General features: G+C 46.3%; 102 protein-coding genes, 1 pseudogene, 2 riboswitches and 3 other annotated features (1 of these 108 cut by a window edge). Of the genes and pseudogenes, 60 read left to right on the forward strand and 43 right to left on the reverse strand.

Going from position 1 to position 94,945, the window contains the following annotated elements:
* The 3 genes from ACFYU8_RS21520 to ACFYU8_RS21530 all read left to right on the forward strand — a co-directional run.
* A protein-coding gene (locus ACFYU8_RS21520) for an ABC transporter permease (protein WP_390303438.1) crosses the window boundary here: on the forward strand, positions 1–913 show its 3' portion. 743 nt of this gene lie to the left of the window's left edge; 913 of the gene's 1,656 nt are visible here — the last part of the coding sequence; its start codon lies off the left edge, out of view; the stop codon is at positions 911–913.
* Positions 910–1,551 carry an ABC transporter ATP-binding protein gene (locus tag ACFYU8_RS21525; RefSeq protein ID WP_390303435.1) on the forward strand — a complete coding sequence of 214 codons (642 nt, stop codon included), beginning with the start codon at positions 910–912 and terminating at the stop codon, positions 1,549–1,551. Before ACFYU8_RS21520 ends, ACFYU8_RS21525 begins: the two co-directional genes overlap by 4 nt.
* A gap of 134 nt (positions 1,552–1,685) precedes the next feature.
* Positions 1,686–2,411 (forward strand): DsbA family oxidoreductase, encoded by a 726-nt coding sequence (locus ACFYU8_RS21530; RefSeq protein WP_390303432.1) that lies wholly within the window; start codon positions 1,686–1,688, stop codon positions 2,409–2,411.
* 129 nt (positions 2,412–2,540) lie between these two features.
* Here ACFYU8_RS21530 and ACFYU8_RS21535 read toward each other — a convergent pair whose 3' ends face one another.
* The gene (locus ACFYU8_RS21535; protein WP_390303429.1) at positions 2,541–2,873 is read right to left on the reverse strand and encodes a hypothetical protein; all 333 of its coding nucleotides are present in this window, start codon (positions 2,871–2,873) and stop codon (positions 2,541–2,543) included.
* A 413-nt stretch (positions 2,874–3,286) separates the two neighbouring features.
* Here ACFYU8_RS21535 and ACFYU8_RS21540 point away from each other — a divergent pair, with 413 nt between their 5' ends.
* Positions 3,287–3,433 carry a hypothetical protein gene (locus tag ACFYU8_RS21540; RefSeq protein ID WP_390303426.1) on the forward strand — a complete coding sequence of 49 codons (147 nt, stop codon included), beginning with the start codon at positions 3,287–3,289 and terminating at the stop codon, positions 3,431–3,433.
* Positions 3,434–3,485: 52 nt separating this feature from the next.
* On the opposite strand, the gene ACFYU8_RS21545 is transcribed toward ACFYU8_RS21540, so the two are convergent.
* Complete coding sequence (locus ACFYU8_RS21545) at positions 3,486–4,424, reverse strand: Gfo/Idh/MocA family protein (RefSeq protein WP_390303423.1); 939 nt, start codon at positions 4,422–4,424, stop codon at positions 3,486–3,488.
* Positions 4,425–4,538: 114 nt separating this feature from the next.
* Here ACFYU8_RS21545 and ACFYU8_RS21550 point away from each other — a divergent pair, with 114 nt between their 5' ends.
* Positions 4,539–5,495, forward strand: a complete 957-nt coding sequence (locus ACFYU8_RS21550) for a helix-turn-helix transcriptional regulator (RefSeq protein WP_390303420.1) — start codon at positions 4,539–4,541, stop codon at positions 5,493–5,495.
* 39 nt (positions 5,496–5,534) lie between these two features.
* On the opposite strand, the gene ACFYU8_RS21555 is transcribed toward ACFYU8_RS21550, so the two are convergent.
* The 3 genes from ACFYU8_RS21555 to ACFYU8_RS21565 form a co-directional block, all read right to left on the reverse strand.
* Complete coding sequence (locus ACFYU8_RS21555) at positions 5,535–6,107, reverse strand: hypothetical protein (RefSeq protein ID WP_390303417.1); 573 nt, start codon at positions 6,105–6,107, stop codon at positions 5,535–5,537.
* A 69-nt stretch (positions 6,108–6,176) separates the two neighbouring features.
* Positions 6,177–7,145, reverse strand: coding sequence for a phosphotransferase family protein (locus ACFYU8_RS21560; RefSeq protein ID WP_390303414.1), 969 nt, complete (start codon positions 7,143–7,145; stop codon positions 6,177–6,179).
* A gap of 30 nt (positions 7,146–7,175) precedes the next feature.
* Positions 7,176–7,967, reverse strand: coding sequence for an aminoglycoside adenylyltransferase domain-containing protein (locus ACFYU8_RS21565; RefSeq protein ID WP_390303411.1), 792 nt, complete (start codon positions 7,965–7,967; stop codon positions 7,176–7,178).
* A 233-nt stretch (positions 7,968–8,200) separates the two neighbouring features.
* On the opposite strand from ACFYU8_RS21565, the gene ACFYU8_RS21570 reads away from it, so the two are divergent.
* The 3 genes and pseudogenes from ACFYU8_RS21570 to ACFYU8_RS21580 all read left to right on the forward strand — a co-directional run bounded on the left by ACFYU8_RS21570 (position 8,201) and on the right by ACFYU8_RS21580 (position 9,703).
* Positions 8,201–8,437, forward strand: coding sequence for an oxidoreductase (locus tag ACFYU8_RS21570; RefSeq protein ID WP_390303408.1), 237 nt, complete (start codon positions 8,201–8,203; stop codon positions 8,435–8,437).
* Positions 8,438–8,607: 170 nt separating this feature from the next.
* Positions 8,608–9,351 carry a suppressor of fused domain protein gene (locus ACFYU8_RS21575; RefSeq protein ID WP_390303405.1) on the forward strand — a complete coding sequence of 248 codons (744 nt, stop codon included), beginning with the start codon at positions 8,608–8,610 and terminating at the stop codon, positions 9,349–9,351.
* 90 nt (positions 9,352–9,441) lie between these two features.
* Positions 9,442–9,703 (forward strand): annotated as a pseudogene (locus tag ACFYU8_RS21580) (GNAT family N-acetyltransferase).
* 84 nt (positions 9,704–9,787) lie between these two features.
* Here the strand turns inward: ACFYU8_RS21580 and ACFYU8_RS21585 are convergent.
* From ACFYU8_RS21585 to ACFYU8_RS21630, 10 genes are all read right to left on the reverse strand, one after another.
* Positions 9,788–10,906, reverse strand: a complete 1,119-nt coding sequence (locus ACFYU8_RS21585; RefSeq protein ID WP_390303402.1) for a hypothetical protein — start codon at positions 10,904–10,906, stop codon at positions 9,788–9,790.
* Positions 10,893–11,423: an RNA polymerase sigma factor gene (locus ACFYU8_RS21590; protein ID WP_390303399.1), complete on the reverse strand. Its 531-nt coding sequence runs from the start codon at positions 11,421–11,423 to the stop codon at positions 10,893–10,895. Before ACFYU8_RS21590 ends, ACFYU8_RS21585 begins: the two co-directional genes overlap by 14 nt.
* Before the next feature lie 120 nt (positions 11,424–11,543).
* Entirely contained in the window at positions 11,544–12,941 is a 1,398-nt protein-coding gene (locus ACFYU8_RS21595; RefSeq protein WP_390303396.1) for a sensor histidine kinase, read from the reverse strand.
* A 94-nt stretch (positions 12,942–13,035) separates the two neighbouring features.
* Positions 13,036–13,821, reverse strand: coding sequence for a hypothetical protein (locus ACFYU8_RS21600; RefSeq protein ID WP_390303393.1), 786 nt, complete (start codon positions 13,819–13,821; stop codon positions 13,036–13,038).
* A 109-nt stretch (positions 13,822–13,930) separates the two neighbouring features.
* Positions 13,931–14,578, reverse strand: coding sequence for a response regulator transcription factor (locus ACFYU8_RS21605; protein ID WP_390303390.1), 648 nt, complete (start codon positions 14,576–14,578; stop codon positions 13,931–13,933).
* 197 nt (positions 14,579–14,775) lie between these two features.
* Positions 14,776–15,576 (reverse strand): TatD family hydrolase, encoded by an 801-nt coding sequence (locus ACFYU8_RS21610; RefSeq protein ID WP_390303387.1) that lies wholly within the window; start codon positions 15,574–15,576, stop codon positions 14,776–14,778.
* Positions 15,577–15,726: 150 nt separating this feature from the next.
* Complete coding sequence (locus tag ACFYU8_RS21615; RefSeq protein WP_390303383.1) at positions 15,727–16,119, reverse strand: DUF1259 domain-containing protein; 393 nt, start codon at positions 16,117–16,119, stop codon at positions 15,727–15,729.
* A 102-nt stretch (positions 16,120–16,221) separates the two neighbouring features.
* Positions 16,222–18,546, reverse strand: a complete 2,325-nt coding sequence (locus ACFYU8_RS21620) for an ABC transporter permease (protein WP_390303768.1) — start codon at positions 18,544–18,546, stop codon at positions 16,222–16,224.
* Positions 18,547–18,548: 2 nt separating this feature from the next.
* Entirely contained in the window at positions 18,549–19,253 is a 705-nt protein-coding gene (locus tag ACFYU8_RS21625) for an ABC transporter ATP-binding protein (protein WP_390303380.1), read from the reverse strand.
* Positions 19,254–19,604: 351 nt separating this feature from the next.
* On the reverse strand, positions 19,605–20,312 hold the full coding sequence (locus ACFYU8_RS21630; RefSeq protein ID WP_390303377.1) for a DNA alkylation repair protein: 708 nt from the start codon (positions 20,310–20,312) through the stop codon (positions 19,605–19,607).
* A gap of 279 nt (positions 20,313–20,591) precedes the next feature.
* On the opposite strand from ACFYU8_RS21630, the gene ACFYU8_RS21635 reads away from it, so the two are divergent.
* Both ACFYU8_RS21635 and ACFYU8_RS21640 read left to right on the forward strand, forming a co-directional pair.
* Complete coding sequence (locus tag ACFYU8_RS21635; RefSeq protein ID WP_390303374.1) at positions 20,592–20,834, forward strand: hypothetical protein; 243 nt, start codon at positions 20,592–20,594, stop codon at positions 20,832–20,834.
* A gap of 49 nt (positions 20,835–20,883) precedes the next feature.
* Positions 20,884–21,465, forward strand: a complete 582-nt coding sequence (locus tag ACFYU8_RS21640) for a type 1 glutamine amidotransferase family protein (protein ID WP_390303371.1) — start codon at positions 20,884–20,886, stop codon at positions 21,463–21,465.
* A 228-nt stretch (positions 21,466–21,693) separates the two neighbouring features.
* On the opposite strand, the gene ACFYU8_RS21645 is transcribed toward ACFYU8_RS21640, so the two are convergent.
* The 4 genes from ACFYU8_RS21645 to rlmD all read right to left on the reverse strand — a co-directional run bounded on the left by ACFYU8_RS21645 (position 21,694) and on the right by rlmD (position 25,841).
* Positions 21,694–22,263, reverse strand: a complete 570-nt coding sequence (locus tag ACFYU8_RS21645) for an SF0329 family protein (protein ID WP_390303368.1) — start codon at positions 22,261–22,263, stop codon at positions 21,694–21,696.
* A 127-nt stretch (positions 22,264–22,390) separates the two neighbouring features.
* Complete coding sequence (locus ACFYU8_RS21650) at positions 22,391–23,035, reverse strand: hypothetical protein (protein ID WP_390303365.1); 645 nt, start codon at positions 23,033–23,035, stop codon at positions 22,391–22,393.
* Between the two features lie 460 nt (positions 23,036–23,495).
* Positions 23,496–24,200 carry an alpha/beta hydrolase gene (locus tag ACFYU8_RS21655; RefSeq protein ID WP_390303362.1) on the reverse strand — a complete coding sequence of 235 codons (705 nt, stop codon included), beginning with the start codon at positions 24,198–24,200 and terminating at the stop codon, positions 23,496–23,498.
* A gap of 255 nt (positions 24,201–24,455) precedes the next feature.
* A complete protein-coding gene (rlmD, locus tag ACFYU8_RS21660) occupies positions 24,456–25,841 on the reverse strand; it encodes a 23S rRNA (uracil(1939)-C(5))-methyltransferase RlmD (RefSeq protein WP_390303359.1) in 1,386 nt (461 codons plus the stop codon).
* 180 nt (positions 25,842–26,021) lie between these two features.
* Here rlmD and ACFYU8_RS21665 point away from each other — a divergent pair, with 180 nt between their 5' ends.
* The 7 genes from ACFYU8_RS21665 (at position 26,022) to ACFYU8_RS21695 (ending at position 32,612) form a co-directional block, all read left to right on the forward strand.
* A complete protein-coding gene (locus ACFYU8_RS21665) occupies positions 26,022–26,363 on the forward strand; it encodes a hypothetical protein (protein WP_390303356.1) in 342 nt (113 codons plus the stop codon).
* A gap of 151 nt (positions 26,364–26,514) precedes the next feature.
* Positions 26,515–26,774 (forward strand) — a binding site (T-box leader).
* A 95-nt stretch (positions 26,775–26,869) separates the two neighbouring features.
* Positions 26,870–28,117 carry a threonine ammonia-lyase IlvA gene (gene ilvA, locus ACFYU8_RS21670; protein ID WP_390303353.1) on the forward strand — a complete coding sequence of 416 codons (1,248 nt, stop codon included), beginning with the start codon at positions 26,870–26,872 and terminating at the stop codon, positions 28,115–28,117.
* Between the two features lie 181 nt (positions 28,118–28,298).
* Positions 28,299–28,460, forward strand: a complete 162-nt coding sequence (yhfH, locus tag ACFYU8_RS21675) for a protein YhfH (RefSeq protein WP_390303350.1) — start codon at positions 28,299–28,301, stop codon at positions 28,458–28,460.
* 254 nt (positions 28,461–28,714) lie between these two features.
* Positions 28,715–29,194: a DUF6530 family protein gene (locus ACFYU8_RS21680; protein ID WP_390303347.1), complete on the forward strand. Its 480-nt coding sequence runs from the start codon at positions 28,715–28,717 to the stop codon at positions 29,192–29,194.
* A 1-nt stretch (position 29,195) separates the two neighbouring features.
* The gene (locus ACFYU8_RS21685) at positions 29,196–30,407 is read left to right on the forward strand and encodes an MFS transporter (protein WP_390303344.1); all 1,212 of its coding nucleotides are present in this window, start codon (positions 29,196–29,198) and stop codon (positions 30,405–30,407) included.
* A complete protein-coding gene (locus tag ACFYU8_RS21690; protein ID WP_390303341.1) occupies positions 30,400–31,518 on the forward strand; it encodes an AAA family ATPase in 1,119 nt (372 codons plus the stop codon). The genes ACFYU8_RS21685 and ACFYU8_RS21690 overlap by 8 nt, the downstream gene beginning before the upstream one ends.
* A 74-nt stretch (positions 31,519–31,592) precedes the next feature.
* A complete protein-coding gene (locus tag ACFYU8_RS21695) occupies positions 31,593–32,612 on the forward strand; it encodes a vWA domain-containing protein (protein WP_390303338.1) in 1,020 nt (339 codons plus the stop codon).
* Between the two features lie 68 nt (positions 32,613–32,680).
* On the opposite strand, the gene ACFYU8_RS21700 is transcribed toward ACFYU8_RS21695, so the two are convergent.
* A complete protein-coding gene (locus ACFYU8_RS21700) occupies positions 32,681–33,046 on the reverse strand; it encodes a hypothetical protein (RefSeq protein WP_390303335.1) in 366 nt (121 codons plus the stop codon).
* Between the two features lie 96 nt (positions 33,047–33,142).
* Here ACFYU8_RS21700 and ACFYU8_RS21705 point away from each other — a divergent pair, with 96 nt between their 5' ends.
* The 3 genes from ACFYU8_RS21705 (at position 33,143) to ACFYU8_RS21715 (ending at position 35,824) form a co-directional block, all read left to right on the forward strand.
* Positions 33,143–33,715 (forward strand): hypothetical protein, encoded by a 573-nt coding sequence (locus tag ACFYU8_RS21705; RefSeq protein WP_390303332.1) that lies wholly within the window; start codon positions 33,143–33,145, stop codon positions 33,713–33,715.
* A gap of 94 nt (positions 33,716–33,809) precedes the next feature.
* Positions 33,810–34,373 (forward strand): biotin transporter BioY, encoded by a 564-nt coding sequence (locus tag ACFYU8_RS21710; protein ID WP_390303329.1) that lies wholly within the window; start codon positions 33,810–33,812, stop codon positions 34,371–34,373.
* 110 nt (positions 34,374–34,483) lie between these two features.
* On the forward strand, positions 34,484–35,824 hold the full coding sequence (locus ACFYU8_RS21715; RefSeq protein WP_390303327.1) for a cytochrome P450: 1,341 nt from the start codon (positions 34,484–34,486) through the stop codon (positions 35,822–35,824).
* 189 nt (positions 35,825–36,013) lie between these two features.
* Here the strand turns inward: ACFYU8_RS21715 and ACFYU8_RS21720 are convergent, their stop codons facing one another.
* From ACFYU8_RS21720 to ACFYU8_RS21730, 3 genes are all read right to left on the reverse strand, one after another.
* Positions 36,014–37,402, reverse strand: a complete 1,389-nt coding sequence (locus tag ACFYU8_RS21720; RefSeq protein WP_390303325.1) for a sensor histidine kinase — start codon at positions 37,400–37,402, stop codon at positions 36,014–36,016.
* Positions 37,403–38,122, reverse strand: coding sequence for a response regulator transcription factor (locus ACFYU8_RS21725; protein ID WP_007721564.1), 720 nt, complete (start codon positions 38,120–38,122; stop codon positions 37,403–37,405).
* Between the two features lie 214 nt (positions 38,123–38,336).
* On the reverse strand, positions 38,337–38,858 hold the full coding sequence (locus ACFYU8_RS21730; RefSeq protein WP_390303322.1) for a C40 family peptidase: 522 nt from the start codon (positions 38,856–38,858) through the stop codon (positions 38,337–38,339).
* A gap of 4 nt (positions 38,859–38,862) precedes the next feature.
* Positions 38,863–39,002: riboswitch (cyclic di-AMP (ydaO/yuaA leader) on the reverse strand.
* Between the two features lie 319 nt (positions 39,003–39,321).
* Between ACFYU8_RS21730 and ACFYU8_RS21735 the strand changes: the two genes are divergently transcribed.
* The 7 genes from ACFYU8_RS21735 to prpE all read left to right on the forward strand — a co-directional run bounded on the left by ACFYU8_RS21735 (position 39,322) and on the right by prpE (position 44,879).
* Positions 39,322–39,726 carry a LiaF transmembrane domain-containing protein gene (locus ACFYU8_RS21735; protein ID WP_144617545.1) on the forward strand — a complete coding sequence of 135 codons (405 nt, stop codon included), beginning with the start codon at positions 39,322–39,324 and terminating at the stop codon, positions 39,724–39,726.
* A 64-nt stretch (positions 39,727–39,790) separates the two neighbouring features.
* Positions 39,791–40,486 (forward strand): PspA/IM30 family protein, encoded by a 696-nt coding sequence (locus ACFYU8_RS21740; protein ID WP_390303319.1) that lies wholly within the window; start codon positions 39,791–39,793, stop codon positions 40,484–40,486.
* Between the two features lie 94 nt (positions 40,487–40,580).
* A complete protein-coding gene (locus tag ACFYU8_RS21745; protein WP_390303316.1) occupies positions 40,581–41,159 on the forward strand; it encodes a class I SAM-dependent methyltransferase in 579 nt (192 codons plus the stop codon).
* Between the two features lie 14 nt (positions 41,160–41,173).
* Positions 41,174–42,064, forward strand: a complete 891-nt coding sequence (liaF, locus tag ACFYU8_RS21750; RefSeq protein ID WP_390303313.1) for a cell wall-active antibiotics response protein LiaF — start codon at positions 41,174–41,176, stop codon at positions 42,062–42,064.
* A 13-nt stretch (positions 42,065–42,077) separates the two neighbouring features.
* Complete coding sequence (locus ACFYU8_RS21755; RefSeq protein WP_390303310.1) at positions 42,078–43,226, forward strand: HAMP domain-containing sensor histidine kinase; 1,149 nt, start codon at positions 42,078–42,080, stop codon at positions 43,224–43,226.
* A gap of 6 nt (positions 43,227–43,232) precedes the next feature.
* On the forward strand, positions 43,233–43,862 hold the full coding sequence (locus tag ACFYU8_RS21760) for a response regulator (RefSeq protein WP_137030613.1): 630 nt from the start codon (positions 43,233–43,235) through the stop codon (positions 43,860–43,862).
* A gap of 192 nt (positions 43,863–44,054) precedes the next feature.
* Positions 44,055–44,879: a bis(5'-nucleosyl)-tetraphosphatase PrpE gene (gene prpE, locus ACFYU8_RS21765; RefSeq protein ID WP_390303305.1), complete on the forward strand. Its 825-nt coding sequence runs from the start codon at positions 44,055–44,057 to the stop codon at positions 44,877–44,879.
* A 9-nt stretch (positions 44,880–44,888) separates the two neighbouring features.
* Here the strand turns inward: prpE and ACFYU8_RS21770 are convergent, their stop codons facing one another.
* Entirely contained in the window at positions 44,889–45,677 is a 789-nt protein-coding gene (locus ACFYU8_RS21770; RefSeq protein ID WP_390303301.1) for an N-acetylmuramoyl-L-alanine amidase family protein, read from the reverse strand.
* A gap of 161 nt (positions 45,678–45,838) precedes the next feature.
* On the opposite strand from ACFYU8_RS21770, the gene ACFYU8_RS21775 reads away from it, so the two are divergent.
* Both ACFYU8_RS21775 and ACFYU8_RS21780 read left to right on the forward strand, forming a co-directional pair.
* Positions 45,839–46,069 (forward strand): YneF family protein, encoded by a 231-nt coding sequence (locus ACFYU8_RS21775; protein ID WP_390303298.1) that lies wholly within the window; start codon positions 45,839–45,841, stop codon positions 46,067–46,069.
* A gap of 21 nt (positions 46,070–46,090) precedes the next feature.
* On the forward strand, positions 46,091–46,270 hold the full coding sequence (locus ACFYU8_RS21780) for a hypothetical protein (protein WP_106838356.1): 180 nt from the start codon (positions 46,091–46,093) through the stop codon (positions 46,268–46,270).
* A gap of 53 nt (positions 46,271–46,323) precedes the next feature.
* Here ACFYU8_RS21780 and ACFYU8_RS21785 read toward each other — a convergent pair whose 3' ends face one another.
* Entirely contained in the window at positions 46,324–47,202 is an 879-nt protein-coding gene (locus tag ACFYU8_RS21785; RefSeq protein ID WP_390303295.1) for a LysR family transcriptional regulator, read from the reverse strand.
* A 148-nt stretch (positions 47,203–47,350) separates the two neighbouring features.
* On the opposite strand from ACFYU8_RS21785, the gene ACFYU8_RS21790 reads away from it, so the two are divergent.
* From ACFYU8_RS21790 to ACFYU8_RS21800, 3 genes are all read left to right on the forward strand, one after another.
* On the forward strand, positions 47,351–48,718 hold the full coding sequence (locus ACFYU8_RS21790) for an MFS transporter (RefSeq protein WP_390303292.1): 1,368 nt from the start codon (positions 47,351–47,353) through the stop codon (positions 48,716–48,718).
* 81 nt (positions 48,719–48,799) lie between these two features.
* Positions 48,800–49,068, forward strand: a binding site (T-box leader).
* A 43-nt stretch (positions 49,069–49,111) separates the two neighbouring features.
* Positions 49,112–49,348 (forward strand) — a binding site (T-box leader).
* A gap of 61 nt (positions 49,349–49,409) precedes the next feature.
* Entirely contained in the window at positions 49,410–50,954 is a 1,545-nt protein-coding gene (locus ACFYU8_RS21795; RefSeq protein WP_390303289.1) for a 2-isopropylmalate synthase, read from the forward strand.
* A 1,203-nt stretch (positions 50,955–52,157) separates the two neighbouring features.
* Entirely contained in the window at positions 52,158–53,378 is a 1,221-nt protein-coding gene (locus ACFYU8_RS21800; protein WP_106838360.1) for an RICIN domain-containing protein, read from the forward strand.
* Between the two features lie 628 nt (positions 53,379–54,006).
* Here the strand turns inward: ACFYU8_RS21800 and ACFYU8_RS21805 are convergent.
* A complete protein-coding gene (locus tag ACFYU8_RS21805) occupies positions 54,007–54,777 on the reverse strand; it encodes a TSUP family transporter (protein WP_390303285.1) in 771 nt (256 codons plus the stop codon).
* A 191-nt stretch (positions 54,778–54,968) separates the two neighbouring features.
* Here ACFYU8_RS21805 and ACFYU8_RS21810 point away from each other — a divergent pair, with 191 nt between their 5' ends.
* The 4 genes from ACFYU8_RS21810 (at position 54,969) to ACFYU8_RS21825 (ending at position 57,955) form a co-directional block, all read left to right on the forward strand.
* The gene (locus ACFYU8_RS21810) at positions 54,969–55,577 is read left to right on the forward strand and encodes a superoxide dismutase (protein ID WP_390303282.1); all 609 of its coding nucleotides are present in this window, start codon (positions 54,969–54,971) and stop codon (positions 55,575–55,577) included.
* Positions 55,578–55,751: 174 nt separating this feature from the next.
* The gene (locus tag ACFYU8_RS21815) at positions 55,752–56,546 is read left to right on the forward strand and encodes a dioxygenase family protein (RefSeq protein ID WP_390303279.1); all 795 of its coding nucleotides are present in this window, start codon (positions 55,752–55,754) and stop codon (positions 56,544–56,546) included.
* The gene (locus ACFYU8_RS21820; RefSeq protein ID WP_390303276.1) at positions 56,546–57,427 is read left to right on the forward strand and encodes an RNA polymerase sigma-70 factor; all 882 of its coding nucleotides are present in this window, start codon (positions 56,546–56,548) and stop codon (positions 57,425–57,427) included. Before ACFYU8_RS21815 ends, ACFYU8_RS21820 begins: the two co-directional genes overlap by 1 nt.
* A gap of 81 nt (positions 57,428–57,508) precedes the next feature.
* On the forward strand, positions 57,509–57,955 hold the full coding sequence (locus tag ACFYU8_RS21825) for a carboxymuconolactone decarboxylase family protein (protein WP_390303273.1): 447 nt from the start codon (positions 57,509–57,511) through the stop codon (positions 57,953–57,955).
* A 58-nt stretch (positions 57,956–58,013) separates the two neighbouring features.
* Here the strand turns inward: ACFYU8_RS21825 and ACFYU8_RS21830 are convergent, their stop codons facing one another.
* Together ACFYU8_RS21830 and ACFYU8_RS21835 are read right to left on the reverse strand one after the other, a co-directional pair.
* Positions 58,014–58,559, reverse strand: a complete 546-nt coding sequence (locus ACFYU8_RS21830; protein WP_390303270.1) for a pyridoxamine 5'-phosphate oxidase family protein — start codon at positions 58,557–58,559, stop codon at positions 58,014–58,016.
* Between the two features lie 140 nt (positions 58,560–58,699).
* The gene (locus tag ACFYU8_RS21835) at positions 58,700–59,689 is read right to left on the reverse strand and encodes a metal-dependent hydrolase (protein ID WP_390303267.1); all 990 of its coding nucleotides are present in this window, start codon (positions 59,687–59,689) and stop codon (positions 58,700–58,702) included.
* Positions 59,690–59,848: 159 nt separating this feature from the next.
* Between ACFYU8_RS21835 and ACFYU8_RS21840 the strand changes: the two genes are divergently transcribed.
* Together ACFYU8_RS21840 and mutY are read left to right on the forward strand one after the other, a co-directional pair.
* Positions 59,849–60,139 carry a hypothetical protein gene (locus ACFYU8_RS21840; protein ID WP_390303264.1) on the forward strand — a complete coding sequence of 97 codons (291 nt, stop codon included), beginning with the start codon at positions 59,849–59,851 and terminating at the stop codon, positions 60,137–60,139.
* Positions 60,140–60,160: 21 nt separating this feature from the next.
* Positions 60,161–61,267, forward strand: a complete 1,107-nt coding sequence (gene mutY / locus ACFYU8_RS21845) for an A/G-specific adenine glycosylase (protein ID WP_390303261.1) — start codon at positions 60,161–60,163, stop codon at positions 61,265–61,267.
* Between the two features lie 40 nt (positions 61,268–61,307).
* On the opposite strand, the gene ACFYU8_RS21850 is transcribed toward mutY, so the two are convergent.
* The 3 genes from ACFYU8_RS21850 to ACFYU8_RS21860 form a co-directional block, all read right to left on the reverse strand.
* Positions 61,308–62,084 (reverse strand): Cof-type HAD-IIB family hydrolase, encoded by a 777-nt coding sequence (locus ACFYU8_RS21850; protein ID WP_390303258.1) that lies wholly within the window; start codon positions 62,082–62,084, stop codon positions 61,308–61,310.
* Between the two features lie 119 nt (positions 62,085–62,203).
* Positions 62,204–62,362: a YrzI family protein gene (locus tag ACFYU8_RS21855; RefSeq protein WP_390303255.1), complete on the reverse strand. Its 159-nt coding sequence runs from the start codon at positions 62,360–62,362 to the stop codon at positions 62,204–62,206.
* A gap of 142 nt (positions 62,363–62,504) precedes the next feature.
* Complete coding sequence (locus ACFYU8_RS21860; protein WP_390303252.1) at positions 62,505–62,657, reverse strand: hypothetical protein; 153 nt, start codon at positions 62,655–62,657, stop codon at positions 62,505–62,507.
* Positions 62,658–63,186: 529 nt separating this feature from the next.
* On the opposite strand from ACFYU8_RS21860, the gene ACFYU8_RS21865 reads away from it, so the two are divergent.
* On the forward strand, positions 63,187–65,154 hold the full coding sequence (locus ACFYU8_RS21865; RefSeq protein ID WP_390303249.1) for a methyl-accepting chemotaxis protein: 1,968 nt from the start codon (positions 63,187–63,189) through the stop codon (positions 65,152–65,154).
* Between the two features lie 49 nt (positions 65,155–65,203).
* Here ACFYU8_RS21865 and ACFYU8_RS21870 read toward each other — a convergent pair whose 3' ends face one another.
* Positions 65,204–65,428, reverse strand: a complete 225-nt coding sequence (locus tag ACFYU8_RS21870) for a hypothetical protein (protein ID WP_007729801.1) — start codon at positions 65,426–65,428, stop codon at positions 65,204–65,206.
* 196 nt (positions 65,429–65,624) lie between these two features.
* Between ACFYU8_RS21870 and fabL the strand changes: the two genes are divergently transcribed.
* From fabL to ACFYU8_RS21905, 7 genes are all read left to right on the forward strand, one after another.
* Entirely contained in the window at positions 65,625–66,383 is a 759-nt protein-coding gene (gene fabL, locus ACFYU8_RS21875) for an enoyl-[acyl-carrier-protein] reductase FabL (protein WP_390303246.1), read from the forward strand.
* Positions 66,384–66,501: 118 nt separating this feature from the next.
* Positions 66,502–66,915 carry a GNAT family N-acetyltransferase gene (locus tag ACFYU8_RS21880; RefSeq protein WP_390303243.1) on the forward strand — a complete coding sequence of 138 codons (414 nt, stop codon included), beginning with the start codon at positions 66,502–66,504 and terminating at the stop codon, positions 66,913–66,915.
* A gap of 48 nt (positions 66,916–66,963) precedes the next feature.
* A complete protein-coding gene (locus ACFYU8_RS21885) occupies positions 66,964–67,500 on the forward strand; it encodes a DUF402 domain-containing protein (protein WP_106838375.1) in 537 nt (178 codons plus the stop codon).
* A gap of 57 nt (positions 67,501–67,557) precedes the next feature.
* Positions 67,558–69,339, forward strand: a complete 1,782-nt coding sequence (locus ACFYU8_RS21890; RefSeq protein ID WP_390303240.1) for an ABC transporter ATP-binding protein — start codon at positions 67,558–67,560, stop codon at positions 69,337–69,339.
* 24 nt (positions 69,340–69,363) lie between these two features.
* Positions 69,364–70,584, forward strand: coding sequence for an MFS transporter (locus ACFYU8_RS21895; RefSeq protein WP_390303237.1), 1,221 nt, complete (start codon positions 69,364–69,366; stop codon positions 70,582–70,584).
* Positions 70,585–70,700: 116 nt separating this feature from the next.
* Positions 70,701–71,930, forward strand: coding sequence for an MFS transporter (locus tag ACFYU8_RS21900; protein ID WP_390303234.1), 1,230 nt, complete (start codon positions 70,701–70,703; stop codon positions 71,928–71,930).
* 232 nt (positions 71,931–72,162) lie between these two features.
* A complete protein-coding gene (locus ACFYU8_RS21905) occupies positions 72,163–72,705 on the forward strand; it encodes a flavodoxin family protein (protein WP_390303231.1) in 543 nt (180 codons plus the stop codon).
* 64 nt (positions 72,706–72,769) lie between these two features.
* Here ACFYU8_RS21905 and ACFYU8_RS21910 read toward each other — a convergent pair whose 3' ends face one another.
* The 6 genes from ACFYU8_RS21910 to ACFYU8_RS21935 all read right to left on the reverse strand — a co-directional run bounded on the left by ACFYU8_RS21910 (position 72,770) and on the right by ACFYU8_RS21935 (position 77,576).
* Positions 72,770–73,192 carry a MoaF-related domain-containing protein gene (locus tag ACFYU8_RS21910; RefSeq protein ID WP_390303228.1) on the reverse strand — a complete coding sequence of 141 codons (423 nt, stop codon included), beginning with the start codon at positions 73,190–73,192 and terminating at the stop codon, positions 72,770–72,772.
* A 180-nt stretch (positions 73,193–73,372) separates the two neighbouring features.
* A complete protein-coding gene (locus ACFYU8_RS21915) occupies positions 73,373–74,224 on the reverse strand; it encodes an NAD(P)-dependent oxidoreductase (RefSeq protein WP_390303225.1) in 852 nt (283 codons plus the stop codon).
* Positions 74,225–74,247: 23 nt separating this feature from the next.
* Positions 74,248–75,063 carry a pyrroline-5-carboxylate reductase family protein gene (locus ACFYU8_RS21920; RefSeq protein ID WP_390303222.1) on the reverse strand — a complete coding sequence of 272 codons (816 nt, stop codon included), beginning with the start codon at positions 75,061–75,063 and terminating at the stop codon, positions 74,248–74,250.
* A 96-nt stretch (positions 75,064–75,159) separates the two neighbouring features.
* The gene (locus ACFYU8_RS21925; RefSeq protein ID WP_390303219.1) at positions 75,160–75,840 is read right to left on the reverse strand and encodes a zinc metallopeptidase; all 681 of its coding nucleotides are present in this window, start codon (positions 75,838–75,840) and stop codon (positions 75,160–75,162) included.
* Positions 75,841–76,069: 229 nt separating this feature from the next.
* The gene (locus ACFYU8_RS21930) at positions 76,070–76,210 is read right to left on the reverse strand and encodes a hypothetical protein (RefSeq protein ID WP_390303216.1); all 141 of its coding nucleotides are present in this window, start codon (positions 76,208–76,210) and stop codon (positions 76,070–76,072) included.
* Between the two features lie 79 nt (positions 76,211–76,289).
* Positions 76,290–77,576 (reverse strand): glutamate-1-semialdehyde 2,1-aminomutase, encoded by a 1,287-nt coding sequence (locus tag ACFYU8_RS21935; RefSeq protein ID WP_390303213.1) that lies wholly within the window; start codon positions 77,574–77,576, stop codon positions 76,290–76,292.
* A gap of 265 nt (positions 77,577–77,841) precedes the next feature.
* Here ACFYU8_RS21935 and ACFYU8_RS21940 point away from each other — a divergent pair, with 265 nt between their 5' ends.
* The 4 genes from ACFYU8_RS21940 to ACFYU8_RS21955 all read left to right on the forward strand — a co-directional run bounded on the left by ACFYU8_RS21940 (position 77,842) and on the right by ACFYU8_RS21955 (position 81,372).
* A complete protein-coding gene (locus ACFYU8_RS21940) occupies positions 77,842–78,684 on the forward strand; it encodes a protein phosphatase 2C domain-containing protein (protein ID WP_390303210.1) in 843 nt (280 codons plus the stop codon).
* An 89-nt stretch (positions 78,685–78,773) separates the two neighbouring features.
* Positions 78,774–79,784, forward strand: a complete 1,011-nt coding sequence (locus ACFYU8_RS21945; RefSeq protein ID WP_390303207.1) for an ABC transporter ATP-binding protein — start codon at positions 78,774–78,776, stop codon at positions 79,782–79,784.
* Positions 79,777–80,571: an ABC transporter permease gene (locus ACFYU8_RS21950; RefSeq protein WP_390303204.1), complete on the forward strand. Its 795-nt coding sequence runs from the start codon at positions 79,777–79,779 to the stop codon at positions 80,569–80,571. The genes ACFYU8_RS21945 and ACFYU8_RS21950 overlap by 8 nt, the downstream gene beginning before the upstream one ends.
* Before the next feature lie 3 nt (positions 80,572–80,574).
* Entirely contained in the window at positions 80,575–81,372 is a 798-nt protein-coding gene (locus tag ACFYU8_RS21955) for an ABC transporter permease (RefSeq protein WP_390303201.1), read from the forward strand.
* A 179-nt stretch (positions 81,373–81,551) separates the two neighbouring features.
* Here the strand turns inward: ACFYU8_RS21955 and ACFYU8_RS21960 are convergent, their stop codons facing one another.
* A complete protein-coding gene (locus ACFYU8_RS21960; RefSeq protein ID WP_012684786.1) occupies positions 81,552–81,647 on the reverse strand; it encodes a putative holin-like toxin in 96 nt (31 codons plus the stop codon).
* 225 nt (positions 81,648–81,872) lie between these two features.
* Positions 81,873–82,026: riboswitch (FMN riboswitch) on the forward strand.
* Positions 82,027–82,256: 230 nt separating this feature from the next.
* On the opposite strand from ACFYU8_RS21960, the gene ACFYU8_RS21965 reads away from it, so the two are divergent.
* Both ACFYU8_RS21965 and proS read left to right on the forward strand, forming a co-directional pair.
* A complete protein-coding gene (locus ACFYU8_RS21965) occupies positions 82,257–82,868 on the forward strand; it encodes an ECF transporter S component (protein ID WP_390303198.1) in 612 nt (203 codons plus the stop codon).
* A 312-nt stretch (positions 82,869–83,180) separates the two neighbouring features.
* Positions 83,181–84,647: a proline--tRNA ligase gene (proS, locus tag ACFYU8_RS21970; protein ID WP_390303195.1), complete on the forward strand. Its 1,467-nt coding sequence runs from the start codon at positions 83,181–83,183 to the stop codon at positions 84,645–84,647.
* A gap of 52 nt (positions 84,648–84,699) precedes the next feature.
* On the opposite strand, the gene ACFYU8_RS21975 is transcribed toward proS, so the two are convergent.
* Both ACFYU8_RS21975 and ACFYU8_RS21980 read right to left on the reverse strand, forming a co-directional pair.
* Positions 84,700–85,155: an HAD family hydrolase gene (locus ACFYU8_RS21975; protein WP_390303192.1), complete on the reverse strand. Its 456-nt coding sequence runs from the start codon at positions 85,153–85,155 to the stop codon at positions 84,700–84,702.
* A 63-nt stretch (positions 85,156–85,218) separates the two neighbouring features.
* Positions 85,219–85,836 carry a helix-turn-helix domain-containing protein gene (locus tag ACFYU8_RS21980; RefSeq protein WP_390303189.1) on the reverse strand — a complete coding sequence of 206 codons (618 nt, stop codon included), beginning with the start codon at positions 85,834–85,836 and terminating at the stop codon, positions 85,219–85,221.
* A 156-nt stretch (positions 85,837–85,992) separates the two neighbouring features.
* Between ACFYU8_RS21980 and bcp the strand changes: the two genes are divergently transcribed.
* From bcp to ACFYU8_RS22000, 4 genes are read left to right on the forward strand one after another with little or no spacing between them, the layout of a single operon-like run.
* The gene (gene bcp / locus ACFYU8_RS21985; RefSeq protein ID WP_390303186.1) at positions 85,993–86,463 is read left to right on the forward strand and encodes a thioredoxin-dependent thiol peroxidase; all 471 of its coding nucleotides are present in this window, start codon (positions 85,993–85,995) and stop codon (positions 86,461–86,463) included.
* 37 nt (positions 86,464–86,500) lie between these two features.
* Entirely contained in the window at positions 86,501–87,553 is a 1,053-nt protein-coding gene (locus tag ACFYU8_RS21990) for a M42 family metallopeptidase (protein WP_390303183.1), read from the forward strand.
* A gap of 9 nt (positions 87,554–87,562) precedes the next feature.
* Entirely contained in the window at positions 87,563–88,324 is a 762-nt protein-coding gene (locus ACFYU8_RS21995; protein ID WP_106838393.1) for a class I SAM-dependent methyltransferase, read from the forward strand.
* A gap of 25 nt (positions 88,325–88,349) precedes the next feature.
* Positions 88,350–88,898 (forward strand): cob(I)yrinic acid a,c-diamide adenosyltransferase, encoded by a 549-nt coding sequence (locus tag ACFYU8_RS22000; protein ID WP_390303180.1) that lies wholly within the window; start codon positions 88,350–88,352, stop codon positions 88,896–88,898.
* A gap of 39 nt (positions 88,899–88,937) precedes the next feature.
* Here the strand turns inward: ACFYU8_RS22000 and ACFYU8_RS22005 are convergent, their stop codons facing one another.
* Positions 88,938–89,849 (reverse strand): SDR family oxidoreductase, encoded by a 912-nt coding sequence (locus ACFYU8_RS22005; protein ID WP_390303177.1) that lies wholly within the window; start codon positions 89,847–89,849, stop codon positions 88,938–88,940.
* A 118-nt stretch (positions 89,850–89,967) separates the two neighbouring features.
* Here ACFYU8_RS22005 and nth point away from each other — a divergent pair, with 118 nt between their 5' ends.
* The 3 genes from nth to ACFYU8_RS22020 all read left to right on the forward strand — a co-directional run bounded on the left by nth (position 89,968) and on the right by ACFYU8_RS22020 (position 93,246).
* Positions 89,968–90,651, forward strand: a complete 684-nt coding sequence (gene nth / locus ACFYU8_RS22010) for an endonuclease III (protein ID WP_390303174.1) — start codon at positions 89,968–89,970, stop codon at positions 90,649–90,651.
* A gap of 154 nt (positions 90,652–90,805) precedes the next feature.
* On the forward strand, positions 90,806–91,240 hold the full coding sequence (gene perR, locus ACFYU8_RS22015) for a peroxide-responsive transcriptional repressor PerR (RefSeq protein WP_017250178.1): 435 nt from the start codon (positions 90,806–90,808) through the stop codon (positions 91,238–91,240).
* 272 nt (positions 91,241–91,512) lie between these two features.
* Complete coding sequence (locus ACFYU8_RS22020; RefSeq protein ID WP_390303170.1) at positions 91,513–93,246, forward strand: glycosyl hydrolase family 18 protein; 1,734 nt, start codon at positions 91,513–91,515, stop codon at positions 93,244–93,246.
* A gap of 85 nt (positions 93,247–93,331) precedes the next feature.
* Here ACFYU8_RS22020 and ACFYU8_RS22025 read toward each other — a convergent pair whose 3' ends face one another.
* A complete protein-coding gene (locus tag ACFYU8_RS22025; protein WP_047073749.1) occupies positions 93,332–93,706 on the reverse strand; it encodes a YgzB family protein in 375 nt (124 codons plus the stop codon).
* A 117-nt stretch (positions 93,707–93,823) separates the two neighbouring features.
* Between ACFYU8_RS22025 and ACFYU8_RS22030 the strand changes: the two genes are divergently transcribed.
* Positions 93,824–94,684 carry a hypothetical protein gene (locus tag ACFYU8_RS22030; RefSeq protein ID WP_390303165.1) on the forward strand — a complete coding sequence of 287 codons (861 nt, stop codon included), beginning with the start codon at positions 93,824–93,826 and terminating at the stop codon, positions 94,682–94,684.
* Positions 94,685–94,945: the final 261 nt, after the last annotated feature.

Consider the following 94,945-nt stretch of genomic DNA (forward strand, 5'->3'; position numbering starts at 1 on the left):
TTTGTCGGCATGGCTCATGACGTTGATTATCGGGATATTTATCGTCGAACGACTCGTGCGTAAGCGAAAAAAATACAGCTCGCCTACGAACAGGAGCACTCCGCTCACACGTAGAAAATTGCGTGGAATCCCGATGTACGCTGCCGTAATCTTCGGATTGGTGATTGTTTCCTTTTCGTTTGTGATCCCTGTTATGCAGTTGATTGTCTGGGCGACCTGGACGTATGGGGATGTGTTGAACGAGACCTTCTGGAAGCTCTTGAGCAATACGCTGTTCATCTCCTGTATTTCCATTACCATCTTGATGCTACTCGCCGTAACGGTAGCAAATGTCATCCGATTCTCCCGAGGCTCGATATTCGCTGTGGCACTAACGCGTTTGATTTCCATGGGCTATTCCATTCCGGGTGCAGTCTTGTCCATCGGTGTGATGGCGGTGGTGGTGTCCGTAGATAAAGAACTGGGTTCCTTCTATAGCTGGCTGGGCTTGGGCGCAAACAAGCTGGTACTCAGCATGTCCTTGTTCATGCTGACATTTGCCTACATCATCCGCTTTCTTGCAGTCGGATTCAATGCAGTCGAAGCGGGGTTTGAGAAGATGGGAAACCGCTATTCAGAAGCGGCTCGTATGCTCGGAATGAGCATGACACGAACCTTTTTTAAAGTGGATCTGCCATTAATCAAGGGGGCTGTGCTCACTGGTTTTATCTTGGTGTTCATGGAAATCGTGAAGGAATTGCCGCTTACTTTGCTCCTTCGTCCCTATAACTTCGAGACGCTGGCAACAAAGGCGTATCAATACGCAAGCGATGAACAAATTCATCAGGCCGCGATTCCTTCGCTCTGTATCATTGCAGTAGGGATCGTCTCCGTTATTTTCTATCACTGGTTAGGAGAGAGACAGGCAAAATGACTTTTTTTGAAGTGAAAAACCTGACGTTTGGTTATGCAAGCGGGAACGGCAGCGTCATCCGGGATTTTTCCTTGCATATGGAGCAGGGGGAAGTTGTCGGGCTGCTCGGGAATAGCGGTTGCGGAAAAAGTACATTGCTTCGATTGATAGCCGGACTGGAGTCCCCCAAGAGCGGACGCATTCAGATCGATGGGAAAGTGTTGGTTGATCAGGGGCAGTTTGTGGAGCCAGAGCAACGCGGGATCGGCATGATTTTTCAGGATTATGCGCTGTTTCCGCATTTGACTGTCGAGCAAAACATCTTGTTCGGCCTGCATCGCTTGTCCAAAGAGGATCGTCTGGTTCGTTTGAAAGAGATGTTGGCACTCGTACAGCTCGAGGGCTATGGCAAGCGATATCCGCATGAGCTGAGTGGTGGGCAGCAGCAGCGTGTCGCATTTGCGCGTGCACTGGCACCTAGACCGGCTATCTTGTTGATGGATGAGCCGTTCAGTAATCTGGATGCCGAGCTGAAAACGAAAATACGCGATGACTTGAAGCGAATGCTCCGAGCTGCCAAGATGACTTCGATCCTGGTCACGCATGACAAAGCAGATGCGGAAACAATATGTGATCGCATCATTCGCATGTCTCGCTAAGGCAAATTGTAGCTTTCAGCCTCCAAAGTGCATAGTCGTACCGTACGTTGTTGTATAATGTGCATACGACGAATTTTGCAGTGTGCGGTATGCTGTCTTTCGGTCAGCACCGTTCAAATAGAGGAGGATGGAATATGAAAATTGAAATCTGGTCTGATTTTGCCTGCCCGTTTTGCTATATCGGAAAGCGCCGTCTGGAAGGAGCGCTGTCTCAATTTCCGCATAAGGATCAAGTAGAGGTCGTATATCGCAGCTTCCAGCTCGACCCGCAGATGGAACGCGATACTGATATGGACATGCATGAAGTACTGGCAGCCAAGTATAGCATTCCGCTCGCACAGGCCAAGGGGATGAATGACCAAGTAACCCAAATGGCAAAAGGCGTCGGTCTCGACTATCATTTTAACACGATGATTCCGACCAATACATTCGATGCGCATCGCTTGACGCACTTTGCTCATGCCCATGGAAAAATGAAGGAAATGAAGGAGCGAATGCTGAAGGCGTACTTTACAGAATCGCTCCATCTCGGTGACCACGAGGTGCTGGCACAGCTTGCTTCTGAGGTAGGCTTGGACAAGGAAGCAACGCTCGCCATGTTGGCAGGAGATGAATACAGAGAGCAAGTACAAGAGGACAAACAAAGAGGCAACGATGTGGGTGTCACGGGTGTACCGTTCTTTGTCATTAACAACAAATATGCAGTCTCTGGCGCGCAGCCAGGAGAAGTCTTTTTAGGCGCATTGAACCAGGTATGGGAAGAAGAAAGCGCCGCTCCTGCTCTGAAATTCGTGCAGAACGACGAGAAAAAAGACGAGCAATCGGATGACAATTGCGCAGACGGCTCCTGCAAAATATAAGCGACACGAAAACCAAAGGGAAGTAAAATCTCAAAAGCCGATCCTCCTGAAATGAAGGGGAATCGGCTTTTCTCATGAAAGGTTGCTTTGAGAAGTAATGGAAGTTATTGAGTTTTCGATCGCCTGAAATCACTGAATAACGAGATTAGTTCCTAATACTGTGAACTGTTTACCAATAGAAGAAGCAAATCGGGATGAAGCAGCGCTAACGCTTCCAATTTGCTTGCCAGAGCTGAAGTCATGACTTCCTTGGAGAGTAATATTCTCGAGATCATAAAAGAAAAGTGTCAATGTGAGCATTGCCGTATTCTGCGCTTCAGTTCCCTGATGCACGCTGCGCTTCGTACTCGCGTAATTGGCTACATGGTTATTTCCCTCAAATACTTTACCACCTTCATATTGCCACACACCAGCAGAGTCATCCACATTCGTCAAACTGAGTCGATTTAATGTCAGGTTCATATTAGTTACCTCCCGTAGTAGCCTTGTGCCTTGTTTCTACTGGTCATCATATGCCCTGGCTGCCCAAAGTTGTCGGTATAACACGCCTATTTCCATGTGGTTCATGATATGGTATTATATGGATCGAAATGATGCCTCTTTCAGGCCTCACCATCGGCTCCGTTTCTTTGGTGGGCCCTAACAACTGAGCAATAGCCTGATTGGGGGCCGATGGCAGATTACTCCTAATTAGCAGGCATTCTTTACAGGCTTCATACAGCCGATTCCTTTTAGGGGAGTCGTTTTTTTATGGGAAAATTTTCTTCCCCCCTGAAACAAAAAGGGGCTTGTTACCGAGCTTACGGGCAACTTTTCGGATTTATCATGGATACAGACTGATCAGACAGCAAAAACGCTCTCCAAGGAAGAGGCACTTGATCAATTTTGTGCAGCATGCTCCACTGGAACTCGTGTACTTGCCAGCGGAAAAAGGGGCGGAGCTAGTACTTGCCTTTCAAATTCGCCGGGATTCAGAACAGCCATGGGCAATAGTAGCCACGACAGGCAAGGTCATCAACTAAAAAGCCCGCAACGATCCTCCATGAAAAGACGCTTCATGGAGGTTTTGTTTCTTTACTGGCGCGCAAGCTGTTTCTGCAAAGCAAGCGCAAGCTCCAAAGACTCAACTGCATGATCAACATCAATGATCGATTGTGTATGGCCCGTATAGCATTGAATGGCATGACGCAAGCTCTCTTCATACGGATTGACAGGTTCGAGAACGAGCGCTTTCTTACCTGAGGACGTGTATTCCCATAAGAAAGATTCCGTTTGACCATGGATGTCCGCTTCCTGAAAGACGAGCTTTGCCTTCTCAAAGTACGCCTCGTAACCGACGGTGAATGGGTACGAGGTCGGCATCTGCGAGGAGCAGACTATTTCAGCATGCGCATCAGGGTAATGAAAGTGCGAGTGGACGATGGACTGTTTTTTATCCGATGATTCTGTCCCCCATGTACTCATACTGGCATTGCGACCGAACAGCCATGTTACGAAGTCCAGCTCGTGGATCATCAGATTGGTTGTAATGGAAGACAAGCCTAGATCCCCCCATAAAGGAGCTGTTTCTCTTTTGAGCGAGAGTGAGAGGAGCTGTCCGTACTTGTTTTCTGTCTGAGCGCTGCGAAGGTAGGCGTATGCCGGGTCAAATTTGATAAACTGATTCACCAACAGCTTTTTCCCCGAACGGTCCCTTGCGTGCTTCATGGCTTGAGCATCGTCTAGCGTATAGCAAACCGGTGTTTCGCAGAATACATGCTTTCCGTTTTCGAGAGCTTCTACTGCGAATTGCCGATGCAGCTGCGAAGGCAAGCAAATATCCACGACATCGATAGTAGGATCGCGCATGATCTCGTCCATATGCTTCGTAATCTCCACATGCAGCTCTTCCTGTAGCTTTTGCAGCTTCGATTCATTTCGACCGAATACTACCAATCTATCTACACCATCCATTTTTTTCAGCAGATGCGCATGGTACGCACCAAATCCGGTTCCTAATACTGCGATATTCATCTTGCATCCCTCCCATAACGATAGCTCTATGATATCTTTATATTGTTGACAGCATCTTGTCATCAATTTGACCACGTGAAAAATAGAGTGGTCGTTTTGTCGTGGAGGCTGAGGATGAGACTGCATCGGTTGATTGCGATATTGCTGCTGATCGAATCAAGGGGAAAAATGAAAGCAAAAGAACTCGCTAAAGCACTGGAGACGTCTGTTCGCTCGATATATCGGGATATTGACGCGCTGTCCCAGGCAGGGATTCCGATCGCGGCAACTTCGGGGCCTAGCGGTGGAATTTATTTGATGGAAGGATATACGGTCAATCTAAAAAAGCTGTACGTCGATGATGTCGTGCACTTGTATTTGACCGGGATGGGGATTCATTTAGGGCAGGATACCGAGACTGGACACAGATTAACGTCTGCCTTGCTCAAATTAGAAAAGACGTTGCCGCAGACTTATCGGCCAGATATCGAGAAAGCGAAGCAGCGTTTCTATTTCGATGAGACGCCGTGGTGGGAAGAGAGAATGGTCATACCGAGTCTGGAAGTTTTGCGGGCAGCGGTTTGGCGATCAAGCAAAGTCGTCATTGCCTACCGCAAAATGGATGGGAGCTGCTCGTCACGTACGGTATGTCCCTACGGTCTCGTCGTGAAAAAAACGGAGTGGTATCTCGTTGCTTACTGCGAAAACGCGCAGGAAGTTCGAACATTCAAATGCGAGCGGATTCCTTCTGTTCACGTACTGGAGGAGGCATTCGAGATTCTGGAGAGCTTTTCGTTGGCAGATTATTGGACGAATCAGAAGGCGGCGTTCAAGCAGGCTTGTCGTGAAGTCGAATATTTTCCCGTCGTGATCAGGTTGCATGCTGAAAAGCTGGCCGTGCGAGAGAGGCTGGAGGTGATTTCCGCTGTGCAGCAGGGAGAGTACGAGCAATTGATGGTTAATTTGTACAGTTATGAAAGAGCATGTCGCGATATTTTGGATGTGATCGGACATGTGGAGGTAGTGGAGCCAGCCGAATTAAGAGCTTTTGCAAAAGAGAGACTGCGAGAAATGATGGCACTGTATACGTAGCTACGCCAAAAGGCTTCGCACCAAGTAGGTGCGAAGCCTTTAGCAGGAAAGCATGGGATAACTCGCGTGCACATGTTGTTTGAAGCTCTCATAGTCCGATGCATGTATATGAGAGTCGTGGTCGCTAATACATACATGCTTCATGCCAAGACGCTGAGCGAACCGATTGCCTGCTTCTGTGATATTATCCATGATGATCGATTGGATGCGGTAACCACTCTGTTCGACACGATCCAGTACATCGAGATAATGATGCAGCATCATGCGCAGGGCAGGACTTTTCTGATGCGATGGACCAACAACGACACAGGACAGAAAATAATAGACTCGCTCGGGTGAGGTAGTTAAATCTTCGATATCCGCAGTCGTCATCAGGCTGTCCTTAAACGTCCCTTGTGCAATTTGCAGGTAGATAGGCGGCTTGACGGGAAGCAGGTTCATAAAAGCGATAATGCGCCCATTCTCTTCGATCGCAACGACCGAATCGGGACGAAACAAATACCAATTGTAGCTCTCTTGGTACGGTGTAATAAATTCAGCATCGTAGTATTGAAGCTCGAGCTGTTCCATCTGTCTAAAATGGTCAAGGTGCAAGTGCTCCATGATCTTCATAAACAAATCTCCTTCCTTACGCAAAGCGGCTTTTCTGTAGATCTTCGGCTCGCTGTATGCTTTCTTTGGTTAAATAGCAAATAGCTCGTTTGCGAGTTCCTCGAGCGTGCGGATATCTTGCAGAGGCAAACGATCAGGAAGCATGTAGAAAACGTCCATGGCATAGTGCTGCGTAAGCCCGTGTGCCTGACGGTAGAGGGCTTGCGCCATTGCTTTGTGGGCAAAATCGGTAGTCATCGGCCAATTGCTTGCCTCGAGAAATGCTTTCAGCAAGGTCTTGTCACAATCGAACAAATCCAGGTGCAGCTTGGCGAACTCATAGTGCCGATCTGTCACCATCATATCGCCCCAATCGATAATCCCGCTAAGACGGCCATTCTCCACGAAAACATGACGGAACATCAAGTCACCGTGGACGACGACAGGATCAAGCGGCCCGAGGCTGGCAAGATAGTCGTCGATTTGGGAGACCAAATGCAGCGGCAGTGAGCTCTTTTTTGCAGCAGTCACCACATCCATGTCCGACCAGTCTGCGTGCGTAGCGATGTCGGTTGGAGTGAGTGCATGGACTTTCGCCATTTGTTTACCCAAGTCCGCAGCAACAGAGAGCTGTTGTTCGCAAGTTAACTGGGCATTTTGCCAGGAGACGCCAGACATGCGTGTGGTAATCAAGTATGGCCATGGGTGGTTGGCGTCATCGGACAGGTTTCCTTCAGCCAGCAATCTGGGTGCGGCAATTTCCGGGGCGTTGGCGAGCAAGGTCTGTGCAGCACGTTCAACAGAGTGGCTCTTATGCCATGGTTTCAAGTGTCCGAACAGTTTGACTACGACATCGCCGTAAAGAAACGATGGATACGTCCCGCCGATCCCAGCTACCAGCTCTTGATTTGCTTCGAGCAGATCATGACGTTTCAGGATGTCAGTAATGTAGGGCATCCAGAAGCTGGTGTCGTTATTGTGCAAAATGAATTCTTGTAGAGATGGAAAAGTGGGAGGATGAACAGGGTTGTTCCTTGCTGCAAATGTTGAATCATCCATCAACATACCTCCTCGCATAGACTTTTGTTGTTATTCCGTCTTACTAGGTGACAGTTTGCATATATAGCGTATAAATCTCTGGGTTTCTTTTGCCCGCTTGATTCTGGATGGAAACAAGGATGGTTCATTTGAGTGGTAGCGAATTCGCAATGATTCCCTCAGTAAAAGATGCCACTCACTTGGAAGTTCTTGCAAAGCTTGTTCTACGGCATTTCTCTTCGGAATAATGTCCTCATGGAAGAGCGCGTAATAGATTCGGCATAAGGTGAGAACGGCGAATTCTACCCACCCATCGAGCCAGAATTTTAGCAAGCTGTTTCCTTTCGGCGCCCAATACTCATGTACATTGTATTTCATCGTTTCCCCGACATCAAACCACTGAGTAGGGATATGCAATTCTTCAACGCTTTTCCCCATAACGGTAATGCCCTGTTGCTTGAGGACCCACCACGTCACATGATTGACATCATAGTGGCCGGATGGTTTGAATGCTCCACTGTCACAGTAAGGATAAGGCTCCAAGGATGGATTGGTTTTTCCGATGTCATCCAGTCTTATATACATGCCATCCATTCTTTTGGCTAGTGGGTTGGCGTTAAGGAGAGCATGATGAATGTTCTCGAGAGTTTCTATTTCTGCATTCGTTACCCCTCTATGCAAGAGTGTTACAAAATCAATATCACTGTTCTCTTCCTCGAAGCCTGACAGTGCAATAGAACCATACAAATACACACCGTAGATGAGATCAGGCAGTTCTGCCTTGAGCCGTTGTGTATAGTCGCGTAATAAAGGTCTAACACTTTCCGGAATTCTCGCGTCCATTAGGAAACTCCTTTTTGGTGATCAACATGAGCTTGATGTTCATCCTGAACCATGCACATCGGCTCCCCGACTTTTTCGAAGTCACCTGTGAAATTATGCTGTAAGTGGAGGATTTTGTTTGAAAGGTAACTTCCATAATTTTCTTACCCCGGTAAATGAGGTAAAGTTTACTTGGTTTTTGATTTTCTCGCAAGCTGAATTCTTATCTGATGGGAAAATGATCGCGAAGCGTCATGATTGCAGAAGGCAAAACACTGCATGAGCTCGTCCGCGAATACTGGGATGGCAGCATCATAGGCGTGGGCAATTTAACTCCTGATCGCGCCGAGCAGGCTGTACAGGATGGAATTATGGATGTGGCGGCATTCGGACGTCCATTCCTTGCTAATCCTGACTTGGTCAGTCGCGTTACTCAGGGAGAAGACTTAGTCGCTTCTAATGGACGGGAGCATTTGCAAGTGTTGGTGTAATAGGAGTTATCAAGAGGGGGCTAATACCCCCCCTCTTTTTTCTGCAAGTTTAAGTTAATTCGGATTTCTCTTGTAAGAAATAAAAAGATGAGGTAAAACTTGGATGTATCTCATGCCGATATAAATAGAGAGGACCAAGCGTCTGAATGATAAGAAGGTGAGGATCAGCGATGAATTTTTTCAAAAAGCTATTCGGCGGCACGAACAACGGAGAAAAGGCAAAGGACGGCACTGCGATTTACACATATGACCAGCAGGCAACTTATGAACCCCCAGCGCCCATGGAATATGTGGAAAAAATTGGGAACCATTTTGAAACGGTATTTGCGGGAAGAGAGAGCAATGTTTTTCACGAAATTATTTCCGATACGATCCATATTGATGTGAATGTAATGAGTCCTACAGAAGAAGAACCATTTTGGGTTCTGTATACGAATGGGATGAGTGATTTACCGATGACGATCCCGGATGAAATACAGGAGCAGATGGAAGAGAGTATCGATCGAGCAGAACTGATGATATTTTTGCCGGCTTCATGGGAGCTGACACAAGAGTCGCTACAGGATGAAAATAATTACTGGCCAATCAGACTGATGAAGCAGCTGGCACGGTTTCCTCATCAGTACAATACATGGTTGGGATATGGACATACGATACCGAATTATCAGGAATATGAACCATATGCGGATGGCACGGGTTTAAATGGAGTCGTTCTGTTTCAGCTATCGGAAGAGATCAGTGTCATTCCTACCAAGGATGGGAACAAGATTCATACCTATTTCTTGATTCCTTTGTATAAAGAAGAGATGGAATATAAATTGGAGCATGGTTTGGATGCGCTGTTGGATAAATTGTTTGAGCTGGACGATGATGCGCTGATTTTGAATCCGAATAGAAGAAACACCTGCAAGTAAAAATAGATGAATTCCCCACCCCTTTTAGCTAAAGGGGTTTTCTTGTGAAATATCCGAATAATCAAACAAAAAGACAATCGGAGGCAAACGATGATTCATTTTCGAGTCGCAACAGCAAAAGACCTGAATAGAATTGTTCAGATGCTTGCGGATGATGAATTAGGTAAGACGAGAGAGAGAGCGTTACGAAACCCCGCTACCAGAATGGGCAATTGAACGGGCGAAAGAGCGAGGTTGCCATCTGTTTCAACTAACGACAGATAAACAACGCGAAGATGCGTTGCGCTTTTATGAACGCTTAGGTTTTAAAGTGACTCATGAGGGGCTGAAAATGAAGCTGTCTATCGACTAACAAAAGTACGATGGAGAAAGAAAACGGGTTCCATATACGTTATATAGAACCCGATGCTCCTCGGCTATGACTGAGCCAAGTCAGTCACTTGCTATTTTCTAATTCGATTTCGATTCGATAAATACTACCCATATCCACATCTGCAACATCTGCAAGCTGTATGAAGAAACTTGGTTTCCCCGGACTTCTCAAAACGTAGCCGCTCCAGTCCCGGCCGCCGTAAGCCGTATACCCAGAGATGTCTATGCCAAAAATGTCTTGAATAAGCTGCTTGGTTACAGGAATGACTTCATTCAGTGCTTTGATGTTATAGTCATCTGTTACATGGTTCACAAGATACACTTGACCTGTTTTTGCTCCGATAATTACCTCATATTTCTTTTGTTCATTACTGAGAAACCATTTCTCTTCACTTTCGTATGAACGATCGTATGAACGTTTTCGTTTTTGGGCTTGGGTAAAGGAAAGATTTTTTTCATTGGATAAACGCATCAAGGCTGTTTGCGCGATGGAGATGATCTTTTGATCGACGTCTTCTAGGTTGTAATATAATGTGTAATCAGACACTTTATTTGTTGGGAGATCGACTTGGACGTACTGTGGGTATTCTGTCCCAAAGGAAAAATATGCTTTCTTCTCATTTTTGAAAAAACGGGTACTTTGGAAGGTAACCTGTTGTTTGGTATCCTTAAATGCTTCTCGTGCAGTCTCTACATATTTATGATAGGGCTCCGGTAATTCGTTGATCAAAAAACTCGCAGAGACGTAAAGAACCTCTGTGGTACCAGGCTTAAAAGATACGATGGCTTCTCTGGTTTCTTGATCGTTTGTCCGTACATAATAGGCGTCTTCGGATTTCTCGATCTCCGCAAATGGGAAGGTCTTCTGAATGCCACTCGCATCTTGTACAGCTTTTTGAGCAGCCGCAAAATACGTTTGCTCCTCAGGAGTCAAGGCTGCACTGCTCGTTGATTCTGCCGGTGTAGAAAATGGTTTCATCCAGAAAAAACCGAGCAGCAAGCCGCAGGTGATCAGTCCTTTTGCCATCCATCCATAGTACATTCTTCGTTTGTTCACTTTTTGAAGTCTACCTCCTTTTTCTCGCACACCCTCTAATATTGCTTGGCTACGTTCTCGGGAAAGGATTTGCTCTGGGAATTGATTCAATTCTTCCAGAATGATCTGCTCATCACGTGATGGCATCGTTCATCACCTCCGCAATCGAAACATGCATTTTGTTTTGAATCGCCTTCATCGCTCTATGCATCGTGAGGTTGACCTTGGCTTCGGTCCAGCCCAAAACCTCCGCCGTCTCCTTGCCCGATAATCCCTTGATCCCTCTGAGTATCAACACGTCCCGATAAGAACGCTTTAACTGATTGATCATTTCATAGAGCAGACGTTTGTTTTCACTCAACTCCAGTGACTCTTCCGGTGTTTTGTCGTGTGAAACGAGATGCTGCAAGAAGATATCAGGCAACCAGCTAATCAGTTTTGTCTTGCGCCTTTCATCGATGGCTACGTTTCGTGCTATGGCAAACAGCCACGTTTTGGGATTCTCAACTTCTGTGTCGTGTATGGCTTTCAGGGCACGAATAAAGGTCTCTTGAACAAGATCGTCGATATCGGTTCGTCCCGTGTAATAGACGAGAAATCGATATACATCCTGGCTGTATGAGTGAAACCATTGCTCGATTCGTGCGCCAGTATGATCATCCACTGGTGTTACACCTCCTTGTCACTGTATAGACGGAAAAGCTGCTGACAATCTTTCACTTTCATGAAAAAAAATGAGACACCCCGGATGATCGGTCAGGTGTCTTTGTTCTCTCGTATAGATCTAGTAGGCGGGGAAGATCAGTTTGGCTATTGTCCCTTTACCCGGTTCAGAGGAAAAGCTCAGTTCTGCCCCATGGCAATCAGCAATCTGTTTGCAAAGCGTCAAGCCTAATCCCGCCCCGCCGCCATTTCGAGTGCGGGAGGGATCTACGCGATAGAATGCCTCTGTTATGTGGAGGAGATGTTCTGCTGACATTCCTTTTCCATTATCTTCGACCATTATTCCTTTTTGTCCATGATCCAGAAAAGCAGCCATCTTGATTTGTCCACCAGTACCACAAGCCTTCAACGCGTTATCTACGAAATTGACGAGCAATATATGCATGAAATCAGGATCACACTCCAACGAATCAAAGTGACATTCCGAAGTAATCCGAACGTTTTGTTCCGTTGCCATAAGAGACAGAGCTTGCTCGACGCCAAGAAACAGCTGCTTTATTTGTACAGTTGTTCGCTCGATCTTGTTTTCACGAAGGGTTGCTAATTCAAGCAAACGATACGCAATCTGTTGAAGTCTGCGGCTCTCCGACATGATATAGGTTGTGGCAAACAGCTTGTCGTCTTCTGTGCGAGCCACCTTTTGTATGTATTCTGCATAGCCGTAAATAGTCGTGAGCGGTGTGCGAAGCTCATGTGCAAAGTTGTCGATAAACTGCTGCTTCTGCTGAGCAGCTGTCGCTAACTGCTGGATTTGACTCTGAATTTCCTTTGCCATGTGATTAAAGCTTTGCGCCATTTCGGTCAGCTCGTCTTGTCCAGACACGGGAAGACGGGTATCATACGCACCAGCCGCGATTTGACGGGATGTTTGTGAAATTTGCGAGAGTGGTCTAAATAGTTTAGACAGCAACATATGAAGACCAAAAGCAAATAAAGCAGAGATCACCAGGCCCGCGAAAAACAGCATGTCTTTCATTTGCCGCCAGGCAGCAATTCCATCTGTTGTGTCGTATAGGTACACCATTGTATATAAATCATAGGGAGCAGGGAGCTTTCCTGAAACGAGGACCGAGGTGCGGTCACCTGATTCTTGCATGGAAACGAGTCTGCTGCCGTTTCCCGGTAGCTCAGGAAACCCGTTTGGTACTGATAAGACAGACGAATTTGAATAGACGAGTTCCTTGTCTTTAAAAAGTCCCAATGTCACGTTTTGATCCCCGGCAAGATAGCTGTATGGCTGGAGCAAAGACGGTATGGAGCTGTCGAGATCCGTTCCGCGCCCTTCTACTGCATGAAAATCTTGGAGGAGTGCAGATGTGATGAAATAATGCTCGTTCAAACTTCTTTCTTGTGCACGATGGATTGTGTCTTTGAAGGTCGTGATCGAAATAATGACGATCCCTAGGTTGAATGAAAATAAAAAAAGGGCAAGGGTTGTTAAAAAGGTCCGGTTTTTCATAGAGTTGTTTTCATTTCACCTCTGATTTCATAAAAGAACGCGCAACTCATTGGGAAAAAGCCGCCAGCACAGTGTGGCGGCTGAAAAGGCTCCCTTATTTTTTTGGCTCGGCGATCTCAGGATAAAATACTTTTTGGTTGGGGTGGTTCTTGTACTTTTCTTTAGCATGATAGGTGGCGCCGATGAACTCTTTATCATTGCGGGCTATATACACAGTGGCGATTTCACCGTTCTCGCCTGTGATCTCCACCGATATGATGGGGTCATTGTTCTCGACCATGCTTTGGATTTCGTATACAGCGGACTTGACTGGACCGTTGACAATATTGAACCTTTCTGCTGCCTTTTTGGCTAGGTCCACATACTCCTGCGGATGTTTCGCAAGCTCCTCATCGTAGGTATCTTTTTCTAGGAACGTTCTCTCACGGAACATGCTGAAATATTCTCCGGTAACAGCGTCGATCATGAAGTAATAATTGAGCTTGTCATTGATTATTACTTCACCGTACCACTGTGCGCGAGGAAGGTCTTCACGTGGGTTTTGGTATCTCATTTCTACCACCTTCCCTTCCAGACTCTGGGCATACATCCCCCAAATGGCTTTCGCTCCGATTTCCGCCGCCGCTTCTTTTGTAATGTCTTTACTCGTTGGCATTTGGTTGCTCATGGCTTTTACGGTATAATTCGCTTTTTTGTATCCGAGCGGCAAACTGTTTTGTGGCGTTTGGGAGGAAGTAACTGCATAATTCGCATAGCTGGTAGGGATCGTATTCGTTTTGTTGAAATCGGAAGCCGTTACGACCTGTACGAATCCTTGAAACAGCAATGTGCTGGTGCCAATAATTGCGGTGGCTGCCAAAATGGTTTGTTTGACTTTCATATGAACCTCTCCTTCATTATTTGGTTGTGATCACAATTTGAAGTATAAGAGGGAGGAATTATCGAATCGTCATGGAGTTGTTAGGGAGTTGTAATAGTTTTTCGCGAATCTAGACCTCAAGACGATACCCCATTTTATAGACTGTCTTAATTCGGGATTCCATGTCCAGCTTCTTTCGCAGCTTTTGAATATGAACGTCAACTGTTCTTGTATCCCCCACATAGTCATAGCCCCACGCGAGCTCCAGCAGCTTTTCACGGGAAAGGGCAATATTCCGATTGTTCACCAGCACTTCCAGCAAATCGAATTCCTTGGGAGTGAAATCTATCGGATGATCATGGAGAAATAGTTGTCTGCTCTCAAATTCGATTCGGACCCCATCGAGTTCAAACGTCTTGCTCGTTTTCTTCGTTCGTCGCAACACCGCATCTACGCGGGCCAGCAGCTCCAGCATCTCAAAAGGCTTCACCAAGTAGTCATCTGCGCCGAGAGTCAGTCCCTTCACCTTGTCCGACAGGCTGCTTTTCGCTGTCAAAAAAATAGTGGGGGTCCCACGAATTTGGCGGAAAACCTCATATCCATCAATCTCCGGCAGCATAATGTCCAGCACAACGAGATCCACCGCGTGCTTGTCCAGCTCCTCCAGTGCCGCTTTTCCGTCCATCACCGAAATACATCTATGTCCCACTGCTTGCAGGTTTCTTTTGATAAGCTCATTGATTGGAATCTCATCCTCGACAATTAGGATGGTTGCCACTTTGGATCACCTCTCGTAAAGCATAGCATGGGGATGTAATCGAGTTGTAAAAAAATAGATGGGCAAAAAACAGCCGCAATGAAAAAACGGGACGCAGAATAGACGCGTCCCACTCTAGTAGCGGTCTCTAGCCCATAAAAGTGATTTAAATATATTTTTGACAATCGTAAAGCGACAGTCCCTCTTGAGAAAACTACCTATACGTTAAAAAATTCTTTCGCAGTCTTGGTAGTAGCGCTGGCCACTTCCTCAGGGCTCAACCCCATACATTGTGCGACCGCGTGCAATATATGTCTCAAATACATTGGCTCATTCCGACCATCCACAGGCTTTTCTTTCAAATCACGAGGGGTTAAAAATGGCGCGTCTGTTTCAATCATCAAACGATTCAAGGGAATCTTTTTGACAAGCTCCCGAAGATGTTTCCCACGCCGTTCATCACAAATCCATCCTGTAATTCCGATATGGAAGTCCATTTCTAAATAAGTTTCCAATTCCTTGGAGGTTCCAGTAAAACAGTGTACAACCGCACGATTGATTTTGGGGCGATGTTCTTTGAGAATCGAGACAAAATCAAGATGAGCATCGCGTTCATGCAAAAACAAGGGCAGTTGAAGTTCTGTAGCTAGGGAGATTTGTTCAATAAACCACTTTCTTTGGATATCACGAGGGGAGAAGTCACGGTTGTAATCCAGCCCACATTCTCCAATCGCTACCACATGCGGAAGAGATGCCAGTTCTCTTAATTTTTTGATAGTGGATTCATCACAGCTTTTTGCATCATGGGGATGAATACCTGCCGTAGTGTACAGCCTTCCTTTGGAGCGACTCGCATAGCGTGAGGCATCCATACTGTTTTTCAAGCTTGTCCCTGTCAAAATTAATGGGTAAATTCCTTGTTTTTCTGCTCTGGCAACGACCTCGTCGCGATCTTGCTGAAAGGAGCGGTGCATCAGGTTAACGCCTATATCAATGATCTGTGTATCCAAGAGAATCAATCCTTCCTAATAAAGAGGTATGAGTACGTACTGATTTTTCACTAAAATTCCTGTTTTTGGTTGTTTTTCATTATAGCTGATCAGACTGCTATGTTCTATACACGAAAAATCCTCCCTGCGGTGACAGAGAGGACTCGTCTCTTTCTATTTTCATGAATGAATGGCATCTAATGCCCGCCTTATTTTTCTTGCGAAAGCAAGAGGTCTATCAACTGATTCCACATTTATATAGATCAAGCGGGGACGGTCGAATAACCATTCATTATGGACAGACGAGACTTTTATGCCTTGATTTCGAATGGCTGTAATGAAAGGATTGACTTCTTTCTGCAAGAACGCAGCTCTCCCTAAACAGAGCGCTTTGCCCGTTTTTTGATTGAAGGATTCGAACGAAAAAGAAGACGTCACGCGAAATCTTTTCCCCAAAACGGTCGCTTTTATTTGATTTCGATTGATGGTCGAGACGCATTTTCCGCCAGCAAAGCCGGATTGCCCCCTGATAATTCTGGAGAACTGCTCACATAGCGAGGCTTTTTTGGGCATTCCTCGTTTCCTCCCTGTTTTTATTTATCGTATGAAGACAGGTACAGGATGGAAACGGATGATGGCCTATTCTACTGGGGGATGGGGACGAAACAGCTCAGCTCATTCTACACTTTTTAAAGACTCAATCATATTGATGTTGGTTACTTTTCGCCGAAGTAGCAAGTTAGAGAGAAACGTAAGGAAGTAGGCAAGAATAACAGATACCAACATGATCGAAATATTTAATTGATCCGGGATCTGTTGATGGGTACTAGACAGTGCCTTGACAATCATGGAATAAACATAGCCACTTATCGGTAAAGCGACAATGACTGCGAATGTGGTTAGTATCATGTTTTCAAAAAAGATGAGTCTGTTTATTTTATGTTTTTGATAGCCTAATACTTTAAGCGTTGCAAGCTCGCGATTCCTTTCATAAATGTTAATGGAAGAGAGCGTATAGATGGCGCCAAAGGAGAGGATGACGGCGCACACGATAAACATGATAAATACAAAATTGTTTTGTTTCAAAATATACTCAGCGGTTTTCTTTAGATCATCTCTATCTGCAATGGTTTCTACATGAGGATCTTGTTCAAAGAAGTTACGAATGCTTGTAAGATCTACAGAGCTATTTGCTTCAACTAAAAGTGAGGTTGGACTGTAGTCTATGCCAAAGCTCTTTAAATAGTCTGGTGTGATATAAAAAGAAGGATTCGAATACTGAGTAGATATATGTAAAACCTTCATATCTACAGTTTTATTTTTAAACTCGGGTGCTTTGAAAGTTGTATGGATGATATCTCCTGCTGAAAGATGATATTTGTCGGCGTAGGATTTGGGTACCAGTACACCGTTATTTTCTAAAGAAACCCGATTGTCATTTTCACCAAAGAAATGAATGAGATTGTTTTCTTTTTCCGTAACAACGAGAGTGGCATTCTCTTTTTCATCACCTTTTATGAATTCAACAGGAAAGGTGGATAAAAAATAACGATTTTTCATACCGGAGGGTAGTTTTACCGTATCCATAGATGTTCCCAGCGTATAATCTACTCGTAAATCATACGTATAAACATTTTCAATTTGGCTAGCGACTTTTTTCAAGGCAGATTGAGTACCAAAAGCAGTTATCAATAAGACAGTGCTTACAACAACACCAATTGAGCTCGCTAAAGCTTTTTGTTTGTTTAAGAAAATATTTCTCAAAATGAGTTTGTAGCTATAGGAAATACGGCCCCAAATACCCGGAAATCTTTCTATGAATAACGGTCTCATCTTCTTTGGCGGTTTCGGACGCATAGCCTGAACCGCACGTTCTTTTAATATGACTCTACCACTTAAGTAACACGCTAGGATTCCAAAAGCACTGGAGAAAACAATGGGAGGAATGAAAGAATAAAAAGAAAGGGAGTATGTAATGCCAGGTAGAGAGTAGGCCCTTGCACTCGATGCAGTTACGAATGGAACAAATACAACAGCGGCAATAACACAACCGATGATTGAGCCAATGATACCTGCCAACACAGGGTATCCCATGTAATGAAGCATGATGTTTCTGTTTTTGACACCTAAAGCTTTCATAATACCTATTTGGTTTCTTTGAGAATCAATCATTCTCGACATGGTAAGAAACAGAATAATAGCTACAATCAAAAAGAGAACGAAAGGGATAACCATGCTCATCAATTTATTATTATGGATCGTTTCATTTATTTTTGAATAGCTGAAAGTCCGTTCTTTCCTTATTTGGTTTACATAAGGAAGGTTTTTGGATTGTACTTCAATGGATGTACCTAATTTGTCAATATCGTAACCTTCTGTAGCATCAATCATGATTTCATTATAGGAGAGGCCACCTAAGATTTCAGAGATTGTCTCTTCGGCGATATAAGCGACTCCATAGGCTTTATGGTCTTGTATTTCGTTCTTTTTTGCATGTTCAACATTCTCACCCAGGCCGCTAATAGTAAATGTAAAATTTCTTTCATTCGCACTAATACTGATTTCATCACCGACTTGCAAAAGATGTTCTTGCGCATAACGGGAATCTAATAAAATCTCATTCTTTATTGACGGAATTTTGCCCTTCATCATAGCAATCGTGTTTATTTCGTTTTTGACAGGGATGGAATGAATTTTCAAAGAAGCTTTATCCTTTTCAAAGGATTGCGTGGCATCAAAGGTATAACGTCCTTCCATTTTTTTAATGCCTTCTATTTCACTTAAAACGGCGACATCATTTTTGGAAATTTGATCGTAATAGACATATAAGTCGCTTAAATTATGTTCTTTAAAGTACCCCTCTGTATAAGCACTTAGATTATTGCTATAAGTGACTAGCCCCCCATAGAAAAAAGCTCCCACAGCGATCACCAAAACAAAAGCTATAAATTGCCCGAGCGACTGTTTCATATCCCTTATTAATTTAAAAAACAATTTCATAATCACCACTCAATCCCTTCAACACTTTGTTTTTCGCGATTAATGGTAACGCTTTCAATCGTTCCGCTTTTCACCTTAATAATTTTGTCAGCCATAGGAGCAATGGCAGAATTATGTGTGACCAAAACGACGCACTTTTTCGTTTCTTTGTTCAAATCTTGAAGAAGCTTTAAGACGGACTTACCTGTCACATAATCCAAAGCTCCGGTTGGTTCATCACAAAGTAAAAGCAGAGGATTTTTGGCAACAGCTCTCGCGATCGCAACTCGTTGTTGTTCTCCTCCAGAGAGCTGAGAAGGGAAGTTTTTCATACGATTTTGTAATCCAACTTTATGTAAAATTTCTTTCGCATCCAGATGGTTTGTACATACTTCTGTGGCAAACTCGACATTTTCTAGAGCGTTTAAATTCGGAATTAAGTTATAGAATTGAAAGACAAAGCCAACTTTTTCACCGCGGTATTGCGTTAGTTTTTTCTCGTTGAATCTGGTTATTTCTTGATGGCCAACAAATACTTGGCCGGAGGAGGCCGTATCCATCCCGCCAAGCAAATTCAAAATCGTACTTTTACCAGCACCACTTGCGCCCAAAATTACGACGAATTCTCCCTCTGCTATGGAAAAATCAACACCATTCAGTGCCTTGATTGGTACTTCTCCGATTTTGTATTCTTTCGTTACTTGTTTGAATTCGATTAACGTCTTCACTAATTACATCTCCTCGTATCTTATTTAGATACCATAATATACCAACCGAGAGTAGTTACATCCCGCAGCCGATGTATTTTGATCTCGGTCTCCAGAAGGAGTTTGATCTCGCATGTTAGAAAAAAACCTCTACACGATCAGTATCGCCTTTAAATTCGCCTACTATTACAAATAGCAGGGCGAAGCCGAATCTTACACCTTCAGCGATTGGCGTCGCCCGGTTGCGATTTGTTCATTCGACTTGCTCACGAAAAAACGGAGCAACCTCTAAAGGGCTACTCCGTTTGAATCATTACCGATTTACGTAAACATGACGGGTCCATGCTATTTCCGCACGAGAAACCAACCGGATTAACACCTTACATGTTTCCGTTTGAAGCCAAGCTGGCCTTTACTTACTGCCTTTTGAATATTATCGAAAGCGTTAAGGAACTTGCTTTTTGCCTTGTCTTTCTGGACTTCTACCGGACCTACTGCCTTTGCGATCTCGACCGCCTTATCGTGGAGGGGCGAATAGGAAGTCCCTACGGTGTATATAAAATTATTCATCGCGTATTTTGTTCGTTCGGGAGAATCGTGAATCGTATTTTTCACAGTTTCAAGCATACTGGCAATTTTGCTTTCGGAAAATTCACGATCCGGGCGATTACCCAAAAGCCAGCAGTAACAACTCCAGCCCGCTGACATTCTGAGCTCTTCGCCGCTCGTGATCCATTGATCGGCAACTTCTTGTGCAATATCTGCTTCTGCTAAAGTTACTGCAACCACATAATCGGACAGCATATAAAAATAAGCCGTATCCATCCACCGATCAAAATCCGCCTTGGTCATTGCTTTTGGGTCAGCAATCACACCGGCAAAGTACATGGCGTCGTAGTTCCCGGTGGCGTAAAGCTGCTCAGCCAAGGGTTGATTTATCTTGATTTTTCTCTTGATTGGCTTCATATCGCCTGTAGCCACGCCAAAAAGTGGTTCGTGAGCGCCATTGGATAGATAAATTTTCTTGGTTCGTTCCTTGCCGAGAGCTTCAAGCTCTTGCATGATCATTTCTAAATCCATCGTAGATCACTTCTTTCATTGGCGGGTTTTCTCTTAAGATTATAACCATCAAAACCATGACTCATGTCATTCTTTCGGTGTTTTCTCTGCTATACAAAAAGGTACTCGTAGTCCGCACCATTTTTAAGAGTCCAGACCAGGGGTACTTTAAGCGTCTACGACTATTTCGAAGAAGTTACAGGGGAGAATTTGAAAACATCCGTGCTTTAAATAACAGGAAACGATAATTCGGTAGAACTCACGTTACGAATCTCAATTTCGGACGATTTGAGAGAAAAAATGATGCATACAGAAAAAACCATTTACTTTTCGTTTGGAGATCTGCCTGGTAACGAGACCATTAAAAATTTGCTTGCTGAGACTCCTTCACTCGTTCAAATCGAGTTAAACAGTAAAGAGAATCGGTATACAATTTCGCAGCAGCTAAAGCTAAAAGAAAATTTGACGGAAGTTGATGAACAGGCGCTATTGTCTCCCGCCAATACATCTCAACGATTCTTTCCTGACCATAACTGTCAGTGAAGTTGTTTTACAATTCATTTGTACAAAACATTACAAGGAGGGAATCACTTTGAAGGAAGTGTTCATTTTTATTACGGATGGTTTTGCTGATTGGGAGGCAAGTTACGTCAGTTCCGAACTAAACAAGCCAGGAACAGGATACCGTGTAAAGACAATCGCCATTGATCAGGAACCTAAAGTTTCGATGGGTGGTTTAACGGTCCTTCCAGATTATAGCGTAAACGAATTCAATCCGAATTTGGATATCGCCATGTTAATCATACCTGGCGGAACGGGATGGAGAGAAGAAAAGAATCAGCAAGCAAAAGTAGTGGTTGAGTATTGTGTTAGCAAGAATATTCCTGTCGCTGCCATCTGTGATGCTACGACTTTTTTAGGGAATCACGGATTTTTGGACAATCATAAACATACAGGCAATACGTTACCTTATTTGAAGGAAGGAGCTCCGAACTACAGAGGAGATCAACATTATGTAGAGGGTCAGTCAATCCGTGACGAGAATCTCATCACTGCGAACGGAAGCGGTGCATTAGAGTTTTCAAGACATATCTTGGAGAGGTTGGGCGTATTAGAAGGCGTTGAATTGAATCAATGGTACGAATTATTTAAAAAGGGCTACTTTCCCTCCTAACAGTTTGGATACTCATTTACCCCATCAAATGAAAAGCCGAAGACCTGAATCGAAAAGGGTCTTCGGTTTAATAATTACAACTAATCGCTACTTAAGAGCGAGTTCTTAATCATCACTAGCCTGTCCATTTGACGAGTGACACTTTGCTCATCTATGACCATTCACGGATAACAAATTACAAGAAATCCACTTTGAGAAGAGTCAAGAAACTTCCTGACATATTTATTTTCATAATGTACTAAGCCGTAATTCATAAAAGTACTGCACAATTGGATGCTTTAACTTCATCTTCTCGGTCATATTTAAAATCCTCTTTTTTCCAACCCTTCTGTCCACCAAGGCTAGAATGTTCAATAAGATATCATTGCTCTCTATGCTTTCCTCTATAGAAATAGATAAAAACCTATTAGCCACAACGATAAAATTTGATTTACTTAATGATGCCTGTGCTGACAAAAGCTCCTTTGCATATTCTGATATTTTTCTACTTCTTGCAATTACTTTTAGACGATCCTCCGGAACGATCCCCTTGGTATCTTTTCTGACTGCTTCAATTTCTTCATTGTTGATAGGAATTTGGATATCTGAATCATTCTTAATTTCCTGCTCCGTCTGATACCATCTGATTGAGCTAGTTATATCACTCATATTAAGTACGTTCTTTTTATCTACGGCAATATAACAAATTCCGGATTTATCAGGTAAATAACGGTAACCGGTTGCACGGTATTCGACCCTTCCATATAACGCGGGACAGAGAAAGCTCTCCAGTTGTTTCTTCGATTTGCTCCAGGACATGTATCCTCCTATGTTCTCAAGGCCTTCTACCAGTATTTGCGGCAGTTAGGCCTATGGCTCTGTTAAACATTAATGTTGATATCTACTCCTAATGATCACCATTTCTATTGTTTGCAGTTCTCTTTTATTAACAATTATGCGTAACTTCTAGCTCATTATTGGCATAGATTGTTCCGTAAGTAGCACAAAGTAACATACCACCACAAACCTCGCTGCTCACTTGAAAGTTAATGTTGGCTTCATATGTGTCTATGCTATCAGCTCTAATTGTATCTACAAGTTTTTTGAAATTAAGGACCGGTAAATATTTAGCTATAATATCATAACTTGATAAGTTATCTTTATTTGCATAAGAATTATATGCTTGGATGTCTTTATAAATCGGACTTGGACTATATGGATCATGTTTCACTTGTTCATTCTCATCTTCAAATTTTTTTATTTCTTCTTTTACAATATAATCTGGGTAATCTTCGCTTCCTTTATCTTCATCACCATTTTTCCAAAATGGATATTCTATATCACATAAGTGCGTTATAATCCACATCCGAAATTGCTCACTTATAAAATCCGCATGCTCTTCTAACTCCTTAAATCTATTACCATAATATATTGTTGCTTTTTCTAACCTCTCGTCTTGGGACATATCATCCGTTGCCCCTGTAATATCGCATCCATCTAAATTTATAAAAATACTATTGAACTTACCTAAAACACCTAAATCTACGGTTAAACTCCAGTAAGCTTCACCATCTCTATCTATTTTTATCATAATGTCCTCCCATACTCATAAAACTGAGATTCGTCGTGCTATTGGTCTATGTACGAAATCAAGGTAGGTTCATCTATAATATGATTATTGTCTCATAAAAAAAGCAGAGGGAGGCCCTCTGCCACAATAAATCTCAATTATTTATGTCCACGAATGGTTTATTCTTTAACTACACTGTCTTCACAAGAAGAGCCACACTCTCCACATGTGTCGAGGTGACAGGGAGTACAAACCTTAACCAAAGGAATGGCATTTGCTCACTTTCGGGGCGGCTGAGACAGCCGTCCTTTTTATTTTATCATGTAGCCCCCTACTTTAGAGATTATTTAATGATTAGCAAAAGAGAGTTTAACTTCAGAATAGACATGATAAAAAAGAGGCTAAGTCTGTAGGTCATGGAAGTCAACCTAAAAACGTAGTCTCTTGATTTCAGATTATCTAATATCTAAGCGTGCTCTTATCAAAAGATATTCTTTTCGAGCCATTTTCCATAAATAGTCAAATCTTCTTCTGTGTGAAAATAATGCTCGGAAGCATTTGAAACAGCAAGATTGCAATTAAATTTTGTGATAAATGTTGATAAGACATCATACTCGCACAGTTCGTCTTTTTTTCCATATAAAATTGAAGTTGGAGAATCCCATTTTATAATTGGATTCTTGATAACATACTGGTAATAATCCCAATATAGGATTTGACCAATAGGTGTAGATATTTCTTTTTCTCTGCACAGATGTTCTTCTGTAATATCAAACCATTTCATCATATTTTGAATCAATCGGCTCATGTCTAAAACAGGAGAAAGAAATAGGCTTTGCTTTAAAACTTCATCTTTATAAGCTAACAAGCTAAAATATGCTCCCATACTATTTGCCCATAGGCTGATAGTATTTGATTTCGTGTGTGCAAATTCTAAAACCTTCTTCAAATCAGAAACGCAGTTTTGCACTTTACAAAGCTTAGAACTATTTTTTCTATCGCCGTGTTCAGGCAAATCAAAACTGAGCACTTGATAGCCCAATGGAACAACTTTTCCGGCTAGAATACGAATCGGAATATCTGATTTTGAAGACATATTGCCATGTACAGCAATAAATATTTTCGTGCTGTCGTTTCCCCACAAAATAGCAGGAATATCATCTATTAAAATATTTTCTTTTAACATATATCCTCCAAATTATTGAGGTGTTATTCTCCATAGGTAGTTGTAGATAATTTTGTTACGCATATCATATCCTCAATTTTCAACCCAACTTTTTCTACCAAAACTTTATTATAGTCTTAATAATGTCTTGGTACAAAAACAGGGGAACGGCTTGATGGCTCTGGGTTTTCCCCTTTATCCATTCCCGGATTTTATCACGTCTTTATTCAATTTTTAGCACGAGTTTATTATGAATAGCATGGGTTTATTTGGGGCCTACACGTCCCTCACCAGTAAAGCCACAGACTCCACATGCGCCGTATGCGGGAACATATCCACCGGCTGCACACTCACAAGCTCATAACGCTGCATCAGCTTCCCGACATCCTTCGCCAGCGTAGAAGGATTACAAGACACATACACAATCTTCTTCGGCTGCACATCCAGCAAGGAACGAATCAGCGCATCATCTAGCCCAGTCCGCGGCGGATCGACTACGACAACATCTGGTCGAGTCCCTTGTTTGGCCCATTTCGGCATTAACACCTCGGCACGACCCACATGAAAGCTGGCATTCGATGCTTGGTTACGCTCGGCATTGCGATTGGCATCCTCGACAGCCTCAGGAATCAGCTCGATTCCACGAACCTCGCGGGCATAAGGAGCGAGCCACAAGCCAATCGTACCTGTACCACAATACAAATCGAGCACGAACTCTTTTCCGGTCAGTCCAGCAGCCGTTTTTACCTGATTGTACAGCTTTTGCGTCTGCTCGGGATTCAATTGGAAGAAGGCACGAGCCGACAAGTCAAAGGACAGCTCACCCAGTTTTTCAGCGATGGAAGCCTTGCCCCACAAAGATACTGTCTTGTCACCAAAAACAAGCGATGTTTTTTGCATGTTTACATTTTGTGCGATTCCTATCAGCTCAGGTAGTCTCGTACGGAGCTCCAAAAGCAGTTCCTTTACCCGCGGGATTTCTTGGGTAGCCGTTACAATTGTAAGCTGCGTTTCACCTGTTGCAAAAGCTACCCGTGCTACGATCGTGCGGATGACGCCCGTCCGTTTTATCTCGTCGTAGACCGGAATCCCGAGCTCCTCGATGATTTGCTTCGCTGTTTGGACGAGTTTTGTTGTCGCTTCATGCTGTACCTGACAGCCTTCCAAGTTAACGAGCTTGTGGCTGCCTGTTTGATACAGTCCAGCGATGAGCTTGCCATTTTCCTTGCCCACCTGAAATTGTGCTTTATTTCGATACGACCACGGATTATCCATACCAATCGTAGGGGCTACTGGTGGCTGATTCAGTCGAGCGTACTTGCGCAGTGACTCGATGACGATCTCTTGCTTGCTCGCGAGCTGTGCGGCATAATCCATGTGCTGCAAGCTACATCCGCCACACTCCGCATAGACCGGACAGGGAGGCTTCGTGCGAGATGCTGATTTTTCAACGACTCGTAAAAGACGCGCGGTCGCGTATTTTTCTCTTGCCTCGGTCACCTCTGCATGGACGACCTCGCCAGGGAGGGCACCCTCTACGAAAACGATTTTTCTTTTAAAATAGCCAATTCCTTCGCCATTAATGCCCAAGCTCTTGATCGTGAGCGTCATTTGCTGGCCGACACGGATGCTGGCGTCTTGTTCTTTTTTGTGCGTTGTCATCTGTTCCGTTCTCCTTAAAGCAATTCAGTATTTCCCCATTATAGAGCATTACGAGAGACGTTGCATGTATCCGCGAGCCTTGCAGGTGTTGCTGATACCCTCACAGATAATGGCAACTTCCTGTACAGCTATGTTTTTGTTATAATAGTGCGGAGAATAATGAGGGAGTTGTGACGCTAGATGCAAGATCTATTTGAAAAAATGAAAGAATATCTCAACATGGATACTGAGATTTCTTTTGACGAGTTTGATGGTTACTACAAAAAGGTAACGGCGTTTCTAAACGATAGCTGGGAGACGTTGAACGAGGAAGATACCATGATCATGCTGTTCATCCTCGACAACCTCAAATCAAACGGTGAAGATCGCTCCAAGCGCAAAGTGAAGGAAGCGAAAAAATACGCGAAAATGGCGCAACGCACTGAGATTTGGGCAAATGCACTGATCGGCCGTCTGCGTGAAGCTGGTTTGACGGATGAAGAAATCGGCAAGCGTTACGAAGCGATTTACGAAGCAGTATAGGATGTAGCGAATAGAAAAACGGGTACCGTTTTGAGTGCAATGGCTCGAAAGGGAACCCGTTTTTTTTCATTGCTTTCCTGCCAAATAACAAGAAGATTGACAACTTGTGGGTTTCGGCGTAGAATGTTTAACTAATTCGAATAGTTCGTATGTATGAGCGTTGAAAAGGAAGAGTAGAAACAGTAAGCAGCGTGCAGAGAGCCATTCCCCGTGCTGAAAGAATGGCCGCCAGCCTGTTTTGAAAATCACCTTGGAGCATTGTCCTGGAAAATCGGCTTGTCTGGCCAGTGAGTATAGGACAACGAATTCGTCCTCGTTATCGGACGGGAGTTTCATAGTGAACTTCCTAAGTCTGTTTTTCGTGAGGAAGACAGAGAAGCTGAGTGGTACCGCGATGCCCTTGCCTCAGCCAGCCATGCGCAATTTATGCGTAGCTGGTTGGGCGGGGGCTTTTTTATTTGGTCTGATCACTACAACAAAAGAGAAGTTACTTAGGAGGAACATATATGCATACGGTCAGAGTGGAAGACATCGTAGTAGCCAATCACGCATTGAAAGATGTGGTGGAGAAGACGCCATTGCAAAAAAACAAAGTATTGTCAGAGCGCTACGGCTGCAACGTGTATTTGAAAAGAGAAGATTTGCAGGTCGTTCGTTCCTTCAAGATCCGCGGTGCTTATCATTTTATGCGGAATCTTTCCACAATGGAGCGGGAGCGTGGTGTCGTCTGTGCGAGTGCAGGCAATCATGCACAGGGCGTAGCCTACTCGTGTAACCATTTGCAAATTAAGGGCACGATCTTTATGCCAGCGACCACCCCACGTCAAAAGATATCGCAGGTCAAGCTGTTTGGCGGCTCCTATGTAGAAGTTGTATTGATCGGTGACACCTTCGATGATTCATTCGCAGAGGCGATGAAGTATTGCATTCAGGAAGATCGGACCTTTGTCCATCCCTTTGACGATCCATTGGTGATTGCCGGACAAGGAACAGTCGGTCTGGAAATTATGAATGACATGGAAGAACCAGCTGATTTCGTCTTTATGAGTATCGGTGGAGGCGGATTGGCAGCGGGTGTGGGAACGTACGTAAAAGGCATCAGCCCGCACACACAGATCATTGGTGTGGAGCCGGCAGGAGCAGCTTCGATGCAAGCCGCTTTGGAGCAAAACGACGTTATTACCTTAGATGAAATTGACAAGTTCGTCGATGGAGCAGCCGTCAAGCAAGTGGGGCAGCTAACGATGAGTATTTGCCAGGAGGTGATGGATGACATCGTGTTGGTACCAGAAGGCAAAGTGTGCACAACCATTTTGGAGTTGTATAACAGCAATGCCATCGTCGTAGAACCAGCAGGTGCCCTGTCGATTGCTGCTCTCGATTACTACCGGGATCAAATCGCTGGGAAAAACGTAGTGTGTGTCATCAGCGGCGGAAACAACGACATTGACCGGATGCAAGAGATCAAGGAACGCTCCCTGTTGCATGAGGGCTTGAAGCACTATTTTGTCATCAATTTCCCGCAGCGTGCCGGAGCCTTGCGTGAGTTTATGGAAAAAGTATTGGGGCCACACGATGATATCACACGCTTTGAGTATACGAAAAAGAACAACAAAGAAAATGGACCAGCGCTGGTTGGTATTGAAATGAAATGCAAAGATGACTATCAGCCATTAGTCAGTCGGATGAAGCAGCACGGTATCCGCTATGTTGAGATTACGCATGATCCGTATTTGTTCAATCTGCTGATTTAGGCCATTGTGTTACAACAGATGCGGAATTTGCAAAAATGTATGAATACAGCGAAAAAAAGAGCAATTAAAAGAGAATGAGCGAGAGAGAAAGATAAATCGGCGTAATGTATTATAACAAACTTTTATAAAACAGATGCTGTTGTAATACAATACAGATAATAACACACGGGGGGTTTTAATCATGACGCCGATCACTACTTTCTTTCGCAATCTCGAAGCAAAATGCTGTGCTGCTTGCGGTCAGATGATCCACGAACAAGCGGAATCGTATGCAACAGAATGCGTACCTTGCCAAGAGCAGGCATCCTTTGACGCTTACAAGCACTATCATCAAAAACGGTAAGCCGAACATGAATAGTGGATAAACCAGGTGTACCACATGGCATAAGCCATGGCAGGTATACCTTTTTTTTGCGTTTTAATTGAAAAAAAGGTGTTTCTATCTGCAAAAATAAAAACAAACAAAAATAATATGCGTTGGTTTAAAAACAAACAAATCGATAATTTGTTTGTAATTTTATCGAAAAAATCATTGCATATCGATGGTATCCAAGATAAACTATGCAGTAATTTCAGAAATGGAAAGAGGGAAAGAAAATGAAAATACCTACCACCTTAAAACATAAGCCTGTTGTTTTGTCGGAAAACTATGATCGGGTTGACGGTCGATTCGCTAGGAACACAGATGTCAAAGGGCTTTCTCTGGGCTTGACTGAGGGGAACGACAGAGGAAAAGCAAATATTTCTGCCAAGGTATGGAGATACACGGGAGAAGACTGGTCAAGTCAATCGGAGGAACTGCCTCTCCATCGTGTTCTTGATATGTCCATTTTGATTTGCCGGTCTTTGACACATTTTCGCAAAGCATACAGATATGAGCATTATTATGATCCGCAAAATCCCGTTATCGACCGGGTTGCCTTGCAAGGGGATGCCATGACTGTAGCGATATGTACGGACAATGAAAAACTTCATGAAGATATTAAGCTGTTCAGCCAAACGCTGAGTAACGATGATGAAATGATTGGAGAACGTCTGCGTACATTGTCAAAAATATTAAAGGATATGGGGTATTGAAATGTTTGCGAATCGTTATGTATGCACAATTATCCTCTCCAGAGTGCTGTTACATTTGGGTATTTGGATCCGGAATTTTGCCGTCCTACTCTTTGTGAGCGAATGGACAAATAATAATCCTGTCTATGTATCACTGATTTCAGTTGCGGAATTCGCTCCGATCTTTCTATTCGGTCTAATTGGCGGGACCTTTGCCGACCGATGGCTACCGAAGCGGACAATGGTCTGGAGTGATCTACTGTCTGCTTTTTCCGTAGGAGCTGTACTCCTGGTACTCATGAATGGTGGGTGGATTGCTCTTCTCATCGGAACATTTATTTCCGCCAGCCTGTCTCAATTTTCCCAACCGTCTGCCATGAAATTGTATAAGAAGCACGTGCCACCTGAACAAATGCAGGGCGTGATGGCCATGTCCCAAACGCTTGTCGCTGTCTTTACGGTTTTGGGGCCGGTCGTCGGCACATTTATTTTCTTGCAGTTTGGGATTCATGCCTCTCTCATTCTGACGGCCGTTCTGTTCCTGGGGTCTTCCCTTATTTTATCGACGCTTCCCCGTGACACAGTGGAGCTGAAGTCTGGCGATACGGATGGTTTTGTAGAGGAATTGAAGGCCGGACTGCGCTATATCGGTTCTAATCAAGCATTACGAACACTCTGTTTGACTTTCTCAGCTGTTGGATTGGCGTCAGGGCTGACACAGCCGCTCCAGATTTTTCTTGTTATTGAGAATTTGGGACTGGATAAACAATTTCTGCAATGGTTGGTCATGACCAATGGGGCAGCTATGTTGATAGGCGGAGCGGTCATCATAGGAATAGCCAAAAAGGTGAAGCCACAGTTGTTACTCATGGTCGGCTTGCTTTTCTCTGCCGTATGCACGATTGTAGTTGGCTCTGCCACCATGATTTGGTTGATGATAGTTCTATTGGTGATCAGCGGTTTCTTTTTCCCTTTTATTCAAAGTGGCATTCAGACCCTGCTTGTACGCAATACAGAAGGGGCATTTATTGGTCGAGTATCAGGAACGATCACACCTGTATTTATGGGAATGATGGTGGTCGGTATGTTCATTTCCGGCTATCTGAAAGATACGTTCTCCCTGGCTGCGGTATATGTAGTGAGTGGTGTTCTGATTATGATCGGTGCGTCATTATTGCTCCCTATTGTGGTTGAGAAGAAGCGAAAAGATGTGGAGGAGAAAGGTCATGCATGAAAATGAAACCTATGTTTTGTCACCGGAAAGACAGCTGACAGATGCAGAAAAAACGCTCATCTGGAAAAAGCCATTCACTCATAAGGTCAGTGAAGAAGAACGCCGTATTCGTGACGAAATCAAGCGCAACTGGAATCGCGGGGAAATGAAAATCGCCAATATTTTGTTGGAAGGTGATGCCGGTTCGGGTAAAACACAACTAGCAAAAGCATTATCGGCTAATTTCGGACTTCCGTATACGAAAGTGACTTGTTTTGCTGATATGGATAAATCGGATATTATGGGTGCTATTTTGCCGGTAATTTCATCTGAACGTTTAGAAAAAATGGAGCCTGCGGAGCAAATCGCATTGAAAGCTTTGTACGAAAGTGAAGGGTTTCAAAGTATAACGGAAATTTTGACGCACGCGCTGGGGATTACACAGGAACAGGCAGCTGTAAAGATGAAGCAATTACTGAGGCTTGCAGCGGAAAACAACGATGGTGAAGCGGTGGAGTACCGATTTTATCCTTCGGAGATCGTCAGAGCCTATCAAAAAGGTTATCTGCTGGAAATCCAAGAACTAAATGTCATTCGTGATGCTGCTGTGTTAATGGCATTAAACTCTGCCTTGGAGCTGGATGGTAGCATCAATCTCCCCACAGAAATCATTCGCAGGCATCCAGACTTCATAGCGGTTATCACGACAAATCGCAGTTATACAGGAACGAGACCGTTAAACGAAGCGTTGCGCGACAGGGTTCAACATACGGAAAAGATGGACCTGCCGACGAAAGAAATCATGATCGAACGAGTTATGGCCAAAACCGGCTTTCAGAATGAAAAGGTGCTAGGAATACTAGCAGATATGATTATCATTTTAGACAAAACAGCCCGGGCCAATGCGATCAAGGGCGTGGCTGGAATGCGTTCATTTTTTTACTGGGCAGATGCGATTGCCACAGGAGCTTCCGCAAAAGAATCCCTTTATCATAAGGTCATCTACAAGATAACAACCGATTCCGAGGAAATAAAACTTTTGGAAGAAGCACTTAACAATCATGGCTTGTTTGCCAGCTTGGAAGAAGCCCAGATTGAAGGAAAAAAAAACGAAAATCTAACGATGCCATAGAGATCAGGACATGGGGAGATATAGACGACACTGGTTTTAGCAAAGACAATCGTCTAGAGGAAAAAGGAATCGCATTGAAAAAATCTGCTGATAGTGACAATAGCTCTTCCCATGTCTCTGATGATTCTACCCCTATGGACAGTTCGGGTTTGGGGGAAAATGGTTCTCCGAAATATCATCAGGCAAATCTGGAATCGTCGTCAGAGGAAGCGAAACTAAAGGAGCGTGCTTTCCGTAAAAAGCTGAATCAAGATGCAAGAGAGGTTATTTCCCATTCTATTCATAAAAAAGTAAAACTCATTGTTCATCGCCCAGACTACGATCAGGAAAATCAACAGGAATATGTCCATCTAAGCAAAGGACTCATGCCCATCGTACAAGAGATTGCCAGAAAGACACTTCCGTACTTGGAGCATGAGGTGTCTTCTGAGTTTGCGAGGAATCGTTACTATGGCAGCAAATTTCAAGCTGACAGCGTTGCTTACAGGGATTACAGGTATTTTTCCAAGAAATGTCCTCCAACTGAATCCCCGTCTCTTGTAGTTGGTCTAAGGGTTGATGAATCCGCATCGATGTCAGCTTACGGTAGATTAGAAGCAGCAAAACGAGCAGTAATTGCGGTGTATGAATATTGTCAACTTTGTCAGATTCCCATTTTGATCTACGGGGATACTGCGGATGCATCCAAGTTGGAGCAAATGTCGATCTTTGCATATGCCGACTTTGATAAAGCGGATACCAATGATCGCTTTAGGTTAATGAGGATGCATGCCAGAAGTAATAATCGCGATGGAATGGCTCTTAGAATAATGGCAGAACGGTTAGCCGTCTCCCCCCAAAAGACAAAACTGTTGATTAGCATAAGTGACGGACAACCTAAGGCAATGGACGATTATACGGGAAGTTATGCTGTGAAAGATATACAGCAGACCATACAGGAGTATGAACGGAGAGGAATTACATTACTTGCAGCTGCAATAGGCCAAGACAAAGATGTGATTAGTGAAATCTATGGGAATGAAAGATTTTTGGATATTACAAATTTACAGGAGTTTCCTGCAAGGCTCGTTCGGATCATCGCTCGGTATTTGTAGTTTTTCATGAATCATTTTATAGCAAAGGCTTCGAGTGTAATCACTGGAAGCCTTTGCTTTTTCGCATGTCAGCGCAGTTTATCCGCGCGCTTTTCAGCTTCCTGCTTGACGTAATCAATCAGCCCCAATTGAAAGCCTTCCTGTGTAAGGAGACGTTTGGCTTCATACGTACTCGCATAATAGGCTTGGACATGCGGATCGTTGTCCAGAACGTAACGACACGCCTGATCAAGAGACAACTCTTGGTACCAGTCCGTCTGTTTGATTTGGGCGACGAGATCCTCATAGGCCGGTTCTGGCTTTTTCCATGGATTCAAACGATGAATAATTTCACCAAGGATTGCAACAACGATTAGAATTCCGATTAAAAACATGGCTGTCACCTCAAAGGTTGGATCAATCTCATGGTACCACTCTCCTGGAGGCGCCGCCATGGGGAAGTCGGTCTGCTTGCAAAACAAGGAGAAAGCAGGCATGCTATATACTGTAAATAGAAAGGGCCCGATTGCGTGGGAAAAGGAGGGCGCGAGATGTTTCATCCGCTTGTTTTTGACAATATCAGGGTTGTGTTGGAAGGCGCAGTATACGACCGAGACTTCGAAGGGGCAATCACGATTACGAACCGTTCGGATGCCATGGATATGGCTACATTCCATCGACTATTTCAGATCGAGTTCAAGTTGGCTGATCAACTTGATCATACTGCTGCTGTCCGTGCTGAGATGCAGCTTCGTACCCAGTTAGCTGATATTGCAGCCGAGCAGCTAGAACAACCGTTGACAGATCATATCGGATGTACGATTTGCATCCAGTTTTACTTGCAGATGGAAAATTACACAGATGTGCCCGCAGACGCGAGAGAAATCACATCGATTCTCAATGACATATGGGGGCAGCGTCCATATATTACACAGAAAGTATCAGCTAAGCTAGAGGAGCATCGAATTGAGTGGCCGCCGAAGCAAATAACCAACCAGGTGACGCTGGACTTTCATCGAAAAATTGATGAAGGCAACATCGATGACCTGAACGAATTAATCGATCATACGGTTCAGTCACTACAAAAGCTGCAGCTATACATGGATCAACAAGCAATAAGGTAAGCGAACAGAACGGGGATTTACAAAAGGGCAGATGCGTATTATTATTTTGTTAACCTTATATTATTTTTAGTTAACAAAACGGAGGTTAGTACGCATGAGAAACGAACGCTTGAGATGGCTGTTGCTCTCTGCCATCTTTGCTGCAATGACAGCGGTATTGTCGCAGGTGACGATTCCCTTGCCGATGATTCCGATTACTGCGCAGACGCTAGCAGTAGGACTGACAGCGACCATTTTGGGAAGGCGATACGGGACACTGGCTTTGGTTATTTACGTTTTGCTCGGTGCAGTCGGGTTGCCTGTGTTCAGCGAGGCAAAAGGCGGATTGCAAATATTGGTTGGCAAATCCGGCGGGTACATATTTGGGTTTATTGCAACCGCTTATGTGACCGGACTTTACTTGGAGAAAACAAGATTCAACCTGAAAAATGCCATCATCGCTAATATCATTGGCATGTTTGTCGCACTCGCTTTTGGTATGGTACAGCTCAAATACGTCATGGACATTCCATGGGATAAAGCTGTCGCTTTTGGTGTAACGCCTTTCCTCGTTGTAGGGGTTATCAAAGCAGTTTTGGCGTCTCTAATTGGCATCAAGGTACGCGAGCGACTGATTGTTTCTCGTCTGTTGCGCGCAGATCAACCTGTTACACGATAATCAAAATGATTTCGTAAGCCATCCGAAGTTCGGGTGGCTTTTTTTCGCATAATCTCCTTATCGTGCCGGATACTATCGGTAGGATTTTGCATGTAAAAAGGAGGAGACGCATGAATATCACGATCACCGGTCCAAAAGGCCTTCCGATCTCAGGAAACTTGATGGCATTTCGCCGCTCGCCGCTTCAGTTCATCCGCGAGGCAGTAGAAGAACATGGGGAAGTCGTCCATTTTCGCTTTGGTCCTTCCCGTCATGTTTACTTGTTAACGAATCCGGATCACATCAAAGAGATCTTGGTCAACAAGCAAGCGCATTTTCGTAAAGGGAAAGCATTACAATCTGCGCGACCTGTCGTTGGGGATGGAATTCTCACTAGTGAGGGAAAAAAGCATCTGCGACAACGGAGGCTTATGCAGCCAGCTTTTCATCGAGAACGTATCGCCAGCTACGGAGAGGTGATGGTCCGGCAAGCAGTTGATCTCATGTCGGATTGGAAAACCGGAGAGCTGCGCGATATTCACTCGGACATGATGAAAGTAACCCTTGCGATCATTACGGAGACCATGTTCGGCAAAACGGTCAAGGAAGGTGCCGATCAAATTGGACATGCCATCGATGTCGGGTTGAAATACGTGGCGAACAAAGGCTCCTCTTTTATCGACATTCCTTTATCCGTACCTACCAAGAGCAATCGGGAGTTCCTAGAGTCGAGTGAGCTGTTGGATAAAACGATCTACTCCTTGATCGAGGCTCGTCGTAATAGCGAAGGAGAAGAGCACAAGGACTTGCTAGAGATGCTACTGGCTGCACGTGATGAAGATGATGGGCAAGGAATGACAGACGAGCAGGTGCGCGACGAGGTCATGACCATCTTTGTAGCTGGTCATGAGACGACTGCGAATACCATGTCGTGGATTTTTTATTTACTGGCTACTTATCCCGAGGTGGAAAAAAAGCTGCATGACGAGCTGTCAACGGTGTTGTGTGAAAAGCTGCCCACAGTCGAGGATCTTTCCCAGCTGAAGTATACGAATCTCATTGTACAGGAAACGCTGAGGCTCTATCCGGCAGCCTGGACGATTAATCGGGAAGTGGTAGAAGAGGTTGAGATCGGCGGTCACACGTACAAGCCTGGTGAAACACTGATGATGAGCCAATATGTCATGCACCGTAACCCACGCTATTATGAGCAGCCTGAACAATTCATTCCAGAGCGCTTTGACAGCGATCTCTTAAAAAGAAATCCAGCATATGCTTATTTCCCGTTTGGCGGCGGTCCACGTGTCTGTATCGGGAATAACTTTGCTTTGATGGAGGCAGCTTTGCTATTGGCGACGATCGCGCAGCGATATCGACTGCGACTGGCTGATCCGAATCAGGCAGTGGAGCCCGAGCCGCTGGTCACTTTGCGTCCCAAGAATGGATTGCCGATGCGACTAGAAAAGAGATAGAAAAAAATGGAAATTGAGGACAAAAAAAGAGGCATCTTATCAATACGGTTTCGCCGATTGTGTCAGATACCGAACTGGGGGTTATTTATCACTGAAAGCAACATGCTTACAAAAATTATTTTACTAGTAAAATATAAAGAAATAATTAACTGAGAATAAATCTATATAAAAAAAGGTAGCTTTTTCAAGCTACCCTTGGTGGAAGAAGGGGATGGTGAAGGAGAAACTGCTTCCCATTCCCAATTCACTGTTTACCATCAAATCTCCGCCATGAAGACGGACGATGCTCTTGCAAATCGTTAAGCCTAAGCCTGTACCGCCACTGTTGCGATTCCGTGATTTTTCCGCCCGATAAAACTTGGTGAAAATCTTCGGCAAGTCTTCCGAGGAGATTCCTTCTCCTTTGTCGATCACAGTAAAAAGGACATGTCCTTCTCGCTGATCACAAGTAAGGTAAATGGAGCCATCCGGTTTGTTGTAGTGAATGGCGTTGTTCAACAAGTTTTCCATGACTCGGCGCAGCTTGGTCTCATCCGCTTCGATGTGCAGTTCATTGGAGATACGCAGCTTCCAGTGAAAGGTGAAGCCTGCCTCTTTGATTCTTGGCAAATAGTCCTCAATGATTCCTCTCAAGAAGCTTTTGACATGAATACGGTTAATATTGAGTCGGACTTCGGAGCTCTGGGTGGTGAAGTCCTGTAACTCATCCAGAAGCTTTTCCAAGTCAGTCGTTTTTATCTCGATTTTACTCATCTGTTTCTGTATTTTGGTCATATCCGACACACGACCGGAGCCGATATAGGACGCATACCCTTTGATCGTGGTGAGAGGTGTGCGGAAGTCGTGGGCGATCGAAGCAATCATTTCAGCCTGTCTTTCTTCCGCTAATCGAAGCTCGTCCACCATATCCCCGAAATACCGAAAAAGTTGTCCAAACTCATCATGCGAGCGATACGTAAATGTCACCAGCCGTTTCCCTTCCTGGATTTCTTGGGTGACGCGCGATAATTCGTTCACGGGCCGCAATATCCAGCGAACAAACAAAGCGAGCAGGACCAATCCCACCAGACTAATGCTTCCGTAAATAAACCAAAGCATCATGGAAACCCCTGTGGTAGCCATCATGTCGTAATCATCTGTGTAGAAATAAACAACGATCTCCCCTGTACGAGGTGGCTCCTGCTGAAAATGGTACTCAGCTACCACTTTGAGGTCATTTTGCTTGGCAGATTCGCCGCGGTTTGATGGGGAGGAAGAAGGCATTTTCAAATTATAGGCGCGTGACGTTTTGCTGTAGATGGTGTTTCCGTGGGCATCCTTTACGAGCATGCGGTACATCACGTCGTCTGGCAACTGCTTATCAAGCTCCAAGCGTTCTACCGGGTCCTTGAAATTACTGACGAGAAGCAGTTGATTGAGCATGACCTTCTCTGCGGCTTCCTTCTCAGCCTGGTACTGATTATGGCGATCATTTTTGAGTTGACCGACAATAATGTCTTGAAAAACAAATTTGAACAACAAGATGTTGAGTGTGATCAAGGCAATGAAGGAGAGAAAAATTTTATTACGTAAGCTCATTTAAAGCTTCTCCCCGATAAATACGTAGCCTGTCCCCCATTGTGTTTTAATGAACTGACGCTCTGTTTCCAACTTTTCACGAAGGTTTTTGATATGGACGGTCACTGTATTGAGCGAGCCATAACCATATCCCCAGACACGGTCATAGATTTGCTCTCTTGTAAAGACAATGCCTGCATTTTCTGCGAGGAATGTGAGCAGTTGAAATTCTTTCGTAGAGAGCTCGATCTTTTGATTGCATACATAAACGGAGTACGTTTCTTTATGAATTTCCAGGTCCTTGAATTTCAAAACGGTAATCGGAGAAGAGGCTGTTTCCTTCTCAGGCTGTTCTTCGGTATGTTTGCGAATGCGCTCATAGCGGCGCAAGTGGGCACGAATACGAGCGAGCAGTTCTTCTGTATCAAAAGGCTTCGTGATGTAGTCATCTGCGCCGATTTCGAAGCCGACTACCTTATCTACCGCTTTTCCTTTTGCACTGAGAAACAATATAGGCAAATCCCACTCACGGCGAATCTGCGAACAGAGCTCGTAGCCACTCATGTTGGGCATCATAATATCCAAAAGGATCAGGTTAGGACGCTCTCCTTGACTGAGCAAAGAGAGTGCATCTTCTCCGCTCTCCGCGGAGGAAACGGTGAAGCCCTCGTTCTCCAAAATGTCTTCTAGCAGTTCAATAATCTCCAGATTGTCATCGACAATTAAAATGTGATCTTTCACCGGAACAACCCCCAGTTACTTCTATTAATAAGGAATACCATTCAAAGAATGGGTCTTGTCTATCATAACATGGTTTGACCAGATCAGGGGAAGAAACCCCGTAAGTTATTAAGATGTTCTAATATGTAAGGGTACCTCTTTAGACCAGGTACTAAATTTCGTCAGAAAAAGCCAGAGACGTTGTGTCCCTGGCTTTTATTATTTTGCCGAACGACTATTTTTGAGCTGGTTTTTCCGGCAACGATGCAGCTTGCACCGCTTTTTCTTTTTTCGGAATTTCTGCTTTCGCTAGAACAGGAACGCCGAGACGCTTGGCGCCTACATAACGCTTGCTCCAGTAGTATGGATCGTTCAACTTGGTGTTGACGACTCCATGACCAGATTCCGAGTGCACGAATGTGCCGTCTCCAATGTAGATACCCACGTGAGAAATGCTGCGACCGTTCGTATTGAAGAACACGAGATCGCCTGGCTGCAAATCTTTTCTGGCTACCTCTGTACCTAATTCGTACTGGGAAGCAGAATTGTGAGGTAGGTCTACACCTAACGCATCAAATACGTAGCGCGTGAAACCGGAGCAGTCAAAGCCCTTTTTGGACGTGCCGGAAGATTTGTAAGGGGTACCGTACAAGTCGCTGACTACTTCACCCAGAGAATTCTCCTCAGCAGCATGTGCAGCGCCTGCCCCCATAGCAAGCAATCCAGCCATAAATAAAGATAAAACCACCTTGCGCAAAAGAAACTGCTCCTTTCGTGAGCCTACGAGGTTAGCTGAAGGGTTCGGTCGAAAGGACGCCCTAGGCTGCTAGGAGTAGCAACCATTCACCCCAAAAACGTGGTTCCCCCGTTTCCGCCAAGCGGAATTAGGCTATTTTTCGATGTTTTTTTACACGCACTCTTACGAAGATTCTACGCCAGTCCTTTTTTTCCTTCTTTTTCATCTGTTCGTTCACATATTCGTCACAAAAATACCGTCAAATGCTGTAACGTTTTCATTCGACAGTGCAAGATTTCTTTCGACGTGAGCTTGTGCTGCCTTGTGGGACAGCTCGTCCGATTAGGGCAGGAAATTGTCTCCGTCCAAGGACGGAGGGAAAAACCAACCGCACGCCCGTTATGGGAAGCCTATACCGAGGGCTACAATAAGGGCATAACGTTCCACAAGCACCACATGCAAAACGAATGGAGGTAAGCGAGAAATGAGCGAACGGTCTGGCAAAGTTCTACTCGGGCTGGTTCTGCTGCTAGTCGGTGGGTTGGTTCTTCTGGATCTGGTGGGGATCGATATCGGTGATTTGCTCGGGTTCATCATTCCCGGCGTGATCATGATATACGGTGCCAAAAAGATCATGGGACAAACCGGTTCACGCTTTTGGGGAATCCTAGTCTTCCTATTCGGGTTCCTGATGTTGATTGGCAAGCTTGACCTACTGTTTCACGCGCTTCTGGCCATTGGGGTGATTTATCTGGGATATCGCTTACTGCGTCCCAGTCCAGAACCCAAACAAGCGCCACCTACTTGGGAGCGTGAATGGGCCCAAAAAGTATTAAAGGAAGATACGCTGGACGCTTGGGAGAGAGATGTAAGAAGACGCCCACAATAACGCCTATGTCGCAAGAGTCTTTTGGATGAACAATATGATGTGATATGATGAGGAGGAAAAAATAATGAGTATCTTTAAACGCTTGCGTGACCTGACAGTAGCTTCGGTGAATGATGCATTGGATTCGATGGAAGATCCGGTAGTGATGCTGAATCAATATATGCGTGACATGGAAGTAGAAATCGGACAAGTTGAAGTAGCGGTTGCCCGTCAGGTTGCACTGGAAAAGAAATTCCGCCAGCAATTGGATGAAGCCAATGCTCTGATCGGAAAACGAGATCGTCAAGTCAAGCTCGCATTGACTGAGGGAGAAGACGAGTTGGCTCGTCGAGCACTCGCTGACAAGAAGCAGTACGAAGGCCGTGCAGCGGAATATGAAACTCTCTACCTGTCGGCATCCGAGGCAGCTACACAAATGCGCGAGAAGCTGGCAGAGCTGAAGGAAGAGTTCTATAAAATGCGTGCGAAAAAGTTCACACTGATGGCACGTGCACAAGTAGCTCGGACACAAAAGCAAGTCAATCAAGCAGTTGTCGGTATTGGCAATCAGTCCGCAGGCCGTGGCTTCGTCCGCATGGAAGAAAAAGTCATGCGCATGGAAGCAGAAGCGCAAATGAGTGGACAATGGCGCCAAACGAACCGCGCTTGGGAGAACGCTTTGTCTGATCTGGAAAAGGATGATCTTGATGCAGAGCTTGCCAGCATCAAAGCATCGATTAATGAAGCAAAAACACCAGTAGCCAAACCAGTACAATCCTGATTCGACAGGAACTGGGGGACTAGGTGTAGAATAGATTGTGTCAATTCGGCAGCCTGTGTACATCAGGCTGCTTTTCCCCTAGGAGGTACGATTCTTGCAAGACTTCTTGGTCTTTTTGCGACGGTTTATCGCTGAGCCTGGACGCGTCGGTAGTATCATCCCCAGCTCTCGTTTTTTATGTGAGCAAATGTTGAAAAGCGTCGATTGGGCTTCGACCGATGTGATCTTGGAGCTGGGACCTGGTACAGGGGCATTTACCCAAACGATCTATCAGCGTCTGCGTCCCGGCACACAGTACGTGCTTGTGGAACGAGATTCCCAATTTCGCTCTATGCTTCAATCACGTTTTCCCGATCTTCCTATCAGGGAGGAAGCGACTAAACTTAGGTCTTACTTGGAGGAGCAGAACCTTTCAGGTGCAGATGCCATTATCTCAGGTCTGCCATTCGCCAATTTTCCTCAAGAGCAGCGGGCAGCTATTCTGGATGAAGTTCAATCTGTACTGAAGCCAGGGGGCCTATTTATTACATTCCAATATTCGCTACAACTCCAAGCTGAGTTGCAGGAACGTTTTCTCCGGGTCGAGACTGACTTTACCCTGCTGAACATTCCGCCTGCATTCATCTATACATGTCGTAATGGTCAAAGTGAAAACGATCGGCATGGGGCGTGAGAGAGGAGACTTTTGTGAAACTGTCCCGTTTGCACAAAATGTTGGCTGGTATCCTGATTATTTTTACGGGAATCGGCCTTTTGTTAGACAGTTTGGGTATCATTTCGTTCGGTCTGTTTGATCTGTGGCCGATGGTGCTTATTTATTTCGGCCTTCGTTTGTGGGGGCAGAAAAATCGGATTGGCGGAGGAATTCTATTTTCTCTGGGGGCTATCATCGCGATGGATATGTGGTTTCGCGTCGGGATTGATGATTTGTTCCAGGTGGCAGTGCCAATCGTGTTTATTTATTTTGGGTTTCAGTTGATTCGGGGCAAGAACAGCCGACGAGATCACCGTGTGAATCAACCATTGGGCGATAGAGGGACTCCATCTACTGTTGAGACGATTTTGACAAGTGATGCGAGTGCTCCGAGTGACGTGAAGGTTTCAACAGAGGAACGTCCTTGGATAGACAGCTGGAACAAATGGAAGCATGTAGGTGGCAAAATTCCTCATCACGAAGGAATGTCTTCATCACCTGACGACATGTTGCCAAAAGATTCCCGCAGTTCTCTGATCGGAGACTATCACCTGACCTCGGGCCGTTTTGAACTGAATCACTTGCATGTCTGGCATGGAATCGGGGATGTTGTGATTGATCTTTCCCGGGCAGTGTTGATGCGGGATGAAGCAGTTCTTGTCGTAGAAGGCTGGGTAGGTGATGTGACGATTTATGTGCCTGTCGATCTACCCATATCGGTAACGGCAGGATTGAGTATTGGTGACCTGGAGGTGCTAAGCCACCGTCAGGGAGGTATCAATCGCAGTGTTAAGCTTCGTTCTGATCAGTATGATGAAGCATTACAAAAAGTAAACTTGCATATCTCGCTGCTTGTCGGCGATATAAAAGTCAAGTACATCTAGGAGGTACTGGCGGATGCGTCGACAGCGATTGGCAAGTATTCAGTGGCAATACGTGCGCTATGGCATGTTACTGGCCGTCAGTGCAGTTACTGCCGCGTTTATTTGTTTCTTTTGGCTATACTTTTTATGGAGAGATCACCCCGGGATTCATCGGTGGTACAACGATATGATCAGCGACCGCAACTTCGTGTGGTGGCTTGAACAATATATAGGCATCAATCTGCCTGCAGATCCAGAGGGCTTGATTCAGCTTGCTGCTTTTGTTGTCTCTTTGCCCGCAGGTGTCCTAGTGGCATTGATCATTTCCTATATCATCGGCAATTTGTTGAAAAAGCGACTCAATGTGCTGTGGGAAGCTGCCATGAAGCTTGGGCGCGGGATGCTGTCGTATCGGGTTCCCGAATTGGGCGTCGATGAAGTCGGCGAGTTAGGATGGCAGATCAATCGCTTGGCTTCGCAATGGGAAGAGCAAGTGGCATCCTTGCAGCGGCTGTCGAACCACAATGCGGCTCTAGCAGAACAATTGAAGCATGCAGCGGTAACAGAGGAGCGACAGAGATTGGCGAGAGAACTGCATGACGCTGTCAGCCAGCAGCTGTTCGCCATCGCCATGACGACTGCGGCGATGAAGCGGCTTGTAGAAAAAAATCCACAGCGTGCAGCACAACAGATTGAATTGGTCGAAGAGATGGCAGCGGCTGCACAAGCGGAGATGAGGGCATTGCTCTTGCATCTTCGTCCGGCTACGTTACAAAACAAGTCATTGAAGGAAGCCATTCTGGAACTTTTAGATGAGCTGACGCGTAAAAATACCATGCAGCTGACTTGGGAGATCGAAGACGTCGAAGGTTTGTTGAGTGGAATCGAGGATCATTTGTTCCGCATTTTGCAGGAGTCCTTGTCCAATACATTGCGGCATGCCAGAGCTAGTCAGATTACAGTGAAGCTGTTTACGCTGCAAGAGCAGGTTCGCCTGCGGGTAACGGATGACGGTGTTGGTTTTGATCCGGATGGGGAAAAATTGACGTCCTACGGTTTGCGCAGTATGCAAGAGCGCGTAGCAGAGGTCGGAGGCTCCATGGAGATTTACTCGGCGATCGGGAAGGGGACGCAAATTGAGGTGCGTATTCCGCTAATGTCACAGACGGAACGGGAAGGGTGAGGCTCAGTGATTCGGGTACTACTGGTTGATGATCACGAAATGGTTCGGATGGGTCTGGCTGCTTATTTGTCTACAGAGGACGATATTGAAGTCGTAGCAGAGGCAGGCAGTGGGGAAGAAGGGGTGCGGATGACGCAAGAGTTGCGCCCGGATGTCGTTCTGATGGATTTAGTTATGGAGGGCATCGGCGGTGTAGAAGCGACTCGGCGTATTCGTGAAACCTGTCCATCCAGTAAGGTTATTGTCTTGACCAGCTTTATTGATGACGAAAAGGTATATCCGGTCATTGAAGCGGGGGCATTCAGCTACCTGCTGAAGACTTCGCGTGCAGCGGAGATTGCAAAGGCAATCCGCTCTGCGGCGGCAGGTGAGCCAGTTTTGGAATCGAGGGTAGCCGGAAAAATCATGGCCCGGTTCCGTCACGGTCAAGAGTCCCATCCCCATGAGCAACTGACGCCGCGTGAGTTGGAGGTTTTGAAGCTGATCGGTCAGGGCAAGTCCAACCAGGAGATTGCAGATGAGCTGATTATCGGGATCAAAACAGTCAAGACACATGTCAGCAATATTCTTGCCAAGCTGAACGTGGAGGATCGCACGCAAGCAGCCATTTACGTGCACACGCATAGCTTAGGATAATTACAGAGCATTATGTATAGGTAAACGCGCCAAAAAGCTCCTCGGTAAACAGGGGCTCTTTCGCGCGTTTACTTGTTTAAACAGTTTTCTTGCGCGCAAACCGTGAGTTTTTTTCGCAGATGTGGTAAAGATAGTAAGTAACTATTCATAGACGACTTTTTGAAAACCTTTTAACGAAAGGAGGGACGGGCTATGAGGCACAAACCTCAAACACGCTCCAAGGTGCTTTCGGCTGACAATGGTGTGGATATCATTGGTGATGTTCACGGCTGTTACAATGAATTTATGGAATTGATCCAACGCTTGGGATATGAACAAACCCGAGACGGTACATATCGCCATCCCCACGGCCGAAAGCTCCTTTCCCTCGGTGATATCACGAGTCGTGGACCTTACTCAATCAAAATGCTGCAATTTTTTCACCATCATGTCACGGCAGGCCTGGCTGAGATGGTGGATAGTAACCATGGTTGGAAAGTAGCCCGTTGGTTAGATGGAAGACCAGTGACATTGGCTCACGGAGATGAAAAGGTAGAAGAGGAGATACGGCTTTATCAGCAAGAATACGGACCGAAGAAGGCCTCCTTGCTGAGAGAGCAGAGCCGTAGATTGTTATTTTCCTCGCCTTCGCACATGATCATCAAACGGAATGAAAAAATAGTAGCGGTCGCCGTTCATGCGGGGATTCGCGATGATTACATAGGAATGGATTCGCCTGCGGTCTACACGTTTTGCCGATATGGCGATGTGGCAGGGACGGGACCAGATGGGCGCCCGATCCGCAAAGAATGGGCAAAAGAACGAAAAGTGACTTCGCCCATAATCGTTTGGGGACATGATCCACATCCAGAACCAAAACGAAAAAATGGCACCATCAACATCGACCAAGGATGTGTGTTCGGCGGAATGCTAACCGCCTACCGCTACCCAGAGGACGAATTGGTGAGTGTGCCAGCAAAAAGAAATTATTCGGGCTTAACGGATACCCCACTGACCCGTTTTAAGGCAGACGATTAAATTGGGAAGTTACGTTTTGAGCTTTTCGAATAAACGCTTCAGGATGACAGCTTGTGCCCAGAGCGGCAGAGGCTGATCAGGCTGCTGACGCCATTGTTCGTCGGTTAATAGGCCTTGATCATACAGCCAATTGACGGCTTCCTGCTTCCAGTCAGGCACATTCCCTCCTCCGTTTCCAGGAGAAGTGGTGGGCGCAAGAGTCGGTGCTGCAGTAGGTTTTGGTGTAGTAGTAGGAGTCGTGGGGGGCTGGTAGGGAAGTTTAGCGTACGTACAAAATGCCCGGACAACGCCTTCCGCAAGATCTCGCCAATCCTGTTGCAGTTTATTTGCGTCCAAAGCATTGTCAGCAAAACCATACTCGACGATTACCGTCTCCACACTGCCAGTCTCCCGGTGCATGAAGTAGTAATCGAGCCGCGGATTATCTGGCAGTGTCCGCGTAAAAATGCGTCGACTCGGCATCCCTTCCGCTGTCAGAGTATCCTGGATCAATTGGGGAAAGGTTGGGGAGCCATAAATCGAGTAAATGACCTCGGAGCCTCGGCCGCCACCTGAGTTAATATGGTTCGATATACAATAGCGAGCACCGCTGTTTCGAACCAGAGCAGTTCGAGCCTCACTTGTCAGAGTCACATCGGTTGTCCGTGTAATAGCGACAGGAATATTTAGAGCCAAAAAGCGATTATATTGATAGAGCGATATTTGCAAATTCATATCTTTCTCGGTAAACTGCGTGTTGTTTCCTCCGCCTGGATCGCTGCCACCGTGTCCAGCGTCCAGAATCACAATTGGAGTCATAGTTGTTTCACCTCTTGCTATTAGAATATGCTTGAGACAAAGAGATTGTTGAGGGCAGTGTTCTCATTTTCCAAGTTTTCTAATCACAATTTACAGAAGATAGCCCAACTATGGTACAATAAAAGAGCTCATAATTACGTATAGAGGATGGTAATGTATTGATGGCTTGGTACAACTGGGTAATTCCAATTGTCACATTGTTAATTGGTCTCGCTGGTGGATTTTATGGAGGGACTTATTTCTTGAAAAAACAAATGTCCAACATGCAAATGGACGATAAGCAGCTTCAAGCCATGGCCCGTTCAATGGGGATGAATCTTAACCAAAAGCAGCTCAAACAGATGAGCCGTACGATGAAAAACATGAAAGTGCCAAATAAATTCGGGAAGTAGCGTGAAAGGGAGTGTCGTTTGATGGGGGCGACCCGGCTGCGCTACACGATGATCGGTTTTATTGGCGGGGTGTTTATCGTGTATTTGAAAGACCTGCCTCTTGCTGAAGGAATTCGGTTTGCGGCCCCTTTTTACGGAGCGGGGATTGGACTGCTCATTGACGGCATTATTTTACGTTTGAAACAAAGAAAGCAAGAGTAGGGGAAGAGCCTGGCGAGTTGATGCCAGGCTTTTTTCTGTTGGAAAGGGGCTTATTATTCAAGAGACTCAGCAAAATACTCGACGATAAAATCACAGAACTTGCGTGCTGCCAGGGAGAGATATCTTTTTTCGTGCCGAATCATTTGGAAATGTCGCTGGCAGATCGGGTGCTCGATCGGAAGCATGACAAGGTGAGGATCTTCCTCTCGATTGATACAGCCGTAGAGGGCGATGCCGAGACCCGCGCGGACCAGCTTTTGGATAGAGCCGGGATCATCTACCCGACAAGCGAATTTGGGGGTAATTCCTGCTTTTTGAAAGAACTGATCGTACAGCATTTGGATGGGGAAATCTTCCTTGTAGCCGATAAATGACTCTTCACTCAACTCGCTTAGTCGAATACTAGTTTGCTTGGCTAAGTGATGTGTGCGGGGGACAGCTACATGAATATCTTCTTTCAGTACGGGCGTGGTCAAAATATCCGGCAGCTTGATCGGCAAATGAGTGAAGCAAATGTCCACTTCTCCTGACTCCAAGAGGGTTGCCATTTCTTCGATGCTGGCTTGGGTGATCTGGAAATGTACATCGGGATGAAGTGCGAGAAACTTGCCCAACGGTTCTGATAACAAATCCAACGTCGACGTCGCCAAATGAATACGACCATGCTCCATTCCAGCCAGATCCAACACGACTTTCTGACCTTCCTCTAACAGGTTCAGTGCTTTATCTACACGCTCCAGATACGCCTTCCCAAAAGTATTCAGCCGAATACGTCCTCGCTCGCGGTCAAATAACGGAACCCCGACATCTTCTTCCAACCGAGCAATGGTCTTGCTGAGAGCAGGCTGGGCAATCCGCAGTTCTTGTGCGGCTTTCGTCATATGCTGCCACTTGGCAACTGTTCGGAAATAGTGCAATTGCAACAATTCCATTCGATCCAACTCCATATACTCAGGTATATCAACTGCATATAAAAAGATATATTTTCGTTTATTTTAAAATTATTATAAACTACAACTAGCAAGTCAAACAATCACCTTCCCGGGAAGAAATCGGTGATAACGAGAGGTGTCTTCCTATATGCAAACCGATCCACAACAACAATCTGCTGAAAAAGTTCTTCGCGTACTCGTGTTTACCCTCATGATTACGGTGATGAGTGCTACGATGTTCAATATCGTGTTGCCGCAAATCAGGACGGAATTTGATTTATCCTTTAGCCAAGTAAGCTGGGTAACGTCCGCTTTTTTGTTAATCTATGCGGTTGGAACCGTGATGTACGGAAAGCTGGCAGATTCCTACAAGCTCAAACATTTGCTTACCTTCGGATTGATTCTGTTTGCCATCGGCTCCCTTATCGGTTTTTTCGCCCATAATTATGGCATGGTGCTCTTCGGGAGGATGGTCCAGGCGGCAGGAGCCGCAGTTGTTCCGGCAACGTCTTCGATTATTCCGGTGCGTTATTTTCCACCAGAGAGAAGGGGGCGAGCGCTAGGGATCTCGATGACAGGAATGGCGATCGGCAGTGCACTAGGTCCCGTTCTTTCCTCTTTGCTGGTCAGTCTGCTCGATTGGCGATGGCTGTTCTGTATGCCGTTGTTCACGCTCATCGCCGTGCCTTATTTCCGCAAGTATTTGGAGGAGGAGGAGCGCGAAACCGTCAAAATGGACTGGATCGGCGGTGGGCTTCTTGCAGTAACGATAGCGTTGCTTCTGCTAGCTATTACGAATCAAAGCTTACTGCTCGCAGCGGGATGCATCATCGCATTCCTGTTGTTCTTGGTAAGAATTCGGACGGCAGCAGAACCTTTTATTCGCCCAGGCTTATTCCGGAGCAAACGCTACTCGCTCGGTCTGCTCATTGCCTTTTTGATGATAGGGAGTGGCTATTCGTTCGCTTTCCTTAGTCCGCAGTTGTTGGCCAATGTGAATCATCTGGCACCGGGGCTGATTGGCTTTGTCATGGTACCAGGAGCAATTGTGACCGCGTTTTTGGGGAAAAAGGCCGGGATTCTTGCAGATAAGAAAGGGAATTCTTATTTATTCTACACAGCGTCTGTGCTTCTATTGAGCAGCTTTGTCCTCTTCTCTTCCTTTGCGGGAGTGTCTCCGTTCCTCATTGCCGTTTTTCTGATTTTTGGCAACGTCGGGCTATCGTTTATGATGATTTCGATGTCAAACGCGATCTCGCAGTCGCTACCAAGAGAACAGATCGGCGTCGGCATGGGACTGTTGGCAATGTTGAACTTTATTGCAGGTGCACTTGCAGCTACCTTGTACGGAAAAACGATTGATGGAGGAGCTGCTGTGAGCTGGAATCTGCTCAATAGCTATCCAGGAGCGTCTGTCTATAGCAATATTTACTCTGCTTTAGTGCTCGTGATACTGGGTCTCGCCTGCCTTTATTACAGACAATTCGGCCGCAGTTCGGTGAGAGGGATAAATTGATTGGTTTGTTAAAATTATTTTTATTGCCAGCCTCCATTGACAACCAGATATAAACCGAATAAAATTTCAAACAATAATAACAATAACGCGAAGAACGGGAACAGTAAGTGGTCTGATCTGTTTAGAGAGCTGCGGGATGGTGCAACGCAGTCGGAGAAGCCAGTGAAGCTCGCCCGGGAGCGGCAGGACTGAACAAGATGTAGCGCTGCATCGAGCAGTAAGTTCTGACGGTTAACCTCCGTGATCGGGTTGTGCTGATCGACTAGGATCAGTACATGAGGTGGACTTCTAGCGAGCAGCTGGGGTCAACGAGAGTGGTACCGCGATAGACAAGGTCTGTCGTCTCTTCGATAGAGGCGGCAGGCCTTTTTGATTTTTAAAAAACGACATACAACAAACGCGAAGAACGGGAGCTAGTAAAGCGAATTTCTTGTCCAGAGAGCTGCGGGTAGGTGCGACGCAGTCAGGAAATGCTCGAATCTCACCCGGGAGCGGCAAGGTTGAAAGCGTACAGAGTAGACCTTGACGGATCGTCCCACGTAATCGGGACAGCGAGGTGGATTCTCTTTTGAAAAAAGAGGGGATCAACGAGAGTGGTACCGCGGCAGCCAAAAGCCTGTCGTCTCTTGTATATAGAGACGTCGGGCTTTTTTTCATGAACAGATGATTAAAAAATGAGGAGGCAATACCCATGACTAAAAGAATCCATATTTTTGATACGACACTGCGTGACGGAGAGCAAGCGCCAGGAGCGTCTCTATCGCCTGAGCAAAAAATCGTCATTGCGAAGCATTTGGCAGATCTCGGCGTGGATGTCATTGAACCGGGCTTCCCAATCTCAAGCCCCGGTGACTTCATGGCGGTGCAACGTATTTCGCAAGAGGTGCACGGCGTAGAGATCTGTGGCTTTGCTCGTGCGGTGAAAGAGGACATCGATTCTGCCGTTCGAGCTACACAAGCAGCAGAGCGGCGCAGACTCCACATGTTCCTGTCATCCTCCAGCATTCATCTGGATTTCCAACTCCGCAAGTCGAGAGAGCAGGTGATTAAGATCGCCCGCGAGATGATTGCGTACGGCAAACAGTTTGTAGACCGGATCGAATTTTCGCCGATGGATGCGACACGTACGGGAGATGAATTCCTGTTTGAGATGATCGAGGCAGCGATCGAAGAAGGAGCAACTATTATCAACATCCCCGATACAGTAGGGTACGCACTTCCAGAAGAGTATGGGGCAATGTTCACTCGTGTCATGAAAAACGTCCGTGGCAGCGACAAGGTAGAGTTCAGTGCACACTGCCACAATGATCTGGGACTCGCGGTTGCAAACAGTTTGGCTGCGATTCGTGCTGGAGTCACCCAAGTCGAGGTAACGGTCAATGGGGTCGGTGAGCGAGCAGGGAACTGCTCCTTGGAAGAGCTGGTGATGGCAATCGAGACGCGCAAAGAAGCACTGGATGCCGAGACTGGCATCAGACCAGAGCACATTTACACCACTTCCCAAAAGGTGAGTCGTGCCATGAGCTTCCCGATTGCTTTCAACAAACCAATTGTCGGTCGCAATGCCTTTCAGCACGAAGCGGGTATCCATCAAGACGGTCTCTTAAAAGAGCGCAGCACGTACGAAATTATGGACCCGGAGAGTTTGGGCGTACCTCGCAACATGATCATTCTCGGAAAGCATTCCGGCCGCCATGCCATCAAGCACCGCGTAAATGAATTCGGGGTACAGCTGACCGATGAGCAGATGGAGACACTGTACGTCCAATTTAAAGAGATGGCTGACAAGCAAAAAGTTGTCCAGGATCATCAGTTGCTTGAGCTGGTAGGACATACTGTAAATGCTGTACTGGAGCCATTCAAACTTGTAAATGCTCAAGTGCTCACCGGCACATCCGGGCATCGAATGGCTTCCTGCACGATTACAAACCATGTGACGGGAGAACAACAAGCTTACTCTGGCACCGGAGAAGGACCTGTTGAGGCATTGGTGGCGGGCATCAAGCAAGCACTTCCGTTCGACGTGGAGTTTACGGATATGGAGCTGTATTCGTTGTCGTCGGGAGAGCATGCGACAGGCGAAGCGATCGTGACGGTCAGCGCCAACGGAAGTCACTTCAAAGGAGTTGCCGAACATCGGGATGTGCTGATGGCGGTAGCTCAAGCATTCATGGCGGCAAGCAATCAGGCGGTGCGTGATCATCAGGCCAAAGCTGTTACAGCGGGGGCTAACTAGGCCTCACCTGTTACGCCAAAATGAAAAAGTCAGACTGTAAATGTGAGCAGGCTGACTTTTCTATCAGAATCTGTAGTGGGGAGAAGGATATTTCCAGTCTAGGCTCCAGGCTCCGTCCTGCTGGGGGCTAAGACTGCCCGCTGCGAAGTGATTAGCGGGGAAACGCAAAAGTGATAGACGGAGCATTGCTTTATTTGCCTACTATCGGTATTTTTAGTTCCTTTCCGGTTGTTTATCCTGAGTCCTATCCCTATTAGAACGGAAGTTAAACCATGGAACCTGTAGTTGCCTACACTACAGAATCAAATGGTATCCAGATTGAAAAAATAAATGAGCATTGTTGTACTAATTCATGTAACTTAGGCAATCCAGGTGGAGGCGGCCCCGCACAAACACGAAGAATTTGCAAGTAGCTGACGGTATTCGAAACTAGGGACTTAGGTCAAGAGCTTTGAACTATGAATAATACATTTTAATGATGTCTGACGACACAATCATGATTCTATAAATAAACTCACAAACCCTTGATAATAAAGGGTTTTTATTTATTAGAGATCAAGTTTTTGTCGTTCTAAATTATACCATAACAGCGAAAACGCCTCCGCTGGACAGCGATATAAGTCAACTTTTGATATTCATCATTTTACTGTCTAAGAAGATAGCAATTCTTCAGTCTGTACTAACGTTTCTTAAACAAGAGGGGATGACGGAAAAACGGTATTTTTAATCAATGTTGGATTTTATTTACAATATCTGCATAATAAAAAGTATCAAAAAGATTGGAGGGGATAGATGGACTGGCAGACGAGGATAAGTTGAACATATTTTGAAAATTTATGGGGGGTTGTGCAGACATAAGAAAAAACAGAGTAACTGTTTTATCTACTGCGATAGTTTTATTTTATTCTCGGGTTCTGTGTATGTAGGGTGGATTTAGCCATGTTTGACTTTTCAAGCTCGAAGTAAAAAACTTAACACTCAGAAGAAAATCAAAACTTGCGGGTAACCGTCGAGGGAATGATGTGGATATCTAAATTGCTATCATACGATCATATCCACAGAATGGGATAGGCGTTCCAAACTCTATTCCCGATGCCGGCTTATCTAGAGATCACCTGATATCAAGAGATTCGATGATTAAAATCTTGAAATTGAGTAAGTTTTTGGGAGTAATCATTTCTGTGTAATGGGAGGTTATATGATATGACGAATATCATCCGTGAAAACGACATCAAGAAGAAGCGTTTGATGAGGATGCTTTCAGCAGTGATGACATTGCTAGTTTGTATGAGCGTGTTATGGAATGGAACTGCTGCCAACGCCACCACGCAGCCGACGGTGCCGGACAGCATGCAGCCGATGGAGTTGGGGCCTTTAATGATTCAAACTAGTTATAATCTTTATCTCGACATATGGAGAGGTGAAGTAGGAGATGGAAATAAACTAACTTTATGGCAGAATAGCGGCGGAGACAATCAGAAATGGAAATTAGCTGTAGCTTCGGATGGGACGTTTCAGATTAAGTCCGTCTTGAATCCAGCTTATTGTGTTGACTACGTTTGGTGGTATGATGCTTCGCAAGCTAAGAATAGAAAAGTCACAGCTATTAAGTTTTGTTCGGGCACTGCTAACTCGCAGAAGTTCTTCATCCAACCTACCGGTAATTCTGTCCCAGGTGAATGGGACAAATTTGTTATTCGCAGTGTCGAAGCAGACACGGACTGCTTGGATGTCAAAGGTGGGAATTTTTCTAACGGGGAATGGGCGTTGATATATGGTTGCCACAATCCTGTTACAGAAAACCAAAGATGGTTACTTGTTCCTACGGGAGGTCTGGGAGACATATCGTCTACCTTAAGGAGACTTGCCGATTTCCGCGCATTGAAAATGTATGACGATTCGTCACCGCGAGTCCCTTCAATAACCTATACAAGCTCTACTACACCCCAGACCATACTTTCTCCATTCAAGCCTGTATCTGACATGACTTGGAATGGCACTACCTCGACAACCGATTATACGATTAACTGGTCGACTGCGTTGACAAGTCAATCCACTTTTGGAGTTTCGCAATCGACTAAAATTACGCTAGGGACAGGCAAGGATTCCCCGGTCAACTTCCAAATTGAACAGACAGTAGGGACGAACTGGTCATGGATGTCCTCGACTCAGACATCAACTGGTGGTAGTTATAAAATGACTATCAAACCAAGCACCGGCGGTTGGATGATCCGCAGTCAGCTTGTTAATCAAATTACCGGAAAGTTTACCATCAGTAACGACTTGGGAACTACCTGGACTACTGAAGAGATGACTTCTACGATTCCTCTCACCGATGGTGCGAACAACCAATCGAGTGTTCTGGTAGCGTGCACCACCGACAGCACTGATTCCAAATGCCAAAATAACAGGCCACCATTATAATATATCAACCGAAAGCAGGAGTTTATGAGTTCAAAGGAACTCCTGCTTTCATTTGTATAGACCAGCTTCACTGTCTTCAGAAATTTTAACAGAAGGCAGAATACGAGTTAATGATTCATGAGCAATGGAGAGCTATGCTGAGAAAGCCTAAGAGACGGGGTATTCGCTAATCAAAACGATGGAAGAGAGGGACTATCCGCGAGGAAACGCAAAAGTGGCAGCCGCTACGTAGTGAGGGCACGTTGCGTTTCTTTTGCCCGCTCATCCTTCTGCGAATGGTAGGACTCCACAAGTCGCTACGTCTGGAAATATTCTTCTCTGGCGTAACAGATGAGATTCTTCAATCTTTTAGGGCATTTAAAGATCGGGATTACACGGAAGGTTCGCAGAGGAAACAGGAGAAAACAGCGAAGATCTTAGGGACACCGACCGAGACGGATTGCAAAAAGCGAAACACGCTCTTAAGCGTCCACCTCTGAAAAACTTCTCGAATGGACTACTTTGGACGCGGTTTCGCTTTTTGCATGGAGTCGGGCAGTCAATCCCACAGTGGGTGGCCCTAGAAGCTGAGCGTTTTCTCCTGTTTCCTCCCCACTACTACAGCAACGCATACGTATGTCTATTTAAATCAAGCTGTAAAAATCAACTCATATACCATCTTCACAATCAAGGTAATGGATACGATCAAGAACAACGGACGAACATAACGTACTCCCGTTTTGATGGCCATTTTGGCACCGAGGTTAGCGCCCAACAGCATCGCGATCCCCATGATAAGACCAGTCATGAAGACCACCTTGCCCTCCATTGTGAAGACAAAAAGCGCAGAAATGTTACTGGCCAGATTCAAAATTCGACCATTGCCGGCTGCAATCACAAAATCATAGCCAAACAAAAGCACCATCAGAAAAACGAAGAACGAACCGGTTCCTGGCCCGAAAAATCCATCGTAAAATCCGATTAAAAAGGTAAAAGGAATCCCGAGGCCGAGCGTAAATTTGGTCAGCCCTTTGTAGTTGGAATCTTGACCGAAACGTTTGTTGAAAAGGGTGTAAACAAAAATGAGTGCCATCATAATAACGACAAGGAACTTCAAAAACTCCTGGGGAACGAACAGAACTGTTTTCGCTCCGAAATAGGCGCCGATCAGGGAGACAGGAAATAAGATCAGCATGAGCTTCTTGTCAAATTTACCGCTCTTGATAAAGGTGTAGGAGCTGGTGGCAGATGAGATCGTGCCAGCCAATTTGTTCGTACCAAGAGCAAGGTACGGTGGCATTCCTAGACCGAGTAGGGCGGGGAGGGAGATGAGTCCGCCTCCACCAACAGTACTGTCGATGAATGCTGCAATGAATCCAAATACGGCGAGAAGTACGATCGTTGATAAGTCGATTTCCACTAGTAATCACCTGATTCTCTTCGTTTGTAATAATCCAAGTCTAGCACGCTCCGTTTTGTTTTCAAGATAGAAATCTTTGAAATAATAAATAGATTAATATACTTTGCATACCGATTTGTTGAAAAACTGTTTGCCTTGCAGTATAATGAAGGCGTAAGCTTGACCTACATAATTTGAGGAGGAATGTTACAATGGCACATCAACTTCCTGCATTGCCTTATGCACACAACGCTTTGGAACCACATATCGACGCGCAAACCATGGAGATCCATCACGGACGCCACCATGCTACTTATGTTAACAACCTGAATGCAGCTCTGGAAGCACACGCTGACCTGCAAGGTAAAAGCATTGAAGAGCTCATCAGCAATCTGGATGCTCTGCCTGAGTCCATCCGCACTGCTGTTCGCAACAACGGTGGAGGACATGCTAACCATACACTGTTCTGGGAAATCATGAGCCCGAATGGCGGCGGCGCACCAACTGGTGAACTGGCTGACGCAATCAACGCGGCTTTCGGAAGCTTTGACAACTTCAAAGCAGAATTCGCAAAAGCAGCTACTACTCGTTTCGGTTCCGGATGGGCTTGGCTGACTGCAGAAGGCGGAAAAGTAGCAATCAGCTCTACTCCTAACCAAGACAGCCCAATCATGGAAGGTAAAAAACCTATCCTTGGTCTGGACGTTTGGGAGCATGCTTACTACCTGAACTACCAAAACAAACGCCCTGACTACATCGGCGCGTTCTGGAACGTTGTAAACTGGGATGAAGTTAGCAAGCGTTTCGCAGCAGCGAAGTAATTGCAGCCCTCCTTCTAAAAAAGGCTTGTCGTTCTTTATGAGCGGCAAGTCTTTTTTTTGTTAAGATGAAAGAAAAGCATCCCTTCCGTGTACGCTTGTATGAGCGGGGGATATAAGATATAATACTTACAAAAAGTAACTGAGTTAAAAAAGTATAGAGGAGTGTGTACACTTATGATGCCATCCTTTTTCATTGCACATGGTGCCCCGTTGCTTGCGATAGAAAACAATGCCTATACAGAAGTCTTGAATCAATTGCCGAATCTGCTTCCGCGTAAACCACGTGCCATCGTTATGTTTTCGGCCCACTGGGAAGCTTTTGAGCAAATGGTAGGAACGATGGATACTTTCCCGACGATTCATGATTTTGGCGGATTCCCGCAGGAACTGTACGAGATTGAGTACCCTGCCAAAGGAGAGCGGGAAATTGCGGATGAAGCGTTCCGGTTGCTTCAGGAAGCAGGTGTACCAGTTGCTTTAAACACGACTCGAGGGCTAGACCACGGACACTGGGTTATCCTGCGCCATATGTATCCAGATGCAGATATTCCTGTTGTTGCATTATCGGTTAATCCGAACCTGACCGTTACGGAGCAATATCAGATCGGCAAAGCACTCAGTCCGCTCCGTGAAAAAGACGTTCTGATCCTCGGCAGTGGCGGAACCGTTCACAATTTTTCCTATATGAACCTGAGCGAGTCCGACAGCGCTACTTTTGAGTGGGCGGTGCAATTCGAAGATTGGCTGCAAACCACATTGACTGACTGGAATGTAGAGGATCTCGCCAACTATCGTACACTTGCTCCCCATGCAGAGAAAGCTGTTCCCGCATATGGAACCGAGCATTTTGTTCCGCTCGTGTACGTCATGGGGGCAGCCGACAATGAACGTATAGCGAAGCGCCAGCATATGAGCATCCACTATGGAAGCCTCACTCACACCATTTGGCAGTTCGGTGATACGAAATAATGGCAGTGTACATGGAGGATGTTTATCGGGAGTATAAATCATTAATGTTTTCCCTTGCGTACCGGATGACTGGCTCGGTAACAGAAGCGGAGGACATTGTTCAGGATACGTTTCTTGCGTTGGCAGGTACCGACATCCAAGACATTCACCATGTAAAAAGCTATCTGTGCAAAGCGGTGACCAATCGCTGTCTGGACTTGTTAAAATCAGCACGTTGGAAGCGGGAGCAGTATGTAGGGGAATGGTTACCGGAGCCGATGGTAGACGCTTCGGCAACGAATGATCCGTTGCACACTGTGATTGCCGAAGAATCGGTCTCGTACGGCTTGCTTGTTTTGCTCGAGAATTTGTCGCCGCCGGAGCGGGCCGTCTATGTACTGCGAACGGCTCTCGACTACGAATACAGTGAGATTGCCGCGATGCTGGAAAAGACGGAAGCGGGCTGTCGCAAGCTGTTTAGCCGCGCCGGACAAAAGCTGAAAGACGCAGGGTATCAGGGGGCAGCTCCTCAGTCGAATCGTTCCACACGCTTGGTGGAACAGCTGATGCATGCGATCTCCAAGTCAGATGCGAAGGTATTGATCGGGCTCTTAACAAATGATTCCGTGCTTGTCAGCGATGGCGGCGGAAAAGTCAAAGCAGCGATTCGCCCGATCTTCTCAGACGAACGGATTGCTGCCTTCTGGCTAGGAGTATGGCCAAGGTGGACTTCGCATGCTACGGTGCAGATTCGCTCGATAAATGGTCAGGATGGAGTTCTCGTTTTCTCCGAAGGTAAGCTGAAAATGATCCTCCAGATCATGGTCAATGAGGAAGAAGATCGTATTAAGCACGTGTACATGATGGTCAATCCTGACAAGTTAGTACATCTGCAAAAATAAATTGGATTCTTTGTCACAAGAACGGAACATCACTCGTCTTTGAGGTTGAAAGCAAATTCGAGTGGAGAGGACAGATGAATCATGCAAGCTAGATTCAATTATCGTGCAGCAAATCCTGAGGCATATCAAACCATGCTCAAGCTGGAAAATTTCGTGAATGAGAGCGGCTTGGACAAAAAACTGATTGAGCTGATCAAAATTCGTGCTTCCCAAATCAACGGCTGCGCTTTTTGCATGGATATGCATACACAGGATGCGCGCAAGCTCGGTGAAACAGAGCAACGCATTTATTTAATCAGCTTATGGAGAGAATCTGCGGTTTACACAGAGGCAGAGCGGGCCGTCCTTGCTCTGACAGAAGCTGTCACTGTCATTACGGCTAATGGTGTTTCTGAAGAGCTCTATCAGCAGGTTCGCGAGCATTTTGACGAAAATCAGTACGTTGCCTTGATTATGGCGATCAATACGATCAATAGCTGGAACCGAATCGCGATTTCCACAGGAATGGGTGCTCCGTATAATAAGTAAGAATCAGTCAAAAAAAGACACGCCTCTCTTAAGAAAAAGAGCGTGTCTTTTTTCGTTGCTATACATCCATCTCGACTTTTCTGCCCGGATAGAACTGCTTCTCTTCAGAAAGGGGATTACCTTTGGCGGTCAGCACGGTGGGCGTAATCCGGAAGATGGCGGTTGTACTGCCCATCGAAGAACGATACTTAATGACATGCTGCAAAGGCAACGGTTCTGAATAGTAGCCGGGGACGTACTTGTCGATCATGGATTGCATCGCATCGCGCATCTCCTCAGGCTCAGAAACACGCTCAATTGTCCCGGAGATAAACACACTCATGTAAGCCGTATCGATATGGGCAGGCACAGGTGAGGCGATTGTGCCGTACTCCTCGCAAACACTGAAACATACGCGGTTGTTGCCATTGATCATCTCGATTTTTCTGCCAGAATCCGCGCCGTGAAAATAAATACAGCCATTCCACCAAGCAAAATTCAAAGGCAGGATGTACGGCTCGATTTCATTGGACAAGCCGAGATGGCCGACCTTTGCCACTTGCAAAAATTGGTCAATTTGCCCCTGATCTGTAATGGTACGCTTGGAATAACGAATTGGTATCATGTCAATCCCCCAGTCTGTCGTTGTTATTCTGATCGTAGTTGGGATTTGACTAGGAGAAAAGGTGCAATTTTGTCAAAAATGAACGGGTCAGATGACAAAAAATAACCGCCCTCTACTGGCAGGGGCGGTAGTCTCGTCGATTACGAGCGTTTTGAATCCAATTTTTTGGTAAGCTGTTCCTCTCCGCGATGGATCCAGCCGACGAAGGAATCACGGATGGTCAGATCAAAGTCGAGGTAGACCACGGCGACGAACATGTAATGACTTTTCCCTTGAAAACGGGAGCGGTAGCGCAGATCAATCCATTTGACCTCATAGCCAAAGGAGCGCTCCCTTGTTTCTACATGCACATGATGGGTAAAGGCGAGGAAGGATTGGACTTTGTAACTATTCTTGGCTGCCGCAATCCGCTCATTTTCCGGTTTGATGGAGAAGGTGTCCAGGATGACGACGTCCCCCGAAATGACTTCACCTACATACCAATGCTGGTCTGTCTTGGCGACGAAGGTCCAATACGTCCAGGAAAGAGTAGGGATGATGGTGAAGGTACCAGCTTTGCCGATTCGCTGACGAACCAGCTCGGTCGTGCGTCTTTGCGCCTGACAGCGCCAGTAGTAGTATCCGGCAATGATCACGTATATCCATAAAAAGACGTGCCCAGGATGCGCGCCTGCCGCCCATAGCATAAAGCCGACGAGATGAGCAGCGAAAATGAACGGATCAAAAATGAAAATGGCGTTAAGCGCCACCCATTTGTCACGAAACGGGTACAGGCCCTTTGTGCCATAGGAATTGAACAAGTCAACGAATACGTGTAAACAGACGGCCAGGAATATCCAGCCGAGCAAATGCAGCCAATGGGGCTGTGGCATTATGGCCTGGATGAGAACAAAAATGGCTCCGGTCCAGAGAAATAAAGCGGGAACCGAGTGAGAAACGCCTCGGTGGTTGCGAATGTAGGCAGCGGTACCACGAAGGCGGACTAAGCCATCTAGATCAGGTGCCTGCGAGCCAATGACCGTACCAATCATGACGGCCACTGCAAGTGACGGAGTAGAAGCTACGACAGGATCAAGGTAGGCGAGCCCGGCCAATCCAAAGCCCATGGCAAAATGTGTGGCTGTATCCATGGAATTGTTGTCTTCCTCCCTTCCTTCCACTTTTATTGTTTATTATAGCGTTTGCCTAAGATGAATTCTCGCCCCTTCTGAAAATATTTGTGAGCTTGTTCGTGTGGGGTGAGAAGGGTATGATGAAAGCGTTGAATCGTTAAAGGAGGAACATGTCGCATGCTAACGGTTTTCATTGAATACAAGCTGGATTCTGAAAAACGGAGTCACGCTCTGCGATTGCTCACCTCGATGGCTGAGCGAATGGAAGCGATGGGTGCACGTCAGTATCGCTCAATGGAGGGCTTAGATCAGCCCGGTCTGTTTGTCGAAGCGTTTGATGTCGAGACTGTTCAAGAGTATGAAGAGATCAAAGCAAACCGATTGGCAGACCAAGACTTTTGCGAGTGTGTTTCCGGCGGAGCTGCGAAACTGCATGTGTGGGCGTTTCGTCCCGCGGAACTGGGATGAAAAGGAGTAGAATAAAAGGAAATGGCTAGAAAAAAAGAAAGCTTGAAATATACACTCCCTGAACAATTTCATGTTTTTGGCTTTGCTCAGGATTTGCTGGCCTGGTACGACTCACAAAAGCGGGATTTGCCTTGGCGGATCAACAAAGACCCATATCGAATCTGGGTATCGGAGATCATGCTTCAGCAAACACGCGTAGAGACCGTTAAACCTTATTATGCGAATTTCATGGAAAAATTTCCGACGGTAAGTGATTTAGCACAAGCTCCCGAGGAAGATGTCTTAAAAGCGTGGGAAGGACTCGGCTATTACTCCCGCGCTCGCAATCTTCAAGCCGCAGCCCGTGAGGTAACGGTTCACTACGGAGGAGTAGTGCCGGATACACCAGAAGAGATTGCTACACTAAAAGGTGTGGGGCCATATACAGCAGGCGCCATTCTTAGCATCGCCTATGAAAAGGCTGAGCCAGCTGTGGATGGAAATGTTATGCGTGTCTTTTCACGTTTGCTGTATTTAACCGACGACATCGCCAAGCCTGCCACGAGAATCAAAATCGAGCATCTCGTCCGTCAGGTTATTCCGGCGGGGAGAGCGGGAGATTTCAATCAAGCATTAATGGAGCTAGGAGCGATGGTCTGTGTACCTCGCACTCCGCAATGCTTGACCTGTCCGGTGTTTGACTACTGTATGGCGCGTCAGGAGGGCGTGGCAGAAGAGCTGCCGGTCAAAGGCAAAGCCAAACCTCCGCGGCCTGTTGATCTGCAAGTAGGCGTTATCATTCGCGACGGCAAAGTGTTGATGAACAAGCGACCCGATCAGGGGCTTCTCGCCGGCATGTGGGAATTCCCTACGGTTGAAACTGAGCAGGAAAGTGATGCTGCCAAACAGGAGGCACTTGCAGTTGGTTTGCGTGAACGATTCGGAATCGATGTAGAAGTCATGCAGCCATTAGGTACGGTTCAGCATGTCTTCTCCCATTTGCAGTGGAACATGCAAATATGGTCCTGTGACTGGATCGAAGGGGACGAGCTCCCAGCTCATGCAAGATACGCGGCTTGGGAGGAATTAGATGCATATACCATCCCAATGGCGCATCAAAAAATTCGCGAGCTGTTGGGACAAAAATAATAACGATTAGGCAAAGCTGTCGAGCATTTCTCGGCAGCTTTTATTTCATTAGACCGATGTGACGCAAGCCGTGAGATATCCCGCCGTCATCGACGTGTCTCGTTACGTAATTGGCATGTGGCAACAAAGCTTCATGCGCATTACCCATCGCGATCCCCATTCCGACATAAGAGAGCATTTCTTTGTCATTCAGACCGTCTCCAAATGCAACTGCCTTGCTTGGTTCAAGACCGATATGCGAGAGGAGCGCTTCAATACCGAGCGCTTTTGAACCGCCTTTCGCAAAAACATCCATACAATACTCATGCCAGCGTATAAACGAGAGAGCGGGAATCTCTTCTCTGTACTGTTGTTCATGTGTATTTGGTGTAAACAACAGCGCTTGATAAATATTTTCAGAATGGGCAAAGTCCACATTTTGATCGGGGGAATCAAGCTTCAATTGCTGAAAGGTCCAATCCAGATAAGGATGCTGCTTATGGGTAGAAAAGCCCGCCGTACTGCCTTGAAACACGATGGGATGGTCGTGCTGGGCCGCGATCTGCTGCAATTGTTCGAGTGTTTTGGTTGGGATGGGACGATCATAAATGGTTTTTCCTTGATAGACGACATATGCGCCATTGCAACTGACATACGAGTCGATACCGCACTGCTGGGCAAGCTCGTCAAAATAATAATGAGCTCTACCAGTTGCTAAGACGACCTCGATCTTGTTGTTTTGCAGCTCTTGAATGGCTTCGAGTGTATCTGGTGGAATGATTTTCTCTTCTTTGACGAGTGTTCCATCAATGTCTAAAAAGACGATTTGATACTCCATGATTTCACTCCCCACTTTTCTCTTTGAATCCATTATAAAGCTTCGAGAGAGGGGAAGAGCAGTAGAAAATAAAAAGATCATGCCCCCGCAGACATGATCTTTGTAAACCCGTTTCTTTTTTATCGAATCAAAAACTCTGGAAATTGTGTGACGATCTGATGCTTTTGTTCTTCGATGCGTTTCAGCGTTTGCTGTTGCATGTATTTTGCTTCAATTTGCTTCGGTGTCAATTTCCGTTTCTCAATAATGATTGTGAAGAAAATCATTGGAATGTACATGAGTGTATCCCTCCCATCCCGTTAGTTTGGTGCAGTCAGCTACCATCTATCGCTTTGACTCCTGTAAACCTCATCATCTGACGCCGTTGTTTGTTTTTCATACCAAAATCCCTCCTGTAGTCACATAATCGTGTTTCGTCCATTAAATGCGGCTCACAAATTGTGCTGCTTCAAAAGCATGTTCGTCGGCGCGTTCTTCGAGATAGCGACAGCGAGCAGATTCTGCGAAAAGCTTCTCCGCTTGTTCTTTGTTGCGTTCAATCTTGACTGTGAAAAGCAAAAAGTTCAGTACCATTACCAATCACCCCCTTTCAAGGTAGAAAATGTTAATTGGTGAGAAAGAAAAAGACCACGGGCGAAAGCCTGCGGTCTTCTGGCAACAAAAACGGACATGCCGTTTTGAAGGACATAGAAAGACCACAAGCAACAACGCCTGTGGCCGGTATTAGACGAAATGGAAATGTTGAATAGTACGAATACTACTGGAATTCGTCGACCCAGGAGGCGCTGCTATATTCAGTTAGAACATTCACAAGACGATCAATAAGAACTGGATTTGGATTCATTGCTATCATCATCATTGTGCTGCCTCCTTTCTTTCCGTAGTAGTAGTGTGTGGAACGTACTCTTAGAATATGGCATTTTTTTCTTGTTGTAAAGCGATTTTTTACCTATTTTTAGAAGAAAGTATATTCTGAATATAATAAAAAATAATAAACAATAAACTTATGTGCAATTTTGTGAGCAAATGAAGGTTTATCATTAGGCATATAGCGGGTATCAATATAGGACAATCATGACACGCAGAAAGGTGATGCTAGCGAATGAAAACACCCAGACTCACTGTAAAATCCAAGCTAATCGCTACATTTTCCACGATATTAGTGGTCCCCATGCTTTTGCTCGGGTTGCTCTCTTATCAGAGTGCCAAGGCAGAGCTGTCAGATGAATTGCTTACGACTGCCTCTGAAAATGTTCGCCTGATAGACGCGCTTTTGAATCATACATTGCTGGAGCAATCAAGGAATGTGGAATGGATTGCTTCTGATATTGTACGCCAAGACATTTTGGAAGAGACCAAAATGGGCACGAAAAAGCAATTGCAGCGTTTTCTCGCGATGAACCCAGAGGTGAGTGAAGCGTATATCGGGGACGAGACTGGAGCCATGCTGACTGCGAGTGATTCAAAGCTTCCGGATGGATACGACCCGAGAAAAAGGGATTGGTACATAGCAGCCATGAAGCAGCCAGGGAAAAGCATCATTGTAGACCCGTACATTGATGCCATAACCGGAAAAGTCGTGTTGGGAATAGCGATGACCTTGCCAGATAAATCAGGTGTTCTGGGAATTGATATTCAACTGACAGCGTTGGACGCGACGGTCAAGCAAGCGAAAATCGGTACCCAAGGATATATGGCGATTTTGGATAAAAACCGAAAAATGCTGGTCAATCCAAATGGAGAGTCTGGTGTTGAGGTTGTAGAGTCTTGGGCGGATACTGTATATGCAGAAGAGTCAGGTCGTTTACAATTTCAGCACGATGGAAATCCCGTCCAAGCCGTATTTACAACTAATGAAAATACGGGCTGGAAGCTGGTAGGCGTGATCTATGAGAGTGAAGCAGTACAAGCAGCAAATCCGATTTTTTACACGATGCTCGTGATTATAATAGCGTCGCTGTTGGTAGCTAGCGGAGTCATTTACCTGATTTTGCGCTCCTTACTCCGGCCTTTGCGGATGTTGACAGAAGCAGCCGAAAAAATGAGCCAAGGCGATGTGACACAACAAGTAGATGTACGAAGTGACGATGAGTTGGGGACGTTGGGCAAAGCCTTCAATCATATGGCGGAATCTCTTCGTTCCTTGCTCCTTTCAGTAAGTGATTCCGTTCAGCAGTTGGCTTCTTCAGCAGAGCAGCTCTCAGCAAGCGCGGATCAGACAAGCAAAGCGACAGAACAGATCGCAGAGACCATGCAAGAAATGGCGGAGGGAACAGAGCAGCAAGTCTCCCATTCGCAAGAGGGTAACGCAGCGGTCGAACAAATGTCGGCAAGAATCGGTCAGATCGCAGAGCATACACAAAATGTATTCACCGCAGCTCAGCAATCATCGGACTTGGCAGTGACCGGAAACAAATCCATTCAATCGGCTGTGCTGCAAATGAACGCATCGAGCGAATCAATTCACAGTCTGGCAAAAGTCGTGGATAATCTGGGGACGCGTTCCCAAGAAATTGGAAACATTGTGGATGTGATCACTGCCATTGCAAACCAAACCAACCTGCTCGCACTCAATGCGGCAATCGAAGCGGCTAGAGCAGGGGAGTATGGACGTGGCTTTGCTGTGGTGGCCGATGAGGTACGCAAGCTGGCAGAGCAATCTGCAAGCTCGGCACAACAAATTAGTCAGCTGATCACCACGATTCAAGCGGAGACAAATCATGCTGTGATTGTCATGGATCAGAGCAAGCGTGATGTAACGGAAGGGATTGAAAAAGTGAACGAAGCTGGCCAGTCCTTCGAACAAATTCAGTCAGCCGTCAATGAAGTGGCAGAGAAAATCGGTCAGGTATCTGAAGCGACGCGTGATTTCTCCACAAGAGCACAGCAAGTGGTTGAGATCATTGGTCATATATCCGAGGTGACACTGCAAGCGTCTGATGGAACACAAAGTGTATCCGCAGCTGCCCAGGAGCAACTTGCCTCCATGGAAGAGATCGCTTCTTCTGCCGTTTCTCTCGAACACCTCGCGGAGGAATTGCAAAACCAGATCGGTAAATTCCGTATCTAAAAATAAGCCCGGTGCCGTGTTTACATACACGAGCAGCCGGGTTTTTTACTTAATCGTAAATAGGTGACGAGGAATGATCCCATCCCCCGCTGTCTCCATTCACTGGCCCACGGGATTCAAGCTCATGGATGACTTTGACGTGAAGAGAGGCTCCTTCTGCACTGAGGTAAGCTGCCAGTTGTGAAAAACTGTGATGGTAATAAAGCAGCTCATTCATTTCCCAATCAGCCAGTGGCACCATGGTTAATTCGGACAATTCCCGACCTATGTACACCCTGCCAATCCTCCTTTTGTGGTAGTGGTTTGCCTGATACCGCGAGCTTAGTATGGCTATAGTTGAGAGGATCAAGTCATGCCGGGATTTTTTCCGCAGGTAGAAAAAGCGCAGGTGGAGTTGTATAATGAAAAAGTGATTTTTACTTATTAGTACCTGCTATTAATAGTTGGTCAGTTTGGGAGGTAATCTTTTTATGAATACAACGAAAAAAGTAGCACTGGTAACTGGCGGAACGCGAGGGATCGGAAAAGCGATTGCGCTTCAATTGGCGGAACAGGGCTATGACCTGGTGCTGAACTATTTGCGTAACCGCACAGCGGCAAGAGAAGCGGCAGCAGAGCTGGAAGCAAAGGGTGCTCGTGTCCATCTGATCAAAGCCAATGTAGGGGATGTAGAAAAAATCAAAGAGTTGTTCGCAGAAATTGACCAGGAATTCGGTCGCTTGGATGTATTTGTGAACAATGCGGCATCGGGTGTTCTGCGTCCGCTGCTGGAGCTGGAGGAAAGCCATTGGGATTGGACCATGGAAATTAACAGCAAGGCGCTGTTGTTCTGTGCGCAAGAAGCGGCAAAACTAATGATCAAGGGCGGCAACGGAGGAAAAATCGTGAGCTTGTCCAGCCTTGGGTCTATTCGCGTTCTCGAGAACTATACAGCGGTTGGCGTATCGAAGGCAGCTGTAGAAGCGATTACTCGTTATTTGGCAGTCGAGCTCGCACCGCATAATATTGTTGTAAATGCTGTTTCTGGCGGAGCGGTGGATACGGATGCACTCAAGCATTTCCCGAATCGTGAAGAATTGCTTGGCAGTTCAGCAGAGCGTACGCCAGCAGGGCGCATTGTGGAGCCGGAAGATTTGGCGAATGCTGTCATGTTCTTGCTCTCCGACAAAGCGTGGATGGTTCGCGGACAAACATTGATTGTAGACGGCGGTATTTCTCTTTTGACATAATTATTTAATGTAGATGGAGTATGGAGTATGGAGTTGGAGACTTTGTGGTGTTGCGATACAAGACAAAGTTGTCCATGTGTTGTACAATAGAGGAAGAAGGTTACGAAGGAGGCAACACATGCTGATTCGTCCGTTTCGACTCGGTGACTATTCGGCTATCACACGTATTTGGCAGGAGACGGGGTTGGACAAATCGGACAAAGAGTCATTGAACGATTTGGCCCAGCATTTGGCTTGGGACAGCGATCTGGTAATGGTTGCAGAAATTGAAGGCAGAGTTGTAGGGGTCGTGGTTGGCACGATCGACGGAGCACGTGCCTATTTCTACCGATTGGCTGTACTTCCAGAGATGCAAGGCTCAGGTATTGGTCGCGAACTCGTTGAAGCAATTGAAAAGCGTTTCAAGCAACGAGGTGTCAATAACGTCTTGATCATGGTCAATCAATCAAATCCGGAAGTCCTTCCGTTTTACCTTTCACTTGGCTATGAAGTACAAAAATATGTTACACTTTCCAAAAAGCTCTCTTCTTAACGGAGGCTTGTCCCCATTCAAATAGAGAAGAGAAGAAAGGGGAGAGTCATGTCACCAACTCCGGGCTCCAATATCCGCATAGAAAGTTATAAACATGACCATTCGTTGCACCGCATATGGGACAAATCTACGTTGATTCATACCAGTGATGCGGTGGTGATTGGGGGAAATGATCGGGTCAAGGTGACAGAAGCAGACGGGCGGGAATGGCGTACGCGTGAACCGGCCATTTGTACATTTGGTAGAGGCCAGTGGTTCAATACCATTGCCATGATTCGTGATGACGGTATTTATTATTATTGCAACATTGGTTCGCCCTTTAGCATGAAGGGACAATTGCTCAGCTACATAGACTATGATCTCGACGTAAAAGTGTTTCCCGATATGACGTACTCGATTCTCGACGAAGAGGAGTTTCTTTTGCACAGCAAACAGATGAACTATCCTCCATTTGTTGTGGAAAGAGTGCAGACAGCATTGCGAGAGGTGCTGGATTGGGTAAGCGCGCGACGTGGCCCTTTTCAAAGCGGCTTTGTCCAACGTTGGTACGAGCGTTATCTTTTAGTACGAGATGATGAGGAATAATCCCTTTCCCGAATGACCGGGGGAGGGATTTCCTTGTTTGCAAAGGAGGTATGATGCTTGAGCATACGCCGTTACTTGGCATATGTCTGGCCCTATTGGAAACAAATCCTGGGCACCATATTCATTGGTATTATAAAATTTGCGATTCCACTTGCTCTGCCGCTTCTTATCAAATACGTCATTGATGACCTGCTCCCAAGTACGCTTCCTCAAGAGGAAAAGCTGAAACAGTTATTTTGGCTGATGCTCGGGGCGTTTTTGTTATTCACAGTCGTTCGCGCCCCTGTTGAGTACGTCCGGCAATACTATGCACAGTGGGTATCCAGCCGCATCCTGTTTGACATCCGCAATCAATTATTTTCTCATTTACAGCGACTGTCGATGCGCTACTACAACAATACCAAGACGGGTGAGGTCATCTCCCGCGTCATTAACGATGTGGAATCAACCAAAAGCTTCGTGGAAACGGGACTGATGAATCTCTGGCTGGACCTGATTACGATCGTCCTGACACTGGCGATCATGCTCTACATGGATGTGGAACTGACGCTTGTGGCGATTGTCGTTTTCCCTTTGTACAGTATTTCCGTCAAATTTTTCTACAAGCGCTTGCGTCAATTAACCAAGGATCGTTCTGCGGCACTGGCGCGTTTGCAAGGATATTTGTACGAACGCGTCAATGGGATGGCGCTCATCCGCAGCTTTGCCTTGGAGAAGCAGGAAAGCAAGGAATTCGCAAAGGAAAACAATCAGTTTTTGGATAAGGCACTGGCGCAAACACGCTGGAATGCGCGAACTTTTGCTGTAATTAATACGGTGACGGATATCGCACCGCTTCTGGTCATTGCCTATGCTGGCTACCAAGTGATTGGCGGGAGCATGAGCGTAGGGACGTTGGTTGCATTTTATGTTTATTTAGATCGCTTGTACACGCCGCTGCGACGTCTGGTCAATTCCAGCACGGTACTGACACAGGCAATTGCCTCGATGGACCGGATGTTTGAGTTTATCGATGAATCGTACGATATCGTTGACAAGCCAAACGCAGGGGAGCTGCCTGTAGACCTTGCAACCAAACGCATTCGTGGAGAAATCCGCTTTGAGAACGTGTCCTTCCGCTATCGGGAGGAGGGCCCTCTCGTCTTGAACAATGTGAATCTGAGCATCGCTTCTGGTGAAACGGTTGCGATTGTCGGGATGTCAGGCGGAGGAAAGTCTTCGCTGATCAGCTTGCTGCCGCGTTTTTGGGACGTGACAGAAGGGGAAATTACGATTGATGGCATCGATATCCGCGATGTGAAGCAGCAAAATTTGCGTCACCATATCGGGATGGTGCAGCAAGATAATATTTTGTTTAGTGAATCAGCAAAAGTGAATATTTTAATGGGCAATCCAGATGCAGATGACAGTGCTGTCCAAGCAGCTGCGAAGGCGGCAAATGCCCATGACTTTATTAGTGAATTACCAAATGGTTACGATACTGAGCTGGGGGAGCGCGGTGTGAAGCTCTCGGGCGGGCAAAAGCAGCGAATCGCGATTGCGCGTGTTTTTCTGCGTGATCCGGGTATTCTGATTCTGGATGAGGCGACGTCCGCACTCGACTTGGAATCTGAGCACACGATTCAGGAGTCGTTGTCCAGATTGGCAAAAGGAAGAACTACTCTCATCGTAGCCCATCGACTTTCGACGATTACCCATGCAGACAAAATCATTGTGATGAAAGAGGGACAAATCGTTGAGGAAGGTACGCACGAGCAATTGCTGGAGAAAAAGGGCGTATACTATGGCCTGTGGAGTGTGCAAGATTTAGGGAGTACATCCGACCCGCAACTGGGATAAGCAGATGGGATTGGAGGAAATCCGATGGAGATATGGCGCCGTAATTTATATGTACTCTGCGGATCGTTGTTTTTCGTCATGGTGGCGATGAGCATGATCATGCCTTTTTTACCGCTTTACATTCAGCAGGATTTCGGAATTGAAGACCCTCATCAGGTCACGGCTTGGGCGGGGATTATTTTTGGAGCCAACTTTTTGACGGCTGGTCTGGTCTCTCCTATCTGGGGAAATTTAGCGGATAAGCACGGGCGCAAGATCATGATTTTGCGCTCGGGATTTTTCATGTCCATTACGATGGCGCTGACCGGTTTTGCCGGAAGTCTGTGGCAGCTATTGGCTCTTCGTCTGCTCAATGGACTCGTTGGGGGAATCATCCCTGCCAGCACCGCATTAGTAGCATCATCTGTACCAAAAGAACGAATTGGCTGGGCAACAGGGTTGCTTCAGTCTTTTATTACGGCCGGAACCATTATGGGACCGCTATTTGGCGGTGTGCTTGCGGAGAAGATTGGCTTTCGGATGATTTTTGTGATTACCGGTTGCGTATTATTACTAGCTACCTTGGTCATTACGTTTATGGTAAAAGAGAATTTTGTTCCACCTGAAAAAAAGGAACGGTCGAGTCTGCGGCAAGATTTTCAGATGATCTTCTCTTCCAAAGAACTCCCGGCGCTCTTTTTTGTAACCGTAATGATCCAGTTTGCGTTGTTTAGCATTATCCCTGTGTTGCCGATCTACATTTCGCAATTGGTTGGATCAGAAGGGGCAAGGGTAGCGCTTTGGGCTGGAATTGTCCAAGCATGCATGGGGGTAGCAAACGTCTTTGCCTCACCACAGCTTGGGCGTTTAGGAGATCGGTTCGGTTCGCAAAAAGTGCTCTTGTTCTCGCTTTTGGCTGCTGCGATCATCTTTATTCCACAAGGCTTAGTACATACGGTATGGCAATTGGTCGCGCTCCGGTTTTTGTTAGGCTTGTCGCTGGGAGGATTGCTTCCATCCGTCAATGCTTTGCTACGACGAGCAACACCAGTGCATATGGTCAGTCGCGTCTATGGCTATAACAATAGCTTCGTCAGTATCGGTAGCATGCTCGGCCCGGTGATTGGCGGCTTTTTGGCAGGATATGTGAGCATTAGTGGAGTCTTTTACATGACGAGTGCTTTCTTGTTTATTAACGCAGGCTGGGTGTACTACAGTTTTTTCCGAAACAAATCTGTACAGCAGTCTGATTCTGGAATAGAATAAGAAGTAATTTTCGCGAAAAGAGGTGCACCTCCATTGTAATGGCGAGTCGGTGTGAATAACTTCATATTCCATCAGGACGTATAGGCTGGTCCTGAACCGACAGGAGGGTGTGCTTTATGTGGCATCGACGCTTTATTTGCCTCTGGGCGGGTCAGACATTGGCCAACCTTGGGGATGTATTTTATATTGTCTCGTTTATTTCGGTCATGTACGCTGCAACGGGCTCCGTCATGTACACGGCGTTTATACCGGTTGTCATCGTAGCTTCGCAGTCTGTGAGCAGCTTGTTGGCACCGTTGGTGTTTCAGCGATTGTCGTTGACGGGTATGCTCGTGCTGTCGCAGGGCTTGAAGACGATACTCTTGGCTATAGCGTCATTTGCTGTCGGCAGCGGTGTGGGAGAGCAGAGAGACTGGATCTGGCTGTTATTCGGATTGGGGTCAGCCATCGCCTTTATGGATGGTTGGGCAAACCCTGCGCGCAATGCCATGGTACCGCGCCTGGTAGGGCGAGAAGACCTCATGCGAGCGAATGGCTTGCTTGCCACCTCGGATCAAACCGTTCATTTTGCTGGCTGGGCCGCAGGCGGGCTACTCGTTTCTTGGTTGGGAGCGAATGTTGTTCTGTGGGGAACCGTTGGTGCCTATGTAGTGGCAACGATCGCGATGACAGGCATTGCACCGGCAAGCGAAAACCTGCGTGAAGAAACAGCAGCTAAGGCGACAACAAATTGGCTCACTGGATGGAAAATGATTCGCGACGTGCCTGTCCTGCGACTGCTGATCGCGATGGATGTCGTGATCGGCTTGTCTGGTGGTGTGTGGGTCGCTGCGATTATGCTGCCATTTGTCCTCGATGTGCTTGGACAAGGAGAAGAATGGTGGGGCTACATCAATGCCGGTTATATGCTTGGAGCCATTGGCGGTGGGACACTGCTGTTGATGTATGCGGAGCGGATGCGTCGCCATTTATTTCGCTGGATTGTCTGCGGTACAATTGGTGTCGGATTCTTCACCTTTTGTTTTGGCAGTAGTACAAACGCTCTGGGGGCACTGTTGTTTTCCTTTGCGCTGGGCCCGTTTTTGGAAATGGTGCAAGTAAGCAAGCAGACACTTTTGCAGCAAGCGACAGAAGAATCAGCACTGCCCTATGTCATGTCAGCAAAGGGGACGATTGATTTACTCGTTTTTGGCGCTTCTGCCTTGGCGATGGGGGCTATCGCTGAATGGCAGGGAGTCCGGGCTGTTTATTATGTATCTGCTGGGTTGTTACTTGTCGCTTTCCTTTTGTCGCTGCGCTTGCAAAAAAAGCAGACGGAGCATACGAGCGGGGCTTCCTTCACTTAAAATACTAGCAGGCTGTCTTATCCGTAGAATTTTTCTACTGGTAAGGCAGCCTTTTTTGGTCATATACAAACGAAGCTGGGCGATATGGACAGGCTGACGCATTCTGTGACAAAACTGGTTAAAATGATCCGACAGTTTGAAACGTTGGTGAAGCATTTTAAGGTTTGAGTAAGCCTGATTTTCTCACTACAATGGAGAGGAGCATAAAAAAGAAGCAAGGATGGATGAGCACATGAACATTCTCGTTTTGCACGGAAGCTCAAGAAATGCAGGAAACACGGAGCAATTGACCAATTTGGCATTGGAAGGGGTGCCGCATACCAGCATCCGGTTGCGAGAGAAAAACATTCGCCCGATTCACGACCAAAGGCATGACGAGGGAGGCTTCGATGCAGTCGCGGATGATTACGATAAAGTGACAGAAGCAGTGCTCGCCCATGATTTTCTTATTTTCTCTACGCCGATCTATTGGTACGGTATGTCCGGTCATATGAAAAACTATGTGGATCGCTGGTCGCAGAGCTTGCGTGATAAGCGCTATTCCTTCAAGGAGTCTCTCGGGCAAAAGCAGGCGTATGTCATTACGACTGGAGGAGACCAACCCAGATTGAAGGGGCTGCCACTGATTCAGCAGTTTCAGTATGTCTTTTCTTTTGTAGGAATGCCATTTGCGGGCTATATCATCGGGGAAGGCAACAAACCTGGTGATGTATTGTCAGATCTACGGGCACTAGAGGAAGCGAAGATTTTTAATGATTGGTTAAAAGCCAAATAATAGCGTATCGTACGACAAAAGACCGGAAGCAATTCCGGTCTTTCGCTATGTCATCTTTAGCGGATTATGAGGGAAAGCTATCTAGTTCGGTTATGGTACCAGAATGGAATAGACTTTTCCGAACACCCTTTTCATCATAGGTATAATGGGTATAGACCAGCATCCTATTAAAATCCGCAATTTGGCTGACGGTGTAGACTTCTTCCAACCAATACATAAAATATACGCAAGGAGCTATCTCCACGTAGTTGAATGTATAGTAACCATTGAATCCTTTATGCGGTCCAGCAATCCCTTCATCATGCCGATGAGTGGCGTCAAAGAAATGAATGATAAATACATTGCCATCTTGATAATCGTAGCGAAAGGTCTTACCAGCGTATACAGGGAGTAGATGACTGTATTGTACATACTGAAAATTTGGATGATAAGGATAGGGAAGCGACAAAGGATAACCCATATTGGGAAAATACGTTGGGTGATGCATACAATACTCCTCCTTTTCTAAGCAATATATGTAAAACATAGGTGCATGCTCTGCGTGGAATGCCCAATTAAACTAACGGGCTTCATTCGTTTAATTAAAAACAGCGGCCAGTCTAAGACTCTATTTTTAGGTCTTAGGAAGCCGCTGTTTCATTTATGAGGGTCAGTCTAAACACGAAACCTATTTTCCACCGAGATGACGCAGGATCGCCATCAAATCCAGTTCTCCCAATCCTTCTTCTAACGCATGACGATAAGTCGCATTTACGGACTCAGCGAGTGGCGTAGAAACACCTGCTTCATGCGCTAGTCGAAGGTCCTTGGCCATGTGCTTCAGGGCAAAGGCAGCCGGATAGTCATCAGCGAGAATCGAGGCCGCTTTTCCGCGAATGAGAGGGGTACCCACGGCACTTTCGGAAATGATGTCCAGCATTTGCTCTGTACCGATACCGAGTGAGCGAGCGAACAGCAGTGTCTCAGAGACACCTTGTACCGTAATGCCAAGCAACAGATTGATCGCCAGTTTGGCAGACGTACCCGCACCGTTTTGCCCCAAATAAAAGGCTGCTTTGCCCAGCTTGTCCAGCAGCGGCTTGGCTACCTCAAAATCTGTCTGCTCGCCGCCTACCATGATGACGAGCTTCCCTTCTTTTGCAGGTCCTACACTGCCAGAGACGGGCGCATCGAGAAAGCGCAGTCCGGCTTGTTTGGCTTGCTCTGCGATAAAACGGGAAGTATCCGGTGAAATGGTGCTCATGTCCACCGCCAGCTTACCTTGCACGGGAAGACTCAAGAGACCATCTGAGCCCGAATAGATTGCTTTTACAGCATCATCGTCACTTACCATGGTGAACAGTACATCGCTTTGTGCTACCAGCTCGGACAAAGTCGCAGTCTCTTGCGCACCCAATGCCACCAATGGTGCAGCTTTTCCCAGTGTACGATTCCAGACGCGTACGTCGTAGCCTGCAGCCAGCAGATTGCTAGCCATTGGAATGCCCATGTTTCCCAAACCAATCCAACCGATGATCATCGTCTTGTACTCCAATCCGCGATTTATGCTTTTATTTGTTGTTGGACAAGTATCTTCAAAGCAGCGTGTTTGGATTCTGTCATCGCAAACAACTCGTCAAATCCAGAAGGAAGAGTCTTGTCAAGAACGCGCAAGCCTTCCTCGGTAATGCCACCTTTGGTTGCAACACGCTCGATCAACTGGTCGAAGCTAAGCTGTTCGTTTTTCAGCAAAAGAGCGGTTCCCAGCATCGTTTCCACCAGCATGCTTCTGGCAGTATCTAGGTCAAGCTCTGGTGTTTTGCGTACGGCTGCCTGCGCGAACGAATCAAGAATGCCTGCCATCAGTCCTGGTGCGCTGCTGGTGAGGATCGTCGCTGTTTCGATCTCGACCTCGGGTACTTCCTGTGATTGACTAATGGAAGATAGGAGAGTGAGAAGCTCATTGCGATCCTCTGCACTGGTTCTTTTGCTGCAAGTAAATAACGATACACCATGCAGCTCTTGTGAAGTGACTGTAGGAATTACCTTGCTCACGGCACCAGCGTGGACGGTCTCCAAATCATCGATGCCAACACCTGCTGCCACAGAAATGATATGTACACTTGCAGGGATAGACAGCTCCCGCAAAACAGGCAAGATATCCAGCGGCTTTGTGCAGAGAAAGACCAGATTTGCCTGGTCGCACACCTCTTGCGCACTTTCGGCTATGAGAATTCCATGTGATGCTTGCAGATTTTCGGCTTTTTCTCTTGTTCGATTGAAGACGGTTATATGCTCGGGTTGGATCACACCGCTTTTACAGAGTGATTTCACCAGCATTTGTCCCATACTGCCTAATCCAATGATTCCAATTCGCATGTGCAAAACCCCCCGCCTAATTGTAACGTAGCCTCATGAAAAAAGGTACAGCCTCCCATGTAAGAGAGCTGTACCTTTGCAGTTTCATTTAACGGATTAGTCGTCAGAGCTTCGGAAGATCATGATGTATTTCGCCAACTCGAGGACAGAGATCAGAGCGGCAGCTACGTACGTCAGAGCGGCTGCGCCCAGTACTTTGCTTGCGCCACGCTCTTCTTCATTGCGGATGAAGCCCATTTTGAGCATCAGTTCTTTCGCACGGCTACTTGCGTTAAACTCGACAGGCAGTGTGACGAGCTGGAAGGCAACCGCACCGGAGAAGAAGATGATCCCGATGAGCAAGAGTCCAGCCATTTTAAAGAAGAATCCAGCCAACAGCAGCAAGGGAGCTATACCGGACACTATGTTGACTACTGGGAAAATACGATGACGTGCTACCAGCATCGGGTACGAGACCTTGTGCTGAATCGCATGACCGACCTCGTGACAAGCAACGGACAGAGAGGCAATCGAGTTGCCAAGGTATACAGGATCAGACAGGCGTACGACACGGTCAGTCGGGTCGTAGTGGTCAGTCAATGTACCTGGGATATGTTGAACAGGAACGTTCGTCAAGCCGTTGGCATCGAGCATGCGGCGGGCGGCCTCTGCACCGGTAAGACCGGAGGAGGTAGGAACTTCGGCGAATTTGTTAAAAGTCCCTTTCACGCGAAACTGTGCCCAGAGCGACAGTCCGAATGCAATCAGAATCAGAAAATCCATAGGATGGAAAAACATTCCACACTCACTCCTCGTTGTAATCTATGAAAACGAATTGTTGCTAAGCCATTCATGTAAACCTTACTACTTCATTCTGTCCCATATTCATGTATACGAATAAGTCCTACGACAGTTTCACTATTTTATTGTACAATCTCTGACCAATATTGACAATGTCGCTGCTTGCGAAAAAAAACAGACACATTCCTCATCATCATGATTGGGAATGTGTCTGTTTTCATGATTTTTATCTGTCGTGATTTTGTGTTTTGTGATGCTCGGTTTTTCGCGGTTTTTGAAAGCCAGTCACTTCGAGCATTTTACTGCTCATTTTGGAATCCAACGTTTTTTCAGGAGCCTGCGGATATGATTTTTCACCTTTGGACACCGGAATATCCTCCTCGAAAACATAATCGCCAACAGGCTTATTATTTCCTCGGGCGGATGCGAATGGACATGGGAATGGTTTACAGTTGAGAAAAGGCGCGGTCTACTGCAGCGATGGTGTTTTGAATGTCTTCTTCTGTATGAGCTGTAGTCACGAACCAAGCTTCATATTTGGATGGTGCCAGGCATACACCCTCATTCAGCATCAGCTGGAAGAAGCGGGCAAAAATTTCTCCGTTCGCTTTCTGAGCTGCATCATAATCGGAAACAGGCTCGTCCGTGAAGTAAACAGCCAATGCCCCTTTTACACGATTGAGCTGGATGGTTACGCCGTGTTTGTTTGCGGCTTCGATGATTCCGTTCGCAAGCATGGAGCCCAATCGTTCGAATTCATCGTACACGCCCGGCTGCTTCAATACTTCCAGGCAGGCAATTCCCGCACGGATGGAGGCAGGATTACCAGCCATTGTTCCCGCTTGATACGCCGGTCCGAGTGGGGCGACTTGCTCCATGATTTCCCGACGACCGCCATAAGCGCCGATTGGCAGGCCGCCACCGATAATTTTGCCCAATGCTGTCAGATCAGGCTCGACTCCGAGGAGGTCTTGTGCTCCGCCATAGCAGAAGCGGAAGGCCGTAATGACTTCATCGTAAACGACAAGTGCGCCTGCTTCGTGCGTGATGCGGTTAACCTCTTCCAGGAAGCCTGGCTCAGGTGCTACGATACCGAAATTGCCGACAATCGGCTCAACGAGGACGCAAGCCGTTTCGCTTCCCCATTTGCTCATAGCTTCTGCGAATGCTTCTACATTATTAAAAGGTACTGTAATGACTTCGCTGGCAATGCTCTGTGGAATACCCGCACTGTCTGGAATCCCTAGGGTGGATGGCCCAGAGCCAGCAGCAACGAGCACCAAATCAGAGTGGCCGTGGTAGCAGCCCGCGAATTTGATGATTTTGACACGACCAGTATAGGCGCGTGCTACACGAATGCAGGTCATGACTGCTTCTGTACCGGAGTTGTTGAACCTGATGCGTTCCATCGAAGGGATCGCTTCACGGATCATATTTGCGAAGGTAATTTCCCATGGAGTCGGAGTACCGTATAGGGTTCCGTTGGTAGCTGCTTCACAAATCGCTTTGGTCACATGTGGATGTGCATGACCGGTAATGATTGGTCCATATGCTGCTAAATAGTCAATATATCGATTGCCGTCCACGTCCCAGAAATACGCGCCCTGGGCACGTTCCATCGTTACGGGCGCTCCCCCTCCTACAGCCTTAAAAGAGCGGGAAGGGCTGTTTACCCCACCTAGAATGACGTCGAGCGCTTGCTCGTGCAGTTGCGCGGATCGTTCACGTTTCATGCGTATTCCCTCTTTTCTTTTTGATCGTTAAGGAATTTATAGAATAAATTCCGGAGCGCATGGAAACTTTCCGCTAAAACGCGGTCGCTCCTCCATGAATTGGCCTCGATCAAGGTTTTCTTAACAACCTCTTTTGGAAAAAGTCCTTCATTATCTTACCACAGCTGTTCAACTGCTGGATATGAACGGAGAGCTATAGATGAAGAAAAGGAAAGATGATACAATTTTCAAGCAAATCACTACATGAGAGAAGGCGGGAGTCATCATGAAACTTGAGTGCATCTCCATGAAAGGTAGCGGCAAAAGCAATGAGGACACCTATGTGATTCAGCAGGCAAAGCATGTGTATGCGGTCATCGACGGCATTACGTCACTGATCCCGTATGAGAACACAGCAGGACAGACAGGCGGAACGCTCGCGGCTGAACTCGTCAAAAAGCAGCTTGAGGATATACCAGAGGACGCAGCTTTGCACAATTATTTGGAGACGATAAACGAGGTGCTGCGGGAGCAAATGCGTAAAAGTGGTATCCAGCTTGAGCAGAAGGAAGTTTTGTGGGGGACCGCCTGTGCAGTTGTCCGTGTAGGGGATGCCCATATCGAGTACGCGCAGTTGGGAGATTGCATGATATTTGCCGTTTATGAGGATGATACCGTACGTCCCCTGACGCACACGCAGGTCAGTCATTTGGAGCAGGCAGCCTTGGCAAAATGGGAAGAAGGAATTAATGAAGGCTTGTGTACCCGAGATGAGCTGCACGAACGATGTATGGACATCCTGATTCATAACCGCTATCAGGCGAATGGACCAGGAGGCTACGGTGTGTTGAACGGTGAACCAGCTTGTACGGATTTTATGGAGTATGGTCGGATAAATCGGGTCGACTTGAAGGCACTAGTGCTTGTAACAGACGGTCTTTTTATGCCGCGAGCTTTAGGTGGAGCACAGCCGAAGTGGGAAGAGACGGTGCTACCTATCGTACATAAAGGGCTGCAACGTTATACAGACGAGCTCATTGCTCTGGAAAACAGCGATCCCGAATGCATCCGCTATGTCCGCTTCAAAAAGTCCGACGACAAAACGGGAATGATCCTTTATCTTCACTAACAGTTTGGTGCAGTTTGCCTTTTGCACAATTCGATTGGCTCATATACACTACAGATGGAATTCAAGCGAAGAAAAAAGGACGGTATTCCATGATTCAGGTAAATCATTTACAAAAGGATTTCCGCATCCATCAGTCCAGACCGGGCCTTGGTGGTGCTTTTCGTGATTTGTTCAGCCGGGAGTACAAGACAGTAAACGCCGTGGATGACCTTTCTTTTACAGTAGAGGAAGGAGAAATGTTCGCGCTGATCGGGGAAAATGGTGCTGGAAAATCGACGACGATCAAGATGTTGACAGGCATCTTGACCCCGAGTGACGGCGAAATTGTCATCAATGGTTATGTGCCTTTTAAGCAGCGGGAGGAGTACGTTCGCTCCATCGGAGTTGTTTTCGGGCAGCGCTCTCAGCTGTGGTGGGATCTATCTCCGCTAGAGTCATTCCGTCTGTTGAAAAGTATTTATAAGGTAGACGAGGCAGAGGGAGAAAAGTGGCTGGAGCGCTTGATCGAGGAGCTGGAGATTACGCCGTTCGTCAGTCAGCCTGTTCGCAAGCTAAGCCTAGGCCAGCGAATGCGCTGTGAAGTAGCTGCATCTTTGATTCATAAGCCGCGCCTGTTGTTCCTCGATGAACCTACCGTGGGACTCGATGTACTCGTTAAACAAAAAATCCGTGAGTTTCTCCGCAATCTGAACGAGACGGAAAATATGACGATCTTGTTGACTACTCACGATGTATCCGACATTGAGGCCCTCTGTAAACGCGTGCTGGTCATGGACAAAGGGAAGCTGATCTTTGATGGCTTGCTGAATGACCTCAAAGAAAAATGGGGCAATGGCACAGAGGTATCGTTCCAGATGAAAAAGCGCACCTCTGCAGCAGTATTGCGTCAGGCATTAGGGGAATTGCCATGTCAGATCGAGCAAATCAATGACTTCACCCTCAGTGTAAAAGTAGCGCGGAGTCAGGAAATGCTGCCTTTTGTTTTGTCGACGGTCATGTCATCCTTTGAAGTCAGTGACGTGAAAATCGAGGAGACGAGCACAGAGGAAATCGTTCGCAATATTTATTCCTCAGATCAAGAGGTAGCTAGCCATGCGTAAGCTTTATATGGAACTCATTCGCATGAGGTTTTTGACGATGCTTGCTTATCGTGTGAACTACTACAGCGGGATCATTATCTATGCGATCAACATAGGGGCGTACTACTTTTTATGGGGAGCGATCTACGGAGGACAGCAGCAGCTGGGCGGGCTTACTGTGGAACAGATGACTTCCTACGTTGCGATTGCTTGGATGTCGCGGGCGTTTTATTTTAACAACATCGATACTGAAATAGCGCAGGACGTCCGAGAAGGCAAGGTCGCGATTGAAATGATACGCCCTTATAATTACTTGTCCGTGAAAACGGCGCAGGCATTTGGGGAAGGGATCTTTCGTTTTCTCTTTTTCGCGGGTCCAGGGATATTCCTTATTAGCTTGATCATTCCGTTCAGCTTCCCGGCGACAGCCACTGGATGGGGGCTGTATTTGATTAGCTTGATGTGTGCGTTTTTGATCAATACACAAATCAACCTAGTGACAGGCTTGCTGACTTTCTTCCTGTTCCGAAACGATGGTATGATGCGAGCCAAGCGGGTCGTAGTGGATCTGTTATCTGGTCTCGTGTTGCCGATCAGCTTTTTCCCAGGCTGGGCGCAAACGGTAATGGGTTACCTTCCTTTTCAGGCAGTCAACTATTATCCGAGCCTGATCTTCACAGGTGCTATTACAACGCAACGTTCCTGGGAATTGATCGGTTTTCAGGTCATCTGGATGTTTGTCATACTGGTTCCCATCTTGGTGATGTGGCGTCTTGCCCGCAACAAGCTGGTCGTGCAGGGAGGGTAGAGCATGCAAAACATGAGACATATTTTCAGTATTTTTGCCGACTACCTGAGCCAGTACTTTAAGACGAGACTTGCCTATCGAACGGACTTTATCGGGGATTTTGTGTCTAATCTGGTTTCTGAGTTGATCAATCTCATCTTTATTATTGTCGTGTTCACGCATGTTCCGCTTATGGGGGATTGGACGCGTGACGAGATTATCTTTATTTATGGTTTCTTTTTGGTTCCGTACGCATTGTTCTCGATGTTCTTCGGTTTTTGGGACTTCAACGAGCGTTATATCATCCGGGGCGAGATGGATCGAATTCTGACGAGACCGATTCACAATCTGGCGCAGGTGTGCCTCGAGTCGATTGCGCCAGACCGCATTTTTGGGGTCATAACCGGGATCATTATCATGGGGTATGCTGCCATTCAACTCGATTTGTCGTTTTACTGGTACGACGTGTTCATCTTTATCGGGCTCTCGATCAGCGGGGCACTGATTTACGGTGGTGTGTATACCGCGATTGCTGCCGTTAGCTTCTTTTCCGACTCGCGGACAGGGATTGCCCCGATGATCTACAACATTCAGCAGTATGGACGCTATCCGGTAGACGTGTACAACAAAGCCATTCGCTTTGTGCTCACCTACGTGCTGCCGTTTGCCTTCGTGGGTGTTTATCCGGCGGCTTACTTTTTGCGCAAGGAAGTTTGGTACACTTATGCGGCAATGACGCCGGTAGTGGCTATTATTTTCTTTGGGATTGGGCTACTCGTTTGGAATTGGGGTGTCACGAAGTATCGGGGAGCAGGTTCTTGATGATTTATAATTCGACCTCTCTGTGGTAATATTGGATGTAACGAGATCTACAAGCATAAAGTAAAAAAGACCGTTCCGGCGGCAACCGGAACGGTAGGTACAATAGGCGCTTCCCGCAAAGGGGTGCGGCTCAATTCTTGGTGTGAAATAGACCGCAGAGCTGTCAACTCAAGGGCGGTCTATTTCTTTTTGGTCAAGGTAACAACCAAGCCGATTAAAGCGACCAGGAACAACCCAAACTGGAAAAGCAGTCCGAGTGTTTCATTCGTTACCACAGGCCTCACCCCCTTTCAAATGGGGATGAGCTGCGACCACCCTTGAGGAGCCGATTCTATTGTACAAGCGAATGATAGCATGAAGTGCTCTCTAGTTAGCAAGTGTCTTTTTTTATTCTTTATTCACACTAAACTCATCGGAAAAATAAACAAAAAGTGTCGAGTTGGCAGTTTCCTCTATTGTCAAATTAAAAAACAGCAGTATAATATGCTGTATACAACTACACATTCCTTCGGGGCAGGGTGAAATTCCCGACCGGCGGTGATCATGCTTTTGCATGTTAAGCCCGCGAGCCTCCCGAGCTGCAAGTAGCGACGGAGTGCAGGATCTGGTGTGATTCCAGAGCCGACAGTACAGTCTGGATGGGAGAAGGATGACGACAGTACGTTTATCACACGTGCTTGTTTGCCTGTGCAAACGGGATGAGAACGTAGAGGCCAGCCCTCTTGTTTCTTGTACCTTTTATTTGCGCACGGTTTTGTCATACGCTTGCAAATGCCCTGTGGAACTTATAGCCACAGGGTTTATTATGTTTGTATGACCAGACGTGTGAGCTTACAACGACTGTTGCCATTCCTCAAGAAGGAAAAAATGAGGAGATGGTAAACATGAAAGAAACAGCGCTGCATTCTTCGCGCACGCGTGCAACCCAGAAGCTGGTGACGATTCCCATGCTTGCGGCCGTTGCATTTATTCTGCAGTATCTCGAGGTTCCCGTTCCACTAATGCCAAGCTTTTTGAAGCTCGACTTCAGCACACTCCCGGCATTGATCGGGGGACTCATGTACGGACCAGTAGCCGGCGTTATTATCGAGGTACTGAAAAATACACTGCACATGCTTTTCAAAAATACAGACGGTCTTTTGATCGGTGAGCTCGCAAACGTCGTAGCAGGATCAAGCTTTATTGTTGCGGCTGTCTACATGCAGCGTCTTGGTCAAGGCAAAAAAGGCTTCCTGACTGGTCTTGCTCTGGGAACGCTGTTGATGACGATTGTCATGGCTGTGGCGAATGCATACGTGTTGTTGCCTGCGTACGCTGTGCTTTATCAAATGCCGATTGAAAAGCTTTTGACTATGTTCAACGCGACAAGTATCTGGTCACTGGTTCTCTACGGAATCGTACCGTTCAATCTTTTTAAAGGTGTCATGATTTCTGTGGTGGCCTATCCGATTTACGTAAAGCTCGGATCTCGAATTGCTGCCCGTACTAGCAATTGACAACTCCAATGTGACTCGCTAATATGTGTAGTTAATAGAAAGTTACAAAAGGCTATGAAAGGACCCGCAGCTATACCCTCGTGACAGAGAGTCGGCCCTAGTCTGGAAGGCTGATACGTAAAGGATAACTGCACCCCATCCTGAAGCCGCTGGTGAAGAGCTTAGCCGGATGCCCACCGTTATCGGGTTATCGAGAGGACTATGGCGTATGCTGTGGTCAATCAGGGTGGTACCGCGGAAGTTGATCCTCCGTCCCTTTTTGGGATGGGGGATTTTTGTATTTTACGTAAGAATAAAAAGGAGCGTAGACGGATGAAAGAGGACAAAGCGTTTGTAAAAGAAATTACACCGCAATCGGAGGATTTTTCGCGTTGGTACATCGATGCCATAAAAAAGGCGGATTTGATGGACTACACACCGGTACGCGGCTGCATCGTGTTCAAGCCGGATGGCTTCGAGCTGTGGGAGCGAATTCAAGAGGCGATGAATAAGCGCTTCAAGGAGACAGGGCATCGCAATGCCTATTTCCCGATGCTGATCCCCGAGTCTTTCTTTCAAAAAGAAAAAGAGCATATCGAGGGCTTCAATCCAGAGCTGCCGTGGGTAACAGAGGCTGGGGGCGAGCCGCTAGAAGAAAAGCTCGCGCTTCGTCCGACCTCGGAGACGATCATCGGACATATGTACAGCCAATGGATTCAGAGCTACCGCGACCTGCCTGTACTGATCAACCAATGGGCAAACGTGTTTCGCTGGGAAAAGCGGACGATGCCGTTCTTGCGCACATCGGAATTCCTCTGGCAGGAAGGCCACACCGCACATGCGACAGAGGAGGAAGCTCGTCAGGAAACGATGCAAATGCTGGAGATTTACCGAGAGGTCGTCGAGCAGGAGCTGGCCATTCCGGTTTGGAAGGGACAAAAAACACCGAGTGAGCGCTTTGCCGGTGCTGTCGACACGTATTCCATCGAGGCGATGATGAAGGATGGCAAAGCAGTGCAAGCGGGCACCTCGCACTATTTGGGCGATAAATTCGCGCGCGGCTTTGAAATCAAGTTCTTGGATCGTGACAATCAGTTCAAGTACGTTCACACCACATCATGGGGCACCTCTACGCGACTGATTGGTTCGATGATCATGGTGCATGGCGATGACCGCGGTCTAGTGTTGCCGCCTCGCATGGCTCCGACACAGGTTATTATGATCCCAGTCGGTCCGATGAAGCTGCGCGAGAAAGTAATGGAGGCGTTTGATCCACTCTTTGACGAGATTAAGGCGGCAGGAGTGCGTGTGCGTGCTGATCTTCGCGAAGAAACACCAGGCTGGAAGTTCAATGAGTGGGAAATGCGCGGGGTTCCGCTGCGCCTAGAGCTCGGTCCGCGCGACGTGGAAAATGGTCAAGTAATTCTGGCTCGTCGTGATACAGGGGAAAAGGTTACGGTTTCACTTGAAGGTATCGCGCAGACAGTTGCTCAACTGTTGGAAGAGATTCAGCAAAATATGTTCCAAAAAGCACTAGCCTTTCGTGATGAGAACTCACATTTCGGGATCGATACGCTGGAGCAGTTATCCGCTCATATTGCAAAATGCGAGAGCGAAAACAATACGAGCGGATGGGTGTTAGCTGGCTGGTGTGGGGATGATGCTTGTGAATCGAAGGTCAAAGAAGAAACCAAGTTCACTTCACGCAACATTCCGTTTGATCCTCCTGTACAGAAGAAAACGTGCATTTGCTGCGGCAAAGAGTCACAGCATAGCGTCTGGTTCGGACGTGCGTATTAATCAGAAAAGGGTGTGTCCACGCTTCGGCGTCAGGGCACACCCTTTTTTTCATCTAGCGTCCGAATATCCAATCAGTAAAAGCTTGCACATCCGTAAAGTGGTAGTCAGGCTCGGGATCGAATTTTCCAGACTTTTGTGTGACCAAAAGCCAATCCACACCGACTGTTCGCAAACCAGCCGCACGGCCAGCTAACACATCGGCATCACTGTCACCTACGAAAATGGTTTCCGCAGGCGTAGCGCCTAGCTGTTTCATATTTTCTGGGTTTTGTACGCGGGAGTGTTCATCTGTGTATACACGATAAAAATGAGCGAGGGCGTTGTCATGCGCATGTGTGGGAAGCTTGTTTTGCAAAATGCCTGTCTCTGTGGGGCCAAAGAGAGCTACAATCTGTTCGTCCGTATAATGCTCCTGCAAAAACTGCTGAAAAGTAGAGCGAAAAGCGGTGAAGATCAGGGGGAGGGTATCGGCAACTGTGCCGTCAAAATCAAACAAGATCGTCCGCATTGGCGTCCTCCTTTGATTAAAAAATGAAAGAAAACCATCGTATCTGATGGTTTTCTTGGTGACTTACTCTTCCGAATCATCAAAAGGATCATCTACATCATCTGTTGGATCAGCAGGGGTCAATGGGAACAGGGTATCGAAAAACTTGAATTTTCGACGGCCAGTTTCCTTTTTGAACCCTTTATACTTTTGCAACAGCTCAGAGATGTCTTCGACAAATTGATTACGTTCATCTTGACTCAGATAAAACTCGGTCAAATTATAAGCAAACGTATTTTGGTATTCTTTCCGAACATCTTGGTCGCTGGCGACGAAGCGGTTGAGAGTCCTCATGAGGTCCTTTTCCGTAGTCCGAAACGGTGTAAACATGACATCACTTAATTGTTGAGCATTTTCTTCAATCATCAATTGAAGCTTGACCTGAATGACCTTGGCAACGGGCTCATAATATTTCTCCACGATTGAGCCTTTTACCCGGGTATCCACTTGCTCGAGCAACCCAACACGCACGAGCTCCTTCACATGATAATGTAGCCGTGCTGCATTTTCGCCTAGTTCTGTAGCGATTTGTTTGGCCGTTCTGGGCTCCAAATCTTCAAAGAGTTCCAAAATTTTCACGCGTTCCGATATAGCAAGCGATTTCAACGCTTCTGGATCTGTTACTTCAAAAAACTCTTTCATGTTAATTCACCATCCAACTGACTAGGCCAAATTTTATTTTTTTTTATTCTATCCTTTTCTGAATCAAAGCGCAACTTGTATGCGGATGAAGTGGATACTAGATTGTGGTAAAATGGGACCAGCGAAAACAGGATATTATCGAGAGGAGGGAAAAGTTTGACGGCAGTAGGACAAGCTGCACCTGCATTTACTTTGCTGGCGAGCAATAATCAGACCATCTCACTTTCCCAATTTCATGGACAAAATGTGGTGCTTTATTTTTATCCGAAGGACCAAACGCCGACATGTACCACAGAAGCATGCGACTTTCGTGACTTCCATTCGGGCTTTGCTGAACTGAATACAGTTGTTCTCGGAATCAGTCCGGATTCTGTGAAATCGCATGACAAATTTATCGCGAAGCATGAATTGCCTTTTCCACTTCTGGCAGATCCGGATCACCAAGTGGCAGAGGCTTATGGTGTGTGGGTGTTGAAAAAAATGTACGGACGAGAGTACATGGGCATTGAACGCACGACGTTCGTCATTGATAAAGAAGGCAACATCGCAAAAGTATGGCAAAAAGTAAAGGTCAAAGGGCATGTGCAGGAAGTGCTTCAATTTATTAAGGAAAAGCTTCAATCCTAACGTTTATTTCGCAATGGGCGAATGGAGGAACATACAAATGAGCGTATCCACGGAATATGTTGTGCAAAGCTTTTGCCAATTGGCGAACATCCCAAGTCCATCTGGCAATACGGAAAAAGTAATGGCCTGGGTTGCACAAGAGTTAGAAAAGCTTGGTGTTTCCTATAAACGGACAAACAAAGGGGCAATCGTTGCAACAGTAGCGGGGGCCAATAACGACAAGGCAAGACTCTTGACAGCTCACGTCGATACACTGGGCGCGATGGTAAAAGAAATAAAGGGCAACGGGCGCTTGAAGCTGACCTTGATCGGCGGTTTTGCATTCAATGCGATTGAAGGGGAGCACTGCGTTGTAGAGACTAGCACCGGTCGTCTTGTAACCGGTACCATTTTGTCCACCAAAGCTTCCGTGCATGTTTACAGCTCAGAAGCGGGGAAAGCCGAGCGCAATGAGGCGAACATGGAAGTCCGACTGGATGAAAAGGTCACAAACAAAGAGCAAGTACTTGCGCTGGGGATTTCCGTCGGAGATTTTGTCTCTTTTGATCCGCGGGTGACTGTAACGGATAGCGGCTTTATCAAGTCCCGTCATATCGACGACAAAGCAAGTGTAGCTGTGCTGCTGGGGGTCTTAAAAGAACTGACTGAATCCGGCATGAAGCTGCCTTACACCACACACTTTTTTATCAGTAATAATGAAGAGATCGGTTACGGTGGCAATTCCAGCATCCCTGCCAACGTGGTGGAATACCTGGCTGTCGACATGGGAGCGATTGGAGACGGACAGACGACGGATGAGTATTGTGTGTCCATTTGTGCGAAGGATTCCACAGGACCTTACCACTACGGATTGCGCAGCCATCTGACCAAGCTCGCACAAGCGAGCGGTCTGAACTACCAAGTGGATATTTATCCCTACTACGGTTCTGACGCAAGTGCGGCACTGAGAGCCGGGTATGACGTTGTCCATGGCTTGATCGGACCGGGAGTAGATGCTTCTCACTCCCATGAACGTACACATAAAGAAGCGCTCGACAACACGGCAGAGCTCGTGATGGCCTACCTTCAATCAGAAGAAATGCAAGCATAGGAGGACCATATGAGCAATATGTATCAATGGGCTGACTACTATGATCTCACACAACGCGGTGTTGCGGGTGATGTGGAGTTCTATCTGGAACAAGCCAAGCTGGCAGGGGGAAAGGTGCTGGATCTCGCTTGCGGCACCGGAAGAATCAGCATTCCGATGGCGCAGGCTGGCATCGACGTTACCGGAATTGACCTATCCCAGGATATGCTGGCAAGAGCCCAGGTAAAAGCAGAGGAACAAGGTGTGACATCCGGTTTGAAGCTATTACAGGGGGATATGCGCGCCTTTGATCTGCAGGAGTCATTTTCGTTGATTATGATTCCTTTTCGGTCGTTTTTGCACCTTTTGCATGTTCAAGAGCAAATGAAGGCATTGACGTGCATTCGCAAGCATCTGGCTCCAGGCGGGAAGTTCATCATGAATGTGTTTGTGCCCAAGATTCAGCATTTTTACGAGGAAAATGAAAAAATGTCCTTGCGTGGCACCTATCCACTCCCGTCGGGGGAAGAGGTTGCGATGTGGGATTACACCCGTTATGACCATTTTCAGCAACTGTCCGAAGTGACACGCATATACGAGCGTACGGATGCACAGGGAGTTGTGACGGAACGGGTGAAGGGCCGATTTACTATCCGCTACATTTTTCCCGCAGAGCTCCATCATCTGCTTCGCTTAAACGGCTTGAAGGTCACACAACGATACGGTTCTTTTGCAAAGACACCTTTTGATGCAAATAGCTCAGAATTGATTCTGGTCGCAGAAGCTTTGTAAACGGAACCTGAGGAGGGGATACGGAATGAAGATTTATACAAAGTCAGGGGATAAAGGTGAGACATCACTGGTTGCAGGTGTCCGCGTGCCTAAATTTGCGGACCGTGTAGAGGCATACGGTACGTGCGATGAAGCTAACTCGCAGATTGGATTGGCACTGGCCCTGTTGCCTGCGGTGGAAGAGTGGAAGGGATTGCAGGATGTTTTCCATGTCATTCAAACAAAGCTGTTCCATGTAGGGGCTGAATTGGCGACGCCAGAAGGCAAAAAAGTAGGTTGGCCCATTGCAGAAGAGGACGTTACTTTTCTGGAAGAGCAAATTGACAAGCTAGATGCAGAGTTGCCGCCGCTCACCAATTTTATTTTGCCTGGGGGTCATCCGTCAGCAGCCGCCTTCCATGTTTCGCGTACGGTCGTCAGACGTGCAGAGCGAAAAGCTGTCCATGTGGCACAGCAGGAGCAGGTAAACCCGTCCGTGGTCAAATACCTCAACCGTTTGTCCGATTACCTTTTCGTTGTGGCCCGTCATATTAATAAAGAAACAAGTGCAGTTGAGAAAACGCTGCACGAATAGGCAAAAGCCCCCTGGAATCAATTAGGGGGCTTCCCTTTTTTATTTGGTACGCAGGTAAGTGGTGATTCCCGGGAGAAAGCCGATTTTCTCTGTGTGAAAAGTATCGTAGAGAAGCTTTCCGTCCTTACATGCGTTTCCTTCTAGCAGCATAGTGAGCTGCGTATTGGTAATAGGAAAGAAAGGGAATCTCTCCATCATATTGACTACAGGCTTCATCAAAGCAAGGGGAATGTGAATTTTATTGACCTTCCGCTTACCGATGGCCTCGCCAATCGCATCTAAGATTTGGCCGTAGGAGAGTGGTTCGGGTCCACCTGTTTCATAGGTTTGATTGGTTGTCTCAGGTCGGCTCAAGGCTTGCACGAATACATCGGCCACCGTTTTGCGAGCGACTGGCTGCAAAGGGTAGGAACCATCACCAATGACCGGAGTGACAGGCAACCGAACCAGATCGGCAAGCATGTTCACGAATTCATCCCCAGGACCAAAAATAACAGAGGGACGGAAAATGACGTACGGAATACCGCTTGCTTGTACCAGTTGCTCCGCTTCATATTTGGTACGGTGGTAGGCGCTAGTAGCGTTTTCTCGTGCGCCCAGGGCACTCATATGTACAAAGCGCTTAATTCCAGCTTGCTTGGCGGCCTCCAGTACATTTTTTGTGCCTTCTACATGGATACGAGAAAAGAGAATGTCTTTCCCTGGTTGTTCGCGAATAATTCCGATGAGGTGGATGACAGCATCACAGCCTTGCATCGCTCTCATCAACGATTCTTTATCAAACAGATCGCCAGTTGCTTCGGTTATATGCGCATTGGCGGTTTTGTTGTAGGGAAGCTTACCTGTTGAACTAGCCCTGGTGAGGCAAACGATCTCATGCCCTTCTGCCTGCAAGCGTTCGAGTATACCCCGTCCAACAAACCCTGTGGCACCAGTCAGGAATACTTTCATGGAAAACCTCCTCCCGTTAAATACTTCCAGACTCATTGTACATCATGTGCAGTCTGCGGTGCTATCGATCGCTATGTTGACCAAGACGGTATAATGGAGGGAAAAGGGGGATATATTTATGGCACAACGCAAAGTACCTGTTGCCGACATTTTGGATAATTTGCAGCAGCTTTATCCGGATGCGCACTGTGAATTGAATTATACAACCCCGTTTGAACTTCTCATTGCGACCATTCTTTCTGCCCAATGTACAGATAAACGGGTGAATGAGATTACAGCACCCATGTTCCAGCAGCTAAACCAGCCGGAGCATTACCTTCATTTGACACAGGAAGAAATGGAAGAGCATATAAAAGGACTCGGGTTGTATAAGAATAAGAGTAAAAACATTTTAGAGACCTGTAGAATCTTGTATGAAAAATACAATAGCGTAGTTCCACAAACGCATGCCGAGCTCGAAGCATTGCCAGGGGTAGGGAGAAAGACTGCCAATGTCGTTTTGTCCAATGCGTTTGGGATTCCTGCGATAGCGGTGGATACGCATGTATTCCGCGTTGGGAATCGGCTAGGCCTTGCGAATAGTGACAATGTAGACGAAGTGGAGCGTCAGCTCATGAAGCGCATTCCAAAAGCGAAGTGGACGGATGCACATCATTGGCTAATCTGGCACGGCAGACGTGTATGCTCGTCGCGCAATCCTCAGTGCGGCAGCTGTACAATTCAATCCATGTGTAAGTTTGCACAGGCGGAAGCAAAAAAAGCCAAGAAACCTGCAACAAAAAAGCCCGCAAAAGTAAAGTAAAAAACCTGATTTTCCACTTCTTTCTGTTCAAATCCGATGAATGGATATTGACAGTTTTCGTTGACTAGACGTACACTTATTTATAGTAATTCTAATCAATGACATTAGAGAAGCTTGTTCTTTTGTCTTGCGAAAGACTGTGGGGTGTAACAAGATGGTACAACGTGTGGAGAAAGCAGTTGAAATCCTCAAGAATACCGGGGTTCGCATGACACCTCAGCGCCATGCAATTTTGACCTATTTGCTGGAAACGATGACTCACCCGACGGCTGACGAAATATATAAAGCCCTTGAAGGCAAATTCCCGAATATGAGCGTTGCAACGATTTACAACAATCTACGAGTCTTTAAAGATGCTGGATTGGTTACAGAGCTCACTTACGGGGATGCGTCCAGCCGATTCGATGCCAATGTGGAAGAAGATCATTATCACGCGATCTGTTCCACCTGTGGTGCAATCAGGGACTTCCACTTTCCGTATTTGCGGGATGCAGAAGTAGCTGCTTCCAAAGACATCGGCTTCAAAGTAACCGGACATCGTATGGAAGTTTATGGCGTTTGTGATTCCTGTCAAAAGAATCCCCACTAAGAATGTGTTTGATGAATGAGCACCTCCTGCTTGAATCGGATAATCCGGTGATGCAGGGGGTGCTTGTTTTTGGAGGACATAACCCTTTCTGTCGATATCTGTAACCTTTTGGCTTCTCGTACGTCTTTTTCTTGGTAGGAAGCTTGTCCGTGAATTACCAGAATACAAAAGGTTGTGAATGGATTGAACCAACGCTATGATCGAAATAATGAGTCAAATCATAAAGTCCAAGTCAGAAGACAGGCTTATGTACTGGGAAGCAGGTGGAGAGTATGAGCAGGGAGTCAGGTAGAGCTCTGCGACCAAGACGAAGAAAACGAAGGGTTTTTCGCTCGCTGTTTTTGTTAAGCTTTTTCTTGTTGGCCATCTTCGGCAGCATCTACTGGTTTTTTGTGCTCCGTGCCTCAACTGAGCATGTGCAGCCGTATGATGGTGATAAAAATGTGATTGTATACGAAGGCTCACGAAAAGAGTCGTCTTATTTATTGGAATCAGAGCAAATATTGCTACCCTTTGATTTCATTAAAGAAAGCATTGATCCTGCGATTTTTTGGGATGAGCCTACACGTTCGGTTATTGTCACGACGAAGGATAAGGTGCTTCGGATGGAGAGCGGAGAAGTTGTCGCTTATCTGAACAAAAAACCTGTGGATTTACTTGTTCCGGTTAAAGAGATTGACGGAACACGTTATGTCCCGTTGGATCCATTGGAAAAGCTATATCCTTACTCTTTTGAGCGAAAAGCAGATACGGGTGTCCTAGTCGTTGAAAAAGAGGGCTACGAAATTCAGCAAGCGAAAGTGATCGCTGCAGAGGAAAAACAAGCCCTGCGTACCGGTGCTTCTCACCGAACCCCGATCGTAGCAGAACTGTCGTCAGGAGAGGTTGTAGACGTTCTTGGCAAAGAGGAAAACTGGTATCGCGTTTTGACGGCCTCGGGAATAGGCGGGTTCATTTCTGAGAAAAGCATTGAAATGACGGATGTGCGCAAAGTTCAGCTGGAGCACGCGACTACTAGCGGACAACAACACGCTGCTTGGAAACCTGAGGGAAAGATCAACCTCGTATGGGAACACGTCGTCAGTAAAAATCCGGATGTTTCAAAAATTAGTGCATTACCAGGGGTAAATGTAGTTTCTCCTACTTGGTTTGAAATGAAGGATGCAGAAGGAAATCTGTTGAACAGGGCCGATCCTGCATACGTGAAATGGGCCCATAATAGGGGCTACAAGGTTTGGGGTCTAGTTACAAACGGCTTTAATCCGGATTGGACCAAGTCAGTTCTCAGTAGCTATGATAAGCGAGATAAGTTAATTGCCCAACTCTTGTACTACGCTCATCTTTATGATCTCGATGGCATCAACATCGATTTTGAAAACGTGTATTTGGAAGAAAAAGAGGAGCTCGTACAGTTTGTTCGGGAGCTGACGCCGTATCTCCATCAGCAAGGACTGACCGTTTCCATAGATGTGACTATCAAGTCAAACGCGAAGCAATGGTCCATGTTTCTAGATCGGAAAGCTTTGGCGGAGGTCGTCGATTATGTTGCGGTGATGACATATGACGAGCATTGGGCAGCGAGTCCAAAAGCTGGTTCTGTCGCATCATTGCCATGGGTGGAGCGGGGCTTGCAAGGAGTTTTGGAAGAAGTCCCTCACGAAAAGCTCTTGCTGGGTGTACCTTTTTACACACGCTTGTGGACAGAAGCCAAGCAGGCTGATGGCACTGTGAAGGTAAGCTCCAAAGCATATACCATGACGAAAGCGCAAGATTGGATCAACGAACGCAAGCTGACGCCTGTTCTGGATGAAGCTTCAGGTCAACATTACGTGGAGTATAAAGACCCGAAAGATGGCAACGTCTATAAAATGTGGATAGAAGATGTAACTTCTATGAAGAAGCGTATGGAGATCGTCAATAAGTACGACTTGGCGGGTGTAGCTTCTTGGCGCCGTGGTTTTGAGGTGCCGGAGATATGGCAAGCAATTGACGAGACTCTGAAATAAAAGATAGATAGCTTTCACGAAAGAAAGCCACCTGTGCTCCCGAATGCTGGGGAATTAGCAGGTGGCTTTTTACGTATAGGATGAATTATGTCTGGTTTTGCTGAGGATGTCCGTCTTCTAGGCGTAAAGGTTGTCCACAAAACATACAGGCGTCTTCTTTTCCCAACATCTTCGTCACTTTTTGGCATGAAGGGCATTGCACTTGTGGTGCTGAAGTGGAGACCATCCCGGAAATCATAAACAAGACTGTACTGCCCATTGTCAGAATGAACCCGATGATCAAAAGCAGCGTCATAAAAATGTAAGAGCCTTTTAAGAGGCTTCCAAGTAAAGGAATAAAGTCCAAATAACCTGCAAAAAATGCGTACCCTGTATACATCAGCAAAATGCCGATTACCATGCTCCAGTTGCCCCATGTGCGCATGCGTTTGATCTTGCTCAGGCGTTCTGTATTTTTCATGATCATTCCTCCTACCCTATAGTATAGCATACAAAGGATTTGTCTGTTGACAAGCAGGAAACGGACAAGACTTGTAGAATCCATAAGTTCAACCCAGGGGGCAGGGAGGAACAAGGCATGACTTTGAGGCAGACGTATCTGAAAAATCTCCAGCAGCGCTTGGATGTACAAGCGGTGCTTGTTTTAAATGATTCAGATATGCTAGTCCCATTTCGCGAGGGAATCTTTTATTTCGTCGTAGTAAATGAGCCCCAAGCTGATGGTAAAATCCGCAGGATGCTATTTCAAGAACAGGTGATCATTGAGCAGCAAATCAGCACGTGGCAACTGGAGAAGGGAGCCATCTGCGGTTTGGATGAACGACTTGCCGAGATGCTTCGAAGGGCAGAAATCATTTGGGACAAAGATCATTATATGAAACAAATGAAACTGCGCCTCGCTAGTTTGTCATCTTCTCTCCAGAAAAAACATATCTGTAAGGAGTATTCCCAAATCCTTCGTTTTTTTCACGAGACAAAAGAGTTTTTGCAGCAAGGCATGATGCTGGATGCGCATCACTCTGCCATTCAAACGATCCACTACTTGGCTCGTCTCATTGTATATGAAGCGGGAGATCATCCTCAGCCAGCTTTATGGACGCAAGTCAAACAGATAGATCCTTCTATTTATAAGTTATATGAGGAGCTATCATTTAATGCTGAAGCATTGGAGAAGCGAATTGAACTGCTTGTGCTGGCCATTGAATTCTGGATCGCATCCAGAACGAAGGAATCTGTTCGATACATAGTTGAGGTCATGGAGACGAAAGCTGGGCCTTGGCGTTTGGAAGAGTTGATGAATCACCCAATGATTCAAGAGGCTGAGATCGAGATTCCTCTCGTGATAGTCAAGATGCTCCAACGCTTGTTGATCCAAGAGATCGTATGCAAAGAAAGAGAAAATGGCGACAGAGAAACAGGTTTTATTTTAATGGGATAAAAAAATTTCAATTAGTGTTGACTTCTATTTGCGATCCATGCTATATTAACAAACGTCGCCGCTGCGCTAACGCAGAGCGGTCGAGAAAAAAGTTTTAAAAAACACTTGATTTCACAAGTGGATATGTGGTAAATTAAGAAAGTCGCCTCTGGGCGATGAAATAAAGAATGCTCTTTGAAAACTGAACAGCGAAAGCGTTAATGAGTCTATCATTAAATGATTTGCCAGCTTTGAACCAGTAACAAACTTTATTGGAGAGTT

The organism is Brevibacillus sp. NPDC003359 (genome assembly GCF_042878995.1).
GTDB lineage: Bacteria > Bacillota > Bacilli > Brevibacillales > Brevibacillaceae > Brevibacillus.

What these genes read in the sequence shown, in the direction of transcription:
- ACFYU8_RS21525 (WP_390303435.1), top strand. Translation starts at nt 910, where the DNA reads ATGACTTTTTTTGAAGTGAAAAACCTGACGTTTGGTTATGCAAGCGGG.
- ACFYU8_RS21530 (WP_390303432.1), top strand. Translation starts at nt 1,686, where the DNA reads ATGAAAATTGAAATCTGGTCTGATTTTGCCTGCCCGTTTTGCTATATC.
- ACFYU8_RS21535 (WP_390303429.1), bottom strand. Translation starts at nt 2,873, where the DNA reads ATGAACCTGACATTAAATCGACTCAGTTTGACGAATGTGGATGACTCT.
- ACFYU8_RS21545 (WP_390303423.1), bottom strand. Translation starts at nt 4,424, where the DNA reads ATGAATATCGCAGTATTAGGAACCGGATTTGGTGCGTACCATGCGCAT.
- ACFYU8_RS21550 (WP_390303420.1), top strand. Translation starts at nt 4,539, where the DNA reads ATGAGACTGCATCGGTTGATTGCGATATTGCTGCTGATCGAATCAAGG.
- ACFYU8_RS21555 (WP_390303417.1), bottom strand. Translation starts at nt 6,107, where the DNA reads ATGAAGATCATGGAGCACTTGCACCTTGACCATTTTAGACAGATGGAA.
- ACFYU8_RS21560 (WP_390303414.1), bottom strand. Translation starts at nt 7,145, where the DNA reads ATGGATGATTCAACATTTGCAGCAAGGAACAACCCTGTTCATCCTCCC.
- ACFYU8_RS21565 (WP_390303411.1), bottom strand. Translation starts at nt 7,967, where the DNA reads ATGGACGCGAGAATTCCGGAAAGTGTTAGACCTTTATTACGCGACTAT.
- ACFYU8_RS21570 (WP_390303408.1), top strand. Translation starts at nt 8,201, where the DNA reads ATGATTGCAGAAGGCAAAACACTGCATGAGCTCGTCCGCGAATACTGG.
- ACFYU8_RS21575 (WP_390303405.1), top strand. Translation starts at nt 8,608, where the DNA reads ATGAATTTTTTCAAAAAGCTATTCGGCGGCACGAACAACGGAGAAAAG.
- ACFYU8_RS21585 (WP_390303402.1), bottom strand. Translation starts at nt 10,906, where the DNA reads ATGCCATCACGTGATGAGCAGATCATTCTGGAAGAATTGAATCAATTC.
- ACFYU8_RS21595 (WP_390303396.1), bottom strand. Translation starts at nt 12,941, where the DNA reads ATGAAAAACCGGACCTTTTTAACAACCCTTGCCCTTTTTTTATTTTCA.
- ACFYU8_RS21600 (WP_390303393.1), bottom strand. Translation starts at nt 13,821, where the DNA reads ATGAAAGTCAAACAAACCATTTTGGCAGCCACCGCAATTATTGGCACC.
- ACFYU8_RS21615 (WP_390303383.1), bottom strand. Translation starts at nt 16,119, where the DNA reads ATGCCCAAAAAAGCCTCGCTATGTGAGCAGTTCTCCAGAATTATCAGG.
- ACFYU8_RS21620 (WP_390303768.1), bottom strand. Translation starts at nt 18,546, where the DNA reads ATGAAATTGTTTTTTAAATTAATAAGGGATATGAAACAGTCGCTCGGG.
- ACFYU8_RS21630 (WP_390303377.1), bottom strand. Translation starts at nt 20,312, where the DNA reads ATGGATTTAGAAATGATCATGCAAGAGCTTGAAGCTCTCGGCAAGGAA.
- ACFYU8_RS21635 (WP_390303374.1), top strand. Translation starts at nt 20,592, where the DNA reads ATGATGCATACAGAAAAAACCATTTACTTTTCGTTTGGAGATCTGCCT.
- ACFYU8_RS21645 (WP_390303368.1), bottom strand. Translation starts at nt 22,263, where the DNA reads ATGTCCTGGAGCAAATCGAAGAAACAACTGGAGAGCTTTCTCTGTCCC.
- ACFYU8_RS21650 (WP_390303365.1), bottom strand. Translation starts at nt 23,035, where the DNA reads ATGATAAAAATAGATAGAGATGGTGAAGCTTACTGGAGTTTAACCGTA.
- ACFYU8_RS21655 (WP_390303362.1), bottom strand. Translation starts at nt 24,200, where the DNA reads ATGTTAAAAGAAAATATTTTAATAGATGATATTCCTGCTATTTTGTGG.
- rlmD (WP_390303359.1), bottom strand. Translation starts at nt 25,841, where the DNA reads ATGACAACGCACAAAAAAGAACAAGACGCCAGCATCCGTGTCGGCCAG.
- ACFYU8_RS21665 (WP_390303356.1), top strand. Translation starts at nt 26,022, where the DNA reads ATGCAAGATCTATTTGAAAAAATGAAAGAATATCTCAACATGGATACT.
- ilvA (WP_390303353.1), top strand. Translation starts at nt 26,870, where the DNA reads ATGCATACGGTCAGAGTGGAAGACATCGTAGTAGCCAATCACGCATTG.
- yhfH (WP_390303350.1), top strand. Translation starts at nt 28,299, where the DNA reads ATGACGCCGATCACTACTTTCTTTCGCAATCTCGAAGCAAAATGCTGT.
- ACFYU8_RS21680 (WP_390303347.1), top strand. Translation starts at nt 28,715, where the DNA reads ATGAAAATACCTACCACCTTAAAACATAAGCCTGTTGTTTTGTCGGAA.
- ACFYU8_RS21685 (WP_390303344.1), top strand. Translation starts at nt 29,196, where the DNA reads ATGTTTGCGAATCGTTATGTATGCACAATTATCCTCTCCAGAGTGCTG.
- ACFYU8_RS21690 (WP_390303341.1), top strand. Translation starts at nt 30,400, where the DNA reads ATGCATGAAAATGAAACCTATGTTTTGTCACCGGAAAGACAGCTGACA.
- ACFYU8_RS21700 (WP_390303335.1), bottom strand. Translation starts at nt 33,046, where the DNA reads ATGGCGGCGCCTCCAGGAGAGTGGTACCATGAGATTGATCCAACCTTT.
- ACFYU8_RS21705 (WP_390303332.1), top strand. Translation starts at nt 33,143, where the DNA reads ATGTTTCATCCGCTTGTTTTTGACAATATCAGGGTTGTGTTGGAAGGC.
- ACFYU8_RS21710 (WP_390303329.1), top strand. Translation starts at nt 33,810, where the DNA reads ATGAGAAACGAACGCTTGAGATGGCTGTTGCTCTCTGCCATCTTTGCT.
- ACFYU8_RS21715 (WP_390303327.1), top strand. Translation starts at nt 34,484, where the DNA reads ATGAATATCACGATCACCGGTCCAAAAGGCCTTCCGATCTCAGGAAAC.
- ACFYU8_RS21720 (WP_390303325.1), bottom strand. Translation starts at nt 37,402, where the DNA reads ATGAGCTTACGTAATAAAATTTTTCTCTCCTTCATTGCCTTGATCACA.
- ACFYU8_RS21735 (WP_144617545.1), top strand. Translation starts at nt 39,322, where the DNA reads ATGAGCGAACGGTCTGGCAAAGTTCTACTCGGGCTGGTTCTGCTGCTA.
- ACFYU8_RS21740 (WP_390303319.1), top strand. Translation starts at nt 39,791, where the DNA reads ATGAGTATCTTTAAACGCTTGCGTGACCTGACAGTAGCTTCGGTGAAT.
- ACFYU8_RS21755 (WP_390303310.1), top strand. Translation starts at nt 42,078, where the DNA reads ATGCGTCGACAGCGATTGGCAAGTATTCAGTGGCAATACGTGCGCTAT.
- prpE (WP_390303305.1), top strand. Translation starts at nt 44,055, where the DNA reads ATGAGGCACAAACCTCAAACACGCTCCAAGGTGCTTTCGGCTGACAAT.
- ACFYU8_RS21770 (WP_390303301.1), bottom strand. Translation starts at nt 45,677, where the DNA reads ATGACTCCAATTGTGATTCTGGACGCTGGACACGGTGGCAGCGATCCA.
- ACFYU8_RS21775 (WP_390303298.1), top strand. Translation starts at nt 45,839, where the DNA reads ATGGCTTGGTACAACTGGGTAATTCCAATTGTCACATTGTTAATTGGT.
- ACFYU8_RS21780 (WP_106838356.1), top strand. Translation starts at nt 46,091, where the DNA reads ATGGGGGCGACCCGGCTGCGCTACACGATGATCGGTTTTATTGGCGGG.
- ACFYU8_RS21785 (WP_390303295.1), bottom strand. Translation starts at nt 47,202, where the DNA reads ATGGAATTGTTGCAATTGCACTATTTCCGAACAGTTGCCAAGTGGCAG.
- ACFYU8_RS21790 (WP_390303292.1), top strand. Translation starts at nt 47,351, where the DNA reads ATGCAAACCGATCCACAACAACAATCTGCTGAAAAAGTTCTTCGCGTA.
- ACFYU8_RS21795 (WP_390303289.1), top strand. Translation starts at nt 49,410, where the DNA reads ATGACTAAAAGAATCCATATTTTTGATACGACACTGCGTGACGGAGAG.
- ACFYU8_RS21800 (WP_106838360.1), top strand. Translation starts at nt 52,158, where the DNA reads ATGACGAATATCATCCGTGAAAACGACATCAAGAAGAAGCGTTTGATG.
- ACFYU8_RS21810 (WP_390303282.1), top strand. Translation starts at nt 54,969, where the DNA reads ATGGCACATCAACTTCCTGCATTGCCTTATGCACACAACGCTTTGGAA.
- ACFYU8_RS21815 (WP_390303279.1), top strand. Translation starts at nt 55,752, where the DNA reads ATGATGCCATCCTTTTTCATTGCACATGGTGCCCCGTTGCTTGCGATA.
- ACFYU8_RS21820 (WP_390303276.1), top strand. Translation starts at nt 56,546, where the DNA reads ATGGCAGTGTACATGGAGGATGTTTATCGGGAGTATAAATCATTAATG.
- ACFYU8_RS21825 (WP_390303273.1), top strand. Translation starts at nt 57,509, where the DNA reads ATGCAAGCTAGATTCAATTATCGTGCAGCAAATCCTGAGGCATATCAA.
- ACFYU8_RS21830 (WP_390303270.1), bottom strand. Translation starts at nt 58,559, where the DNA reads ATGATACCAATTCGTTATTCCAAGCGTACCATTACAGATCAGGGGCAA.
- ACFYU8_RS21835 (WP_390303267.1), bottom strand. Translation starts at nt 59,689, where the DNA reads ATGGATACAGCCACACATTTTGCCATGGGCTTTGGATTGGCCGGGCTC.
- ACFYU8_RS21840 (WP_390303264.1), top strand. Translation starts at nt 59,849, where the DNA reads ATGCTAACGGTTTTCATTGAATACAAGCTGGATTCTGAAAAACGGAGT.
- mutY (WP_390303261.1), top strand. Translation starts at nt 60,161, where the DNA reads ATGGCTAGAAAAAAAGAAAGCTTGAAATATACACTCCCTGAACAATTT.
- ACFYU8_RS21850 (WP_390303258.1), bottom strand. Translation starts at nt 62,084, where the DNA reads ATGGAGTATCAAATCGTCTTTTTAGACATTGATGGAACACTCGTCAAA.
- ACFYU8_RS21855 (WP_390303255.1), bottom strand. Translation starts at nt 62,362, where the DNA reads ATGTACATTCCAATGATTTTCTTCACAATCATTATTGAGAAACGGAAA.
- ACFYU8_RS21860 (WP_390303252.1), bottom strand. Translation starts at nt 62,657, where the DNA reads ATGGTACTGAACTTTTTGCTTTTCACAGTCAAGATTGAACGCAACAAA.
- ACFYU8_RS21865 (WP_390303249.1), top strand. Translation starts at nt 63,187, where the DNA reads ATGAAAACACCCAGACTCACTGTAAAATCCAAGCTAATCGCTACATTT.
- fabL (WP_390303246.1), top strand. Translation starts at nt 65,625, where the DNA reads ATGAATACAACGAAAAAAGTAGCACTGGTAACTGGCGGAACGCGAGGG.
- ACFYU8_RS21880 (WP_390303243.1), top strand. Translation starts at nt 66,502, where the DNA reads ATGCTGATTCGTCCGTTTCGACTCGGTGACTATTCGGCTATCACACGT.
- ACFYU8_RS21885 (WP_106838375.1), top strand. Translation starts at nt 66,964, where the DNA reads ATGTCACCAACTCCGGGCTCCAATATCCGCATAGAAAGTTATAAACAT.
- ACFYU8_RS21895 (WP_390303237.1), top strand. Translation starts at nt 69,364, where the DNA reads ATGGAGATATGGCGCCGTAATTTATATGTACTCTGCGGATCGTTGTTT.
- ACFYU8_RS21900 (WP_390303234.1), top strand. Translation starts at nt 70,701, where the DNA reads ATGTGGCATCGACGCTTTATTTGCCTCTGGGCGGGTCAGACATTGGCC.
- ACFYU8_RS21905 (WP_390303231.1), top strand. Translation starts at nt 72,163, where the DNA reads ATGAACATTCTCGTTTTGCACGGAAGCTCAAGAAATGCAGGAAACACG.
- ACFYU8_RS21910 (WP_390303228.1), bottom strand. Translation starts at nt 73,192, where the DNA reads ATGCATCACCCAACGTATTTTCCCAATATGGGTTATCCTTTGTCGCTT.
- ACFYU8_RS21915 (WP_390303225.1), bottom strand. Translation starts at nt 74,224, where the DNA reads ATGATCATCGGTTGGATTGGTTTGGGAAACATGGGCATTCCAATGGCT.
- ACFYU8_RS21920 (WP_390303222.1), bottom strand. Translation starts at nt 75,063, where the DNA reads ATGCGAATTGGAATCATTGGATTAGGCAGTATGGGACAAATGCTGGTG.
- ACFYU8_RS21925 (WP_390303219.1), bottom strand. Translation starts at nt 75,840, where the DNA reads ATGTTTTTCCATCCTATGGATTTTCTGATTCTGATTGCATTCGGACTG.
- ACFYU8_RS21935 (WP_390303213.1), bottom strand. Translation starts at nt 77,576, where the DNA reads ATGAAACGTGAACGATCCGCGCAACTGCACGAGCAAGCGCTCGACGTC.
- ACFYU8_RS21940 (WP_390303210.1), top strand. Translation starts at nt 77,842, where the DNA reads ATGAAACTTGAGTGCATCTCCATGAAAGGTAGCGGCAAAAGCAATGAG.
- ACFYU8_RS21945 (WP_390303207.1), top strand. Translation starts at nt 78,774, where the DNA reads ATGATTCAGGTAAATCATTTACAAAAGGATTTCCGCATCCATCAGTCC.
- ACFYU8_RS21950 (WP_390303204.1), top strand. Translation starts at nt 79,777, where the DNA reads ATGCGTAAGCTTTATATGGAACTCATTCGCATGAGGTTTTTGACGATG.
- ACFYU8_RS21955 (WP_390303201.1), top strand. Translation starts at nt 80,575, where the DNA reads ATGCAAAACATGAGACATATTTTCAGTATTTTTGCCGACTACCTGAGC.
- ACFYU8_RS21965 (WP_390303198.1), top strand. Translation starts at nt 82,257, where the DNA reads ATGAAAGAAACAGCGCTGCATTCTTCGCGCACGCGTGCAACCCAGAAG.
- proS (WP_390303195.1), top strand. Translation starts at nt 83,181, where the DNA reads ATGAAAGAGGACAAAGCGTTTGTAAAAGAAATTACACCGCAATCGGAG.
- ACFYU8_RS21975 (WP_390303192.1), bottom strand. Translation starts at nt 85,155, where the DNA reads ATGCGGACGATCTTGTTTGATTTTGACGGCACAGTTGCCGATACCCTC.
- ACFYU8_RS21980 (WP_390303189.1), bottom strand. Translation starts at nt 85,836, where the DNA reads ATGAAAGAGTTTTTTGAAGTAACAGATCCAGAAGCGTTGAAATCGCTT.
- ACFYU8_RS21990 (WP_390303183.1), top strand. Translation starts at nt 86,501, where the DNA reads ATGAGCGTATCCACGGAATATGTTGTGCAAAGCTTTTGCCAATTGGCG.
- ACFYU8_RS21995 (WP_106838393.1), top strand. Translation starts at nt 87,563, where the DNA reads ATGAGCAATATGTATCAATGGGCTGACTACTATGATCTCACACAACGC.
- ACFYU8_RS22000 (WP_390303180.1), top strand. Translation starts at nt 88,350, where the DNA reads ATGAAGATTTATACAAAGTCAGGGGATAAAGGTGAGACATCACTGGTT.
- ACFYU8_RS22005 (WP_390303177.1), bottom strand. Translation starts at nt 89,849, where the DNA reads ATGAAAGTATTCCTGACTGGTGCCACAGGGTTTGTTGGACGGGGTATA.
- nth (WP_390303174.1), top strand. Translation starts at nt 89,968, where the DNA reads ATGGCACAACGCAAAGTACCTGTTGCCGACATTTTGGATAATTTGCAG.
- perR (WP_017250178.1), top strand. Translation starts at nt 90,806, where the DNA reads ATGGTACAACGTGTGGAGAAAGCAGTTGAAATCCTCAAGAATACCGGG.
- ACFYU8_RS22020 (WP_390303170.1), top strand. Translation starts at nt 91,513, where the DNA reads ATGAGCAGGGAGTCAGGTAGAGCTCTGCGACCAAGACGAAGAAAACGA.
- ACFYU8_RS22025 (WP_047073749.1), bottom strand. Translation starts at nt 93,706, where the DNA reads ATGAAAAATACAGAACGCCTGAGCAAGATCAAACGCATGCGCACATGG.
- ACFYU8_RS22030 (WP_390303165.1), top strand. Translation starts at nt 93,824, where the DNA reads ATGACTTTGAGGCAGACGTATCTGAAAAATCTCCAGCAGCGCTTGGAT.